At 42.2% G+C, this 115,343-nt stretch carries 95 protein-coding genes, 1 tRNA gene and 5 pseudogenes (1 of these 101 running past the window's edge); 50 read left to right on the forward strand and 51 right to left on the reverse strand.

Annotated features, from left to right (window positions below; genetic code table 11):
• Positions 1–201: 201 nt before the first annotated feature.
• A pseudogene (locus V7K76_RS19700) lies at positions 202–800 on the reverse strand (transposase); the annotation flags it as partial.
• Between the two features lie 351 nt (positions 801–1,151).
• Here V7K76_RS19700 and V7K76_RS19705 point away from each other — a divergent pair.
• Complete coding sequence (locus V7K76_RS19705) at positions 1,152–2,153, forward strand: DUF4351 domain-containing protein (protein ID WP_334778799.1); 1,002 nt, start codon at positions 1,152–1,154, stop codon at positions 2,151–2,153.
• Positions 2,154–2,346: 193 nt separating this feature from the next.
• Here V7K76_RS19705 and V7K76_RS19710 read toward each other — a convergent pair whose 3' ends face one another.
• Positions 2,347–2,490, reverse strand: coding sequence for a hypothetical protein (locus tag V7K76_RS19710; RefSeq protein ID WP_334778800.1), 144 nt, complete (start codon positions 2,488–2,490; stop codon positions 2,347–2,349).
• A 489-nt stretch (positions 2,491–2,979) separates the two neighbouring features.
• Here V7K76_RS19710 and V7K76_RS19715 point away from each other — a divergent pair, with 489 nt between their 5' ends.
• A complete protein-coding gene (locus tag V7K76_RS19715; RefSeq protein ID WP_334951472.1) occupies positions 2,980–3,687 on the forward strand; it encodes a transposase in 708 nt (235 codons plus the stop codon).
• 221 nt (positions 3,688–3,908) lie between these two features.
• Here the strand turns inward: V7K76_RS19715 and V7K76_RS19720 are convergent, their stop codons facing one another.
• Both V7K76_RS19720 and V7K76_RS19725 read right to left on the reverse strand, forming a co-directional pair.
• Positions 3,909–4,184, reverse strand: coding sequence for a TSUP family transporter (locus V7K76_RS19720; protein WP_334778802.1), 276 nt, complete (start codon positions 4,182–4,184; stop codon positions 3,909–3,911).
• A 276-nt stretch (positions 4,185–4,460) separates the two neighbouring features.
• Positions 4,461–5,690 carry a D-alanyl-D-alanine carboxypeptidase gene (locus V7K76_RS19725; protein ID WP_442936194.1) on the reverse strand — a complete coding sequence of 410 codons (1,230 nt, stop codon included), beginning with the start codon at positions 5,688–5,690 and terminating at the stop codon, positions 4,461–4,463.
• 174 nt (positions 5,691–5,864) lie between these two features.
• Between V7K76_RS19725 and V7K76_RS19730 the strand changes: the two genes are divergently transcribed.
• Positions 5,865–6,698 (forward strand): hypothetical protein, encoded by an 834-nt coding sequence (locus V7K76_RS19730; protein ID WP_334778803.1) that lies wholly within the window; start codon positions 5,865–5,867, stop codon positions 6,696–6,698.
• Positions 6,699–6,726: 28 nt separating this feature from the next.
• Here the strand turns inward: V7K76_RS19730 and hsdR are convergent.
• Positions 6,727–9,086: pseudogene (hsdR, locus tag V7K76_RS34640) on the reverse strand (EcoAI/FtnUII family type I restriction enzme subunit R).
• Positions 9,087–9,296: 210 nt separating this feature from the next.
• The gene (locus V7K76_RS19750) at positions 9,297–11,567 is read right to left on the reverse strand and encodes an N-6 DNA methylase (protein ID WP_334778809.1); all 2,271 of its coding nucleotides are present in this window, start codon (positions 11,565–11,567) and stop codon (positions 9,297–9,299) included.
• 250 nt (positions 11,568–11,817) lie between these two features.
• Between V7K76_RS19750 and cas12k the strand changes: the two are divergent.
• Positions 11,818–13,215 (forward strand): annotated as a pseudogene (cas12k, locus tag V7K76_RS19755) (type V CRISPR-associated protein Cas12k); the annotation flags it as partial.
• Between the two features lie 67 nt (positions 13,216–13,282).
• Here cas12k and V7K76_RS19760 read toward each other — a convergent pair.
• From V7K76_RS19760 to V7K76_RS19775, 4 genes are all read right to left on the reverse strand, one after another.
• Complete coding sequence (locus V7K76_RS19760) at positions 13,283–13,432, reverse strand: hypothetical protein (RefSeq protein WP_334778810.1); 150 nt, start codon at positions 13,430–13,432, stop codon at positions 13,283–13,285.
• 668 nt (positions 13,433–14,100) lie between these two features.
• Positions 14,101–14,173 (reverse strand) — tRNA-Ala (locus V7K76_RS19765).
• A 93-nt stretch (positions 14,174–14,266) separates the two neighbouring features.
• Positions 14,267–14,995 carry an HAD family hydrolase gene (locus V7K76_RS19770; RefSeq protein WP_334778811.1) on the reverse strand — a complete coding sequence of 243 codons (729 nt, stop codon included), beginning with the start codon at positions 14,993–14,995 and terminating at the stop codon, positions 14,267–14,269.
• On the reverse strand, positions 14,992–15,879 hold the full coding sequence (locus tag V7K76_RS19775) for a class I SAM-dependent methyltransferase (protein ID WP_334778814.1): 888 nt from the start codon (positions 15,877–15,879) through the stop codon (positions 14,992–14,994). Before V7K76_RS19775 ends, V7K76_RS19770 begins: the two co-directional genes overlap by 4 nt.
• Positions 15,880–16,081: 202 nt before the next feature.
• On the opposite strand from V7K76_RS19775, the gene V7K76_RS19780 reads away from it, so the two are divergent.
• The 3 genes from V7K76_RS19780 (at position 16,082) to V7K76_RS19790 (ending at position 18,478) form a co-directional block, all read left to right on the forward strand.
• Entirely contained in the window at positions 16,082–17,263 is a 1,182-nt protein-coding gene (locus tag V7K76_RS19780) for an RtcB family protein (protein WP_334778815.1), read from the forward strand.
• An 87-nt stretch (positions 17,264–17,350) separates the two neighbouring features.
• Entirely contained in the window at positions 17,351–18,235 is an 885-nt protein-coding gene (locus V7K76_RS19785; RefSeq protein WP_334778816.1) for an ATP-grasp domain-containing protein, read from the forward strand.
• A 120-nt stretch (positions 18,236–18,355) separates the two neighbouring features.
• Positions 18,356–18,478, forward strand: a complete 123-nt coding sequence (locus V7K76_RS19790; RefSeq protein ID WP_334778817.1) for a hypothetical protein — start codon at positions 18,356–18,358, stop codon at positions 18,476–18,478.
• A gap of 8 nt (positions 18,479–18,486) precedes the next feature.
• On the opposite strand, the pseudogene V7K76_RS19795 reads toward V7K76_RS19790, so the two are convergent.
• Positions 18,487–19,353 (reverse strand): annotated as a pseudogene (locus V7K76_RS19795) (Rpn family recombination-promoting nuclease/putative transposase).
• 211 nt (positions 19,354–19,564) lie between these two features.
• Positions 19,565–20,860 (reverse strand): dihydrolipoamide acetyltransferase family protein, encoded by a 1,296-nt coding sequence (locus V7K76_RS19800; RefSeq protein WP_334778818.1) that lies wholly within the window; start codon positions 20,858–20,860, stop codon positions 19,565–19,567.
• Between the two features lie 446 nt (positions 20,861–21,306).
• Here V7K76_RS19800 and V7K76_RS19805 point away from each other — a divergent pair, with 446 nt between their 5' ends.
• On the forward strand, positions 21,307–21,828 hold the full coding sequence (locus V7K76_RS19805) for a hypothetical protein (RefSeq protein ID WP_334778819.1): 522 nt from the start codon (positions 21,307–21,309) through the stop codon (positions 21,826–21,828).
• A gap of 102 nt (positions 21,829–21,930) precedes the next feature.
• Here V7K76_RS19805 and V7K76_RS19810 read toward each other — a convergent pair whose 3' ends face one another.
• Together V7K76_RS19810 and V7K76_RS19815 are read right to left on the reverse strand one after the other, a co-directional pair.
• Entirely contained in the window at positions 21,931–22,380 is a 450-nt protein-coding gene (locus V7K76_RS19810; protein WP_012412623.1) for a YlqD family protein, read from the reverse strand.
• Positions 22,381–22,418: 38 nt separating this feature from the next.
• Positions 22,419–24,395, reverse strand: a complete 1,977-nt coding sequence (locus tag V7K76_RS19815) for an AMP-dependent synthetase/ligase (RefSeq protein ID WP_334778821.1) — start codon at positions 24,393–24,395, stop codon at positions 22,419–22,421.
• A 171-nt stretch (positions 24,396–24,566) separates the two neighbouring features.
• Between V7K76_RS19815 and V7K76_RS19820 the strand changes: the two genes are divergently transcribed.
• The 6 genes from V7K76_RS19820 (at position 24,567) to V7K76_RS19845 (ending at position 32,961) form a co-directional block, all read left to right on the forward strand.
• On the forward strand, positions 24,567–24,710 hold the full coding sequence (locus V7K76_RS19820; RefSeq protein WP_334951465.1) for a hypothetical protein: 144 nt from the start codon (positions 24,567–24,569) through the stop codon (positions 24,708–24,710).
• A 994-nt stretch (positions 24,711–25,704) separates the two neighbouring features.
• Positions 25,705–26,046 (forward strand): CU044_2847 family protein, encoded by a 342-nt coding sequence (locus tag V7K76_RS19825; protein WP_334696028.1) that lies wholly within the window; start codon positions 25,705–25,707, stop codon positions 26,044–26,046.
• 1 nt (position 26,047) lies between these two features.
• Entirely contained in the window at positions 26,048–26,941 is an 894-nt protein-coding gene (locus V7K76_RS19830) for a trypsin-like peptidase domain-containing protein (RefSeq protein ID WP_334778822.1), read from the forward strand.
• Positions 26,942–26,958: 17 nt separating this feature from the next.
• Positions 26,959–28,614 (forward strand): hypothetical protein, encoded by a 1,656-nt coding sequence (locus V7K76_RS19835; protein ID WP_334778823.1) that lies wholly within the window; start codon positions 26,959–26,961, stop codon positions 28,612–28,614.
• Positions 28,615–28,676: 62 nt separating this feature from the next.
• Positions 28,677–31,469 (forward strand): tetratricopeptide repeat protein, encoded by a 2,793-nt coding sequence (locus V7K76_RS19840; RefSeq protein ID WP_334778824.1) that lies wholly within the window; start codon positions 28,677–28,679, stop codon positions 31,467–31,469.
• Positions 31,462–32,961 carry a radical SAM/SPASM domain-containing protein gene (locus tag V7K76_RS19845; protein ID WP_334778825.1) on the forward strand — a complete coding sequence of 500 codons (1,500 nt, stop codon included), beginning with the start codon at positions 31,462–31,464 and terminating at the stop codon, positions 32,959–32,961. Before V7K76_RS19840 ends, V7K76_RS19845 begins: the two co-directional genes overlap by 8 nt.
• A gap of 401 nt (positions 32,962–33,362) precedes the next feature.
• On the opposite strand, the gene V7K76_RS19850 is transcribed toward V7K76_RS19845, so the two are convergent.
• The 5 genes from V7K76_RS19850 to V7K76_RS19870 form a co-directional block, all read right to left on the reverse strand.
• Positions 33,363–34,064, reverse strand: coding sequence for a hypothetical protein (locus V7K76_RS19850; protein ID WP_334778826.1), 702 nt, complete (start codon positions 34,062–34,064; stop codon positions 33,363–33,365).
• A gap of 541 nt (positions 34,065–34,605) precedes the next feature.
• The gene (locus V7K76_RS19855; RefSeq protein ID WP_334778827.1) at positions 34,606–35,166 is read right to left on the reverse strand and encodes a hypothetical protein; all 561 of its coding nucleotides are present in this window, start codon (positions 35,164–35,166) and stop codon (positions 34,606–34,608) included.
• Positions 35,167–35,295: 129 nt separating this feature from the next.
• Positions 35,296–36,519, reverse strand: a complete 1,224-nt coding sequence (locus V7K76_RS19860) for a type II secretion system F family protein (protein ID WP_334778828.1) — start codon at positions 36,517–36,519, stop codon at positions 35,296–35,298.
• A 141-nt stretch (positions 36,520–36,660) separates the two neighbouring features.
• Entirely contained in the window at positions 36,661–37,788 is a 1,128-nt protein-coding gene (locus V7K76_RS19865) for a type IV pilus twitching motility protein PilT (RefSeq protein ID WP_334778829.1), read from the reverse strand.
• Positions 37,789–38,104: 316 nt separating this feature from the next.
• Entirely contained in the window at positions 38,105–40,108 is a 2,004-nt protein-coding gene (locus tag V7K76_RS19870) for a GspE/PulE family protein (RefSeq protein ID WP_334778830.1), read from the reverse strand.
• Between the two features lie 657 nt (positions 40,109–40,765).
• Here V7K76_RS19870 and grpE point away from each other — a divergent pair.
• Together grpE and dnaK (V7K76_RS19880) are read left to right on the forward strand one after the other, a co-directional pair.
• Entirely contained in the window at positions 40,766–41,506 is a 741-nt protein-coding gene (gene grpE, locus V7K76_RS19875) for a nucleotide exchange factor GrpE (protein ID WP_334778832.1), read from the forward strand.
• Between the two features lie 225 nt (positions 41,507–41,731).
• Positions 41,732–43,690: a molecular chaperone DnaK gene (dnaK, locus tag V7K76_RS19880; RefSeq protein ID WP_334778833.1), complete on the forward strand. Its 1,959-nt coding sequence runs from the start codon at positions 41,732–41,734 to the stop codon at positions 43,688–43,690.
• A 401-nt stretch (positions 43,691–44,091) separates the two neighbouring features.
• On the opposite strand, the gene V7K76_RS19885 is transcribed toward dnaK (V7K76_RS19880), so the two are convergent.
• The gene (locus V7K76_RS19885) at positions 44,092–44,307 is read right to left on the reverse strand and encodes a hypothetical protein (RefSeq protein WP_334778836.1); all 216 of its coding nucleotides are present in this window, start codon (positions 44,305–44,307) and stop codon (positions 44,092–44,094) included.
• A gap of 230 nt (positions 44,308–44,537) precedes the next feature.
• Here V7K76_RS19885 and dnaJ point away from each other — a divergent pair, with 230 nt between their 5' ends.
• From dnaJ to V7K76_RS19915, 6 genes are all read left to right on the forward strand, one after another.
• The gene (dnaJ, locus tag V7K76_RS19890) at positions 44,538–45,668 is read left to right on the forward strand and encodes a molecular chaperone DnaJ (protein WP_334778837.1); all 1,131 of its coding nucleotides are present in this window, start codon (positions 44,538–44,540) and stop codon (positions 45,666–45,668) included.
• Complete coding sequence (locus tag V7K76_RS19895; RefSeq protein ID WP_179067213.1) at positions 45,668–45,925, forward strand: sulfurtransferase TusA family protein; 258 nt, start codon at positions 45,668–45,670, stop codon at positions 45,923–45,925. Before dnaJ ends, V7K76_RS19895 begins: the two co-directional genes overlap by 1 nt.
• The gene (rsgA, locus tag V7K76_RS19900) at positions 45,922–47,028 is read left to right on the forward strand and encodes a small ribosomal subunit biogenesis GTPase RsgA (protein ID WP_334778838.1); all 1,107 of its coding nucleotides are present in this window, start codon (positions 45,922–45,924) and stop codon (positions 47,026–47,028) included. The genes V7K76_RS19895 and rsgA overlap by 4 nt, the downstream gene beginning before the upstream one ends.
• A 92-nt stretch (positions 47,029–47,120) precedes the next feature.
• Complete coding sequence (locus V7K76_RS19905; protein ID WP_334778839.1) at positions 47,121–47,861, forward strand: Uma2 family endonuclease; 741 nt, start codon at positions 47,121–47,123, stop codon at positions 47,859–47,861.
• 44 nt (positions 47,862–47,905) lie between these two features.
• Complete coding sequence (locus V7K76_RS19910) at positions 47,906–48,475, forward strand: Uma2 family endonuclease (protein WP_334778840.1); 570 nt, start codon at positions 47,906–47,908, stop codon at positions 48,473–48,475.
• Positions 48,476–48,827: 352 nt separating this feature from the next.
• A complete protein-coding gene (locus V7K76_RS19915; RefSeq protein WP_334778841.1) occupies positions 48,828–49,820 on the forward strand; it encodes a 2-hydroxyacid dehydrogenase in 993 nt (330 codons plus the stop codon).
• Positions 49,821–50,105: 285 nt separating this feature from the next.
• Here the strand turns inward: V7K76_RS19915 and V7K76_RS19920 are convergent, their stop codons facing one another.
• On the reverse strand, positions 50,106–50,300 hold the full coding sequence (locus tag V7K76_RS19920; RefSeq protein WP_334951456.1) for a hypothetical protein: 195 nt from the start codon (positions 50,298–50,300) through the stop codon (positions 50,106–50,108).
• A gap of 222 nt (positions 50,301–50,522) precedes the next feature.
• Between V7K76_RS19920 and V7K76_RS19925 the strand changes: the two genes are divergently transcribed.
• Complete coding sequence (locus V7K76_RS19925; protein ID WP_334778843.1) at positions 50,523–52,112, forward strand: glycoside hydrolase family 57 protein; 1,590 nt, start codon at positions 50,523–50,525, stop codon at positions 52,110–52,112.
• 336 nt (positions 52,113–52,448) lie between these two features.
• Here V7K76_RS19925 and V7K76_RS19930 read toward each other — a convergent pair whose 3' ends face one another.
• Positions 52,449–52,631 (reverse strand): DUF433 domain-containing protein, encoded by a 183-nt coding sequence (locus V7K76_RS19930; RefSeq protein WP_334778844.1) that lies wholly within the window; start codon positions 52,629–52,631, stop codon positions 52,449–52,451.
• A 287-nt stretch (positions 52,632–52,918) separates the two neighbouring features.
• On the opposite strand from V7K76_RS19930, the gene V7K76_RS19935 reads away from it, so the two are divergent.
• Entirely contained in the window at positions 52,919–55,948 is a 3,030-nt protein-coding gene (locus V7K76_RS19935; RefSeq protein WP_334778845.1) for a UPF0182 family protein, read from the forward strand.
• On the forward strand, positions 55,935–56,111 hold the full coding sequence (locus V7K76_RS19940; protein ID WP_442936192.1) for a hypothetical protein: 177 nt from the start codon (positions 55,935–55,937) through the stop codon (positions 56,109–56,111). The genes V7K76_RS19935 and V7K76_RS19940 overlap by 14 nt, the downstream gene beginning before the upstream one ends.
• A 142-nt stretch (positions 56,112–56,253) precedes the next feature.
• Here the strand turns inward: V7K76_RS19940 and V7K76_RS19945 are convergent, their stop codons facing one another.
• The 6 genes from V7K76_RS19945 to pheS form a co-directional block, all read right to left on the reverse strand.
• Positions 56,254–56,727, reverse strand: a complete 474-nt coding sequence (locus V7K76_RS19945) for a hypothetical protein (RefSeq protein ID WP_334778846.1) — start codon at positions 56,725–56,727, stop codon at positions 56,254–56,256.
• Between the two features lie 273 nt (positions 56,728–57,000).
• On the reverse strand, positions 57,001–57,303 hold the full coding sequence (locus tag V7K76_RS19950; protein ID WP_334778847.1) for a hypothetical protein: 303 nt from the start codon (positions 57,301–57,303) through the stop codon (positions 57,001–57,003).
• A 265-nt stretch (positions 57,304–57,568) separates the two neighbouring features.
• Complete coding sequence (locus V7K76_RS19955) at positions 57,569–58,213, reverse strand: Uma2 family endonuclease (protein WP_334778905.1); 645 nt, start codon at positions 58,211–58,213, stop codon at positions 57,569–57,571.
• Positions 58,214–58,355: 142 nt separating this feature from the next.
• Positions 58,356–58,592: a type II toxin-antitoxin system RelE/ParE family toxin gene (locus V7K76_RS19960; RefSeq protein WP_334778848.1), complete on the reverse strand. Its 237-nt coding sequence runs from the start codon at positions 58,590–58,592 to the stop codon at positions 58,356–58,358.
• A gap of 154 nt (positions 58,593–58,746) precedes the next feature.
• On the reverse strand, positions 58,747–58,962 hold the full coding sequence (locus tag V7K76_RS19965) for a hypothetical protein (RefSeq protein ID WP_334778850.1): 216 nt from the start codon (positions 58,960–58,962) through the stop codon (positions 58,747–58,749).
• A 45-nt stretch (positions 58,963–59,007) separates the two neighbouring features.
• Positions 59,008–60,000, reverse strand: a complete 993-nt coding sequence (gene pheS / locus V7K76_RS19970) for a phenylalanine--tRNA ligase subunit alpha (protein ID WP_179066197.1) — start codon at positions 59,998–60,000, stop codon at positions 59,008–59,010.
• A gap of 499 nt (positions 60,001–60,499) precedes the next feature.
• Here pheS and surE point away from each other — a divergent pair, with 499 nt between their 5' ends.
• The 5 genes from surE to V7K76_RS19995 all read left to right on the forward strand — a co-directional run bounded on the left by surE (position 60,500) and on the right by V7K76_RS19995 (position 65,372).
• Positions 60,500–61,297 carry a 5'/3'-nucleotidase SurE gene (gene surE, locus V7K76_RS19975; protein ID WP_334778906.1) on the forward strand — a complete coding sequence of 266 codons (798 nt, stop codon included), beginning with the start codon at positions 60,500–60,502 and terminating at the stop codon, positions 61,295–61,297.
• Between the two features lie 297 nt (positions 61,298–61,594).
• Positions 61,595–62,491, forward strand: coding sequence for an MBL fold metallo-hydrolase (locus tag V7K76_RS19980; protein WP_334778851.1), 897 nt, complete (start codon positions 61,595–61,597; stop codon positions 62,489–62,491).
• A gap of 308 nt (positions 62,492–62,799) precedes the next feature.
• Positions 62,800–63,066, forward strand: a complete 267-nt coding sequence (locus V7K76_RS19985) for a hypothetical protein (RefSeq protein WP_334778852.1) — start codon at positions 62,800–62,802, stop codon at positions 63,064–63,066.
• 134 nt (positions 63,067–63,200) lie between these two features.
• Complete coding sequence (locus V7K76_RS19990) at positions 63,201–64,277, forward strand: bifunctional riboflavin kinase/FAD synthetase (RefSeq protein ID WP_334778853.1); 1,077 nt, start codon at positions 63,201–63,203, stop codon at positions 64,275–64,277.
• Positions 64,278–64,463: 186 nt separating this feature from the next.
• Positions 64,464–65,372, forward strand: coding sequence for an AAA family ATPase (locus V7K76_RS19995; RefSeq protein WP_334778854.1), 909 nt, complete (start codon positions 64,464–64,466; stop codon positions 65,370–65,372).
• A gap of 319 nt (positions 65,373–65,691) precedes the next feature.
• On the opposite strand, the gene V7K76_RS20000 is transcribed toward V7K76_RS19995, so the two are convergent.
• A complete protein-coding gene (locus V7K76_RS20000; RefSeq protein ID WP_334778855.1) occupies positions 65,692–66,159 on the reverse strand; it encodes a type II toxin-antitoxin system YhaV family toxin in 468 nt (155 codons plus the stop codon).
• A 16-nt stretch (positions 66,160–66,175) separates the two neighbouring features.
• Positions 66,176–66,484, reverse strand: a complete 309-nt coding sequence (locus V7K76_RS20005) for a hypothetical protein (protein WP_334778856.1) — start codon at positions 66,482–66,484, stop codon at positions 66,176–66,178.
• 302 nt (positions 66,485–66,786) lie between these two features.
• Here V7K76_RS20005 and V7K76_RS20010 point away from each other — a divergent pair, with 302 nt between their 5' ends.
• From V7K76_RS20010 to dnaK (V7K76_RS20030), 5 genes are all read left to right on the forward strand, one after another.
• Positions 66,787–67,044 (forward strand): type II toxin-antitoxin system RelN family antitoxin, encoded by a 258-nt coding sequence (locus V7K76_RS20010; protein ID WP_334778907.1) that lies wholly within the window; start codon positions 66,787–66,789, stop codon positions 67,042–67,044.
• Complete coding sequence (locus V7K76_RS20015) at positions 67,034–67,399, forward strand: type II toxin-antitoxin system RelE family toxin (RefSeq protein ID WP_334778857.1); 366 nt, start codon at positions 67,034–67,036, stop codon at positions 67,397–67,399. The genes V7K76_RS20010 and V7K76_RS20015 overlap by 11 nt, the downstream gene beginning before the upstream one ends.
• Positions 67,400–67,586: 187 nt before the next feature.
• Positions 67,587–68,180, forward strand: coding sequence for a cytochrome C (locus tag V7K76_RS20020; protein ID WP_334778858.1), 594 nt, complete (start codon positions 67,587–67,589; stop codon positions 68,178–68,180).
• A 318-nt stretch (positions 68,181–68,498) separates the two neighbouring features.
• Positions 68,499–71,291 (forward strand): preprotein translocase subunit SecA, encoded by a 2,793-nt coding sequence (gene secA, locus V7K76_RS20025; protein ID WP_334778859.1) that lies wholly within the window; start codon positions 68,499–68,501, stop codon positions 71,289–71,291.
• A gap of 597 nt (positions 71,292–71,888) precedes the next feature.
• Positions 71,889–73,793, forward strand: coding sequence for a molecular chaperone DnaK (gene dnaK, locus V7K76_RS20030; RefSeq protein WP_334706699.1), 1,905 nt, complete (start codon positions 71,889–71,891; stop codon positions 73,791–73,793).
• Positions 73,794–74,062: 269 nt separating this feature from the next.
• Here dnaK (V7K76_RS20030) and V7K76_RS20035 read toward each other — a convergent pair whose 3' ends face one another.
• The gene (locus V7K76_RS20035) at positions 74,063–75,943 is read right to left on the reverse strand and encodes an ABC transporter ATP-binding protein (RefSeq protein ID WP_334778860.1); all 1,881 of its coding nucleotides are present in this window, start codon (positions 75,941–75,943) and stop codon (positions 74,063–74,065) included.
• Positions 75,944–76,453: 510 nt separating this feature from the next.
• Here V7K76_RS20035 and V7K76_RS20040 point away from each other — a divergent pair.
• Positions 76,454–77,467: an Npun_R2821/Npun_R2822 family protein gene (locus V7K76_RS20040; RefSeq protein WP_334778861.1), complete on the forward strand. Its 1,014-nt coding sequence runs from the start codon at positions 76,454–76,456 to the stop codon at positions 77,465–77,467.
• Here the strand turns inward: V7K76_RS20040 and V7K76_RS20045 are convergent.
• Entirely contained in the window at positions 77,464–77,661 is a 198-nt protein-coding gene (locus V7K76_RS20045) for a hypothetical protein (RefSeq protein WP_334778862.1), read from the reverse strand. The genes V7K76_RS20040 and V7K76_RS20045 overlap by 4 nt on opposite strands.
• Before the next feature lie 137 nt (positions 77,662–77,798).
• Between V7K76_RS20045 and V7K76_RS20050 the strand changes: the two genes are divergently transcribed.
• On the forward strand, positions 77,799–78,350 hold the full coding sequence (locus tag V7K76_RS20050; RefSeq protein ID WP_334778863.1) for a GNAT family N-acetyltransferase: 552 nt from the start codon (positions 77,799–77,801) through the stop codon (positions 78,348–78,350).
• A gap of 261 nt (positions 78,351–78,611) precedes the next feature.
• Entirely contained in the window at positions 78,612–79,634 is a 1,023-nt protein-coding gene (locus V7K76_RS20055) for a tetratricopeptide repeat protein (protein ID WP_334778864.1), read from the forward strand.
• 346 nt (positions 79,635–79,980) lie between these two features.
• Here V7K76_RS20055 and V7K76_RS20060 read toward each other — a convergent pair whose 3' ends face one another.
• On the reverse strand, positions 79,981–80,760 hold the full coding sequence (locus V7K76_RS20060) for an SDR family oxidoreductase (protein WP_334778865.1): 780 nt from the start codon (positions 80,758–80,760) through the stop codon (positions 79,981–79,983).
• Between the two features lie 127 nt (positions 80,761–80,887).
• Complete coding sequence (locus V7K76_RS20065; protein ID WP_334778866.1) at positions 80,888–81,727, reverse strand: nuclear transport factor 2 family protein; 840 nt, start codon at positions 81,725–81,727, stop codon at positions 80,888–80,890.
• An 84-nt stretch (positions 81,728–81,811) separates the two neighbouring features.
• Between V7K76_RS20065 and murG the strand changes: the two genes are divergently transcribed.
• From murG to aroC, 3 genes are all read left to right on the forward strand, one after another.
• Positions 81,812–82,885, forward strand: a complete 1,074-nt coding sequence (murG, locus tag V7K76_RS20070; RefSeq protein WP_334778867.1) for an undecaprenyldiphospho-muramoylpentapeptide beta-N-acetylglucosaminyltransferase — start codon at positions 81,812–81,814, stop codon at positions 82,883–82,885.
• Between the two features lie 228 nt (positions 82,886–83,113).
• Positions 83,114–84,454: a hypothetical protein gene (locus tag V7K76_RS20075; RefSeq protein ID WP_334778868.1), complete on the forward strand. Its 1,341-nt coding sequence runs from the start codon at positions 83,114–83,116 to the stop codon at positions 84,452–84,454.
• Between the two features lie 473 nt (positions 84,455–84,927).
• The gene (aroC, locus tag V7K76_RS20080) at positions 84,928–86,016 is read left to right on the forward strand and encodes a chorismate synthase (protein ID WP_334778869.1); all 1,089 of its coding nucleotides are present in this window, start codon (positions 84,928–84,930) and stop codon (positions 86,014–86,016) included.
• A 426-nt stretch (positions 86,017–86,442) separates the two neighbouring features.
• Here the strand turns inward: aroC and V7K76_RS20085 are convergent, their stop codons facing one another.
• Positions 86,443–88,155: an alpha/beta hydrolase gene (locus tag V7K76_RS20085; RefSeq protein ID WP_334778870.1), complete on the reverse strand. Its 1,713-nt coding sequence runs from the start codon at positions 88,153–88,155 to the stop codon at positions 86,443–86,445.
• A gap of 499 nt (positions 88,156–88,654) precedes the next feature.
• Entirely contained in the window at positions 88,655–89,587 is a 933-nt protein-coding gene (locus V7K76_RS20090) for a DMT family transporter (protein WP_334778871.1), read from the reverse strand.
• Between the two features lie 348 nt (positions 89,588–89,935).
• Here V7K76_RS20090 and V7K76_RS20095 point away from each other — a divergent pair, with 348 nt between their 5' ends.
• Complete coding sequence (locus V7K76_RS20095; RefSeq protein WP_335029963.1) at positions 89,936–92,065, forward strand: cytochrome-c peroxidase; 2,130 nt, start codon at positions 89,936–89,938, stop codon at positions 92,063–92,065.
• 198 nt (positions 92,066–92,263) lie between these two features.
• Here the strand turns inward: V7K76_RS20095 and V7K76_RS20100 are convergent, their stop codons facing one another.
• Entirely contained in the window at positions 92,264–93,121 is an 858-nt protein-coding gene (locus V7K76_RS20100; protein ID WP_334778875.1) for an acyl-CoA desaturase, read from the reverse strand.
• A gap of 172 nt (positions 93,122–93,293) precedes the next feature.
• Between V7K76_RS20100 and V7K76_RS20105 the strand changes: the two genes are divergently transcribed.
• Positions 93,294–94,523, forward strand: a complete 1,230-nt coding sequence (locus V7K76_RS20105; RefSeq protein WP_334778876.1) for a TetR family transcriptional regulator — start codon at positions 93,294–93,296, stop codon at positions 94,521–94,523.
• 14 nt (positions 94,524–94,537) lie between these two features.
• Here V7K76_RS20105 and V7K76_RS20110 read toward each other — a convergent pair whose 3' ends face one another.
• Both V7K76_RS20110 and V7K76_RS20115 read right to left on the reverse strand, forming a co-directional pair.
• Positions 94,538–94,960: a hypothetical protein gene (locus V7K76_RS20110; protein WP_335029964.1), complete on the reverse strand. Its 423-nt coding sequence runs from the start codon at positions 94,958–94,960 to the stop codon at positions 94,538–94,540.
• A 163-nt stretch (positions 94,961–95,123) separates the two neighbouring features.
• Positions 95,124–95,321 (reverse strand): hypothetical protein, encoded by a 198-nt coding sequence (locus tag V7K76_RS20115; RefSeq protein WP_334951428.1) that lies wholly within the window; start codon positions 95,319–95,321, stop codon positions 95,124–95,126.
• A gap of 460 nt (positions 95,322–95,781) precedes the next feature.
• Between V7K76_RS20115 and V7K76_RS20120 the strand changes: the two genes are divergently transcribed.
• Positions 95,782–96,426: a CatB-related O-acetyltransferase gene (locus tag V7K76_RS20120; RefSeq protein WP_334951426.1), complete on the forward strand. Its 645-nt coding sequence runs from the start codon at positions 95,782–95,784 to the stop codon at positions 96,424–96,426.
• A 176-nt stretch (positions 96,427–96,602) separates the two neighbouring features.
• On the opposite strand, the gene V7K76_RS20125 is transcribed toward V7K76_RS20120, so the two are convergent.
• The 4 genes from V7K76_RS20125 to V7K76_RS20140 all read right to left on the reverse strand — a co-directional run bounded on the left by V7K76_RS20125 (position 96,603) and on the right by V7K76_RS20140 (position 100,220).
• Positions 96,603–96,941 carry a DUF433 domain-containing protein gene (locus tag V7K76_RS20125; RefSeq protein ID WP_334778881.1) on the reverse strand — a complete coding sequence of 113 codons (339 nt, stop codon included), beginning with the start codon at positions 96,939–96,941 and terminating at the stop codon, positions 96,603–96,605.
• 396 nt (positions 96,942–97,337) lie between these two features.
• Complete coding sequence (locus tag V7K76_RS20130; protein WP_334778882.1) at positions 97,338–97,739, reverse strand: type II toxin-antitoxin system VapC family toxin; 402 nt, start codon at positions 97,737–97,739, stop codon at positions 97,338–97,340.
• A 10-nt stretch (positions 97,740–97,749) separates the two neighbouring features.
• Entirely contained in the window at positions 97,750–98,043 is a 294-nt protein-coding gene (locus V7K76_RS20135) for a hypothetical protein (protein ID WP_334778883.1), read from the reverse strand.
• Positions 98,044–98,324: 281 nt separating this feature from the next.
• Complete coding sequence (locus tag V7K76_RS20140) at positions 98,325–100,220, reverse strand: DUF1565 domain-containing protein (protein WP_334778884.1); 1,896 nt, start codon at positions 100,218–100,220, stop codon at positions 98,325–98,327.
• 618 nt (positions 100,221–100,838) lie between these two features.
• Here V7K76_RS20140 and V7K76_RS20145 point away from each other — a divergent pair.
• From V7K76_RS20145 to V7K76_RS20155, 3 genes are all read left to right on the forward strand, one after another.
• On the forward strand, positions 100,839–101,954 hold the full coding sequence (locus tag V7K76_RS20145) for a thiamine phosphate synthase (RefSeq protein ID WP_334778885.1): 1,116 nt from the start codon (positions 100,839–100,841) through the stop codon (positions 101,952–101,954).
• Positions 101,955–102,087: 133 nt separating this feature from the next.
• Positions 102,088–102,300, forward strand: a complete 213-nt coding sequence (thiS, locus tag V7K76_RS20150; RefSeq protein ID WP_289795252.1) for a sulfur carrier protein ThiS — start codon at positions 102,088–102,090, stop codon at positions 102,298–102,300.
• A 476-nt stretch (positions 102,301–102,776) separates the two neighbouring features.
• The gene (locus V7K76_RS20155; RefSeq protein WP_334778887.1) at positions 102,777–103,208 is read left to right on the forward strand and encodes a hypothetical protein; all 432 of its coding nucleotides are present in this window, start codon (positions 102,777–102,779) and stop codon (positions 103,206–103,208) included.
• Positions 103,209–103,562: 354 nt separating this feature from the next.
• Here the strand turns inward: V7K76_RS20155 and V7K76_RS20160 are convergent, their stop codons facing one another.
• From V7K76_RS20160 to petB, 6 genes are all read right to left on the reverse strand, one after another.
• Complete coding sequence (locus tag V7K76_RS20160) at positions 103,563–103,934, reverse strand: hypothetical protein (protein WP_334778888.1); 372 nt, start codon at positions 103,932–103,934, stop codon at positions 103,563–103,565.
• Between the two features lie 26 nt (positions 103,935–103,960).
• Positions 103,961–105,163 (reverse strand): glycosyltransferase family 4 protein, encoded by a 1,203-nt coding sequence (locus V7K76_RS20165; protein ID WP_334778889.1) that lies wholly within the window; start codon positions 105,161–105,163, stop codon positions 103,961–103,963.
• A gap of 10 nt (positions 105,164–105,173) precedes the next feature.
• Positions 105,174–106,163 (reverse strand): GDP-mannose 4,6-dehydratase, encoded by a 990-nt coding sequence (locus tag V7K76_RS20170; protein ID WP_334778890.1) that lies wholly within the window; start codon positions 106,161–106,163, stop codon positions 105,174–105,176.
• A 325-nt stretch (positions 106,164–106,488) separates the two neighbouring features.
• The gene (locus V7K76_RS20175; RefSeq protein WP_334778891.1) at positions 106,489–106,932 is read right to left on the reverse strand and encodes an ATP-binding protein; all 444 of its coding nucleotides are present in this window, start codon (positions 106,930–106,932) and stop codon (positions 106,489–106,491) included.
• Between the two features lie 507 nt (positions 106,933–107,439).
• Positions 107,440–107,922, reverse strand: a complete 483-nt coding sequence (gene petD, locus V7K76_RS20180; protein ID WP_334778892.1) for a cytochrome b6-f complex subunit IV — start codon at positions 107,920–107,922, stop codon at positions 107,440–107,442.
• 255 nt (positions 107,923–108,177) lie between these two features.
• Entirely contained in the window at positions 108,178–108,825 is a 648-nt protein-coding gene (gene petB / locus V7K76_RS20185; RefSeq protein ID WP_179064867.1) for a cytochrome b6, read from the reverse strand.
• 406 nt (positions 108,826–109,231) lie between these two features.
• On the opposite strand from petB, the gene ctpA reads away from it, so the two are divergent.
• Entirely contained in the window at positions 109,232–110,476 is a 1,245-nt protein-coding gene (gene ctpA / locus V7K76_RS20190; protein WP_334778893.1) for a carboxyl-terminal processing protease CtpA, read from the forward strand.
• 503 nt (positions 110,477–110,979) lie between these two features.
• A complete protein-coding gene (aroQ, locus tag V7K76_RS20195; RefSeq protein WP_334778894.1) occupies positions 110,980–111,660 on the forward strand; it encodes a gamma subclass chorismate mutase AroQ in 681 nt (226 codons plus the stop codon).
• Positions 111,661–112,047: 387 nt separating this feature from the next.
• Here aroQ and V7K76_RS20200 read toward each other — a convergent pair whose 3' ends face one another.
• Together V7K76_RS20200 and V7K76_RS20205 are read right to left on the reverse strand one after the other, a co-directional pair.
• On the reverse strand, positions 112,048–114,786 hold the full coding sequence (locus V7K76_RS20200; RefSeq protein WP_442936191.1) for an ATP-binding protein: 2,739 nt from the start codon (positions 114,784–114,786) through the stop codon (positions 112,048–112,050).
• A gap of 87 nt (positions 114,787–114,873) precedes the next feature.
• Positions 114,874–115,209: pseudogene (locus V7K76_RS20205) on the reverse strand (sensor histidine kinase); the annotation flags it as partial.
• 76 nt (positions 115,210–115,285) lie between these two features.
• Here V7K76_RS20205 and V7K76_RS20210 point away from each other — a divergent pair.
• Positions 115,286–115,343, forward strand: the 5' end (the start) of a protein-coding gene (locus V7K76_RS20210) for an ABC transporter substrate-binding protein (RefSeq protein ID WP_334951418.1). Its footprint extends 1,496 nt past the window's final position; 58 of the gene's 1,554 nt are visible here — the first part of the coding sequence; it begins with the start codon at positions 115,286–115,288; its stop codon lies off the right edge, out of view.

Consider the following 115,343-nt stretch of genomic DNA (forward strand, 5'->3'; position numbering starts at 1 on the left):
AAACCTCGTCCATCTTGAAAGCTGGAGTTTTGTAACGCATCGGGCTATCCTAAGTTTTAGAAGTGGTGATTGAGGTTGGTACAAGAATGTTAAGCGTTGACAGAAAACATCATCTATGAGTTCTATACTAAAAACGGATGATTGCTAGACTTTTGCCCAGGCAAAAATCTTTGTATATCAATACTCTTGGCGATTTTAAAACTAAAGCTGCAACCCGTCTTTAGTATAGATAATGATACCATGACCAAGATTTATAAAAATATGCTCACGGATAACAGAAGTAAACAGATTCCTCTGTACTTCATACCAATTACTAATTATCTTTTCAGAGCGCATAAACTCCAATCTCGCAAATGCTTGAAGTGAACAAAATATGTGAGTTTTGATTGCATCGGTATCTCTAACCATGAATCGACAAATTCCACATACTTGTTTTATGGCTCGGTGAAAAGTTTCAATGCCCCAATGGGTATCATGAATTGTGATAAATTCACTTCTGGTTATATCTTTGATTTTTTCCTCATTAGGCAGATATAAAATATAATGTCTAGAGTCTTCTTTTTTAAAGTCTTTCCTAAACAACTTTATAAATCCAAATTCTTTCAGATGAGTCCTTAATCCTGATTCGGGAATAGCCAGAGTGCTGACCTGACAATATTTGTGTGGTTCATTTGAGACAGTTCTATTTTTTTCTATTCCAAATTATTACCCAATTTCTGGTTTTTTAGAAATTTCAAGTTTTCTACTCCTGAATACCAACTATCTCCTGTTACCATTCTTGGCTTGACTCCCCAGTTGATTATTTCACGAACCAGTTGAGGGTCAATCAGTTACCCATGTATTTGCTGAAGGTGGAGAATACCAAGCTACCCTGACAGTTGTTGATGATTTCGGGTTAAAGGATACCAAGACAGTCACCGTATATGTGGGTAGTACAGCCCCAGAACCCAGCGATGAGGAACTACCTGACTGGGATGGTGACTTCAGCGACTTTGATGAATTGATGGCTGAATTCCCTGACTTTTTCGGTAACTTTGAATAGCTCAACTAAACCACTAAAAGCGCTTTTTGGGCTGACACTGCAATTCACTGACCGGATCTCACTGAGATGAAAACCGCTATAATGAATTGCTACTCAAACTCAAAGCAAAATGAGTGAAATAATAGCCAATTATGATGAATCATGGAAAGAAGCATTAAACGAATATTTTGAAAGCTTTTTATCCTTTTTCTTTCCCGAAATTTACCAATTAATTGATTGGACACAACCACCTCAACCACTTGATAAAGAACTTCAACAAATTACCGCTTCCTCACAAACAGAAAGCCGGATTGCTGATAAACTTTATCAAGTTTGGTTGTTGAATCAAGAACAGATATGGATCTTGATTCATGTAGAAATTCAAAGTCATTATGATGTTAGCTTTGAAAAACGGATGTTCATCTATCATTATCGCGCCTTTGACCTTTATGGAAACAAAGTACTGAGCCTAGCCATTCTCGGAGATGACAGACCTAACTGGAGACCTGATTGTTATAATTATTCCATTGGCAAAGGTGAAATTACTCTGAAATTTCCCACTGTTAAACTCATTGACTACCAATCCCGTTGGGATGAACTAGAATCTATGAGTAACCCCTTTGCCATGATTACGATGGCACACCTGAAAACTAAGGCCACAACTAGTCAGTTTTCGGAACGGTCAGAATATAAATGGCAGTTAATTCGAGGACTTTATGAGCGTGGTTTAACCAAAGAACAGGTTGTTAAACTTTTTAAAATTATCGACACCATGATGACTCTACCGAAAGAGTTACAAGCAGAATTAGTCGCCAAAATCAAACGTTTTGAGGAGGAAAGGAAAATGCCCTTAGTTAGCCCAACCGAACAACTCGCTATGGAACGTGGTGAACTACGTGGTGAACTACGTGGGAAACTCGAAGGGAAACTCGAAGGGAAACAGGAGTTAATTATACGGTTACTAAATCGACGTTGTGGTGAGATTCAACTTTCCTTAACTGAACGAATTCGTCAATTATCTATTGAACAGTTGGAAGAATTGGGCGAAGCTTTATTGGATTTCTCCTCTATGACTGACTTGGAAAGATGGTTGCAAAATAATTCACAACCCGAAATCTCATTGGGTGATTAGTTATACCAATTTTCTGTGAGGTTGCACATTAACGCCCACAGGCTACAAGCCTGGGGCTACACAAACAAAGCCTGCGGAGGCAGGCTAGTAAATATTAGTGCTAGAAGTGATTTTCTTGCAGGGAATAGACAATCCTCTACTAGTCATGGTACGTTGCCTCGGCTTTGGTCACAGTTATTCACAATAACCATACTCATATAAGTAGGTAGGCATTTGCTTGGACACCAGGATATGCTAACGCTGGGATATAGAATGTCACCTTTACTGCCGCCGATGACGGTAATGGTACGGGAGCAACTAAGGAAACTTCCTTAATAGTATCAATTACTGTCTTCAATACCAACCGTGCGCCAGCGATTGCAGAATTTACAAATATTACCCTCAACCGGGGTGAAACACGCTTTCAAGGGTAGGTATCCCTAGCTATCTAATTGGTATACAAAGCAGGTAAGCTGATATTGCACCTAGCAGCAGTAAAAAATTAGTGAAAATAACGGCGCTGTTCTCGATTCAGTTGCTTTGGTGTTAACGATTGTCTAATCCAATATTTTATCAACGGAAACCATAATAATTTTACGCAGATTTTCCCTATTGTTCTCCACCTGAAAATTATGGACGACCAATAAGTCATTGGACACCAAGAGAACTAGCGGACGAAATCATGAAACAAGGCATTATTGAAAGAATATCTGTCCGCCATGTTGGAAGATTACACTGAAGTTGCAGAACTTAAACCCCACCAGAGCCGCTACTGGTTAACCCCCCCCTGTGGACGAAGAATTTGACGAAAAAGTGGAAGACATTACTGGTTTATACATCAGTGCCATTGAGCGTTATCAAAATGGAGAGCGGACAATACAGCGCTTTCGGCTATTATGCAATACAATTTTCCTCTTACCCCTCTCCTATCATAGCTTTCAGCTTTGAGCATGTACCTCATAGCCCCGGAAGTGCTGTATCTATTGACGAAATGACAGGTATTCAAGCTACTGAACGCTTAGAAAAAGACTTATCAATGCGACCAGGTAAAGTTGAAAGAAGGGAATTTGAGTACATCCGTCATGGCTCGCATTGCTTAATTGCCAGTTTTGATGTTGCTACTGGTAAAATTGTCGTTCATATTCGTCGAACGATTGGAACTGACCCTGATGCCAAGAAATGGCATTTGATTATGGACTGTCTAAATACTCATCAGTCTGAATCTCTGGTTCGTTTGGTTGCAGAAAAAGAAGGTTTGGATATTGACTTGAGTCTTAAGGGAGAAAGTGGCATCCTCAAATCAATGAAATCCCGCGCTACTTTTTTGAGTGACCCAACAGACCGAATTGTGTTCCATTACACGCCTAAACATTCTTCGTGGCTCAATCAAATCGAGATTTGGTTCAGTATTTTGGTTCGCAAGTTACTCAAAAGAGCCAGTTTCCTCAGTCAGGATGATTTAAAAAATCGAATTCTCAACTTTATCAACTACTTTAATCAAACAATGGCTAAACCTTTTAAGTGGACATATAAGGGCAAAGTTTTGGCTATTTAATGGTCTGCTTATTTACGCCGCACTGTACTAGAGAGTTCAGGCTTCACATCTTCGATGACATTAATTTGGCACAGCGACAAATAAAAAGTCACTGTACACCTGAGTTCTGAATTCTTCTTATAAAGTGGAATCGCCTACATTTGTAAACAGTACTCTGATAGCACTAACAAGCAGTAAAACTCCAAATATTCTCGCCAATATCACATTAGATAATCCTGTTCCTATTTTGGCACCAGCCATCCACCTAATACAAAACCCAAGCAGAGCAATCCTGCTATTTTAAAGTCTACATATCCTTGCTTGTAGTAAGTCCATGCAGCCAAAATATCAATCGGAGGAACAAGCAAAGCTAATGTTGTACCCTGAGCTTGGTGTTGAGATAAGCCAAACAGAAAAATTAAGGCAGGCAGAATAATTATGCCGCCGCCAATTCCGGTTATTCCGCTTACTATTCCTGCAATTAGTCCCAAAATTAGACAAAGTAAAATGTTATCCATAGCTTTGGAAATCCTTGATTTGCGACAAAATATTAAAACATTTACTTTCTCTAGGCTAGAAAAAATATTTGATAAAAATTTGTCATTGTTATGAATAAGCTATGACATTTTTATAAGAATTTGATATAAATTTATCTACCATATTCAAAATTAATAATCAATTATTTTTACCCTGTACTTAGTACTAAAAGTGTTCACATTCTTGATTATTTATTGGTAGATTATACCTTGAAAGGTTAGTTCACACTCATACTCCAGCTTTAGTTTTTGAAAAGGCTAGTTTCTGAATAAAATTTCATTACGACTGTCTACACCGATTTGAGGTAAAGAGTTCATCGCTAAGTGGGGAGTTAGGATACTAGGAACTACTTGAGGTAGTTGCAACTGTTTCATCAAATTTTGCAACAGTTTATCTTGCTCAGAACGGAAACCTGCTGGGTTTGCGCCACGGTTTAAGATTGCAAACCAGACCAAACCGCGATCGCGTGTAGGCATCACACCAGCTAAACTACTGACATCATGCAATGTCCCAGTTTTAATTACAGTCGCAACAGGAATATGTCTGCGGTGAATTGTCCCCCGATGATCCAATCCGGAAGTGAGAAATAAGTCAGCCAAATTCATCTGATGAGCGACTGCTTCCCGCTCTAGCGCCATGAACATTGCACAAATTGCTCTAGGAGAAATGCGATTTTCTGGGCCTAGTCCAGAACCATTGATTAATTGAATTTCTGACTGTGGTACTCCAGCCAGATTAGCGGCTGTTGATTGGACTACACTAAAACCTCCCACTGATTCTGCTAGCATCTCTGCCATATCATTGTTACTAAAAACGTTCATCTCCTTGATAAGTTGTTGTAAAGGCAAAGACCGATGACGCACTAACAAATTTTGTTGGGGAGTCGATTGTAAATCTACTTTAACAGTACCTGCAATTATGACTTGTGGTTTTGGTGTTCCCTTGGGCATAGTTGAGTAGTGGAAAATAACAGAGCGATTCCATTTAGCATAATTTAGTGCTTGTTTGAGCATTTGACCTGCCAAGAATGGATAACGCTGGAAATTCATGGCGAAGTTACCACTAATTACTAAATTACCCTTCACCTGTTTAATGCCCATTTGGTTGGGAGTATTACCAAGAGCGATCGCTTCTTCCCACACAAACATCGGATCGCCACCGCCAGTAATTATTAAATCGCCCTGCAAAACCCCATTTACTACCGGGCCAGTAGCGCTGACCAAAGTCTCAAATTGGTGGTCTGGCCCCCAGGTTTTAAAAGCAACTAATGAGGTAGCAATTTTGGTTAAAGAGGCAGCTGGCAGAGGTGTTGTACCTTGGTGATTAGCCATAAGCATTGGGCCTGACTGTATCCAAATCCCTTGGTTTTCTTTCAAATTCTGTGCTATCAGTTTTGATGTGATTAGCTCCTTGAGATATTCTTGCACCGTAGTGTTTCCAGATGGATTCGGATCTGAGGCAAGAACCAAGCTAAGACTAATTAGCATATTTGATCGAATGTAGAGAATATCTGTGAAGAAAATATCCACAAGATAACAGCCATCTGTGACATAGTTATGACTAAGTTATGACCAAGTTATGGCATAAATATGATGTTCATTAAACTACTATATTTGGCTGGCTTTACAGTAGTTTAGCTGGTTAAATATCTATTTAATCAAGTGGTAGAAATTGATAAATATACAGATGTAAATGACTTGCCTCTCATTTTTTGGCAGGAGTCTTATGATGTGTTTAAAAAACTTCCAGAACTGACAGAAAGTTTGAATCTTGACAGTATTGCTCCACTGATAGGATGGCTTGAAGGGAAAGACTATAAAGAATTAGCCGATTTATATTTCGATGGTAAAACGGAAATTGTTGTCAAAAAACTGGAGAAAGTGACTCATGCTTTTTCTTGGGGATTTAACTCACTTATCAGGCATATTACTTTTTACCTGAATAGTCAAAAAACACCTAAAATTTTCAATAATCTAACCTCATTTGTAACTCATGGTGTGTCAACTACCGCAGCAGTTTATGCAATGAGTTTAGGCGTATATGACCGCCAAGTTGCCATTAGCCTAAGCAAAGCTTATCAAACGATTCATCCTGAAACAGAATATTCAACTTTTAAGGAATGGCTGTTCAATCTAGACTTCGGACAATGGGTTGAAATTCTTCAAGCGCATACGGGAAGTAGTCGAAAAATAGAAGAGTGTTTTGATAATATCCAACATAAACAGCAAACACTACAATCCAACCAGAAGGTTTTTGATTGTACATTTATTAATGTTGAAAACTCTGTAAATATTGATGGCTCAATTCAGTTAAACGAACTACTTATTGTCGAGTTTAACGATCATTTGTGGATTACAACCTACGATTATCAAAAATATTGGCAGTTGTCTGGAGTAAACATTGATAAACTCAAGCAGTTCAATCGACAGATGCAAGATATGATTATACAACAAATCGATTTCCAACAGTCAACAGCCAAAATTTCAATACATTAACGGTGTTTAATTGTAGCGGTTTGCCTAATTAAGCTGCTATGTCCTGTGAATACAAATACTGCTGAAATCCGATAAATACTTCACTGATATTCGCAACGCTCCCTAGCTCTTCAATAGCATCACGAACGGTATGATATTTCAACTCTAACAGTTGAGGTAATTTAGTGCGATCGAGTTCTCCCACCCCAGCTTTGATGTATTGTTCGAGTATAAAGTCGAGAAATTCTTGCTGTTTGCCGATATAGCGCGAGAAAATTAATGACTTGTGAGCGAGGACACGCTCTCGGCGGCTTATAGGTGGTGAGGCATAAGCGATATAAGCCAGCACATCATATAAATCGCTTTTCTCAGCATCAATCAGGCGACTAATTTCTGTGAGTTGTTCTTCCCCGTAGCCTTTCTCTGCCAGTCCTTCTAATAAAGCTCTACGGGTGTCAGGGCGACTCCAGATTGCTCTTAATTCGTCTTCATCTGTAAAATAGTTCAGGAATTTCACCAAAGAGACGTTGCACAAATTCTGCGGCGCTCATAGGTTTACCGTCTGGACTCCAGAAGGTAGTAGATATTCGGTGCTGGAGAGTGCGTTCTTTACCATCAGCGAGTTTGATTTTGATGGTTTTGGGGTTGGGAACTTCTGTAGTTTCGTTTTTAGTTCTGCCTCTCTTTATACTACTTTCTGTTGTAGAGTCGTTGTATGCACCTGATTGCTCTCCCCCTCTGGCAATTTTGACGAGAACAGGTTCCTGGGGTTCGCCATCCCATTCAGGATCGTTGAAGTGTTCGTAGGCTTTGACAAAATCATAAATAGTGAAGTAGTCTTTGCCATCAAATAGGCGAGTCTCGCGACCAATAATTTGCTTAAATTCAATCATCGAGTTGATGGGACGCATCAGTACGATATTACGAACGTTTCGAGCATCAACCCCAGTGGAGAGCTTTTGAGAAGTGGTGAGAATGGTGGGGATAGTTTTCTCGTTGTCTTGAAAGTTGCTGAGGTGCTGTTCGCCGAGTTTCCCATCATCGGCGGTGACGCGGACACAGTAATTAGGGTTACTGCTAATCTTCATTTGGTTGATTAAATCCCGCACAGCTAGAGCGTGGGGTTGGTTGGCACAAAACACCAGAGTTTTTTGATTCTGGTCGATTTCTTCCATGAACAGCTGCACCCGGTAGCGTTCGCGATCAGCAATTTCAATTATGCGGTTAAAGTCAGCTTCAGTGTAGGTTCTGGCTTCGTCTACTGCACCTTCGATCAGTTCATCTTCGATGCTGTAAATATATTCATCTAGGTTAGTTTCGATTTGTCTGACTTTAAAGGGAGTAAGAAAACCATCGTTAATGCCGTCTTTGAGGGCGTAGGTATAGACTGGCTCGCCAAAGTAGGCGTAGGTGTCTGCGTTATATTTTCGTTTAGGAGTGGCGGTGAGTCCAAGTTGTACTGCTGGGGAGAAGTATTCTAAAATGCCCCGCCATGTGCTTTCGTCACTGGCTCCGCCTCGGTGACATTCATCAATGATGATGAAGTCAAAGAAGTCGGGAGGATAGTCGCTGAATTTGGGTGTAGGATTGCCAGTGTCGTCCCGTCCGGTCATAAATGTCTGGAAAATGGTAAAAAAGATACTGCCATTTTTGGGAACTCGACCCCGTTTTTTGATGGCTTCGGGGTCGATGCGGACTAGGGCATCGTCGGGGAAGGCAGAGAATGAGTTATAGGCTTGGTTGGCTAAGATATTGCGATCGCTTAAAAACAAAATTCGCGGACGGCGGGTGGGTTGTCGGCTGAGATTCCAACGGCTTGCTTTGAAAGAGTTTCCAGGCGAGTTGGAAGGCGATGAAGGTTTTACCTGTGCCTGTTGCCATCGTTAACAAAATCCGGTTTTTTCCTTGGCAGATGGCTTCTAGGACGTGCTTAATCGCATTGTGTTGATAATAACGGGCTTCCCATGTGCCGCTTTTGTCTTCAAAGGGGATGGCAGCAAAGCGATCGCGCCACTCATTATTTTCGCTAAAGGTGGCTGACCACAGATGATCCGGGGTGAGATATTGGTTGATGTAGCCTTCTGCCCCTGTGAGCATATCTACTTGGTAAATGCCGATGCCATTTGTAGAGTAGGCGAATCGAGTCTGCAACTTTTCGGCGTATTTCTTGGCTTGCCCTAAACCTTCGGTATCTGGTAAGTCGCGTTTTTTGGCTTCGATAACGGCGAGTTTTTCACCACGATAAACCAGCACATAATCGGCGATGTCTGATTGAGCGCGTTTACCATTGCCAATTAAGCGACCAGGGGCAATAACTTCGCGGCGGATGCGACTATCTTCAATAACTCCCCAGCCTGCGGTTTTGAGTGCGGGGTCAATTAGTTCGGCACGGGTTTCGGCTTCGTTCATATTTCGCTCATCTCGATTTGCGTTAAAACACTTTTTTGTTGATTCTGCAAGGGTTTGAGGATTTGAGAGTGACTCACCTCGATTTGCGTTAAAACACTTTTTTATTGGTTCTGCACGGGTTAGAGGATTTGCGTTAAAACACTTTTATGTTGATTTTGCAAGGGTTTGAGCATTTGGGAGTGACTCATCTCGGTTTGCGTTAAAACACTTTTATGCCCAAAAAGGGAGATAGCGAGCATAGCGGGTAGAGGTTGATTCGGATTCGTCAGCCTTGATCAAGCCAGCTTCTTTAGTAGCTTTTATAATCAGAGAAACGGTTGCTACTTGCGAGTCACTTAGACGGAACCGCTCCCGTAGGGTTTGGTTAGACATTCGTTGATTGCTAACATACAGCAGACAGCAATGCTGATAGCAGGCTCGAATTCGGTCTGTTTTGCTCATGTCGGCGAAATCTTGATGGGCAAACAGCACTGCTGTAGTGCGTGTGTCACCTACTCGAAAATCTGGTGCGGGTAGTTGAGAATCTTCTGCTGCGCTAACAACTTTGTCAATGCCACTGCCTTTTTCTTCACATATACCGAAACGTCGCATTATGTCTGCGAGTTGTTCGTTACGGGAGCGATTTTCATCAATAAATCGCTCTACCTTAATAGGCGGAATGCCGGGATTAGATATCTCAATGCGATCGCTATACATCTCGATCATCACTGAAGTACCTGTTGCTAGAAAATCCTGATGCACCAAAGCATTAGCAATAAGTTCTCGTAAAGCCTGTTCCGGGAACATCTTTACTTCTTCTCGCACAACTTCTTCGATAAAGCGATTTTGCGGTGCTGCTGAGTGAACAAAATCTACTAATCTGCCAAAGCCAACGGCATATCCTCGGTTGCCTGTGTTGTCGTCACGAGTTTTTAGCTTATTGATACCTTCATATATAACAACGCGGGGAGCTTTACGAGCCAATGCAGGGGAAAAGGCATCCAGTTTTTTTGCCAAAAGTATAGCGGCTATGTTGCTGATTGTCCAACCCTGTGCTGTCTGTTTGATTAAATCTTGGCTCTGCAATCGTTCTAAGACAGCATCGCGGCTAGTCGGATATGAGATTTTTAACAGTTCAAAGTAGGTTTGGGTATCTAGAAGGGCTATTACATCATCAGGACTTGCGTCACATCGAGCGGGTTGGGAAAACCAATCTTGTTGGTCTTCAGCAAAAATCCGCTTCAGCATATCAGGAGTCATTGGTCGCAGTTCTTCACCAACTCTCATCAGGTAGGCTCCCTCATAGTCCAATGCACAAAATAAAGGCGTTCCCTTAACGGAGTCGAAGGGCTTTCCTTTCTCAAAAAACAGCACCACCGTTTTCACCCCCGCCCCGATAAAAGTCCCACTCGGACAATCCAAAATCGTGTGCAGATTGCAACTACTCAAAAGTTCTTGACGTAATGCCCGCGAAGCATTATCCGAATTTGACAGGAACGTATTTTTGATTACCACCGCAGCCTTACCGCCCATCTTCAGGATTTTGATGAAATGCTGCAAAAACAGAAACGCCGTTTCCCCTGTCTTAATCGGGAAATTCTGCTGTACTTCCTTGCGTTCCTTCCCCCCAAATGGCGGATTAGCCAAGATGACATCAAAACGATTTTTGTCCTGAATATCACTGAGATTTTCCGTCAGCGTGTTGGTGTGGATAATATTCGGCGCATCAATGCCATGCAAAATCATATTCATGATGGCAATCACATACGCCAAACTTTTCTTTTCTTTACCCGTAAATGTATGTTTTTGAAGTATCTCAAGCTCTTTTGTTGTCAGCTTACCCCGACGTAAATAGTCGTAACTCTCACACAAAAACCCAGCTGAACCACAAGCACCATCATAAATGCGATCGCCAATCTTCGGCTTCACCACCTGAATCATTGCGCGAATCAACGGACGCGGCGTGTAATATTTCCCACCATTACGCCCTGCATTACCCATATTTTTGATTTTGGCTTCATAGAGATGCGATAGCTTGTGTTTCTCCTGTTGCGATCGAAACCGTAGCTCATCAATATATTCCAGCGCATCCCGCAGGCTGTAGCCGCTTTGAAACCTATTCTTAATCTCGCTAAAAATTTCCCCAATCTTGTATTCGATTGTATCTGGACTAGTAGCCCGTTGCTTGAAACTCTGTAAATATGGGAATAATTTGCGGTTGACATAATCAATCAAATCATCGCCAATCAGCGCATTATCATGATCCAATGTATCATCCGCTTTTTTCGGTGCTACCCAAGATAACCAGCGATGCGCCTCATCAATAATAAATTCGTATGGCTTGCCAGCCAGTTCCGCTTCTAGCGCCCTTTCCTGCTCCAAATCATCCAAATACTTCAGAAACAGCAGCCAAGAGGTTTGCTCGGTGTAATCTAACTCTGTAGTACAACCCGCCTCTTTCCAGAGAACATCATCAATATTTTTAAAAGTTTGCTCGAACATTTAGCTTTACTGTGGGATTTTTAATATTAATAGTTTGGCTCATAATTTTGCACCTACAAGGAGAAATGAGCGTGTGATTCAGTGCTATGCCACGGTCAAAAACATTACATAGTTAATGCAATCTCAAATCAAACTCCTAAGCCTAGATTGAACTTATCGATTGATGTATACTAAAGACGGGTTGCACCTTTAGTTTTAAAATCGCCAAGAGTATTGATATACAAAGATTTTTGCCTGGGCAAAAGTCTAGCAATCATCCGTTTTTAGTATAAACACTTACGGAGAAACACAAGACCCTCTTACTCGTTGCGCTCTCGCATATCTGCTCAAAAATAAGTGTAAAATCAGTGAACTCGACGAAGACCCAGAAGAATTTACTAGAAATAGACGCAAAAAGGAAATAGAAATTGAGCGATTAAAAGACCAACTTCAAAGCCGTATACCGAAAGGTAGAGATTTGACAGGAGAAGAGTGGTTAAAAACTTTAGAAATTGCTAAAGCTAATGTAGCTCAAAATGAAAAAGAGGCAAAAGCTTGGCAAGCAGCACTTTTAAGAAAAACTGCTGATGTTCCCTTTCCTGTGGCTTACGAATCTAACGAAGATATGACATGGTTAAAAAATGACAAAGGTCGTCTCTTTGTTCGGTTCAATGGCTTGGGAAAACTGACCTTTGAGATTTACTGTGATAAGCGTCATTTGCAGTACTTTCAACGCTTTTTAGAGGATCAAGAAATTAAACGCAATAGTAAAAACCAACATTCAAGCAGTTTGTTCACTCTGCGTTCAGGGAGGCTTGCTTGGTTGCCAGGTGAGGAAAAAGGTGAAGTCTGGAAAGTAAATCAGCTAAATCTCTACTGCTCTTTAGATACTCGGATGTGGACTACTGAAGGAACTCAACAGGTGGTTGAAGAGAAAGTCACCAGAATTATCAACACTTTAACGAAGGTAAAACAGAAAGATGACCTCAAAGATGAACAGCAAGCTTTTATCACTCGTCAACAATCAACGCTAGATCGAATTAATAACCCTTTCCCTCGTCCCAGCAAGCCTAATTATCAAGGTCAACCCTCAATCCTAGTTGGCGTTAGTTTTGGTCTAAAAAAGCCAGTCACAGTAACGGTGGTAGATGTTGTTAAAAATGAAGTTCTAGCTTATCGCAGTGTCAAACAACTACTTGGTGAAAACTACAATCTTCTCAATCGTCAGCGACAACAACAGCAACGCCTATCTCACGAACGACACAAAGCTCAGAAACAGAATGCGCCAAACTCCTTTGGTGAATCAGAGTTAGGGCAATATATAGATAGATTATTAGCAGATGTAATTATTGCGATCGCCAAAACCTATCAAGCAGACAGCATTGTTATCCCAAAACTCCGCGATATGCGTGAGCAAATCAGTAGCGAAATTCAATCCAGAGCAGAGAAGAAATGTCCTGGTTACAAGGAAGCTCAACAAAAATATGCCAAAGAATATCGTATGAGCATTCATCGCTGGAGTTACGGTCGATTAATTGAGAGTATTAAATCCCAAGCTGCAAAAGTCGGAATTTCTACTGAAATTGGTACACAGCCAATCAAAGGTAGTCCACAAGAAAAAGCGCGAGATGTAGCCGTCTTTGCTTACCAAGAACGTCAAGCCGCTTAAATTTAATTCACTAATCCGAACCTTGACAATATAATATTTTTATAACAGCGCCGCAGTTCATGCTCTTTTAAGCCAATGTGCCGTGATAAATCTGGGTTAGTTTGGCGGTTGGAAGACCGTTATGCTTTCTGACCCTGGTAGCTGCCCGCTTCTGATGCTGCTGTCGCAAGACAGGATAGGTGCGCTCCCAGCAATAAGAAGTAAGGCTTTTAGCCATAGTCGTTATTCATAACGGTGTGGATTACCACAGTGGTGGCTACTGAATCACCCCCTTCGTCGGGGGAACCCTCCAAATATTTTTTTGGCGTGTCAAAGCGGGGGCAAAATCCCTGGAGTCCCGCCAAAAGTTTAAAACCCTTATCCAGTCTTGACTTAAGAAACTAGTATGTCAATGCATTTAGTTTTTTAATTTGCAATTCGAGACATTTTAAGCAGACCTGCCAAATTATGTGTATGGAAAGCTTTTATAGCAAGGGTTCTAGACGGGTTTCAAGAACCATCCCGGCTAGGGGTGGGTTGAAAGTAATCTTCTTCTCCGCTAGCAAAAAACTCAATAATGGTTTCAACAACCACCCCGGCTAGGGGTAGATCGAAAAAATAAGCAATAGAAAATATGTACTCGTACTAACCAGATTTGAAAATGGTTAAAAAGTACAACTAAGTTATTAGGAGGGTTGAAAGGAGTGCTGCGATCGAACAAATATTAAGGAAAAATAATTTGCTTGTGGTAAATTTGACAGTTAATGCCGAAAGAAGACGACGTTAATTTGCGAAAACCTAATATACTAAAATTAGTAACACAAAGTTACGAAATCGACCTTAATTGGCAAAAAGCGACATTAATTTGCGAATTCCGACATATAATTTGCGAATGTACAGGACAAATGGAGAATAACGGATTCGAACCGATGGCCTCTGCGGTGCGATCGCAGCACTCTACCAACTGAGCTAATTCCCCTTAATCAGTGCTGAGTAATGAGTGCTGAGTGCTGAGTTATGAGAAATATCACTCTTTCAGATCAGTACTTTTCCACCATCACCGTAGACTATTCTAGCATTCAGTTGCCGATGGTTGAGGCTGTTTTTGAGAATAAACCTTTTGCACCCGTTCGAGTTCCAAATCACTAAGATAATCAACAGTCCAGTTACAGCAACGCTGAAGCATGTGAAATGGGTAAGTATTTGCGACACCAACAACCTGCATTTGCGATCGCTTCGCTGCTGCAATACCTGCTGGAGTATCTTCAATTGCCAAACACTCGTATGGTTGAAGATTCAATTCAGGATATTCTTTATTCAGGTGTTTCACTGCCAGTAGATAACCATCGGGTTCTGGTTTACTGGTGGTGATGTCATCACCCGCAACGATAATTTTAAAATGTTCAGCCAGTTTCGCTCGATTGAGTACCAATTCTATTTCTTTGCGAATAGCACCACTGACTAATCCTAGTTTCAGATTTCGCGATCGCACCTGAAATATTAAGTCTGCTACACCTGGATATAAAGGCAGTTTCTCGATTTTTTCTAGTTCCACCGTATAAGCTTGGGCTTTGCGGTACAACAACTGAGTTAAATAGTTTTCATTTGCTACTCTACCACGATTAGCAAGTAATTGCTGAAAACAAGCGCGATCGCTGCGCCCTAAAGAAGCTTGACGCTCACTCACCTTTTGGGGTTGAAGATTTTCTTCAATGAGAATCTCATCGATCAGTTGTAGGTGGATTGGCTCATCGTTAATGATGACACCATTAAAATCAAAGAGAACTGCCTTTAAACTCATGCCATTATGCCAAATGCTGGAGAACCAAGTCCCTCCAAATCATTATTATCTATTGATGTGGGAGTATACTGACGGACATTTTCGGTTGCTATTGGTTTAACGCCGCTAGTTACCTGATTTATCCACCATACATCCTGCGATCGCACTGCTTCAAATCCGGCTGCACCCATATTCGCTTCTATACTACCAGCAGCATACTCACGAATATATGGTTCCTCAAAAACATCATTAAGCCATTGTAGCTGACGCAGAGTTTTCTGATTTCCATCTAGAATTAATACTTGCCCTCCAGTTACCAGCAACCTAAAGCTTTCCCGCAGAATTACTTGAGATACTGCATCTGGTGTTTCATGGAATAGCAAAGAAGCCGTTACTAAGTCAAAAGAAGCATCCCTCAAGCCAGTTTTTTCAGCATTTCCGTGTCGCCAGAGGATCTCTAAACCAGCATTTCGTGCTTTATCTTCTGCCCTGACTAGCATATAGGGTGATAAGTCCAAACCGATAACTTCCGCCTGGGGGAAAGCCTGTTTTAACATCAAGGTAGTGGAACCTGTACCGCAACCTAAATCGAGTATGCGTCGTGGTTTCACCTTGACGGCATCAAGTAAAGCCTGACGGACAGTACTTTCATTCGGTGGTAGAACGTATTGGGTAATCGGATCGTAAGTAACTGCGGCATCAGAATTGAGATATCCGTTAGTAACACCGTGAAAGTTTTGACTGCTGTAGTATGACGGAATTGTGACATCATCTCGTCGATAGCGATCGCTCTCTTTCTCCCAATCAATACTATCAGCGTAACGCCGTAAACCGTCTTCATCAATCAAAAGACGCACTACAGGGGATAAAAAACGTTCCCAGATTGTATCTTGACGCACTGCCATAGGTGTTGTGTCAGTTTTTGTAAAGGATTATTTCAATCAGAGTGATTTTCTTTACAAATTTTAATACATCTTTTCTTTTTGTGGCGATCGGGTTGACATCCTGAAATTTTTATACTACATTTGTAGTACTAGGTTATTTTCAATACCTGATGCCAAATTTCCAATCTAAAATCTAAAATAAAAAATCCAAAATAAAAAAATTATGCCTTACGAAAAGTTAGAAATTACCACACCAACACCCGTTTTATCTTGGGCAAATCACTCTTTGGGTTCAGAAGAAACCAAGATGGCAAAGAATATGGCATCATTACCATTTGTGTTTAAGCACATAGCCTTGATGCCAGATGTTCACTTAGGAAAAGGTGCTTTAGTTGGTTCTGTAATTGCAACTAAAGAGGCAATTATACCGGCTGCTGTCGGTGTGGATATTGGTTGTGGTATGAGTGCTATCAAAACAACATTTACCGCCGAACAACTAGAAGGTAAACTCAAGAAAATCCGCTTGGATATTGAAGCAGCAATTCCGACTGGATTCAACGAAAATAAAGATGTTGAAAAATCTGTCACCAATTGGCAACACTGGGATGATTTTAAAGACTTGCATCGCGGTGTGCAAGACCTACAAAGTAAAGCAATGAAACAGATGGGTTCTCTGGGTGGAGGAAATCACTTTATTGAAGTGTGCCTCGATACAGAGAATCAAGTTTGGCTGATGCTGCATTCTGGTTCGCGTAACATCGGCAATAAACTCGCCCAGTGTCATATTCACACAGCCAGAGAATTAGCAAAAATGGCAGGTAATAAATTGCCTGACCCGGATTTGGCTCACTTTGTCGCTGGTACGCCAGAATTTCAAGCATACTGGCACGATTTGCAATGGTCACAAAACTATGCACGTGTCAACCGCGATGTGATGATGGCGCGTTTTAAGCACATAGTTGAGAAGCATCTCGCAGGTGGGAAGGCAACTAAACCTTTATTGCAGGTTAATTGTCATCACAATTACGCCGAAAAAGAAGTGCATTTTGACGAGGATGTATACGTTACTCGTAAAGGTGCAGTCCGCGCCCAAACTGAAGATTATGGGATTATTCCTGGTTCGATGGGGGCAAAGTCTTTCATCGTTAAGGGTAAAGGTAATGCTCATAGTTTTTGTTCTTGTTCTCACGGTGCAGGGCGTTTGATGTCTAGAAATAAGGCAAAAAATGTCTACACACTTGATGATTTGATAGAGCAAACAAATGGCGTAGAATGCCGCAAAGATGAGGGTGTGTTAGATGAAATACCCGGTGCTTATAAGCCGATAGAGCAAGTTATGGAAAATCAAGCGGATTTGGTTGAAGTTGTAGCAACACTCAAGCAAGTTCTTTGTGTGAAGGGATAATTTAGGTAGGGTGGGTAATGCCCACCTTTTTTATTTTTTAAACGCAGAGGCACGCTGAGGTAAGCGCAGAGGTACGCTGAGGAATAAATGATTGTTTTAAGTGAATCGACTGAACAAATAGAGCCATCTGCTAGCGCTAGCGAAAATAAATTAATGACTGATGCTGCCCAATTATTAGGGTGCAAAGTCTACTATATCCCGCGAGATTTTGAACGATGTGGTACAGCAGAAAATGCTTTATGGCACATTCCTAACTATCCTAAAATAACTGCTGGTATCTGGATAGGATATATCCCTGAGTTTGAGCGTTACAAAGCCATATATCATGCAGCTTTAGATAAGGGGATAAAATTACTCAATACTCCTTTAGAACACCAGACAGCACTAGAGTTTGATTTGTTTTACCCTCACTTAAAAGGATTGACACCCGATAGTTTGGTAATTACTTCAACAACCGAATGTATTGAGACTGGTGAATTATTGGGATTTCCCGTATTTATCAAAGGCGCAGTTCAATCGAGAAAAATGCAGGGATGGGAGTCTTGTGTAGCGAATAATCACGAGGAATTAGTCAAACTAACAGAATGGTTATTAAAACTTAAATATGGTTCACGAGGTAGAGTTATTGTTAGGAAATTAGTAAAGTTGCGGCATAAACGCCTAGCACCAAATGGCTTTCCAGTGGGGAGAGAATTTAGATGCTTTATTTATAATCAGCAGATTCTAAAATATGGATATTATTGGGATGGTCAAGATGACTTGAGCAAGTTATCAAAACCAGAAGAAATGCAAGTATTAAAATTGGCAATCCTAGCCTCTAAACGCCTTGGTGTTCCTTATATAGCAATTGATATCGGGCAATTAGAAAGTGGAGAATGGATAGTGATAGAAACAGCCGATGCACAATTTGCTAGTCTGAGTCACATTCCCGCACTTGAACTATGGAATAAGTTGAAAAATATATGCTATTGACGGTTTATTGAAGTTTATTTAAGAAATTAGCATTAAAGTCTTATATTCTTTTCATTTTGTAAAATTATTTGAATCATTGAAATACACTTTTGTTGTTTTTGAAGGGCAATACAGTTCAGAATGAGCAACAAAATACTTGTAGAGACGGCGATTTATCGCGTTCCAAAAATTGAAGTACAAGCAACCGACCAAGGAGCTTGGTACGAAAATCTGACTTTTTTTGTAACTGGTCGAAAACTTTAGAGCAAACTCTAATTTTCTATTGTATTTAGCCAATTCATCAAATCAGCCTCACTGGCAAAATCTAGTAATACTTCACCCAAGTTCTCTAACTGAGCCAAGGACAACTCTTGCAACCGAGATTGTAGCTGAGAATTAATTGAACCAAGCCTACGAGTTAATAGACGTATCACTAGCCTCAGTTCCGATTGTCTTCCTTGTTCAATACCTTGTTCAATACCTTCTTGCAGTCCTTCTTGCAGTCCTTCTTCAAGAATTTCTTGATAAATGCTAGATTCTCTCATATCTTCTCTCCTCAAAAACTGACGAATGAGTTCTGGCTCGAATACCAACCCTGCTAGAAGTTGGGTACATACCGAGATACTTTACTTGGTGGCTTCTTCTTCAATCATACCCACCTGAACTGCTACCTGTTGAAGTAAGCTTTGAGGAGAATCTGTTCGCGCCAAAGTTGCCAGAGGTAATAAACCAGGAGATAACAATAAAGGTTCTGGATCTTGTTCCCAAATTCGGATGACGCGGTAACGGTGAGTAGTATTCCGGGCAGTAAATTGATCTACAAAGACAGCTTCTGAAGTTGTCGGTTTAAGGAAAATCACTACCTGCTCGATATCACAATTATATTGTCGATATAGCCGCACCCAATAGTCCAACATCCGTAGTGGCAAGGGTGGAGTCGATGCTGGTAAGGTTTGAAACTCTAAATGTAGTATTTTATTGGCAGTTTGCAAAAAGATTACTGAGTCGGCACGAATTGGTTCTTGATTTAATTCTGTTTTGAGAATCTGGACATTCGTTGGCTCAGATGCGAGTAAGTAGCGGATAAAATCTTCTGGATACTGCTCAACCAGATATTTCAGGGTGTTGTCGTATGTCACTCGTGATAAGTAGCTGGGCGTAAATCAAGTAAAAGGGACTAGGGATTAGGGATTAGGGATTGGGTATTTTAAAAAACTTTTTCCCAGTCCCCAGTACTGGAGCGGCGAGGAGTTAAAGTTTGTGGTAAGTATTGTTTGTTGTTAGCGCTACTCTACGAAAAATTGCTGCTCGCTCATAGCGCTAACATTTAAATTTGGTGTTTTTTCAAAACTACAGTGTCAAAGATTGAGGATTTGTCTCAATCAATTTTGCTAAATCTTGCAAGAACGCCGCAGCATGGGCACCGTAAATAATCCGGTGGTCAGAAGTAATATTAACTTGCATTTGTTGTCGCACGGCAAATAAACCGTCGGGTGTTGCGACTACTTGCGATCGCGATGCCCCGATCGCTAAAATTGAACCTTGTCCAGGCGGTAAAATCGCATCAAATTTGTCTACGCCAAACATCCCCAAATTGGACAGGGTGAAAGTACCACTGTTATATTCTTGGGGCTGTAATTGTTTTGCCCTGGCTCGTTCTACCAAAGACTTCCAAGTACGCGATAGAGAATATATATCCACTGCGTCGGCATTTTGCAGCACAGGTGTAATCAATCCGCCATCATCCATCGCCACTGCTACAGAAATGTTGATATCAGAATGATAAACAATACCCTGGTCTGAGTAACTGGCATTTAACAATGGGTGTTTTTGCAACGTTACCGCTACAGCTTTCGCCAATAGCGCTGTCATTGTCACGCCTTTGGATTTAATTTGTTTATAAAGTTTGTCTAATCCATCGGTGGTAATTGTATAACCGACACGGAAGACGGGCACGGATATGGTAGCTACCATGTTCCGCACTACGGCATTTTGGAAGGTAGTTAAAGGTACAGTTTGACCAGGAACAGCCGCCGCCACGGGTGTGGGTGCTGGTGTGCGAGGTGCTGGGGGTGCAACTGGGGCGCTGGTTGGTATGGGTGCTGCTGGGGCAACTGGGGTGGGTTGTTTGCCTTTATTGGACAATGCTTCTACATCTTCGGCGACAATGCGTCCGTGGGGGCCACTGCCTTGGAGTGTAGTTAAATCAACTTTGAGTTCTTTGGCTAACTTGCGGGCGCGGGGTGAAGCTACAAGCCTTCCTTCTTTGTGGTTAGACCCGTTTTGAGATGCTAAGGCAGGTGTGGCAACTAAGGCTGTGGCGGCAATTGGTTCAGGGGAAGAGGTTGTAGTAGCAGCCGCACCGCCGGAATTGGCAAGAGATTTCGCCTGTTCAATTTCAGCTTCCGTTTCGGCAATGAAGGCGATCGCAGATCCTACCGGGGCAGTTTCACCAGCTTCAACTATGATATGGGCAAGAAATCCCTCATAAAAGGTTTCTACATCCATATCCGCCTTATCTGACTCTACAACCACCACTGTTTCGCCTTTTTCCACTTTGTCCCCTGGCGATTTCACCCAGGAGACTATTTTGCCTTCCGTCATAGTGGAACTCAGCGCCGGCATAAATACTTCGTGAATGCTCATAGGGTGGTTTGGAAATCAATGGTTTATGGACTTTAACAGTTTTTATCAGATCGAATTGTATCTTGGTGGGAGGGTTTTAGACTGTTTATATTTTAGGTTGGGGATTGGGGATTGGGGATTGGGGATTGGGGATTGGGGATTGGGCATGGGGCATTGGTTATTCACTAATGACTAATGACTAATACTTTAGGAACCTAAATATGAGTTAGAGGTCTATAATACAGAGCTATCCTGAATGGTTAGCCAATATGTCGATCTCGTTTTAGTCGTTGACTTGCAAAAACCACCACGAGTTTCTCACAGATTAAATAGGATGTGCTATTTTTATATTCTTCATAACTAGTGCTTAAGATACAAAAGCTTCTCAGAGGTAGAGGATATGGGATGCAGTTCAATCTAGAATTCAAAATTGGTAATAAACCTATTTGAAATTCCTGTTTACTTTTATGTCGGCAAAGTTGAAATTCTTTTTGATTGTAATATTGAGTATCTTTGCGACTGCTAGCGCTGGAGTTTATATTATTCAGCACCAGCCATCTGCACTGATTATTGAAACTACTGATGGGCAAACCCCGCAGGTGGCAACAATACATCAGTCTCAAGAAGTTGTGGCATACTCAGAGCGTTCCGATTATAAAACTATACCTTTAGAAAGGCTTAACTCATCTCTCCAAGGGAGCGATCCTGCTACTCTCGCCCTGAATGCTTTTGAGGACATAGGAGTGGGAGGAACGAGAAAGGTAGAGGTAGCTTATCCGCAACGAAATCAGGCGTTAGTGACGATTACGCAAATTAAGGGGGGTAATGATTCAGTTGGTATGGTTAAATATCGAGTTGAGATGAGTACTTTTGGGCGATCGCTTTTTATTAGCTCACCTCCAGTCTGGCAAATTGTTTGGGCTGGCTCCCAGATGGAATGTTGGGCTGGGAGCCACTCCCACACTAAGTTAAATCAGATTTGTCGCTAATTAAAAGCCTACCAATTTTAGATTTTAAATTTTGGATTTTGGATTAAAAGAAAAATTTAAAATCTAAAATCTAAAATCCAAAATTGAACGACTCCTAACTTTTTAAATGTCGCCGCGAATTTCTTCTACCACGCCATCGCGCAGAACGATTTCGACCTGCATTTTGCTAATCAGGTTATCACCGATTTCTACCCGGAAAAAGCCTTCCATTTGGAATTGGTTGACTTCCTGATCTTGCTGGAGAAACTGCACTTGTTGGAGGTTTTGCAGCAATTGATTTTTTTGCTCTAAAAATTCACTTTTCTTTTGGTTGACTTGGAGTTGGATATTGTCAATTTGTTGAAGAGTCTGTGGCCCTGGTGGTTGTAGACTCTGCTTTTGAATTGCTGCGATCGCTCTTTGTCCTTCAACGTCTAGCTGTTGCAATTGCTGATCGAGTTGATTGATTTGCGTTTGCAGCTGTTGTTGTACTTCCTCTTTCCAGAGAGGAGTCACAATAACTTTGACGTTAACGACGCGTTTCAGAAGCAAATTAGATTTGGAGACATCCATATTTCACGTTCACTCTTTACAGTTAGCAGGTGGAATCATCAGGCAAAGATGCCGTCAATAATATCGCGATAGCGTTCCGTGACGATGTGTCGTCGAACTTTCAGTGTTTGTGTCATCAAACCATTTTCGATGGAAAACGGTTCCACAATGAGTTTAAACGTTCCGATGCGGTCATCCGGTCGATAACCTGGACGATTTTGTACTTCCCGATTTAATTCTTGGCGAAATAAATCCTGGATCATTCTACTCTCCAAGTCAATTTTTTGACTATCTGAGGAAGTTACGCGATCGCTCGACGTATCCAGGATCAAATTCTGACTTGCTGCCCATTTTTCTAAGGCTTCGACATTGGGGACAATTAAGGCTCCCAGGCTGCGCTGATCTTGGCCAATGAGCATAATTTGATCGATGTATGGCGATCGCAAACAGGCATCTTCAATCGGCTGTGGCTCGATGTTTTCCCCATTAGTCAATACAATCGTATCCTTCGCCCTACCAGTCAGCACCAAATCGTCTTGTGGTGTCAGCCAACCCAAATCACCGCTATCAAACCAACCTTCGGCATCAATTGCTTTGGCTGTCGCTTCGGGATTTTGGTAATAGCCTTGCATAATCTGCGGCCCCCTCAACAATACCAAGCCTCGCTTTTCTACTGGTAGAGGCGCTTTTGTTTCAGGATCTACAATCTTAGCTTCTGTAGCGGGGAGTGGTAGTCCTGATGCACCAATCAAATTTCGCCAAGGACGGCGCACATGGGTAACAGGAGAAGTTTCTGTCAAACCATAGCCTTGCAAAATCTGCACACCAATAATTTCAAAGAAGTTGTCGATATGTCTCGGAAGCGCACCACCACCGCTAATCATTTGCTTAACTTGTCCTCCTGTGGCTTCTCGCACCTTGGCATAAACCAGTCGTTCACCCAAGGCGTGGAGAGGCAAGAAAACAGATGCTTGGATTTTAGCTGCTAATCGCTCGATGGCGGAAGCATGAAGATTATTTAAATCCAATCCCTGAGCAGTTCGCTGGGCTTTGATATATTTATCGCTAATGCCCAATAAAAAGTTAACTAGGCGTTGCTTATTCGCTGGTTGTTCGCGGAACTGCTTTTGCACTCCCTCATAAATCGATTCCCACAGCCGGGGTACACCCACCATGTAATTGGGTTTAAATTTTTTCAAATCCCCTTTCACAGAGCGCAAATTAGTATAAACTTGCGTGCAGCCTTGAGATAGTAGGTAATATTCAACAGTTCGTTCGTAGCTGTGCCACGAAGGTAGGATACTGAGAACGATATCGCCAGTATTTGGTTGCAATACTGTCCCAAAAGTTATTACTTGGTGCATCAAATTTTTATAAGACAGCATTACACCCTTGGGTTTACCCGTAGTCCCAGAGGTATAAATTAGGGTTGCTAAAGCGTCACGATTTTGCTTGGCTGGCACAAAATGATGATTTACCCCAATTTCAATCAACTGTGTAAAGTTGAGTACTTTTAGGGTTTCGTCTGTCGGTGATGCTTCATCAGAAAGTAAGATTACCACTTGAATTGGTAAATCTTTGAGCCGGTCTTGGAGTTTTTTAAGTGTTTTTAAATCCTCAACGACGATCGCTGTACTGCCGCTATTGGCGATGATAAACAGCAGTTCTTCTTTTTCCGCTTGGGAGCTACGCACAGCATCAACGGCTCCAGCAGTCATGATGCCTTGATCGGCAATGAACCAGCGAGGACTATTGTCAGCAATTAGGGAAATGCGATCGCCTACCTTGACTCCCAACGCCTGTAACCCAGAAGCAAATAGTTGTATTTGCTCTACTAGCTGGGTATAAGTAATCACTACTTCTGGTTTACTGAGAGGACTGCGGAGGGCGACAACTTCACCAAATTTTTGAGCGGCTAAAGGCCAAACTTCTGGTAGCGATTCTACATTTGTGTAATCTACCAACCGCTTTAATGACTGCCGTTCTCCCTCACTGATGTTAGATAAAAAAGAAGAGACGGTTTGGGTTTTTGACATAACACCTTACCTAAAGATTTTAAACTGATCGTTTTTACAGCTTATTTTGTTATTTCGCTACAATCACCGTCCTTATTATCCACATTCCCTTCTGTGTATGATAATTCCAGGAATTCCACGTTTATATTTACAAAAATTTATGTTAAAGTTAGTTTACATAGAGTGCAAGCAATGAATGTGTTTGCATCTAAAAACAGCGATGTCTACACGGGCTACGCCTACGCCTACGTTTCACAGGGCATGACTACCTATGAATTTGATAGACACTATATTGCTAACATTGCTAAATATCGCTGCCTGCATAGCGTTGCCTAAGCTTTTAGCTATATTTCTGGCTGCTAAAACCAAACTTACTGAAGCGTTGCCGAATGGTTCCAAATTACAAGCAGCTAAAATTGAACTTACCAGTTTTCCTTATTGTACAGCTTACCAATTGACAAATAGCCAATACTGTAAATTCAGTCCTGATTTTTGTGCCAAGTGTTCTCCGAATTGATGGACTATTTGCAAGTAAAAATTCCTCAGTACTTCCAGGTACCAGCTATTCAATTAACTAGATCCCTGATTTCTTCAAGAAGTCGGGGATATTTTTATAGACGTGGTTTGCATAACGTTACCACGAGAAAATTTAATTAAATTTACATATCGTAACATAATTTAATTTATTCTTACCTACTTACTTAAATTCAAGTAATTTTCTAGCTGAGTCAGTATAATTACTAATTGAAATCAGGCTGTTGATATAACTAATATAACAGTTAACATAACAATTGTTGTATCTGTAGCACGACAGTCAAGCAGCTTGTAATGCCCACGCAGCAAGAAGTTAGTCAGTTTATTCAGAAACTTCACAAACTTCTAGTAGGCTGTCAAGTCAACTATGCTGGGTAAATAAGTTTGTAGTTAGGATTTAAGTACTTACTACGTACTAGACTTTCGTTACATTTATGGACTACTAGTAGTCTGTCCCATTAATTCTGATAGGTGAATCAAATTCCAATTTCTCTTCTTTACCTCTTAACTTTGCGCTCTTTGCGTCCTTCTCTAACGAGACGCTGCGCGAATGCGGTTCGTTTTGTTAACCCTCAAAATTAATGACACACACTACTAGTAATTTGTCAATTAACGAATGATAGGTGGAGAGAGTCTTGGCAGAAATTTAATGAAATGGGAGAAAAAAGTCAGAAATTATTGGAGAATTATTTAACGAGTTAACCATTAAATGAAAATAGAATTACAAAAATTCTGCCAACTCATTTGATGATCAACACATTAAACTATTAGTTCAAAATAACAGGTTTCATTCATTATGAATCAGAAACAAATTACAGAATTTTCTCTCCAAGATGGGACGAAGTTTTTAGTTGAAGTTGATGAGCCAGAAAATAGCAATGCTGTGAGACGTGTTGCCAGAGCAGACACAGGGCAAATGGTAGTTGAAGCTAAAAAGAAATTTGACGAGGTATTAGATCAAATCCAACCTGTCGCTTCAGCAATTATCACTAAACTGAGTCAGCTTAATACACCTGCTAATGAGGTAGAAGTTAAGTTTGGGATTAAGTTAAATGCTGCTGCGGGTGCAATTTTTACTTCTGTAAGTGGCGAAGCTAACTACGAAATTACCTTGAAATGGAAGCAAGACAAGGCATAGCATGGTAGTAAGTACAGATAATTATATTCAAACTTTTAGGTCAGCGATCGCCCGGATTTTTCATCCTAGTGGTGCGGTAGTTGGTGTAGGTTTTTTAGTCTCTGGACGAACTGAAAATTACATCCTGACATGCGCTCATGTTATTACCTCTGCTCTATCTTTACCAGAAGATATAGTTGAAGCTCCTAGTGATGATATTTATTTAGATTTTCCCCTAATTGCATCAGGGCAACAACTAAAAGCTAAAGTTATTTTTTGGCAACCCGTTGTCAGCAATGCATCAACCTCCGAACCTGAAGATATTGCTGGGTTGCAAATAGAAGGGCAATTACCTAAAGAAGCCCAACCCATTCAGCTAATAAGAGCTAACAATATCTGGGAGCATCCTTTCCGCATATTCGGTTTTCCTAACGGACACAATGATGGCGTTTGGGCGACAGGCGTGTTGCGAGACGCCCAAGGAAAGGGATGGGTGCAACTGGAAGATAGTAAGGTAACTGGCTACAGAGTAGAACCAGGCTTTAGTGGTGCGCCGATATGGGATGAAACCCTTGTGGGAGTTGTTGGTATGGCAGTAGCGGCAGAGAAGCGGCGAGAAGATACCAAAACTGCTTTTATGATTCCTGCGGATGTATTGATTGCAGCATGGGATGAAATAGCCTTGCCGATTTCGTCAAATGCACATACCCAGACAATTAAGAGCAGAGTGCAACAACTCAAAATCAAAACTTTGCAACAACGCTTTGACGTTCTCAGTAGTGATTATGAGGCGGCTCACAATCAACTCAACTATACCCTGAGCGCGAGCGATCGCAATATCATCCAACGCCAAATCAACACCATACTACAAGAACTTGAGCGAGTCGAAAACGAACTTAATACCATAAACCATTAATTTAATTCCTAAAAGTAATGAACAATCCTTCAGATTCAAGAAAAAATTATCTAGAGCAGTCAATCGCTTATTTAAAAACTGATATTGAAAGTATCAGCAGACAAATAGTACGGACGCTTAGTGATGTCGATAAAAATAGATTGGAAAGGCAACTTGATGATAAATTCAATGAAATACAAAAATTTGAATTAGAGTTAATTCAGCTAACTCAACAATCTGTAGAGCCTGAGCCTGAGAAGATCCCATTCACTAATCGGGATGCTGCAATTAATGAGATTACCGCAATTAACTCTCCTCCTTATCGTCTAGTGACAGCACCGGAAGGTTACGGAAAAACAGAATTTCTCAAACAGATACAGGGGCGTTTTCAAGAATTGCAATGGTGTTGTGCTTATGCTTCTATATCTAGTTATGAAAGTATTGAAGACTTAGAAAAACGATTAGCAAGTTCTCTCAACTTGACAATCCCAGAAGGGCATAAATTAAGTTGGGGAGAGCGTTTAGGCTCACTATTGCATAGAAATTGGGCTAGATGGCAAGCTCAGGATAAAAAAGGTATTGTGCTGCTAATCGATCTGGATGGAAGTGCCCCACAAAAACAACGTTTAAATGAACTTTTTAATGACTTCAGAGACTTCGCCTGGAAAATTGAAAAATGTTTGAAAGAATTACTGTTTTTTAAAGAAAATTCCCGGAGATTTCGAGTTGTGATTGCAGCTCGCTGCCTGATTGATCTCCCCTTAGATCGAATTTTTCCGAAACTAACACTCTCTCCGTTTAACTGGGAAGTGATTGAAGATACAGCAACAAAATATCTCAATTCCTTCAGAATGACTTCTGAAAGTCTTGCTCTCCTGGCAGGACACTTACTATATTTAACTGGCGGACATCCAGGGGGAATTGCTGAAGCATTAAAAGTTTATCGAGGTGGTGATTACACAGTTAATTTATTTTTAAACAGTTATGGAAACCAATTATGGGAAAAAAGCCTCAAAAAGTGTAGAGATCAGATTAGAGAAAGCTTGACAAAAGAAAATAATCATCTGTACGAATCAATTGAAAAACTGAGTATATTTCCCATACTCAATGGAACTTGGATATTAAAGAAAGCCGTTCAGAGATTTCAATTACCTTTCAGTGATGATATTTTTAAATTAAATGCTGAACTGACAAAGACATCTATTTTTACTCGTGATAAAACGATTATCAAAGATGGCATGACACGACGGCTACTAGTTATTGGTCTTCTGAGAGAAAGTTCGCCTGATAACTTTCAATCACTTTGTAGCGAAGCAGCTCAAATCTGCTGGGAATATATTCATGAATTGAAATCAAAGAATAATTCTGCTTTTGCAGGTACTTGGTCTATGCAGTACTTTTTTCAAAGTCTTCAAAAACATGCTGGATTTATCAATTGTGGCCCGAATAGTCTGGCTTATCGACAAGAACTCCGCCAGGATTTCTTTGAAAAAACTGTTGAAGAAACTCTAGGAATATTCCGTAATACAGATAGAGAGCAATTCCATGAATTTATTTATACCCTTAAGTCTGAAGTAGAAAATGACTGGGAATTTCAGTTTGTTGTCAATTACTATCTACATAAGGACGAATATAATGATACACCATATAGAGATTTAATTCAGAAGCTTGATGAAGCAATTCAAAATAATTAACTAAGGATTAGGGATTAGGTGTGTACTGAGTTTTTACAAAAATAAAACAGGAGTCCTATATTATGTCTGAACTAGATAAATTAGAGTTTGTTGGCCGCGCAGAACATCTAAATCGAATAATTTCCCTTGTTCAGGAGTCTAATAAGCTGCATGTCGTTTTAGTCGAGGGTAGAGGTGGGATTGGCAAAACTTGGTTGCTTCGTGCATTACAATCTCGTCTAAACCAAGTTCAGATTGGGACGAGTGAAATTATTGATTGTGATATCCCTATTTTTAATGATGCGGAAGATTTATACACTCAAATTGCCAAACAATTATACGATTCTACATATCAAGAATGGTTGCTTCGGTTACGACAATTGCGAGAAGATGAAAACCGCCTCAGTCAAACTGCATACGCACAAGAACGTAGACAGCTTGAAAAGTTCTTGGTCGATGAAATTAATCGAAAATCCAGCCAACAGAAACTAGTATTTCTAATTGATACGGTTGAAAAATTAGGACAAGCAGATGTAAAAGAGCAAGTTTGGGAGTGTATTGGCAATTTGTGCCTTCAGCTAGAGAATGCTGTATTTATTTTAGCAGGTCGCCCTAGTATTGCCAGGCAAATTCTAGAAAAGTCATTCAAAGAAGAAGAATTAACTTATTTAGAATTAAATGAATTTACTCATGAAGATGTGCAAACATACATTCTTTCTAAGGAGGAACAGCTTCACTTTACTCTCGGACAAGACTTGGTTAAAAAGATCATAGTTCTTTCTGGTGGTAGCCCGATCATGATTGAATTTGGGGTAGAGTATGCTTATCGGGAAGTCATACCAGATTGGTTAGAGAGTGAAGATATAGAAACGATTCCCAGCAGGTTAGAAAAAACTGGTGGATTTGAAGCTGAGATGGTTCGACATATTACGCAGCTTCGGACATCAATGGATCGGTTAACTCTGTTGCTTTCACGTATCTATCCATTAGATAGTGCTGATATTGCTAATTTATTAGAACTATCTCCAGAAGAAGCTCAAAGATTATTTATTGATGCACAAAGCTACTTTTTTATCAAACCCGTAATCGGTGGTTCGCAAATATCATTACATGATATTGTGCGAGACTTGGTTGAGAAATATGTATGGGCAGATATTGACCCAGATTTAGAATGGAGAAAACGAGATAGTCGGATTGCTGCCAAATATTTCGAGCAAAAAGATTACGATTTAGGTCCACAAAAAAGGGTATTGGAGATTCAACGTCACTCTGATGATTCTCATAAAGTCACTAATATCGAGTTTCTGATTGAAGAAATAAAACAACTGCGGGAATTCAATACTACGCGATGGCTCTGGAATGCTTTATACGCCGATCCAAAAATAGGTTTTGAAACTTGGCATGAAGTTACTGATAGGATACGCCGCCAATCTAAAAAATTTGGTTTTGTCAATCAATTGTTGGCAATTGCCAAACAGTTTGAAACCGAGATAACCCCCGATCAAAAATTTAAACTGATTATTTTTGAATCAAAGATTGTTCACGCTCTTAAAGACAAGAGTACAAAAGAAAATGAGTTGATCAAGCTAGAGAGAATGCTATCTGAAGAATCTGCTAATTCATCTCATCAAGCCGATATTTACAATGTCTTGGGAATGCTAAATACCAAGTTACATTTCTATGACGAAGCCTTGAAATATCAGCAAGAGTGTTTATCCTTAGTTCAAGGCAAAAATCTATCATACGCTATTCCTGCTGTAGCTAACCTAGTTGGTTATCTGCATCGACAACTCAACAACTTTCAGGAAGCTGAGAAATATTACAAACTAGGTTGGGATGCTGCGATGGAAGTTGATACTCCTGACAAAGGCTTAACTCAAGTTATGGCTAGCATTCAGAATAACTTGGGATTTTTGTATGGACAACAAAAAGATTACGTAAAAGCCGAACAGTGTTTTAAAGCTGCTATTGATATGTGGTCGAGTGTTGAGAGCGAACGCGAAATAGCCAACGCCGAAATTGCCTCTGCTACTATTTTAGTAGATAATGGTAATTATGTGAAAGCTAAACAGCTACTTGAACGAGCATTAAGCCGTTGCGACAATGAGGAAAACGATAATCAAATATTATGTAGAGCATACTTTCAGTTAGGCTTAAATCAGTGGTTTAGTGCCGAGGTAGTAAATGAAGCCGTTTGGGATGTGACACAAGTACAGTGGGATCTCAATCTCCTAAGTCTTGCTCAAGATGCTTTAGAAAAAAGCCTGAAACTGGCAGAAAAATACGGACTTGAAGAGGAATTACCTGGGATTTTACACCAAATTGCTAGTGTCTATTGGCATCTTGGGTTTCAAACAGGCGATCGCACGTTGCAAGAACAAGCTCTAATACTCAATCAACGGTCTTATCAGACTAGTCTAGAATACAATGACATGCGATATGCCATCGATAGCCTGGTAGGTAAAGCTGAGTTTGATTATTATGCAAAAGCATACAACCATATCTCAGATTATGCACGAGAACTTAGCGATCGCTTCCAATCCTATCAAAATATCCATACATTATACTTTGGCCGTATATTACGGATAGAAGGTGATGTTGCATTTCAAGAAGCGAACTACGATTTTGCTTTCAGTAAATATGCTCAAGGAATACCCAAAATCTTTCAACATGGAGGTTTCGGGCCGTATTCAATCAAACATGAGCTAAATCTCCTCCAAAAGAAAATTGAACGTTTGCCGATAGAACTTTCTAAAACTCTGATTCAACAACTAAAATCTCAGTGGAAAGATCATAAAGCCCTCAAGGAATGGTGCGATCAACAAATGTTCCTGACTAGAATACGTGCCACTAAACAGCCATCTTCTCATGCTTAGTAAAAAAATTGATCAACCCAAAATTTTAGTTTCTCTCAACTCTACTTATGTACCAACTGGGCAATGCGACTGTGACGGAGGGGATTGTGCCTGTGACTTATCCCCTTTAACAGAATTAAGCTCAGATATCCGGTTATCTCTAGGGATGTTGGAGACAGAGTTTGTAAGAGTTCCCAACTCACAGATGATGAATCTAGATGATACTTATTCTATCTGTTATGGTACTCATCATAAAGTAGCAGTTCTAAATCAATCAGCAATATATTTACTAAATCAATTTACACAACCTCATAAATTAGATGATATTGTAATAGAAAATCCTTCTATTGATTCAACAGACTTACAGACAGCTATTCAAGAACTATATCAAGCACGTTTGATAGCACCTAATAATAATTACTCATTTCATCTAAATGAAATACCAGAAACTTTAACAGCATGGTTACATATCACCGATCGCTGTAACTTAAGATGCGATTACTGCTACCTTCCCCATGTAGCAAATGATATGTCAATGGATATAGGTAAAGCAGCTATTGAAGCTACATTTCGCTCTGCAATTTTAAATAATTACCGCCGCGTCAAACTGAAGTATGCAGGAGGAGAAGCATTACTATGTTCCCCTTTAATTAAGGATCTGCATTTGTACGCTCAATCCCTTAGTAAAGAAACAGACATCATATTAGATGGAGTCGTTCTCAGTAATGGAACATTGATTACACCTGAGATGATTGAGATGCTGCAAACATTGAATCTGCGTCTCATGATTTCACTAGATGGATTATCCGATTTTCACAATATCCAACGTTCTTATGCGGGTGGAAAGGGATCATTTCAAGATGTTGAACGAGGTATTAAGATTGCTTTGCAAAATGGTCTTATACCAGATATTTCCATTACAGTTAGTGGGCGGAACGCAGAAGGATTACCCGCTCTTATTGAATGGATATTGGAAAAGAATCTACCCTTTAGTTTAAATTTCTATCGCGAAAACGAACTGTCAGCTTCTTACGAAGATTTACAACTAGAAGAATCTCGGCTGATTGAAGGAATGTTAGCAGCGTTCAAAGTTATTGAATTGAAATTACCTAATCGAAGCTTGCTAGGCTCATTGATTGATCGTGCTAACTTATCTTCTCCTCATAAACGAACTTGTGGAGTTGGACAAAGCTATCTCGTATTTGATTACAAAGGAGAAATTGCTAAATGCCAGATGCAGCTACATAAAACTGTATCTTCATCTGCCACTGAAGATCCTTTAAGTGTTGTGCGACAAGATAAAGCAGGTATTCAGAATTTGTCAGTTGAGGAAAAAGAAGGCTGTCGTACATGTGAGTGGAAATATTGGTGTACAGGTGGTTGTCCTTTGGCAACCTTTAAGGCTACAGGTCGTTATGATATTCAATCACCAAATTGCAATATTTACAAGGCTCTCTATCCTGAAGCTCTCCGACTAGAGGGTTTACGCTTGATCAAATATAGTTACCTCTAAATCATTCGTGATAAATAAAATCCCCGACTCCTCAAAGAAGTCGGGGATATGCGGGTTGCAATTATTACAAATAAAATAGAATTGCTATAGGATTACTATTTGATTTTTGAACAAAATTAGACACTATGGGTGCGTTACGGATTTCATCTTAGGGACTTCCAAATAAAAAAGTATTCAATTAACTCTTGTGGGGTGGGCATCTTGCCCGCCCAGTCCATAGGGCGGGCGAGACGCCCACCCCACAATATTGGATAATTTATTTCTTGGAGTTCCCTTAACGCACAATTCGTAAGGGTTTGGTGCGTTACGCTGTCGCTAAAACACCCTACGTATCTTTTTAAAAATCAAATAGTAGTCCTATATAGCGCTTATATGTGGAAAAATTTATTGTTTGCAGGTTGCTAATGATATTCTTTTTCTGGTACTCTAAAAGCTGCATATTTCCATTCATTGCCCTCTAGATATTCAATTTTAAATTCTCCTTTAGTTAATAAAGTCATATCTTTAAGTGGTACTGTAGCGTTTTCTCCTAAAAGAATACATTCCGAATTAATCGTAGTAGCTTGGTTGGGAGTGGTATTTATTTGATTAATAACTTTACGCTGCAACTCTTGATATTGTTGCTCTGTTATTAGTTTAGAATCATACAACTTTTTTATGTCTCTCAGTTGGGTTTCTATATCTGAGCCACCTTGGTTTTGTACGTTATCTAGTTTACAAGAATCTGGTTTAAAAGCAATTTTTCTGACAGGATGATCCCACCATTTAGAAACTTGGGTTAACCAATTAGTCGTTCTTGTTGTATGTACTACTTTTACTTGACGATCGCTTATTTCTAAACGAACCCAATCAGTTGATCTTTTTTGGATCAAACCAGCAAATCCCCAAGATAAGACACTTCCTACTGAAACACCAGAATCGGCTAGACGAAGCTTAATAACTCTAGGTTCTATAGCTTGTGCTATTTTCATTTGCTTTGGAGCTATAGAGCTAATATTTGTAGCAAAAAAATCAGTATTTTTTTCTGTCGCACTAGAAGATTTTACTGCTGTAGAACTTACAAGTAATGCTACTGTTATCAAAATCTTAATTTGATTGTTCATCAGTTTAGTTTATATTGTTTTTTTGCTAAGATGCGTATGAACAACAGATTACAGCGCTTCCGGCTATTATGCAATACAGTTTTCTGCTTGCCCCTCTCCTATCATTGCTTTCAGCTTTTAGGATGTACCTCATAGCTGCCGGAAGTGCTGTATAGTAACTAATTTGAGCTTGTCAAGAGGCAATTATTTAATGTCCATATCCCCGACTTATTCAAGAAGTCGGGGATCTAAATTTAGCTTAAGTAAGTGATGTTAGACTAGAGTGCGTTATGATGTTACACGATAGCACACCCTGTATGTACTTAGATTTTTGAAAAAATCAAATTGGATTGCTATAGGATAAAAATATATTTATTTAGCTTATATTCACTAAAATAAATCTAAGATTCTGTTTTTAACTAATTGTAATGATTTCGCTTCAAACTAATAAATATAGTCAATACCAATTTTCAAACGGAGAAGATTAATATATGAGTTTGATAGATGATATATTTCTGACTTTGTACAGTACGTAATTCCTATAGAATTGGTATAACTTTTTCTAAGTTGGTGGAATTTCTGGAGAGAAAATTTCTGTGAAATTTTCCTCAAGCAGTGAATCTGGTGTTTGCATAATAATAAATGGGAGTTCGGCTCCCACCAGACCTCTGGGAATGCGTTCTACAGTCTCACTAAAAACGACAAATAGAGGATATATAGTATTAGCTCCCTCACTCAAAATATGACTGTGGCGCCGAGGCATCAACCACTCATAATCATTGTCCAAGTACACTTGTGTTTGTCGCCAACGTCCTAATAAATCAGAAAAGTCTTCGTGAGCGCGATGAATAAAAACTAAAATTTCGGCTCCAGTTTTGATTTTCCATTCTGGATCGCACATTAAAATTGCCACATCACAGGGTAAGCAAATTGTTTGTGGCGCTGTTGTAGCATTGCGAAGACGGACAATTGGCAAGGGTATAGTGATAACACTTTCATCTGGACGGCGCAGGCTAGGGATCATCTCCAAGTATGGACGATATTGCTTTAGTAAGGCGATCGCAGCTAGATGATTGCTGTACTCTGCCAAACTCGCTTCGTAGTGAGATTTTTGCACAGTCATAGTTTATTAAATAGTGAGGAGTTAGGAGTTAGAAGTTAAGAATAAAATTAATAAGTTAAGAGTTAACAGTTTAGGAATAAAAAGTTTTAACTCCTGACTCCTCACTTCTAACTCCTAACTATTAATTCTTTATCCCAGCTTTTCAAATACCGCAAACATAGGCAGATACATCGCTAGCAAAATTGTTCCAACCATTCCCCCTAGAACTACAATCATCACCGGTTCTAAAATACTGGTCATTGCTTTTACTGCTTGCTCAACTTCATCTTCATAGAAATCAGCAACTTTCATCAACATTCCATCTAATTCTCCAGTTTCTTCTCCGATACTAATCATCTGAATTGCCATAGCTGGAAAAACGGCATCTTTTTGTAAAGCAATGCTAATCATGCCTCCTTGTTGAATCTCTATACGGGCTGCATCTATAGCATTGGCAATTACTTGGTTTCCTGATGTATCTCGGACAATTTCTAAGCAAGTTAAAATTGGTACACCTGAACGAGTCAAAGAGCCAAAAGTCCGACTAAAGCGGGCAACTGAAGATTTTTGAATTAAGTCACCAAACAACGGCATTTTCAGGGAAAGACGATCAATTGTGATGCGACCAACAGGAGTTTGAGCGTATTTTCCATAGGCAATTTTTAGTCCTATAAGAGCAGCGAGAAGGATGAAAGCACTCGGACTTCTCAAAAATTTACTAGCATCCATCAAGAATTGCGTTAGAGGTGGTAATGAAATTCCAATTTGCACAAAAATTGTGGCAAAAATCGGAATCAGAAAAATGGTCATGCCAAGAAAGATCGCAACTGCGATAAAACCCACGACCGTTGGATAAGATAATGCTGATTTAATTTGGTTTTGCAGACGAGCAACATCTTCTAACAACTTAGCTAAACGATTTAATACTTCGTCTAGAACACCACCAACTTCGCCAGCTTGAATCATACTCACATATAATCCATCAAAACAGTCAGGATGCTTCCGCATTGCCTCTGAAAGATTCATTCCGCTTTGAACATCGGTGCTAATCTCCACCAGGGCTTGTTTCAGTTTAGTATTACTACACTGTTCAGAAAGTACCCCTAGACTTCTAACGATCGCAACTCCCGCATTCATCAAAACGGCAAATTGACGCGAAAAAACGGCTTTGTCTTTAACCGAAACCTTAATTAAGGAATTCTGGAAATTTTTGAAGGCAACATCTGGCTGAAATCCCTGAGATTGTTTGAGTTCTTGGATGACAAAACCTTTATCTCTGAGATTAGTCCGAGCTTGTACCAACGATTCGGCAACAATTTTTTCTGTTCGAGAGTTTCCTTGCGAATCCCGAACACGGGCAACGAAGTTTGGCATAAAATAAATTCAAAATAGTTGTTATTAATTGGGCATGGAGCAATTTTATTTTGGATTTTGGATTGAGGATTTTGGATTAAATTTCAATCCAAAATCTAAAATCTAAAATCTAAAATTATTACTCCCCACTTCTCACTTCCTTTAATGCGCTCTGGCAGCTGCACCTGGTTTCGCACCTGCTGCTTGTGGTGGCACAGAAGTACCGATGAGACGTTGGATTTCATCTGGCTTAGAAGTCTTAGACATGGCCGCTTCAAAGGAAATCGTTCCTGCTTTATAAAAATCGGCTAAAACCTTCTCCAGAGTTTGCATCCCCAATTTGCCACCAGTTTGAATAGCTGAGTAAATTTGAGATGTTTTACCTTCTCGAATCAAGTTAGAAATAGCAGGAGTAACAATCAGAATTTCTTGAGCCATCACCCGACCATATTCACCGGGTTTAGGGTTTTTCTTAGACACCAAGGTTTGGCTAAATACTGCCACTAAAGAGTTAGACAATTGTACCCGCACCTGGGTTTGTCTTTCATGGGGGAAAACGTCAATAATCCGGTCAACCGTTTGGGCGGCAGAACTGGTGTGTAGCGTGCCAAATACCAAGTGTCCTGTTTCGGCTGCGGAAATCGCCAAAGAAATTGTTTCTAAATCGCGCATTTCCCCTACCAAAACAATATCTGGATCTTCCCGCAAAGCTGCTTTCAAAGCATTAGCAAAACTCTTAGTATCTTCACCTAGTTGTCGCTGGTGAACCAAACTTTTAATTGGTTCGTAGACAAATTCAATTGGGTCTTCCACCGTCAAAATATGCTCTGCCTTGGTGCGGTTAATCAAGTCAATCATTGCCGCTAGGGTTGTTGTTTTGCCGGAACCTGTAGGGCCTGTCACCAGAATTAGTCCTCTGGGCTTATCTGTCATTTCCCGCACGATATCTGGCAAACCTAATTTTTCAAAGTTAGGAATCTTAGAACTTAATGCCCGTAAACAAGCAGCATAAGAACCACGTTCTTTATAGACATTGACCCGGAAGCGAGCTAAACCTTTAACACCATAAGAACAATCCAACTCCCAGTTCTGCTCTAAGGTTTTACGCTGGGTGTTGTTGAGCATACTAAAAATTAGCCTTTGACATTGATCGGCTGTTAATACATGTTCACCTATGGGGGTGAGTTTGCCACTGATGCGGAAGTAGGGAGGCAAACCTGCGGATAAATGCATATCCGAGCCACCCAATTCAATCAATTGCTCCATCAAGTCTTCAATCATCATTTCCATAGTTCTGCTTCCTTTTAATATTTGTTATTTGTTCTTTGTCATTTGTCCGAATGGCACTAAGAAAAGCTCAAAAGCTTGTGTAGCCTCGTTCCCAGCCTGAAGGCTGGGAATGCATTCCGAGAGGCTCTGCCTCTCGTCAAGCTACTGGAGGCAGAGCCTCCCAGAATGGGTTCCCAGCCTCCAGGCTGGGAACCAGTCAGGGCAAGGGCTGTATCTTAACTTAGTGCCATTCGTCATTTGTCCGTTGTCATTTGTTTAAAGTTACTAACCATCGACCAATGATTAATGACCAATGACCAATGCCCAATGCCCAGTCTTAAAACCGAGCTGTCATACAGTAAGGACAATCCAACCATTCTTGTTTCAATGTGGCCTGGCAACTCCGGCAGGTAAGTCCAGTCTTACGTTTGGCTTTTAATTCGGCCTCCAAACCAGTATCAGTAAACGTCACCCGTTCTACTTCTTCTAGGGTGGTAGAACCAAGGCGCACTAAGTCTAAACTGTAAGCTAGTAAGGTTTTCATCCCCTCTTCTATTGCCACTTCTTTGATGCGTTCTGTGGGTGCATCTTCGTTAATGAGAGTTTGGAGGTTTTCGGTGACTCGCATAACTTCATAAACACCACAACGCCCTTTGTAGCCGCCGCCATTACATTTTGGACAAAGCTGATTTTTGGCTTTGGCTTCGGCGATCGCATCTAATGTCAAGGTGTTAGCTTTATAGAAGGTGACTCCGACATCAGAGGAAGCTGATAGACCATAACGAGCCAATTCTTCGGTTGTAGGAGTGTAGGGAATACGACATTCAGAACAGACACGCCGCACCAAACGTTGAGCGAGAACGCCAATTAGGGAACTAGAAACCATAAAAGGCTCAATCCCCATTTCTCCCAAACGTGCGATCGCACCTGGGGCATCATTGGTATGTAAGGTAGTTAATACTAAGTGACCAGTCAAGGCAGCTTCAATAGCTGTTTTTGCCGTTTCTTTATCCCGCGTTTCACCCACCAATAACACATCTGGATCTTGTCGTAAAAAAGCCCGCAGAGCGGTAGCAAAATCCAGCCCTTTTTCCCGAATCACCTGTACTTGAGTAATCCCTGGTAGACTGTATTCAATTGGGTCTTCTACAGTACTGATATTAATTCCGGGATCATTCTTTTCTGAGAGTGCAGAATACAACGAGGTTGTTTTCCCAGAACCAGTTGGCCCAGTTACCAAAATTAGACCGAAGGGACGGCTAACCATATCCTGGACAATATGTAAAGTCTCTGGATCGGTAATTAACTTATCTAATCCCAGTTGGGTAGAGGAGTTATCCAAAATCCGCAGCACCACCTTTTCCCCGTAGCGACTGGGTAAGGTATTCACCCGGAAATCGACTTTGCGCCCCTCAAACATCCGCCGGATACGTCCATCTTGGGGTAAACGTCGTTCCGCAATGTCTAGATTGGAGATGATTTTAAATCGGGCTGTCACCGCCGGGATAATTTTTTTCGGTAGGGGATCAAAAGCTTCCTTCAGTACGCCATCCTTCCGAAAGCGAATGCGTAAGTTTTCTTCTTGTGGTTCAATATGAATATCAGAAACGCCTTCATGTAATGCTTTAGCCAGGATTCTATTAACTAGGTTGATGACTGGGGCATCCTCTGCGCCCTTCATCGCTGCCCCTAGATCAGCCTCCATTTCTTCAGGAGCATCAGCAAGATCGAGATTTCCGAGGTTTTCTAAATCCTGATTAATATCTGTAAACTTTTCTTGTTCTAGGTGCTTTTGCCGAACAGCCATTTCATCCAGGTATTGGTTGATTAGCTGCTGGTAGTCTTCCTGGGTAATCACCATGCGCTGCAATGCCAAGCCTTGGGGGCGCAAGATGCGATTCAGGTCATCGGAAGCCTCTAGATTATCTGGAGCGACCATCGCCACTAAAACTGAGGGCGGGGTTTGGTCTTCGTGTTTCGACAGTGGTACTAAACGATGGCGACGACAGATATCGACTGGGATCAGGGTTTCAATCAGATTCCCCATCATCGTATTGCCAACAGAGTTGACTTCAGGATCGAGGAATTCAACTCCGTATAGGATTTTAAGTTCAAATAGCTGCTGTTTTTTATATTGCCTGAGCAACTCAGGCGATAGTTGTTGCCCAGTGATTGACTCTAGTACTTCCGTTAAGGGTATGCCAGATTTGCGGCTTTCAATTAGTGCCTGCCTCATCTGTTCGGTATTGACATAGCCAGATTGGACTAGCTTATTGCCAAAGGGCGAAAACTCTGTTCTGGTAGTTAGAGCGGTACTGCGCCGTTGTGGTGACGAGTTCATAAATGAGCAATTGATTTGGGGAAACCTCTACTGAAAGTATTCCCAGTCTGGGACATAGAATTCTCATTTTCCAAAAAAGTCCTAAGTCACCGAAACAGTTCTGAGTGCTGAGCGCTGTTAGCGGTAGCGAGGCGTTTAGCCCGTGCTGAGTTCTGTTAGCGGTAGCAGGGCGTTTAGTTGCAACAAAATTGAGTGTTTTAAACCCACGGAGGTGGGTAAAGCCTCGTGTAGACGCGGTTTCTAAGGGAACTCCAAGAAATAAATTATCTAATATTGTGGGGTGGGCAACATGAGCGCCCAGTTCATAGGGCGGGCGAGACGCCCACCCCACAAGAGTTAATTGGATATTTTTTTATTTGTCAGTCCCTAACCGCCCTTTTACTAAACCCCTAGAGCGCGGATCTATTTACCAATCTCCCCAGTCCCCAGTCCCCAGTACCCAGTACCCAGTCCCCAGTCCCCAGTCCTACTCGTTCGGGTTCCCGCCTTCGTAGCGTCTGGGCTAACGTGTTCACCATTTGTCACAATAAGAGGACGGTTAAATCACTTCCAGAAACTTGTCGGCAACAAAATCAGCCCCAGTGGCAAGTCGTGGATGACGACGGCTGCAAGCTGTGGAGATACACTGCCCTAAATAGGATCTGGAATGAATGGACAATGATCGATGAAAATAAACAGATAAACAACACAAGCCAGCAATTGGGTGAACCAACAGAGGTAAAGCAAGCAATGATGAGTGACTCCCCAGCCCAAATTAATTTCAATGAATCTGGTAGCGAGGTGACAGAGCAAGTGGCAGCCCAAACAGGAGATACGGCTACTATCAATCCAGAAAATAGCTTCGCTGCAACCGAGAAAACTGAAGTGGACAGGGCAGCTTTGGCAGAACTGACTCAACAAATCGAGTCCCTCAAAACGCAGCTAGAAGAACGTAGTACTCAATATATGCGGATTGCCGCTGATTTTGAGAATTACCGGAAACGCACTAGTAAAGAAAAAGAAGACTTAGAGTTGCAGGTGAAGCGGAATACGATTTTGGAATTGCTGCCAGTGGTCGATAATTTTGAGCGGGCGCGATCGCACCTCAAACCGCAATCTGATGGCGAAATGACTATGCACAAAAGTTACCAAGGCGTTTACAAACAATTAGTAGATAGCCTAAAGCGCTTGGGTGTATCGCCAATGCGTCCCGAAAATCAAGAATTTGATCCTAACCTCCACGAAGCAGTAATGCGCGAACCTACGGATGAACATCCTGAAGGAACAGTGTTAGAAGAGTTAGTGCGTGGATACTACTTGGGCGATCGCGTGCTACGCCATGCAATGGTCAAAGTCGCTGCTCCCAAGGAAGATAGCCCTGCTGCACCAGAAGATCAGCCGAGTTCAGCCAACAGTTAAGCTGTAATCGCTCGCCTCGCTGACCTGAAGTGCCTGGGTTCTAGTAAGGACGAGCATCGCGTACCTAAATAAAAACAAGGCTTTGGATAACTCTCTGTGTTGCAACTTCTCTTTTGCTACCAGCAATAGAGGTTCCACAGACGTTATCCGCTAGCCTTCGTTCTTAGGAAAAAGTTAGTTCGCGACATATTACAGCAGAATAAATAAGTAAAAATACTGGCCAATATGGGAAAAGTTATTGGGATTGACTTAGGCACTACTAACAGTTGCGTCGCAGTTTTGGAGGGCGGTCAACCACTGGTGATCTCCAATTCTGAAGGGGGACGAACTACTCCCAGTATTGTGGGATTTGGGAAAAGTGGCGATCGCTTGGTTGGTCAATTGGCAAAGCGTCAAGCCGTAACCAATGCTGAGAACACAATTTACAGTATTAAACGATTTATTGGGCGGCGTTGGGAAGACACTGAAACAGAACGCGATCGCGTCCCTTACAACTGTGTCAAAGGTCGAGACGATACCGTTGATGTCCAAATTCGCTCAAAAAACTACACGCCACAAGAATTATCTGCCATGATCCTGCAAAAACTCAAGCAGGATGCCGAAAACTTCTTGGGTGAGGAAGTCACTCAAGCAGTAATCACCGTACCCGCATATTTCACAGATGCCCAAAGGCAAGCAACTAAAGATGCTGGCACCATTGCCGGATTAGAAATACTGCGAATCATCAATGAACCAACAGCTGCGGCTTTAGCTTTTGGGTTAGAAAAGCAAGACCAAGAGCAGCTAATTTTAGTATTTGATTTAGGAGGCGGTACCTTCGACGTATCGATCCTGCAACTTGGGGATGGCGTTTTTGAAGTTAAGGCAACTTGTGGTAATAACCACTTGGGTGGAGACGACTTTGATAATGCGATCGTGTTTTGGATGATGGAACGTTTCCAAGAACAAGAGAAAATCGACCTTTCCCAAGATAAGATGGCACTGCAACGCCTGCGGGAAGCAGCGGAAAAGGCAAAAATTGAACTCTCCAGCATGGTGAATACCTCCATCAATTTGCCCTTTATTACATCTGATGACATCGGGCCAAAGCATCTAGAAATGGAACTTAGCCGCTCTAAATTTGAAGAACTCGCCGCGAAATTAATTGAAGCGACCATCGAACCACTGATCCAATCGCTCAAAGATGCGGATCTCAAACCAGAAGCCATAGATCGGATTATTTTAGTAGGTGGTTCTACGCGCATTCCCGCAGTTCAAAACGCGCTAATTAAGTTTTTCGATGGCAAAGCTCCCGATCGCTCCATCAACCCTGACGAAGCTGTAGCATTAGGAGCGGCTATCCAAGCAGGTGTATTGGGTGGTGAAGTCGATAATCTCTTACTCTTGGATGTTACCCCTCTGTCCTTGGGAATTGAAACCTTGGGTGAAGTGTTCACCAAAATCATTGAACGCAACACCACAATTCCTACGAGTCGGTCACAAGTTTTTTCCACCGCCGTTGATGGGCAAACCTCAGTAGAAATTCACATCCTCCAAGGTGAACGGGCAATGTCACGAGATAACAAGAGTCTCGGCAAGTTTTTGCTCACAGGAATACCCCCATCGCCCCGTGGTGTGCCGCAAATTGAAGTATCCTTTGAAATCGATGTCAACGGCATCTTGAAGGTTTCTGCTCAAGATAAAGGTACTGGTAGAGAACAGAGTATCAGGATTACCAATACAGGTGGTTTGAGTACTAACGAAGTCGAACGGATGCGCCAAGAGGCTGAACTGTTTGCTGAAGAAGATAGAAGACGTAAAGAACTGGTGGAACTCAAAAACCAAGCAGATAATTTGTTGTTCAGTTACGAATCCACCATCAAGGACAATAGCAACTTTATCGGCGACCAGATGAAAACCTTGGCCAGTGAAAAAGTTTCCCAACTCCAAGCGGCAATGATTGACTCCAGCATTTCCACAGTGGAATTTAAGCAGCGCTTAGAAGACTTCCAACAAACCCTGTTTGCAATTGGTGCCGATGTCTACAACCGAGCTAACAACCAAAACGATGAGATTGAGAAGGATTCAGCTAGTCTTTTTACTCCAGAAGTAGATTCACCAATGAACGGTACACTAATACCACAATTCAACTTTGATTTTGACGAAGAAAGTACCGCGCAGGCTGATTATGAGGCGATAGATTAGGGGTTGGGGCTGGGGACTGGGGACTGGGGACTGGGGACTGGGGACTGGGGACTGGGGACTGGGGACTGGGAACGCAGAGCGAAAATTCCTCTTCTCTGAACCCTTTCCTCCTCTACACTTGTAACTCTTCAGACCCCGTACCCAGCCCCCAATCCCAAATCCCAAATCCCAAATCCCAAATCCCAAATCCCAAATCCCAAATCCCAAATCCCAAATTCCAAATCCCAAATCCCCAATCCTCAATCCCCAGTCCCCAGTCCCAAATCCTCAATCCCCAGTCCCCAGTCCCCAATCCCCTAAGTTGCAAATTTTAATTAAGACATTTTAAAATATCTAAATATTTAGCGAAGTTTCACAAGACCCCAGGGGTTTGCTAGATTGTAGAAGCTAATTACTTTGAGCTAGGCAGTGTGCCAGTTTAGATGCACTTCCATTGCATAAGGGTGGTTTTCCACACCTAATGGTGCGGCTAGCCCATCTGGTTGATGGGCGGGGTTTTCCTCTGCTACGTAGCACAATTGTAAAAGAGACAGCCGACTCAGCAGTGAGAAGTCTGAGCAAAGGCTTCCCCTGCTCTTAACTTCTATAGCTTTTGTCGTCTCCCACGAGGAAAGCACCTGTTATTCAAGATTTGTCGGTGATTTTTGTAAAAGCTAAAGGGTAAAATCAATTTATTAACAAAAATTAATTTTATCTTCTGTCTGACCTCCGGCAAGCCACCCTCTAAAGGATACTGTGTTGCTCTTGCACATCTGTAGGCAAAACACTTTTCCGTATGGTAGCAAGTGACCGTGATCTTCTACTGACTTCTGCTTTCTTTCTTCCTTCTAACTTTTACCTTTGCTATATGGCCCGCGACTATTATGAAATCCTGGGTGTCTCTCGTGACACCGACAAAGAAGAAATCAAACAAGCCTATCGCCGTTTAGCCCGGAAGTATCACCCAGATGTGAACAAAGAACCGGGAGCGGAGGATCGCTTTAAAGAAATTAACCGCGCTTACGAGGTACTCTCGGAACCAGAAACCCGCGCTCGTTATGATCGCTTTGGCCCTGAGGGTGTGTCTGGTGCTGCTGGCGCGGGCTTTCAAGATGTCGGTGATATGGGTGGCTTTGCCGATATCTTTGAAAGCATTTTTAGTGGCTTTGCTGGCGGTATGGGTAATCCCACGCAACAAAGACGACGCAGTGGGCCTGCGAGGGGCGATGATCTGCGGCTAGACCTGAAGTTAGACTTTCGGGAAGCAGTATTTGGCGGCGAAAAAGAAATTCGCATTTCCCATCTAGAAAATTGTGAAGTTTGTAGCGGTTCTGGTGCTAAACCTGGAACCCGGCCTCGCACTTGCTCGACTTGTAGCGGATCGGGTCAAGTACGCCGTGTCACTAGAACACCTTTTGGCAGTTTCACCCAAGTCTCAACTTGTCCGACCTGTAATGGAACCGGGATGGTAATTGAAGATAAGTGTGATGCCTGTGATGGTAAGGGCGCAAATCAAGTCACAAAGAAACTCAAAATTACCATTCCAGCAGGGGTGGATAATGGCACACGCCTACGAATTTCTAGTGAAGGCGATGCTGGTCAACGTAGTGGCCCTCCTGGAGATTTGTACGTTTACTTGTTCGTGAATGAGGACGAGGAATTCCAACGGGATGGGATTAATATTCTCTCGGAAATCAAAGTTAGCTACCTACAAGCAATTTTAGGTTGTCGATTAGAGGTAGATACGGTAGATGGCCCGGTGGAACTGATTATTCCAGCTGGAACTCAGCCAAATACGGTGATGAAGTTGGAAAATCGCGGCGTACCCCGCTTGGGTAATCCCGTCAGTCGTGGGGATCACATGCTGAACGTATTAATTGATATTCCCAATAAAGTCACCCCAGAGGAGAGGGAACTATTGGAGAAACTGGCTAAAATTAAGGGCGATCGCACTGGTAAAGGTGGTCTAGAAGGATTCTTGGGAAATTTATTTAAGTGATGAAGCCCTCTTCTGTTTCAACTCCCGATGCTCAACTTGATTTACGCGGCACCCCTTGCCCGATTAATTTCGTGCGGACAAAATTACGTCTGGAGAAAATGCCATTGGGAGGTTTGCTAGAAGTCTGGCTAGATCCAGGTGAGCCAATTGAACAGGTTCCTGATAGTTTGACAATGGCAGGTTATCAGGTGGAACAAATTACAGACTGCACTAGTTATTTTTCTCTGCTAGTGCGTCGTCCAGTTGCTAGCCAATGACAGGGAAAAATTTTGCCGCAACTGGACAGTTATTGGGTACGGTGGTGGCTGTACAGGCTAATTTTTACCGAGTACAGCTGGAACCAGAGCATGGGGAGCAGGGGAGCAGGGGAGCAGAGGAGCAACTAGATTTAAATGCCTCCCTCCTCCTCTGTACTCGCCGAACACGCCTGAAAAAAATTGGACAACAGGTGATGGTGGGCGATCGCGTTGTGGTAGAAGAGCCAGATTGGGCTGGGGGACGGGGTGCGATCGCTGAGGTTTTACCCCGCCAAAGTGAGTTAGATCGTCCGGCGATCGCCAATGTCAACCAAATTCTATTGGTATTTGCCGTAGCCGATCCACCTTTGGAACCTTATCAGCTGAGTCGGTTTCTAATTAAAGCTGAGTCTACTGATTTAGATGTGCTTTTATGCTTGAATAAAAGTGATTTAATTTCACCGACAGAACAGCAACAAGTTAGTGATCGCATCCTTGGCTGGGGCTATCAACCAATATTTATCAGTGTTAAAGATGGTATAAATACTGAGCAAGCCGCCAGATATTTGAGCAATAAAATTACTGTAATTGCTGGGCCTTCTGGCGTGGGTAAATCCAGCCTGATTAATACGCTGATTGACTCTGCCAAGCTGCGAGTCGGAGAAGTTTCTGGCAAATTAGCTCGTGGTCGTCATACCACTCGCCATATAGAATTATTTGAGTTACCTAACGGTGGATTGCTGGCAGATACTCCCGGCTTTAATCAGCCGGATATGGATTGTCTACCAGAAGAATTAATCCATTATTTCCCAGAAGCCAGAAAGCGGTTAGCAGTTGCTAGCTGTCGGTTTAGTGATTGTCTGCATCGAGACGAGCCTGAGTGCGCGGTGCGGGGAGACTGGGAACGATATGAACATTATTTAGAATTTTTGGACGCGGCGATCGCTCATCAAACACAGCTACACGAACAAGCCGATCCAGAATCTACGATGAAGTTAAAAAGTAAAAGCAAAGGCAAAGGGCAGAGTCAATACGAACCCAAGCTAGAAAGTAAAAAATATCGCCGGATTTCCCGCAAGACTCAGTTACAAGACTTGCAAGAGTTATATCGGGATGAGGAATAAAGGAGTGCGATGTCTACGACGGGCTGCGCCTACGCACTTCTATGCAAAACTCGGTCACGATAGCATGGATACAAATAGAAAACCTATCTTGTATGTCTCAGATCCCTACTGCTACCCCTAGTTTAGAAGATGTCACTGAGAGTATAATTTTCCCACCAGGCGACATCTATAGTGACGAACCCCCTTTGGAATCTGATTTACACCGCGAACAAATTGATTTACTGATTCGTTTGATTAAATGGTGGTGGCGCGATCGCCAGGATTTTTATGCTACTGGCAACCTGACGATCTATTTCAGTCCCAACCAGAAAAAGTCAGAAGAATTTCGAGGCCCCGACTTCTTTGTGGTTTTAGATACAGTAAAAAAAGACCGCAAAAGCTGGGTTGTGTGGCAAGAAGACGGCAAATATCCCAATGTGATTATTGAGCTATTATCTAATTCCACTGCCTCCGTTGATAAAGGTTTAAAAAAGCAAATTTATCAAAATACATTTCGCACTCCAGATTATTTTTGGTTTGATCCAAATAACTTGGAATTACAGGGATTTCACATACTTGATGGGCAATACCAAGAACTTGTACCCACTGAGTCGGGTTGGTTGTGGAGTCAGCAATTAGGGCTGTATTTGGCAATATATTTGGGCAAATTACGCTTTTTTACACCAGATGGACATCTGGTGATGTTGCCAGAGGAAGAATCAAACCAGCAGTTAGAGCAAGCAAATCAACAATTACAGCAAACAAATCAACAACTAGAACAAGAACGTCAACGGGCTGCAATATTGGCAGAACGCTTACGAGGCGCAGGCATTGATCCTGAGCAAATATTCTGAAAAATAAAATTTTATCTCTAAACTAGACATGGGAAAATAATACTATGAACCAAACAATATCTGATCGAGTTCGTTGGACAACCTCAGACTTAGAATTACTCACAACTGACGAATGGAAGCGCTATGAAATTGTTGATGGAGAGCTATTTGTGACTAGAGCGCCTCACTGGAAACATCAAAGGACTGCGGGTAATATATGCTTCGAGTTACAACTTTGGTCTCGTTCCAGTAAACTAGGTGAACCTATTACAACTCCCGGCATAATTTTTACAGATGCCGATAATGTTATACCCGATGTAGTTTGGATTAGTTATGAGCGTTTAGCACAATTGCTAGATGATGAAGGGCATTTGAGAGGAGCGCCAGAACTCATTGTGGAAGTGCTTTCTCCTGGGACAACTAACGAACGTCGAGATCGAGAAGCCAAGCTGAAACTATACTCATCTACAGGAGTTCAAGAATATTGGATTGCAAATTGGCAATTACAGCAGTTAGAAGTTTATCGCCGAGAAGCTGCCCAATTAAAACTGATCGCAACCTTGTTGGCTGATGACGAAATCACATCACCACTGTTACCAGGTTTCGGGGTTATAGTTCAGCGTTTTTTTGGATAATTTTGGCGTAGCGTAGCCTGCCGGAGGCATCACTCATTAAACACAACAGCACCAATAAGCTAATCCAGAATCAACTCTCAAGGGACTTCCAAATAATAAAAATACTCAACCACTTCTTGTGGGGTGGGCGGTCTCGCCCGCCCAGTTGATATGGCGGGCAAGATGCCCACCCCACAAGATTGGGTAATTTATTTCTTGGAAGTCCCCAAGTTAAAAAGCAAAGACAAAGAGCAATTCCCAAGACTGACAATATTCAAAAGTCCCGCAGCTAGGCTTGTCGTAGACATCGCTCCTTTAAACGTCAAGGTATTATGTACTCGAACACCGAGCAGCATAAAGCCTGAGGTTTTGCATGAAAGTAGCAGTTTTCAGTACAAAAGCTTATGATCGGCAGTTTTTGTCAGCTGCAAATTCTCCCACCCAACACGAATTAGTGTTTTTTGAACCCCGCTTAAATCGGGATACGGCTATTCTTGCTGCCGGATTTCCGGCGGTTTGCGTGTTTGTACACGATCAGGTAGATGCCCCAACTTTAGAGCTTCTCGCTTCAGGGGGAACTCGCTTGGTTGTCCTTCGGTGTGCAGGGTTTAACAATGTAGACTTACAAGCCGCAGCAGACTTAGGAATTACTGTTGTGCGTGTTCCCGCCTATTCACCCTATGGGGTAGCAGAACATGCCGTAGGATTGATTTTGAGCCTAAATCGCAAAATTCATCGTGCTTATAACCGTGTCCGAGAAGGCAATTTTTCCCTAGATGGACTGTTAGGATTTAATTTGCACGATCGCACAGTGGGAATTGTCGGTACTGGCAAAATCGGTCTGATTTTAGGACAGATTATGAAGGGATTTGGCTGTCACTTACTCGCCTATGACGTTTATCGCAATCCAGAATTGGAGTCGCTAGGTGGAAAGTATGTAGAACTACCTGAGCTATTTGCCAATTCCGATATTATCTCTCTGCATTGCCCCCTGACTCCCGAAACCCATCACTTGATTAATACTGAGGCAATAGAACAGATTAAGCCAGGTGTGATGCTAATTAATACTAGCCGAGGAGCGCTGATTGATACCCTTGCAGTGATTGAGGGATTAAAGTCTGGTAAGATTGGCTATCTTGGCGTGGATGTCTACGAGCAAGAATCGGAATTGTTCTTCGAGGATTTGTCTGGCGAAATTATTCAAGATGATATTTTCCAACGTCTGACAACGTTCCCCAATGTACTCATTACTGGACATCAAGCCTTTTTTACAGCAGAAGCTCTCTACAATATTGCAGAAACAACTTTTGCTAATATTACTGATGTTGAACAGGGTCGTCCTTGTGCGAATGAAATTTGCACCTAAACTTTTAGCAATATAGCGGTTCTCGTTCAAGTGAGGTACACCCGTAGGGGCAATTCATGAAACCAATTCGCAATTCGCTTTTTCGCCCATGACGCTCCTATGTCGCTAACGCTGCGCTAACGCAATTGAATCAAGACAGACACTTCGGGGTGGGGTTTCAACAACCCTTGGGATACAAGGACTGTTTCTCTGACGAGACGCTAGCACGAACGCGCCACTTGCGGGCGTTAGCGTAGCGGGACGAAGTACGGTTTTAAACCTTCACTTTTTTCATGAACATTGGTGTCAACTTAAGCTAAAACCCTTTTCAAATCTCGTTTCCAGCCTCCGGCTGGAAATGCAACTCAAAAGCGGCTCTGCCGCCAGTAAAGAGAGGCGGCAGCCCCAAAGACAAGCATTCCCAGTCGGAGACTGGGAACGAGGCAATCTAAAAGCTAGTTCTAGACTTGCTTTCACGTTAAGTTGACACCAATGATTCATAAATTGCCCCGACGACAGATGTGGTTCAAATACATGAAAACTGCTGTAACTAAAGTTTCAATATAACAGGTAGGGAAGATCCAAAAACTTTGCATTCTACTGATAGCATTGATTGAGAAAAAATCATTAACTACTCTTACGATCCCCATAAAGTCTTAAAATATTGTTAATTTCAGCCAAACCTCTCGACCTTCAACTTACAAGTATCACCCCAAAATCACTATGGCTATCGGCTACGTCGCGCTTGTACTCCACGCACATCTGCCCTTCGTTCGTCACCCAGAAAGTGACTACGTGCTGGAGGAAGAATGGCTCTATGAAGCCATCACAGAAACTTACATCCCCTTATTAAAAGTATTTGAAGGCTTAAAGCGAGACGGTATCGACTTTAAAATCACGATGAGTATGACACCACCTCTAGTGTCGATGCTTCGTGATCCTCTGCTTCAAGAACGCTATGAAGCACACTTAGCCCAACTAGAAGAACTTATAGCATTAGAAGCAGAACATAATCTCAACAACGGACATCTTCGTTATTTAGCCGAATATTACGCTACTGAGTTTAGCGAAGCGCGTCAGCTATGGGAACGCTACGGCGGTGACTTGGTGACTGCTTTTAAGAAGTTTCAAGACAGTAACAACCTAGAAATCATCACTTGCGGCGCGACTCACGGCTATTTACCGTTGATGAAAATGTATCCGCAAGCAGTGTGGGCGCAAATTCAGGTAGCCTGCGAACATTACGAGCAAACCTTTGGACAAGCACCTAGAGGCATTTGGTTGCCTGAATGTGCCTACTATGAAGGTTTAGACCGGATGCTAGCCGATGCTGGATTACGCTACTTCCTCACTGATGGACATGGCATCCTTTACGCCCGTCCCCGTCCGCGTTTTGGCACTTATGCCCCGATTTATACGGAAACTGGTGTTGCTGTCTTTGGTCGAGATCATGAATCTTCCCAACAGGTATGGTCTTCTGAGGTGGGCTATCCTGGGGCGGCGGAATATCGGGAATTTTACAAAGATTTGGGCTGGGAAGCAGAATATGAGTATATTAAGCCCTATATTATGCCCAATGGTCAACGAAAAAATACGGGTATTAAGTATCACAAAATTACGGGGCGTGGCTTAGGGCTTTCAGATAAGGCGCTCTACGATCCCTATTGGGCTAGGGAAAAGGCAGCAGAACACGCTGCTAACTTTATGTATAATCGAGAGCAGCAATCTGAGCATCTCTATGGTATAATGCAGCGTCCACCAATTATTGTTTCGCCTTATGACGCAGAGTTATTTGGACATTGGTGGTATGAAGGCCCTTGGTTCATCGATTACCTATTCCGCAAGTCGTGGTATGACCAAGGAACATATAAAATGACCCATTTAGCGGACTATTTGCGTGAGCAGCCAACGCAGCAAGTCTGTCGTCCTTCGCAGTCGAGTTGGGGTTTCAAAGGTTTCCACGAGTATTGGTTGAATGAAACGAATGCGTGGATTTATCCGCATTTACATAAAGCTGCTGAACGGATGATTGAAATCTCGCACCTGGAACCAGAGGATGAGTTGGGGTTAAAAGCATTGAACCAAGCTGCGCGTGAATTATTATTAGCGCAATCTTCCGACTGGGCATTTATTATGCGGACAGGAACTATGGTACCCTATGCAGTCAGACGGACGCGATCGCACCTGATGCGGTTCAACAAGCTCTATGAAGACGTTAAAGTAGGCAAAATTGATAGTGGTTGGCTCGAAAAAGTCGAGTTAATGGATAATATCTTCCCCGAAATCAACTATCGTGTCTACCGTCCGCTATAGTTACACATAAAGTAATTAACGAAAATCGGTGGGAATCTCAGTCTTTGAAGGGATGGGAGGAATAGCCGCCGATTTAGTCATTAGTACTAAGACTTTCAAATAAAAAACATCCCAAACTTACGCATCATTTACCAGAACACAAGGCGCGATCGCATTTTATAAGGATTGCAATCTTAATTTCATTTGCGAGCGCATCTAAAATTCACGTTATTTTACGAATGCGAATACTTTTCGATGAAATAACAGTAAAAGCTCCTAATAATTCATCTGCGTGTTGATTAATGGCATTGGCAATAATTTCTGCTTTATCATTTGGAGATAAACTGAATAACCGAATTAACACGCAAATGCCAAAGCTGCTTTAATTCCTTCATCGCTGAGTCGCGGATGCGCTTCGAGTATTTGCTGAGATGTTTCACCCGCAGCCAGTTTTTCGAGAATTAATTCAACTGTAATACGAGTTCCTGAAATAACAGGTTTGCCCATCATTATTTTTGGATCGGATACAATTTTTTGCATGAATTAAAATTATTTGGATAGATGATTAATATATATAACGTCTTCAAAAGTCAGTGGTTGTGTGACGGTTACGTACATCGCCCTCGCTCCCTTGCTGACGGGTACTTCACTCAATACTAACAAGATGTGTAGAAAGTATTCAGGAGTGGGGAGATGAGGGCGATGATGGAGCAGCAGAGAAGTTACAGTTAGTTTTCCCCAATCCCTAGTCCCCAGTCCCCAATCCCTTTTACATATCTTCCTCAATGCAGTAAGGTTAGCTTTGCAGATAGTTTGGCTGCAACGGAATGTATCGGAAATGGGGCTTTAGACTATTAATCGGATTCTTGGGGCTTTGGCTACTATTGAATCTGGGTTCCCGCTTGGGAGCAGAGATTTTTTGGTTTCAGGAAGTCGGCTATCTCCAAGTATTTCTGTTGAGAGTAATGACTGGTGGTGTTTTGTGGGTAGTGGTGGCTGGCATAACTGCTGCCTATCTACTGCTAAACTTGGCTTTAGCACAACGGCTAAAATATCCCCACTCTTCAAAGATTGAGTCAGCACAACTTGGCAGTGAATTAACAAATTTCCTCAGTCCTGATTATCGAAGACGCAACGAAGCCCGGATACTTGCACCACAACCCTTTCAATCATTGAGATTGCGCTGGTTGTTACCTGTAGCTCTGGTACTGAGCTTCTTAATCGGGTTAATTTTAGCCCACTACGGTCAAATTGCTCTTGCCTACTGGCATTCTCCCGTTAATCAGGCTAATCTAACTATTCCCGCGCTATTTCGACCAGAGGCAATCTGCCAACTATTGAGACAGATTATCTCTCAAGTCTGGTATCTGGGCTTAATTGGGGGAGTAGCGATCGCAATCTTAGTTTATCCCCAATTTTTATTAACTGCGATCGCCATTTTATTCAGTCCCCTTTTTGCATTCATTCTCTTCCAACACTGGCCAAAGGTGCTGCAATATTTCCACCCTACTCTTTTCAACAGCACTGAGCCTTTATTTGGTCGAGATATCAGCTTTTACGTATTTTCTTTACCTTTTTGGGAACTGCTAGAACTCTGGCTGATGGGATTATGTTTGTATGGCTTCGTCGCCGTTACTCTCACTTATCTCCTTTCAGGAAACAGTTTAAGTCAGGGGATTTTCCCCGGTTTTTCGCCCCAGCAGCAGCGTCATTTATCCGGTATGGGTGGCTTATTTATGCTGGTGGTGGCTCTGAGTTATTGGCTGAGTCGCTATGAACTCGTGTATTCTAGCCGGGGAGTCAGTTATGGTGCCAGCTATACGGATGTCACAGCCCAGTTGCCAGCTTACACCGTCTTGTGCATCCTGGCAGTGGCGATCGCCTATTACCTACTTTGGCGAACATTTTTCTGGCGAGCAAAATCTCAGCATCGCCGCTTGGTATTTTATAGCTTAGGGGTTTATCTCTTATTAGTTGCAATAGCTGGCATTGTTCTACCTACTGTAGTGCAATATTTAATTGTCCAACCGAATGAGTTGCAACGAGAGCAACCCTACATTCAGCGTACTATCGCCTTGACTCGCCAAGCATTTGATTTAGAGGCGATCGATGCTAAAACTTTCAACCCGCAAGGAACATTAACTGAAGCAGATATTCAAAAGAATGACTTGACAATTCGGAATATTCGCCTTTGGGATCAGCGGCCACTGTTAGAAACTAACCGTCAACTGCAACAAATTCGGCCGTATTATCGGTTCCCTGATGCTGATATCGATCGATACACTTTAGTAACAGATATAACTTCACGCCGACCATATACTCCGCAAAAAACGCTAGAGCCAAAGGAAGCAGTAGAATCGACAGAACGGCGGCAAGTATTGATTGCTGCTAGAGAATTAGACTACAGTGCAGTACCAAAGGAAGCTCAAACATGGGTTAACCGCCATTTAATTTATACCCACGGTTTTGGGTTTACTGTTAGCCCAGTTAATACAGTTGGGCCGGGTGGGCTACCAGAATATTTTGTTAAAGATATTAGCGGTAATAGTAGCGCCCTCACAACTTCCAGTGAAGCTATTCGTCAAAGTATTCCCATTGGGCAACCCCGGATTTATTACGGTGAGATTACTAATAGCTATGTGATGACTGGCACAAGAGTTAGAGAGCTAGACTACCCTAGTGGAAGTGACAATGTTTACAACTCTTACGATGGACTAGGTGGCGTTGAAATCGGTTCAGCATGGCGGCGCTGGCTGTTTGCCATGTATTTGAAAGATTGGCAGATGGTGCTAACGCGGGACTTTTTGCCAGAGACAAAATTGCTACTGCGACGGAATGTTAAGCAAAGAATTCAAGCGATCGCACCTTTTCTGAAATTTGACAGCGATCCTTATTTAGTCGCTGCTACCGCTAATCAAGATTTTCCCAGTAATCCCAGTTATCTTTACTGGATTGTTGATGCCTATACAACGAGCGATCGCTATCCTTACTCTGACACTGGTAGCGATGGGATCAACTACATTCGCAATTCTATCAAAGTCGTGATTGATGCTTACAACGGCACTGTTAACTTTTATATTGCCGATTCCAGCGATCCAATCATTGCCACTTGGGCAGCGATATTTCCCAAAATGTTCAAACCGCTCAGTAAAATGCCAGTCAATCTCCGCAGTCATACCCGTTATCCGGTGGACTTTTTCAAAATTCAATCTGAGCGGTTGATGACTTACCACATGACTGATACTCAGGTATTTTACAATCGGGAAGACCAGTGGCAAATCTCCAACGAAATCTATGGCAGTGAACCCCGTCCGGTAGAGCCTTATTATTTAACTACTAGTCTACCCACAGTACCTTTTATTAGGGAAGCCTCCCGCAGAGAAGAATTTATCCTACTTCTCCCCTATACTCCCAAACAACGGACTAATTTAATCGCTTGGCTAGCGGCGCGATCGGATGGCAAGAACTATGGTAGGCTAGTTTTGTATGTCTTTCCTAAAGAACGCCTGGTTTATGGAACAGAGCAAATCGAGGCGCGAATTAACCAAGACCCAGTAATTTCACAGCAAATTTCCCTGTGGAATCGCCAGGGGTCGAGAGCGATTCAAGGCAATCTCCTAGTAATTCCCATTGACCAATCCCTGCTATATGTCGAGCCAATCTATCTAGAAGCCACACAGAATAGCTTGCCAACTTTGGTGCGGGTAGTCGTGGCTTACGAAAACCGGATTGTCATGGCACAAACCTTAGAACAAGCATTGCAGGGAATTTTTAAACCAGAAGTTACACCAGCCCCGGCGATTATCCGTCCCTTTGAAGAAGCAGCCCCCCAGATTAATAGACATGGTACAAAGTAACCAACTAGAAATTCGCCACATTAGTCCTGAAGTGAGGCAGTTGATTAAAATGTACGCCGATGTTAATAACTGTACGCAGTCTGAGATGTTGGAGCGCATTGTTTTGGAGTGGAACGCCCAACAAAGCGAGAGCGAACGACCGCCAGGGGATGAAGATGAATAGCTTTTTGCGAATTACGTAGCTTGCTTCTTGTTGGAGGCGAGAATTACGAATTACGTTAGCGCAGCGTTAGCGAGTCCACGTTCGCTTTTAGCGTCTCGCAGAGAGCGTTATTACGAATTACCAATTATCTCAACTTGCCTCTCTAATTCAAGAAAAACTTTCTAGAGATTGGGTCTTGTTTGAGGGATTGAATAAAATCCCTCAAAGTCATCATACTGCCTGTTAAAGTGAACTTAGGAGTGCCATTTTGAGCAACGATTCTTACTTCACCATCTTGGATCTGAATCTTATTTTTAATGCTATCCCATAGAGTATCAAAGGTCTCATCATCCTTACAACCATTGGCTTCCAGGAACTTTTGGCGTACTTCTGTTTTTAGCGCTAGTGCTTCTGCTGCTTGAGTACGTGCCTCAAAGTGCCTAATTACATCTTCATAAGCACTTTCCCTCAAGGTTTTGTTTTCAGCCTGAACTTGTTGTAACTGAGTTTTTATGGCTTGCAGTTGGGAGGCTAAAGCGGATGATTTCTGATATTCAAGTTTTAAGGCTTGCTTTGCATTGGCTAACAAGGTTTTATAATCTAGCTGATCTTGATCTTGATTTTTTTCGGCTTGCATTTTTATCTCTCGATCAACAGATTTTTGGTGTCAACTCTCGCTAGTGTTGTCAGGTAACTAACGAGAGTTTAAGTAAGTCGGTGAGAAAAATTCAATGTATATAAAGAAATATAAATTAATCGTAGGGTGTGTTATGCCGTAGGCTAACGCACCTTGAATTGTTGACGATGCGGCGCTTGGCGACAACACACCCTACATTTAAATTTCTTAACATAGTTTGAAATATTAGCGACGACTTACTTAGTAAATTTTCTCTGTGTTAGCTGAGTATAGTTATTTCACCAATAATGGTGATTCAGAAGTAGGATTTTCTTGGATACTACTTAAACAGTAACTAATGTGCGAACGGATAGCTCGCTCGTAAACTCCAGTCTGCTGAGTACGTACCCCTACAGCTTGATATATTAAATTAACTTCTGGAAATTCAGACCAATACATCAAAAAAATGTCTTTAGCTGGAGTAATAATTTCATAATTATTCTCTTGTCTTTTCTTTCTGAGCTTACAATTATTTAGTTGTAATTTTTGTCTGAATAGTTTTTCAAATTCTAGAATTAAATCTGAAGTATTTTTCATGGGTTATACACGTTAAAACGTGTTAAGGATGCAAAGACTATCTGGTGATATTTATTTAAGTATGACACTTCAGATACCTCTTATAATATAGTGTATCAGTTATTGGCTTTTTGAGAAGGGGATTCAGTCGCTGGGTAATTCGTTGGTGCAGCTTCCCGTGGAAAAAAGGCTGTGCGATGCCTACAGCAGGCTACGCCTACGCCAAAACCTAGATATATCAAGAAACTCAGCCAAAGGATATCCAAGCTTTTCTGTATAATTTAAACTAAGAGATGGCATCACCAACATTGCTTTCTCCAGCGTTAAGTATTTGCTCTGCGGTTAGCTGTAACTCTGGGAAGATAGTAGATGCGATCGCAGTATTTCCGGCAAATCTGGTTTCTTCATAAAACCCGTCAACTAATATCAGTACCGTAACTACATTTCTTTGGGGGTCAGCAATCCAATATTCAGCAATTCCCCTTGCTGCATACTCGGAACGTTTGTAGCGATAGTCCCGATCTGCGTTAGCTTTGCCAGGGGAGACAACTTCGAGAACTAATGCTGGAGGCGGCATATCCAAGGTAATTGTGGATCGCGTTGCGCCTTCTAAGGCTGCTGCAAGTTCATCCGTCAGCACAACTAAGTCAGGAATGCGAGTTGTTGCACGAGAACCAGCAACAATAATTTCAACTTTGTTACTTAACCGATTGAACGGGACGAACTTGAGGAAATTGACCAGCAAAAAGAGAGATATCTGGACATTTTTTGGGCTTTCGGGTGGCATTGCAACTAACTCACCTGCCACTAGCTCATATTGATTATCCGTGCGATCGTCATACTTCAAATATTCTTCAAGGGTTAAACGTTTGCCACGTTGTTGAACCCGTTCAACAGGTTTTCCGCCAACCCGCAGCACCACTTGCTTCATCTGTTCTTCAGTCACTTCTGGAATGTCAGAAAGATCAATGTCCTGATCTTGCATTGCATTAATCCTCTCTCAATCAGTTTGAGAAACTTTGAAAGAAAATGATTTGCTCACGTTAGTAAAACACTATAACAGCACCTAAAAATTAGTAACCTTCATCATGAGTGCCGATATCAATTAGCAAAATTTCCTCTTCACCAGATTCTATATTTTGCACAAAGTTAAAGACAATACGACAATCATAGTCCACTGAACACGCCCAAGCTCCAGACAGTTTGCCCTTAAGTTTATGGGTCTGCAACAGTGGATCAAATGGATCGGCGGTTAGTAATGCTAACCGCTCTTCAATTCGCTCTTGTAATTGTGGCTGTCGTCCTATCAACCGCTTAAATGCTCGTTTAACGAACTTTGGGGGTTTAAGTCCCCAGCAATACAGGCAGCCCGTTTTGGGTCGGGGTCTAAATCCCCGTCCCAAAACGTAATTGCGAATTGCGAATTGCGAATTGTTTTAAAGGAGGATGCCAGGACTACAGTTTTCACTTACGTAACTCATCAATTATCTGAGTAACGGTTCCACGGAACACTTTACCCGTTTGGTATTCTACCTGTGCTTGAGCGATGTTAGCAGCAATTACAGAACGCCGCCGTTCTGCCAGCCGATGACGTATCAGATCAATTAGTGTTTCTTGTTCATCTACTGATAAGTCTTCGATGCTTTCTAGAACTTGATCTAACCTGGAGAATGAAGTCATTATTTATGATTAATTTGCTTGCAGTACATAACTATTACCTAAGTCCTAAAATTGCTGCAAAAATCGTAAATCACTAGCATACAAGCGGCGAATATCATCAATTTGGTGTAACACCATTGCAAAGCGTTCTACACCAAAACCAGCAGCAAACCCTGTATAAACTTCTGGATCATAACCCACAGACTTAAGTACATTTGGATCGACCATGCCGCAGCCCATCACCTCTAGCCACCGCCCATTCCACTGCAAATCTACCTCAGCAGAGGGTTCAGTAAACGGGAAATAACTGGCGCGAAAACGAATAGGTAAATCGCCAAAGATTGCTTGTAAAAATACTTTAATTGTGCCTTTGAGGTCTGTAAAAGTTAGTCCCTCGTCAATGGCTAAAAGTTCTATTTGATGGAAAACTGCTGAGTGAGTCGCGTCTACATTATCTCGCCGATAAACTCGCCCTGGAGCCACAACCCGAATTGGTGGTTCTTCTCTTTCCATGTAACGAATTTGCACTGATGAGGTATGAGTACGTAAAAGATTTCCATCTGGCAGATAGAAGGTATCCTGCATATCACGGGCGGGGTGGTCGGGCGGGGTATTGAGAGCCTCGAAATTGTAGTAATCTGTTTCCATCTCTGGCCCTTGAGCTACGGTGTAGCCCATACCAACAAAGATATCCAGTGCCCGATCGATAATGCCATTGAGGGGATGAATGCGACCTTGGGGGCTGTAAATTCCCGGCATAGTCACATCCAGAGTTTCCGCCTCTAGCTGTACCTGAATTTGTGCGGCTTCTAAGGTAGCACGTTGCTGGTCTAGACTAGTTTGCAGGGATTCTTTGACTGTATTGGCGATCGCTCCAATTTTCGGTCGTTCCTCTGCGCTCATTTGCCCCATACTTCGCAACAGTGCCCCCAGTTCCCCTTTCTTACCCAGATAGTTAACTCTGAGTTCTTCCAGACGTTCTAGGGTGTCGGCGGCTGCGATCGCTTTTTCTCCTTCTTGCCGCAGTGCTAAAAGTTGAGCTTCTAAATTGCTAGTCATTAGTTATTAGTCATTGGTCATTAGTCATTAGTCATTAGTCTATAGTCAAAAGCTGTGAACTGGTCGATAAATAAACTTACAGTCATATCCATTAACATCAGCTAAAGGTGAGAGTCGAAATTAAACCTCTGTTTATCAGTTAGAGAGGTTGGGCTAGTACAGTGGGCGCAAAAATCCGCCTAACATCCCAGTTAACAAGACTTAGGGATTGAGTAACTTGTCTTAAAAGTAAGCAAACTTCTGCCACAGTGTACTAGTACCGCAAGGCGGAATTCAAAATTCAAAATTCAAAATTCAAAATTCAAAATGAATACAGCGTAAGCGTTTCATTGATTTGGAATGGGTGGTTTATTTCCGCCGTGTTGTACTAGTGAGTATCCATGTTTTTTGCTGCTTGTGACCTCAGACATTGACAAATGGCTAATAACAAATAACAAATAACTAATGACCAATGACCAATGACTAATGACCAATGACCAATGACCAATGACCAATGACTATGAAATTACTAATTAGCAACGATGACGGCATTTCTGCCTTGGGGATTCGTACCCTAGCCAATTACTTGGCAGAGGCCGGTCATGATGTGAGTGTAGTTTGTCCAGACCGAGAGCGATCGGCAACTGGACACGGGTTAACTTTACAGCAACCCATTCGCGCCGAAATTGTTGAAGGGATTTTTCATCCTGCTATCAAAGCTTGGGCTTGCGATGGTACGCCTTCAGATTGCGTCAAATTGGCGCTGTGGGCTTTACTCCCGACTCCCCCCGATTTGGTTCTCTCTGGCATTAATCAAGGTGCGAATTTGGGAACTGAAATCTTATATTCCGGTACTGTTTCTGCGGCAATGGAAGGTCTAATTGAAGGCATTCCCAGTGTAGCCCTGAGTCTTATAAGTCACACATCGAAAGACTTTCAACCGGCTGCAAAGTTTGCCAAAATTCTCGTAGACCAGTTAGCCCAAAAACCGCTACCAGATTTGATGTTGCTCAATGTCAATATTCCTGCGGTCAAATGGGAAGAAATTGCCGGTGTTACTCTCACCCGTCAAGGAATACGGCGTTACATTGATGTATTTGATAAACGAGTTGATCCTCGCGGAAAAACGTACTACTGGCTAACTGGAGAGGTAACTGAAGACGTGGAACTCCCAAACGAATTAAACTTGCCTCAAAATGTACCGACAGACGTGCAGGTTGTACGTAAAAACTACATCAGTGTAACGCCGTTACAATACAATCTTACTTATGCAACTGGACTAGATAAATTATCTGAGTGGGAATTCAATTTTCCTTGAAACATCTGATTTATCAGGACAAAACTGGGGTTGTGTAAATGCATCATAGAAAAATGTAGGCTATAACGTAGGGGCACTCTTGAAATAAGTGATACACATCCACCCCAAAAAGCGGAAAATTCTAACTGATTCTAACTGACAGTATTTCATTTACATTTACACAATCAACCAGAAACAGGGTATGCTGTTTTACCAAGAAATCCTCCCTCTCGCAAAATCGGTGAGACAGCATAAACTTAGACAAAATAAGTAAAAATTCTTCCAATTATCGCCCGCTCAGTCCAGCAAGCAACACCCATGTCTAGGATAGAGAACCAATTTACCGTACAATTTTGGGGCGTTCGCGGTAGCATCCCCAGTCCAGGGCCACACACCGTTCGTTACGGCGGTAATACCCCTTGCATATCAATGCAAGCGGGCGATAAGCGCTTAATTTTCGATGCTGGCACAGGACTACATGTTTTGGGGCAATCCATGTTGCGCCAAATGCCGTTAGAAGCTCACATATTTTTTACCCACTCTCACTGGGATCACATGCAGGGTTTTCCCTTCTTTACCCCAGGGTTTGTGAATGGGAATGATTTTCATATTTACGGGGCGATCGCACCTGATGGTTCTACCATAGAACAGCGCCTCAACGATCAAATGTTACACCCGAATTTTCCCGTACCCTTGCAGATTATGCAGGCCAATTTAAATTTTTACGACATTCGACCGGGGCAACCAATCCACATCGATGACGTTACCGTAGAAACAGCACCTTTAAATCATCCAGGTGAAGCCGTAGGATACCGTGTCAATTGGCGTGGTGGTGCTGCTGCTTATATCACTGATACCGAACATTTTCCCGATCGACTCGATGATAATGTGTTGTGGCTAGCTCGTAATGCCGACATCTTAGTTTACGATTCTACCTATACAGACGAGGAATACCACTCCCCAAAATCCCCGAAAATTGGCTGGGGACATTCTACCTGGCAAGAAGCAGTGAAAGTGGCACAAGCTGCTAACGTCAAAACTCTGGTGATTTACCACCACGATCCGGCGCACGATGACGACTTTTTGGATCGTGTAGGCAAACAAGCTGCTGCAAAATTTCCTGGCGCTATTATGGCACGGGAAGGATTGGTACTTCAGATTCCCACCTCAGTAGCCTTATCAGAATCTTTTCCTGTTAGTAAGTTTTCTACCTAAAGATTGCGATCGGAGGAATTGGAGATTTTAGATTAGATTGGTGATCAGAAGCTTTCAGCGCGATCGCGTACCTACTGCACGCTAAGACAGCGCTGCCTAGAGTTGTCTTAGCGCCACAGGATTGGGGCGACAACAGGAGGAAACAGTTTATCGATTCACCAAAACAGCCCAGACACCCACAGATGACCTCTCTTGCGGCTGATGGTCGGGGTAAGTCTCAATAAAAAACTAGAGCCTTTTTAGCTCTAGTATTTGGGATTATCTGGACTTAGCAATTAGCTGTAAAGTTAAAAGCACAAGAAATCATCTTGGGCAACTTTCTTTGGGTTAGGCTTTTGGCTGATAGCACAAGACATCAGATGCAGTTGGTGAAAGTTCAGACGATGTACAAAAGCTTTCCTCCTCAACGGGTTGCACCGATTCCTTTCCAGCAAGTTAGGGATGGCCGTTGCTCCACTTGGGCAAATCTCTTTGTGAGAAGACCGCACTGCCTCAGAAATGAGCGCTCCAAAACTGGCTATTGGGTACTGTATGCTGGTGAAGAAATTCTTTTAAGATATTTGCTTGGGGTATGAATCCTCATACTTATCTTCCCCAGGCCCCAGTCCCCAATCCCCAGTCCCCAATCCCCAGTCCCCAATTCAAAGCGGTTTACCATAGGGTAGCTTCCTGCTGATAGCTAAAATAAACCTAAAATCTCAGAATCCACGTGCTAAATTTGTCTAAAAATGGGTGTTCTGTGCGGGTTGCTTCTTCTAGCGTTGGGCTGCTAACGCCGACTGCTGTTGCCCTTGGCAAGTTTGATGGTGTTCATCTTGGGCATCAAAGAGTAATTCAACCAGTCTTGCACGCTGGTGGTAACTTGTCAGTAGCTAGTAGTCGGCAGTCAAAGGAAAATCAACTGGCAAATCAAGAATATACCTACTCAACAGTTGTCACCTTTGACCCCCATCCACAGGAGTTTTTTACGGGGCAACCCCGGACTTTGCTAACGCCACTGGATGAAAAAGTCCAACAATTGCGATCGCTTGGGGTAGAACAACTGGTACTACTACCCTTTGACAAAGAATTGTCTGCACTGAACCCCGAAGAATTCGTCGAAAAAATTCTTGTGCAACAGCTGCGATGCCAACAAATTAGTATCGGGCAGGATTTTTGTTTCGGCGAAAAGCGTAGTGGTACTGCTAAAGATTTGCAATTACTCGCCGCCAAACACAATATTCCCGTTACTATCGTTCCCTTACAAACTTATACAGGTGAATCGCCCATCGAAAGTAGTTGCGTCAGTACTACTCCGACTCAAGATGCCCGCATTAGCACTTCATTGATCCGTCAAACCCTTGAGCATGGCGACATCGAAAATGCAAATCTACTACTAGGACGCCCTTACACTCTCCTTGGTGATGTCGTTCAAGGTCAACAATTGGGCAGAACAATTGGCTTTCCCACCGCCAACCTCCAACTACCAAAAGACAAGTTTTTGCCCCGCCAAGGAGTCTACGCTGTCCGCGTTTTCACTCTCAGCGAAATATCAGGCACCGCTCCTAGTGAGAACTTGGGCGTAATGAATATCGGCAATCGCCCAACTGTAAATGGTACTTATTCATCTGCGGAAGTACATTTATTTGATTGGTCTGGTGATTTGTATGGCAAAAAACTGGTTGTGCAGCTAGTTAAATTTTTGCGCCCTGAACAAAAATTTCCTTCTCTCGAAGCCCTGAAAACACAAATTCAACTTGACTGCGTTGTTGCTAGAGAAGTTTTGAGTGCTGGAGTGCAAAGTTAAAAGTTAGGAGTTAGGAGTTGGGAGTTCTGAGTGGGAACAATGTATTTAGGGAAATTGGAAATTGGGCATTGGGAATTGGGCATTGGGCATTGAGAATTGAGGAAAGAATTCTTATAACTCCTAACTCCTAACTCCTAATTCCTAACTCCTAATTCCTAACTCCCTATTCCCCACTCCCCGCAACGCATGAGAGAAAAAATCGACGCTTTAACACAAAATCTAGCTCTTACCATCGTTGGCAAAGCTGAGGCAATACGCTTAGTGCTAGTCGCCTTGTTAGGTGGTGGTCATGCTCTCCTAGAAGATGTCCCTGGAGTTGGTAAAACCCTGCTTGCTAAATCCCTAGCTCGTTCACTGGATGGCAAGTTTCAACGGCTACAATGTACCCCCGATTTACTACCAACGGATATTACTGGTACTAACATCTGGAACCCCAAAAGCGGCGAATTTACTTTTCTTTCTGGCCCAGTCTTTACCAACATACTACTAGCTGATGAAATCAACCGCGCTACACCCCGTACTCAGTCAGCGTTGCTGGAAGTTATGGAAGAACATCAGGTAACAGTTGATGGTGTCTCTCGTGCAGTTCCCCAGCCCTTTTTTGTGATTGCCACTCAAAACCCGATGGAGTATCAAGGTACTTTTCCTCTCCCAGAAGCGCAAATGGATCGGTTTATGTTGTCCCTGAGTTTGGGCTATCCTTCTGAGGGAGAAGAACTCGTGATGCTGCAAAATCTCCAAAAGGGTGTAAAAGTTGCTGATTTGCAGCCTTGCATTACCTTGGCAGAAGTACAGGAATTGCGTTACCTCTGTTCTCAAGTAAAAGTGGCAACTTCCTTGCAACAGTACATCCTCGAATTGGTGCGGGCAACACGCCAAGATGAGGAAATTGCCCTTGGTGTCAGTCCGCGTGGCACATTAGCATTACAACGGGCTGCCCAAGCGCTAGCTTTTTTATTAGGTCGTGATTATGTCATTCCCGATGATGTAAAATTTCTCGTCCCTCATGTTCTTTGCCATCGTCTTATTCCTAGAGGAGGACGCAATGCCAGAACTGTTGTGGAGCGATTATTGCGATCGGTTTCTATTCCTTAATGTCAGGTGAGTTTGATGAACTAAAAAACAATACGCTTAGGTTAAGCGCTATCTCTAGAAAATCGTGGGTTTTCGAGACGCGATAAATCGCCGTCTCTACAAGTGTTTTGTTCTTATCTGAACTGTATTGAACTAAAAAACCGCAATGTAGGGTGGCGGTCAATACTGCGTAGGTTTTGGAATTTCTTGGTTGAGGCAAGCAGGGCGAGAAATGGAGGCTGGCGTTGAGTTTTGCCTCCCCTGCCTCCCCTGCTTATCCGAGCAGTATTGGGGTAGCGGTAACTCTATTTCTTGCTGTGGAGGATATTTGTTTGTGCTTCTACTCCGGTTCGTCCTGCGTCAGTTCGTATTCTGCTATCAATTCATCCAAACTATCAGGGAAAGTTCCTCGCGCTACCATTTTAGTGAATACCTCATAACAGTCATTCCTCGCACCTTGTTTACGCAGAAAACCCAACCACAAAATTGCGATCGCTTTCATTTGTGAGGTATCAAAAGCTCTGAAAAATAGTCTATATCTTTCGGGTAAGCCCATTTTTTTCACCCTCCCATACCGTTTTAATGCCCCTGTTAGCGCAAAATGACTTGCTAAAGGGTCGGAGGGAATTTTAGTTTCAATTACAATAGTAAGAGCGGCAAATAGCTTAACAGTCGCATGGGTTTTAAACTCAGCTTCCGGCAACTTCTCGCGTAATTGAGAAACCCGGTTAAATAATTCTTGATATTGAGTGCCAAATAATTGCGGGTGAAAATAAATTTCCCAGCCATTGCTGACAAAGTTAGCCATTTTCTAGCGATTCGTCTTATAATTCAACGCCCTCAATCAGTTTATGAGCAGCATCAGACATCTCAGTTGTATAAGGATGCAATGTATTATTTTTTAGTGCTTCGGTAACAGCAAAATCGAGAAATAACTGCATCATTAACGAATCTTCTTCTTCTGCTTCAGTTGATTTAAGTACAATCCGCAAAATTGCCGTATCTGGTGATAATACCTCTATCCAACCATCTGCATTTGCAAACTGGGGATACTCACGGTAAAACTCCGCAGGTAATCGAAACCCAGCACTGTTACCTATTTTGGTACTACGAATGCTGTAGGAGTCACTCATTATGTAATGTATATACGTTATGTACTTACATATTAGCGGTTTTTGGAAAGTTTGGGAAATGCGTAGACGTAGCCCGTAATAAGCTGTTGTGATTATAGTTTGCACATTGAGGCAAGCTGTTCTTGAGCAGGGGAAGAGTTTCGCCTCCCCTGCTTCCCCTGCTTATCCGAGCAGTATTGTCCTAACTCCTGCCTTTTTGTAAATCAATCAAGGATTTGGTTGACAGATATAAACTTCAGTTTTCTCATATTGCTTGGAATTTGGGCGTGTTAGGATATCCTACAAAATCAGGTAGACAACAAATGAAAGCGATCGAAGTTACTGGCAGAATTGACTCTCAAGGAAACCTAGTTTTAGATGAGCCGATTCAGGGAACCGCTTACCCTCATCAGGTTCGGGTAATTGTGTTGGTTCCAGAACAAGCAGAAACAGAAGAGGTTGACCCTGATGATACACCCGTTGAGGAGATTAAAGCTAGTTTGAGGAGAGCCTTGCAGCAAGCAAAAACTGGTCAACGCCTGCCACTATCTCAAATGTGGGAGGGAATCGATGCCGAATGAACAGCCATCAATATTCATCGATTTAACTCCTGAATATAAACAAAACTTGCGTGACCTTTCAAAGAGATTTCGCAATATTCGCTCTGATGTTCAACCGATTATCGAGCAATTACAGCAAGGAAATTTTTTCGGCGATCGCATTGCGGGCATTGGTGAGGAGTATATTATTTACAAGGTGAGAGTTCGCAACAGTCATATCCAAAAAGGTAAGAGTGCTGGATATCGATTGATTTATCAAGTTGAGTCACCTACAAGTATTTTACTACTAACGATTTATTCAAAATCTGACCGAGAAGATATTGGTGTAAATGAAATCCGAGAGATTTTAGCTGATTTTGACAGTGGGGAAGGTTGAAACTGTTAGGAAATTTTTCTTGTATAGCTCAGTGGTGCGCTGAATAAATATTTATATTACTGTTGTGGATATGTTAAAGATGCGTTGCTCACCAAAATTACTTACGCAAAATTTAAAACACTACCAATACTGCGTAAGTCTTATGATTAGCACAAGCGCCACTTTTAAATATCTGGGAATGTGAGGAATGTCAATATTTGTTAAGCGCAAAAACCGCGATGGTGAAACGCGATCGCTCTTAGGCAATCGCCAAGCGCTACAGCAAAGCGCTGAACGTGAATTTAAACGCCAATTTTTCGGTTTACTTCTGGTAATTGTAACCTGGAGTTTAGCTATGGGTTGGATTCTAGCCTTGGCAACTAACGCCCAAAGTGCTATTCCCACTGCCGAAATTGGTACTGTTGACGTAGTACCTGCACAATACAAACTAGGGCAAGAACTGTATTTAGAAAACTGCTCCACATGCCACATCGGCTTACCACCAGCAGTTTTACCTACCCAAACTTGGAAAAATCTTCTGCAAGATTCGCAGCACTACGGCGCACAACTCAAGCCTTTAGTCGATCCGCCACGCATATTGGTGTGGAAATATCTTTCGACTTTCTCCCGTGTGCAGCTAGACGACGAAGAAACGCCATATCGCCTCAACAATTCGCGTTATTTCAAAGCTTTGCATCCAAAAGTGAAGTTACCACGTCCCATCCAGATTAGCAGTTGTGTCAGTTGTCATCCCAGTGCTAGTGATTACAATTTCCGTCGCCTGACAGCAGAGTGGAAGTGAAGAGAGAAGTTAGGAGTGCGAAGTTAGGAGTTGAAAAATTCATCACTCATCACTCTTAACTCCCAACTCCTAACTCTATTCCCCCACTCCCTCTCTGGCCCCATCTGGGGGCAAAATGATACTATGAAGAAAGACTAAATATAAGATAAGAGTTAAAACCAATCATTTAATAGACTGATTGGATAGTTTTTCTCCTGTTTTTGAGGTAATTCTCATTTCAAACCCATCCACGACCAAGACGGTTAGGCTGGGTTAAATGTTTATAATCAATGCCGACCCTGTAATTCCCATCCCCTTGATTCAGTTCTATAACCTGCCATGCTAAAACTTTTGTTGGGCGACCCCAACGCTCGTAAGCTTAAAAAATACCAACCTTCTGTTACTGAAATTAACCTTTTAGAGGAAGAAATTAAGGCTCTTTCTGATCATGAATTAAAAGGTAAAACCGTTGAGTTTAAACAACGACTCGCCAAAGGCGAAACCTTGGATGACATATTGCCAGAGGCTTACGCCGTTGTTCGAGAATCAGGACGGCGAGTCTTAGGCTTGCGGCACTTTGATGTCCAACTCCTTGGCGGGATCATTCTGCATGTAGGGCAAATTGCCGAAATGAAAACCGGCGAGGGTAAAACACTAGTTGCTACCTTGCCAAGTTATTTAAATGCCCTCACTGGTAAAGGTGTACATGTCATCACCGTGAACGATTACCTGGCTCGTCGGGACGCTGAATGGATGGGACAGGTGCATCGGTTCTTGGGGCTGAGTGTAGGGCTAATTCAGGCAAGCATGATTCCCAGTGAACGCCAGAAAAACTACGACTGCGATATCACTTATGTTACCAACAGCGAGGTCGGCTTCGACTACCTGCGAGATAACATGGCGACATCAATGGCAGATGTGGTGCAACGCCCGTTTAATTATTGCGTAATTGACGAGGTGGACTCAATTTTAGTTGATGAGGCGCGGACACCACTGATTATTTCTGGGCAGGTGGAAAGACCTACAGAAAAGTATCTACAAGCTGCTGAAATAGCATTCACACTTAAAAAAGACGAACATTACGATGTAGATGAAAAAGCTCGTAACGTTCTATTGACAGATGAAGGGTTTGCTGAATCGGAAAATCTTTTAGGAGTCACAGATTTATTTGACCCAGAAGATCCTTGGGCGCACTTTGTTTTCAATGCAATTAAAGCCAAAGAACTTTTCCTCAAGGATGTAAATTACATCGTCCGCAATGGTGAAGTCGTAATTGTGGATGAATTTACTGGTCGCGTGCTAGCCGGAAGGCGTTGGAGTGATGGATTACACCAGGCAATTGAAGCTAAAGAACACGTAGAAATTCAACCAGAAACTCAAACTCTAGCGACAATTACGTATCAAAATATGTTCTTGCTGTATCCCAAACTCGGTGGGATGACAGGAACGGCAAAAACCGAAGAACCAGAATTTGAAAAAATTTACAAACTTGAAGTTGCGGTAATTCCCACCAACCGCGATCGCCGCCGCGAAGATTTGTCTGATATGGTCTTTAAAACAGAACCAGGCAAGTGGGGCGCGATCGCCAGAGAATGTGCCGAAATGCACGAACTCGGCAGACCTGTGTTAGTAGGAACCACTAGTGTAGAAAAATCCGAACTTCTCAGTCGCCTATTGAAGGATTTGAAGATTCCTCACGAATTACTTAACGCTCGTCCCGAAAACGTCGAACGTGAGGCGGAAATAATCGCCCAAGCCGGACGTAAGGGTGCTGTTACCATTGCTACTAACATGGCTGGTAGAGGTACAGACATAATTTTGGGTGGTAACTCCGAATATATGGCGCGCCTGAAACTGCGGGAATACTTCATGCCCCGGATTGTCCAGCCAGAAGATGAAGATAGCTTTGGTGTGCAAAGAGCAGCCGGATTACCCACAGGACATGGCGGTGGTCAAGGCTTTGTCCCTGGTAAAAAAGTCAAAACTTGGCGGGCTTCGCCAGAAATTTTCCCTACCCAGTTAACCAAAGAAACCGAAAAACTACTCAAAGACGCAGTAGAAATTGCAGTGCGTGAGTATGGCGAACGTAGCTTACCCGAACTGGAAGCTGAAGACAAGGTAGCTGTAGCCGCAGAAAAAGCTCCCATCGATGACCCAGTAATTCAGAAATTGCGGGAAGCCTACAACCAGGTTAAGCGGGAGTATGAACAATTTACGACTCGCGAACATAATGAGGTCGTAGAAATTGGCGGTTTGCACGTAATTGGTACAGAACGCCACGAATCGCGGCGGATTGACAACCAGTTGCGCGGACGTGCAGGACGACAAGGCGACCCCGGAACCACAAGATTCTTCCTCAGCTTAGAAGATAACCTACTACGGATTTTTGGTGGCGATCGCGTTGCTGGATTAATGAATGCCTTCCAAGTAGAAGAAGATATGCCCATCGAATCTGGGATGCTTACCCGCAGTTTGGAAGGCGCACAGAAAAAAGTTGAAACCTACTACTACGACATTCGGAAGCAGGTATTTGAGTATGACGAGGTGATGAATAATCAACGTCGTGCGATTTATGCTGAACGCCGCCGGGTGTTAGAAGGTCAAGACTTGAAAGAACAGGTAATTAAATACGCCGAAAAAACGATGGATGACATCGTTGACTTTTACATCAACATAGACTTGCCCTCGGAAGAGTGGGAATTAGAAAAGTTGGTTGAGAAAGTCAAAGAATTCGTCTATCTGCTAGCAGATTTACAAGCTAGTCAACTAGAAGATATCACCGTCAGCGAGATTAAAGCCTTCCTCCACGAACAGGTGCGAATTGCTTACGACCTCAAAGAAGCGCAGATTGACCAAGTTCAACCCGGACTGATGCGCCAAGCGGAACGCTTCTTTATCTTGCAACGCATTGATACCCTGTGGCGGGAACACCTGCAACAAATGGATGCCTTGCGCGAATCGGTGGGATTACGTGGTTATGGACAAAAAGACCCACTGATTGAGTATAAGAGCGAGGGGTATGAATTGTTCTTGGATATGATGGTTAACATTCGCCGAGATGTGGTGTACTCGTTGTTTATGTTCCAGCCTCAGCCTCAATCACTGGTACAGGCTTCCTCTGAAATGGTGTAAGTAGGGAACATCTCACACAGAAACGCAGCGAAAATTCTGGGCATCGGCTTCTTGCGATAGCACAGAATTAGCAATTTTGCAAGCGTCTGTTTTTGCTAACGCCAAGAGTGAACAGAACTTTCCAAAATAGAGGCGCAAAGAGTAATTTTGCGCCTCTGTTTTATGGTGAATTACGGAAACGATGCTTGGGTTGAGCTACACATACGCACTTTTTCATCCTTATATTCTCAGTGCTTCTGTAGTTTGTTACCTCTAAAGACGGCAAACACCACTCAGACGTTACGGTTCACCCTAATTGCTGAAAGTATTAATTCTTCTACATTAGACAGAGTGAAGGCAAATTAATCCATGAACCAACTAAAAACACAATTTAGTTAGTTTAACCGTCCCAAGCAAGGTTCGGGAAACCACCCTTCATGGACTGGCTACCACTAAGCTTCAGTATATATATCAGCATAATCTGGAGTTTTAACCCCAGAAGAGCCAAAACAAAGGTATTCATGCTGAACTGGCCGATTTATTGACCCTGTTGGTTCAAAATTTAGTCCTTTATATTCTCATTCATTCATTTGTAGTTATACGGAGCCAGCACCTAAAATGGCAAAAGTAGTTGGAATTGACTTAGGAACAACGAACTCCTGCGTGGCAGTGATGGAAGGTGGTAAACCCACAGTAATTGCTAATGCTGAAGGTTTTCGGACAACGCCATCAGTAGTTGCATTTGCAAAAAATGGCGACAACTTGGTTGGCCAAATCGCCAAACGTCAAGCGGTGATGAACCCCGAAAATACGTTTTACTCAGTCAAACGCTTTATCGGACGCCGCTACGATGAAGTGAGTAACGAAGCTACGGAAGTTTCTTACAAAGTCCTCAGCAGCAATGGCAATGTCAAATTAGATTGTCCGATAGCTGGTAAACCGTTTGCTCCTGAAGAAATTTCTGCAAAAGTTCTTCGCAAACTAGTTGAAGATGCCAGCAAATACCTGGGTGAAACCGTAACCCAAGCTGTAATCACTGTTCCCGCATACTTCAACGACTCCCAGCGACAAGCGACAAAAGACGCTGGTAAAATTGCCGGGATTGAAGTTCTGCGGATTATCAACGAACCGACAGCTGCTTCTCTAGCTTATGGATTTGACAAGAAGAGTAACGAAACCATCCTTGTATTTGACCTTGGTGGTGGTACTTTCGACGTATCTGTGCTGGAAGTAGGAGACGGAGTTTTTGAAGTACTAGCCACATCTGGGGATACTCACCTTGGTGGTGATGACTTTGATAAAAAAATAGTTGACTTCTTAGCTGAGAAGTTCAAAAAAGCCGAAGGTATTGACCTACGCAAAGATAAACAAGCTTTACAACGTCTGACTGAAGCCGCAGAAAAAGCTAAAATTGAGCTTTCTAGCGTTACCCAAGCAGAAATTAACTTGCCATTTATCACCGCTACCCAGGATGGGCCCAAGCACCTGGATACAACTCTGACTCGCGCTCAGTTTGAAGAACTTTGCTCTGACTTAATCGACCGTTGCCGTATTCCTGTGGAAAATGCTCTCCGGGATGCCAAGTTAACCAAAGGCGATATTGATGAAGTCGTATTAGTTGGTGGTTCTACCCGGATTCCCGCAGTCCACCAGATTGTGAAGCAGGTATTGGGTAAAGAACCCAACCAAAGCGTTAACCCTGATGAAGTCGTAGCGGTTGGTGCAGCCATTCAAGCCGGGGTACTGGCTGGTGATGTAACTGGCATCTTGCTGTTAGATGTGACACCCCTATCTTTGGGTGTGGAAACATTGGGCGGCGTAATGACCAAAATTATCCCCCGCAACACCACAATTCCCACCAAGAAATCGGAAGTCTTCTCCACTGCTGTGGACGGTCAAACCAACGTAGAAATTCACGTCCTCCAAGGTGAACGCGAATTCTCTAACGATAACAAGAGCTTGGGAACCTTCCGTCTGGATGGTATTCCTCCTGCACCACGCGGCGTTCCTCAAATTGAAGTGGTGTTTGATATTGATGCTAACGGTATCCTTAACGTCACCGCTAAGGACAAAGGCACTGGTAAAGAACAGTCCATCAGCATCACCGGCGCTTCCACCCTGGATAAAAATGATGTTGACCGGATGGTAAGAGAAGCTGAACAAAACGCTTCATCTGACAAAGAGCGGCGTGAGAAGATTGAACGCAAGAACCAAGCCGATTCTTTGGCATACCAAGCTGAAAAGCAGTTACAAGAATTGGGCGATAAAGTTCCCGATGCTGATAAAACTAAAGTCGAAGGTTTAGTGAAAGAACTGCGGGAAGCAGTTGCTAAAGAAGACGATGAGCAAATCAAGAAGCTGACCCCAGAATTGCAACAAGCGCTATTCGCTGTTGGTAGCAACATCTATCAGCAAGCCGGTGGCGGTGCTGCGCCAGGTGCGGAACCTCAAGATAGCGGTTCTACATCTAGCTCTGGTAGCGGCGACGATGTGATTGACGCTGATTTTACAGAGAGCAAATAATTCCCTGACTTCTTTTGGGAAGATTGTTTTGTCCGACCTCATATTACCCACTCAGGCATTTGTCTGGGTGGGGATTTTTTTTAGAAGTTAGGAATTGCTCAACAGGTAATTTTTTGATTTTGGCGATCGCTATTTCTAAGGTAGTCATTTTTATTATTCTCTCTTCATACTTAAGCCAATCCTATTTTAGCAAAACTCAAAAGTGATAACGATGTCTACTACGGGCTGCGCCTACGCTCTTTTCCACCTGGGATTATTCGGAAAATATCCTAACTTCCTAACATCTGCAAGTTATGCAAAGTGGCGTAAAGCCCTTCTTGTTGCAGTAGTTGATCGTGGCTTCCCTGTTCGATTAATTCGCCACGCTTGAGAACAAAAATCCGGTCTACATTGCGAATTGTAGACAAGCGGTGAGCGATAATAATAGCAGTACGTCTGAGCAATAGCTGGTTTAATGCCTCTTGAACTGAAGCTTCTGTACCAACATCTAAACTAGCGGTAGCTTCATCTAATACCAAAATTTGGGGATTGCGAATGGCAGCCCGCGCAAAGGCTAAAAGTTGCTTTTGACCACTAGAAATATTTGTGCCTCGTTCTCGAAGTTGAGTATCATAACCTTGGGGTAGTTCTTCTATAAACTGGGCAATGTTGGTTTCTTCTGCTGCTTGTTGAATCTGTTCAATAGTGTAGCCATCTCCTAAAGAAATATTGCTTTTAACATCGCCAGCAAATAAAAAGCCTTCTTGTAAAATTACTGCCATGTAGCGCCGCAGTTCTGCCTGTGGGACTTCTCGAATATCTACGCCATCGATGAGAATGCGTCCTTGGGTGGGTTCGTAGAGGCGGCACAAAAGCCGGATAATCGAAGTTTTACCCGCGCCTGTGGGGCCGACTAATGCAATTTTTTCACCAGGATGAATGGTGAAGTCTAAGTCTTTAATTACGTAATCATCATTTTTGTAAGCAAACCAGACGTGATCGAAGTGAATTTCTCCCAGTTCTGGGGGAGAAGTGAGGTCTGGGGATTCTAGATTTGCCACGATTTCGTCTATGTAGCCAAATTTCGCATCAAAGATTGAGAAACGAACGTTGGCGCGATCGCGGATTTCTATCGGTTCATCTAAGATATCGCTGACGCGTTCAATGGCAGTGAAACCAGCTTGAATTACTGTAAATTTTTCGGCAAAATCCCGTAAGGGATCAAATAATCGCTGGGCATACAAGATAAATGTAGATAATGTTCCAAAAGTCAAGCTTTTTCCCAATAGCAGCCACCCACCCACACACAAAACACCTGCGATCGCAATTAGTCCAATCCACTCTAAGGTTGCAGAAACAAATGAATCATAAAAAATGGTTTTATCCACTTGCTGAGTGTAGTTGTTGTTCGTAGCACGAAACAATTCAGCATTAAATTTTTCTCTGCGGAACAATTGGACGACGTTAATGCCAAGTACATTTTCTTGTAGCTGCGAATTCAGAATAGAAAGTTCTTCCCGTGCTTTGTAATTGGCTTTGCGGTACTGTTTCTGAATGTAAACAATTAACCAGCTAATTGGTAATAGTATTAATAGCAGCAAGGAAGCGAGTTGCCACTGGATGGAGAACATTAAACTCAAAGTTACCAGCATTAAAAACAAATTGGACACGATGCCAATTGCCCCAGTCGAAAAGACATCACCTAACACTTCCACATCGCTGGTGATTCTGGTGATTAATTTACCTACGGGCGTGCGGTCAAAAAAGCGCACTGCTAGAGATGTCACATGCTGGAATAAGTCTTGGCGAATTGCTGCGGTGATTTGTTGCCCCAGCTTTTGGACTATATAACCTTGGACACCTGTCAACATTAATTGGATGGCGATCGCAACCACCAATGATCCCTCTAGGATATTTAACCCTTGCGAGAGGGGACGATTCCGAAAAAATTCGTAAGCGCTTGGTTCATGCCGAATCAGGGAAATTACTTGGCCGATTAAGAACGGTTGTAAGGCATTCGCTAGGGCGATCGGTACTAGTAGGCACATTGACAGCGCCAATAACCGGCCGCTACGACGGGCATAGGGTACTAGACGCAAAAACAACCGCCAGTCATTTTCACGGCGTCTGTCTTGCCTGTAAGATTTTTTGAGAGATTGGTAGATGCTCATAGTAAGAGCATTATATTAATGTTTGCAAAAAAATACGCCTAACAATTTGTCTTAACCAATTTTGTCGCTCAAGAGCAACAAACAAGACATTTGGCGATCGCTCAGGCCAATTTTTGGGTTCTTGTCTTGATTTTCGTTACAAAGCTTAATAACTGTCTACTCTATGAGTAGCGTAGCATCTCCTAGAGAGCGTCACGTCGCAACTCTTGGAGACGCTACGCGTAGCTTGCTTCCCCGCAGGGGTAGGCTCCGAATTCAAAATTCAAAATTCAAAATTAATGATCCATCAATACCCATCAAGTAATAATTATGAAATTAATTGTATAATTGGGCGCTTTCAAGAGAATTTCGTCAGAAACGGAATTCATTGACTTACCCAAAGACGCTATTTATAATACTTAGGCTGAGTTCTTATCTATCAAATTAATTGCGCGATCGGGGCTGCGATCGCAAGAAAATGCGCCAGAAGCATTACAAATAAACTAAATATAAAAATTAGGATATTATCTTATGGAATCTTGCGGTATTTATACACTTGCAAATGATGCCGTTTACGATCAGCTAGTGGCATTGTTGAATAGTATTGAAGTTAATGTTAACCCAAATATTCCTGTTTGTATTATTCCCTATGATGATAAATTTGACTTAGTTAAAAAAGAAGTAAACTCTAGGAAAAACGTCAGCATTTTTGAGAATTGGGAAGCAATACAGTACTGGGAAGGCTTTGCTCACAGAGTTTGGTCAGTTCATCCAGGTGCTAGAACTTCCAAAATCTCACGTAATTGGTGGTCATCAGGTCACTTACAAAGAAAAATGTGTGTTTTTAACGGACATTTTGATCGGTTTCTATTTTGTGATGCTGATAGCCTTCTCATGAAGCCAGTTGATGATATTTTTGAAAAATTAAACACATACGATTTTGTATTTGACGACTGGATACACACTAAAGAACGTACAAAAGTACCATTAAATATTCCACTTTTAGAAAAGTCCAAAATTGCTTCGGAAAAAGACATACGTCCTAGACTTCACTGCTCTGATTTTTTTGGTTCTAAATCAGGGTTATTTCCAGAAAAAGATTTAGATTTATATAAAAAATTATTAATTGAAGATGGAGAGGTTGAATGGCTAACTGCATGGTGGGATGATGCACATTTATTTAATTATTTGACATGGAAATCAAATCTGGCCTTATTTAATTTTACTCTCAGTCCTAACGGTCAAGAAAGAACAGGTAACTGTGCTAACTCAGACCCATTTGTAAATATTAATAATATCCTTTACAACCAAGATGAATTAAAACCAATTCATCGTATTCACTACATGAACTATTCCTATACTGATTTCGCGCGTTTATCTCAAGGCGAAGATGTCAATATTTGTTACAGAGATGAGTTTTTATACTATCGTTTTCTTAAGGAACCGGAGAAAAGACCGCAACAGCTAAAACAGCCGAACATTGTTACCAAAAGTAATCGATTAATTCAAAAAGCAGTGAAGAAACTTCAAATAGCTCTTGCTTAAGTTTCGGAATAGAATGGCACTAAGAAAAGCCCAAAGGCTTGTGTCACCTCGTTCCCAGCCTCCAGGCTGGGAATGTATTCAAAGGGGCTGCTGCCTCTCGTCAAGCTACTGGAGGCGGAGCCTCCCAGAATGGGTTCCCAGCCTCTAGGCTGGGAACCCGTCAGAGCATGGGCTGTATCTTTTCTTAGTGCCATTCGTTTTAGAATATTTGACAAGAACTGAAGATTTGAAAAAATCTGGTTAGTGCTTGTATTTTGCTCTGCCCCGTTCAGAATAGGGATCGGATAATTATCTTGACAATTTCTAAATTTAATTCTGAATTGGGGCAATTATGGAGATAGAAACTGCGCGGCTGCAACTAAGGCACTTCTCTCTAAAGGATTTTGATTACCTATTTCGCCTCTACAGCGATGCAGAAGTGATGAGGTATTTGTTGCCAAGAACAAGGGAACAAACCCAGACAAGTTTAAATAAACATATCCAACAGTGGCAACAACAAAACTTTGGAATGTGGGCAGTAATACACAAAGAAACTCGTAAAATGATTGGCCGTTGTGGACTTAGTTTTCTGGAAAATACCCCAGAAATTGAGCTTGGCTATGTGTTTGACAAGTCCTATTGGAATATGGGAATGGGAACTGAAGCCTCACAAGCAACTTTAAAGTTTGGATTTGGGGAAGTGAAGCTTGATCGGATAGTTGCGATGCCTACGGCGGGCTACGCCTACGCACATCCAGAAAACCTCGCTTCAGTGCGTGTGATTCAAAAGCTAGGGATGAAGTACGAAAAGGATACTAGCTATTACGGTCATGATGTAGTTTACTATGCTATCTCACGCACAGAATGGCAGCCAGATGATTCTCTTTACATTTTGAAATCTTAAATAAGTCGGAAATCTCAGGGAAGCAGCCCCCTCAAAACCTCTTTCCTCTCAGGAAAAAGGTCAGATTTTATGCGCCTCTACTAAGGTATTTTGTATTAATTGCTTCATAAATACTCATGTAAAGATGGAATAATACCATACTTATCTCTTTAAGTCTTATATCTAAAGATAGAAGATTAAGGTTAAAATTTGGTAAACCTAATAGGGGTTCATTCCCAAGAGATGTCCTGCTTAATTATCGCAGAGTGCAACTGAGGTCAGATGACGCAACCATTAAATCAAGTCAAAGAGTGGGAACAACGTCGTGATGAAGCAAGCCGCTACTATCAGCGGGGTAAATTTCAAGAGTATCTCGATTTGGCAACCAAGAATTTATATCTAGCTAGAGCAATTCCAGACCGAGCTAGGGAAGGTTATACATTGAACGATCTCGGTTTAGCTTACCTCAGTTGCTCGCAACCTCAAAGAGCATTAGAGCGGTTTCATCAGGCGCTTTCGGTTGCTGTTGAAATTAGCAACGCTTCCGCAGAGGCAACTGCACTTAGCAATTTGGGTTCTACCTACAGCCGTCTAGGACGGTTTTCGCAAGCGCTGGAATATTTTGATCAAGCGCTTTCCATCTTCAGGCGATTGCAAGATATTCAAGGTGAAGTTTCTACGCTCAATGATGTAGCGCTAATTTATACCCGATTGGGGGAACCGAAGCGGGCACTGTTGTTACAACACCAAATTTTGACGATGCGGCGATCGCTAGGTGACTTTTCTGGTGAAGCAACAACCCTAAATGGCATTGGGTTCGCCTACAATGTCTTAGGCAAGTTTGAGCAAGCTCTAGAATTTTTTCAAGCAGCCCTCCCAATTCAACGAGCTGTGAAGAATTTGCTTGCAGAAGCAACCACTTTGAATAATATTGCTTCTGTTTATCATGATTTAGGAAAACCGAAAGAAGCCCTATTACTCTACTATCAAGTTCTTTTGACACGTCAGGCAATTGGCGATCGCTCTGGTGAGGCCACAACCCTTCATAACATTGGTTTTACCTACACTACTCTGGCACAGCATCGGCAGGCAATGAAGTTTTACAAACAAGCCATTGCAATTTATCAACAACTGGGCGATGCTCTGGGAGAAATTTCGACTTTGTTGAATATGGGAAACCTTTACGCCACAACCAGACGCAAAAAAAAGGCGCGCTCGTGTTTCCAAAATGCCCAAGAGTTAGCAGAGCAAATCGAACATCAGCCACTCCGAGAAAAAGTACAGCAGTTCGTAGATTCACTCTAGCCAAGTAGGTAAAGTCTTACATCAGTTTTCATGTATTTGAACCACATTTGTCGTAAGTCCACATTTGTGCATAGGTGTCAACTTAAGCTAAAACTCCTTTAAAACCTCGTTTCCAGCCTCCGGCTGGAAATGCAACTCAAAAGTGGCTCTGCCGCCAGCAAGGAGGCGGAGCCTCTAGGACGGCATTCCCAGTCGGAGACTAGGAACGAGGCAATCTAAAAGCTAGTTCTAGGCTTGCTTTCACGTTAAGTTGACACTCATGAGCAATGCTGTGCCCCTACTGCGTAGTCTATTTACCTGAAAAAGGGTAAGCTTTTTTAACTTTTTTAAATGGTATGGAGATGGGTTATTTTGATGTTCGGCGGTTAACTAGGGTAGCGCTAGCTTGGTCAACAGGCATCAGCACAACTTCATTGATATTGACATGGGGCGATCGCGTCACACAGAAAAATATCACATCAGCGATATCATCTGCTGTTAGGGGTGTAACTCCCTCATAGACTTTGTTGGCGCGTTCAGTATTTCCGTGAAAGCGTACCTCGCTAAATTCCGTTTCTACCATACCAGGATCAACGGAAGTTACACGTACCCGCGTTCCCAACAGGTCTTGTTTTAAACCTTCAGAAATAGCTCTGACAGCAGCTTTAGTAGCACAGTAGACATTGCCACCGGGATAGGTTTGATGTCCGGCAATGGAACCTAAATTTACCACATGACCGCGATCGCGACTCACCATTCCCGGAACAACATAGCGGGAGACGTAAAGTAAACCCTTAACGTTAGTATCAATCATGTCTTCCCAGTCTTGAAAGCTGGCTTCGTGCAACTTGTCTAAACCGCGACTTAGACCAGCATTATTAATGAGAATGTCGATGTCAGCCCAGGCGGGGGGTAGAGTAGCAATAGTAGATTCGACAGCGCTGCGATCGCGCACATCTAGCTGTAATAAATGAATTTCAGTACTAAAATCTTTATTAAGAGTATCTGCTAGCTGCTGCAAACGTTCTAACCGTCGTGCTGCCAAGATAAGTTTTGCACCTGCACCAGCGAAGATTCTGGCGCAAGCAGTACCGATACCACTACTTGCACCAGTGATCAAAATGATTTGATTTTGTAGAGAAGTCATTAGGATAAGTTAGGAGTCAGGAGTTAACAGTTATGAATTATGAATTAGCACAAGTTTCATCGTTCATAATTTATCATCACTCGGGCTATAACTCCTAACTCTTGTAGAGACGCGATTCATCGCGTCTCTACTTTTTCACCACTTGCAAGCGTTGAGTTACCATCGTCATCCCATTACCCCGCAGAATGACAGCAGAAACCCATTGGCTACCTGGGATAGATGGTGCTTGTCCTACTTTAAACAGTCCGCCAGATGTCAGTAATTCCAAATCAACAGGTGTGGGGTTGAGAAATTTCTCTGGTTGGATGGCTTCTTCTAGCGCCGTTCCTAGTAGAAAATCATCGCCAAGTGGTTCTTGGACGATCGCATCAAAATTATACTTCTGACCAACCACCACCTGCTGTGGTAACTTAATATCAATTTGGGGCGGCTTGCTACCAGAGGTAAGTATGGTGCGTTCTGACAAAACGTCTTGGCGGATTATTTTTCCGCCTTCAATGCGCTGACGTGATTTAATTGTCGCATTGAGAGACAATTTATTATTGCTACCAGAGGGTAAGCCAGTTATCTTCGTTTCTGTTTCGGCAATAATCCCATTGCCTTCAGGTTTTGAAGATAGCAATTTTGTGCTGTATTCCAATTTGGGATATCGTTGCCAAAGTGAAGTCAAAGATTTTTCTAGGGTTTGGAAGTTTAATCCATCCCCATGAGTGAAATTCGGGCTGTAGAATTGCAATACCCCTTTCACATCGCCTCGACTGGCAGCTGCATCAACTTGTGTCAACAGGTTTTTCAGATCGGCTGGTGCATTTTGGGCTGTACCTGCTTGGGCTAATTGCTGTGGTGTCGTCGCCAGAGTGCGTTGCCAACCACTTGTTAAACCAATAGTCAGTAGGCAAGAAACCAGCCAGATATTTGCTGGAAATTTGAGTTGGCGTCTCACTAAGGCGGTAAAAATGTTAGTCATTGGTAATAATTTACTGATTTGATTAGAGAAAGTAAGCAAATTGTTTTATCTTAGTTAAGCTAGACCCTAAACGGTAGAGGTTTGATGGCAAACGCACCGATACGATTATTAATAGCTGCCAGTGGGACTGGTGGACATTTGTTTCCAGCGATCGCACTGGCAGAAAAACTTCCAGATTATCAAATAGAATGGCTGGGAGTACCCGATCGGCTAGAAACTCAACTTGTCCCCAAACAGTATCCCTTGAATACTATTGCAGTTGAAGGGTTTCAGCAAGGGTTTGGACTCTCCTCAATTCGGATTTTGGGTAAACTCGCCCTTTCGATTCTAGAAGTCAGACGAATTCTTAAACAGGGAAATTTTCAAGGAGTGTTTACCACAGGCGGTTACATTGCCGGGCCAGCCGTCATTGCAGCGCGTTCCCTTGGTTTACCCGTGGTTTTCCACGAATCTAACGCCTTACCAGGTAAAGTAACTCGTTTTTTTGGCCCTTGGTGTAGTGCAGTAGCTTTGGGATTTGAAGTTGCTGCTAAGTATTTACCCCGTGCCAAAAATGTCTATGTTGGTACTCCCGTAAGAGGGCAATTTCTGGATGGGGCAATTGATGCACCACTGGATTTAGCTATTCCTGATGGTGTTCCTTTAATTGTTGTTTTTGGTGGTAGCCAGGGTGCTATTGCGGTGAATAAATTGGTGCGCGAATCTGCAAAAGCTTGGTTTGATGCTGGTATTTATGTAGTACATTTAACTGGCGATCGCGATCTAGAAGCAGATAGTCTCAAACATCCACAGTACATAGCCTTACCTTTTTACAACAATATGGCAGCCTTGTTGCAAAGAGCAACTCTTGCTATTAGTCGTTCTGGCGCAGGTAGCTTGACAGAATTGGCAGTGTGTGGAACGCCAGCGATTTTGATTCCTTACCCCTTTGCCGCCGAAGACCATCAATCTTACAATGCAGAGGTGTTTACCAAAGCGGGGGCGGCGTTAACGTTGAAGCAATCGGAGTTGACGGCAGAAGCATTGCAAAGTATTGTGTTGAATTTGTTACAGTCACCGCAAGAGTTAGCAAAGATGGGTGAAAAAGCTCATGCGATCGCTATTCCTGATAGTGCTGAAAAGTTGGCGCAGTTAGTGCGCGAGGTAGTAGAAACTTAAATAATTCGTAATTCGTAATTCGTAATTCGTAATTAAGTTTTGTGAAAGCGACGCGCAAAGCGAGTCTGCGATAGCGCCGGCGGCAAGCGAGTATTTTCGAGTCGCGTCCGGGGATTTAGACCCCGACCCAAAACTTGCTTATTTTTTGAACCGGGGGATTTAAACCCACGGTACTCGGTTAAACAATTCAAAATTCACATATTGAAGTAGGAATTTATTTTCCAATTTATGAATATCTTATTTAAGCAAAAATTCTACCTCACAGTCGGTTTTGCTGGTTTACTACTTGTTAGTTTAGCCAGTAGCTATTTATATAATCAGTCAAAAACTCAACAGCTAGCTGAAGCAGATCAGTCTTTTACAAAAGATAATTTTGCCCCATTTCAATCACAGATTTCTTTCACTTCCAATCAAGTTGCCGATCCACTTACCTCAAAGCTTCAAAATCCTTTTTTCACTCAACAAATATCTGATGAAACTATAGGGAAGCAAAACTTTTTTTCATCTCGACAAAATTTATTAGCAGCATCTTCACCCTATCCAGTTGTAGATGAATTTAAAAAATATAAATTTAGCATTAATGGCACCCAGATTGCTACTCCAGGAAAACTGCCAAATAGTAAGGTTAAATTCAATCAAGGAGATTTATTAACCGTTCTCGTTAATACTAGAAAATATTTTCAAGATTATGCTTCAGCAGACCCAGATATTCTACGTGCAGGAATACTTGCCACTCAAGGAGTTACTGTGCAAGATGTCCTCAAAACTTTGGATTTCATGATTGCTGTCTTAAAAGAGGATACTGCTAATAATCGAGCTACTCGTTTACAAGACCCTAAATTTATCAATACCAATTTTCGAGTCATTAAATGGTCTGCCTATAACCCAAATAGTAAACAGCAAAAACAATTACGAATTACTAAATATGCTGTCTTTACTCATCCTGGTTCTCGTAAGAAAACCTCTACTTTTAATACACCAATTTATAGCTTAAAAGAAAACTCTAATAACGATAAGTTCTATACTAGATACACAAAACAGGATGTTTTATCTGGTATTTATGAACCAGGCGGTAGAGAATTTGGTAAAGTTACAACTCTTGCTTATCTAACCAGAAATGGCTTAGAAGAAGCAATTATGGAAGGAACAATTCTGATTAATTTTACAGATGGTTATAAGGCTTTTTTTAATGTAGACAGAAATAATGGAATGTCTTATATTCGCGGTTTAAAAGCAACAGCACAAAAGCGTTATTGGTATTTTAGAGAAGTTGATGCTATTAAAGGCTATGGATACAAAATAGATGCAAAAATTTCTATAAAACCTGGAGTCACTTTTGCTGGAGATGTTTTGAATATTGGTTTAGGTAAAGTGGTTGTGATTGAGCATACTCAAGGTGGTCGTAAACATCTGCAAATGGGAGTTATTGCTGATACAGGTGGAGCCTTTTTACCCAATCTTTATCAACTCGATTTTTTGGCAGGTATTTTTAATAATAAAAAAGAATTTGGGCAGAATATCACACAATTGCCAGACTATGCGACAGCGTATTTTTTAGTAAAGAAGTAATCTCATACATTGACTCTGAAGGGGAAGCATGCCAATTTTGCAAATTGACTAAGATAACAGATTATCATTGCGAATGAAGCGTTCGTGTAGCGTCTCTTCTCTATGAGACGCTACACGAACGCTCCATTTCATTACGTACCCTACGGGAACGCCAAGGGCGAACGCAATGACAAAATATGTTTTTACACATTTGAGATGCTCCCCTCTGAAGGTCGTGTGATTGCAACTTGGGCAGATGTGATCAACTGCGCTAACCTGGCTATGGAACAATACGGTTCAGTTAAGACTAAAACCCTTTGTCAAAGTCAATTTTTTTAACTAACCACAGAGACGCAGAGGGCACTGAGAGAAGAGACACAATAGAATAATTCAAAACTCCAGGTTTCAACATGGACGAGGTTTAAATCACAAAAATTAACTTTTGCACAAACTCTAGGTAAAATACATAAGCCTAATCCTTTTTCTTTCAGATCATGGGCAACACTTTTGGTCATCTATTTCGCATCACTACTTTTGGTGAATCTCACGGCGGCGGTGTGGGGGTTGTGATTGATGGTTGTCCTCCACAACTAGAAATTTCAGCAGCAGAAATTCAAGTAGAACTAGATAGAAGGCGTCCGGGACAAAGTAAAATTACGACCCCTCGCAAAGAAGCCGATACTTGTGAGATTTTATCAGGGGTATTTGAAGGCAAAACACTAGGAACGCCCATTGCAATTTTGGTACGGAACAAAGACACTCGTCCCCAAGACTACGATGAGATGGCATATAAGTATCGCCCTTCTCATGCGGATGCAACTTATGATGCAAAATATGGCATTCGCAATTGGCAAGGTGGGGGGAGATCGTCAGCGCGTGAGACAATTGGCAGAGTAGCAGCAGGTGCGATCGCTAAAAAAATTCTTCGTCAAGTTGCCAATGTTGAAGTTATCGCTTACGTCAAGCGCATCAAAGACTTGGAAGGTGTAGTTGATCCCAACACCGTTACCTTAGAACAGGTTGAAAGCAACATCGTCCGTTGTCCTGATGCTGAATGTAGCGATCGCATGATTGAATTAATTGAACAAGTTGGTAGACTTGGTGATTCTATCGGCGGTGTCGTAGAATGTGTGGCGCGTAATGTACCGAAAGGTTTGGGCGAACCAGTATTTGATAAATTAGAAGCTGATATCGCTAAGGGTGTCATGTCTCTCCCTGCTAGCAAAGGCTTTGAAATTGGTTCCGGTTTTGGGGGGACGCTGTTAACCGGAATTGAGCATAACGACGAATATTATATTGATGAAAATGGTGAAATTCGCACTGTAACTAACCGTTCTGGTGGTATTCAAGGGGGAATTTCCAACGGAGAAAATATCATTTTACGAGTTGCATTTAAGCCAACGGCGACAATTAGAAAAGAGCAAAAAACAGTAACTCGTGAAGGTGAAGAAACCCTATTAGCGGCAAAAGGACGGCACGATCCTTGTGTGTTACCCCGTGCAGTTCCAATGGTTGAGGCGATGGTAGCCCTGGTATTATGCGATCATTTGTTACGGCATCATGGACAGTGCAAGGTGTTGTGAGGACTACACTAATTTTTGCTTCGGGGTGGGTGTCTGACTCGCCCTTAATCTCGTTTCCAGCCTCCGGCTGGAAATGCTGCTCCTGGTGGCTCTGCCGCCAGTAAGAGAGGCAGCAGCCCCAACGACGAGCATCCCCAGTCGGAGACTGGGAACGAGGCAGTCTAAAAGCCAATACGGTTCAGTTAAGCATTTTTTTCTTCTCTCTGTTTCCTCTGCGCCTCTGCGGTTCGTTAAAAAAATTGAGTTTGACAAAGAGTTTTAACCTTAACTGAACCGTATTGGTCTAAAAGCTGGTTCTAGACTTGCTTTCACGTTGAAGTTGACACCAATGGTGTCTGACTCGCCCTTTTTTATGTTCAAGTCAAATAAAAATCATCACATGCAGCAATGCAACGCCAATATCCAACATCCAAAATCCGAAGCTGACTATGGTGTTGGGGAGTTTTTTTTTGCGGTTTTGCCTCCTTTAATATCCAGCAATTGAGCTAATTCGGTTGTATTCAATGACTTGACAAGACTTAAGCCAAGGGACTTACTAGAAATGCTTTGAGCGTAGCCTGCATTTAGGTAGGGGGTGTATTGTGACTTTCCGACAATGTATGTTTGGAAGAAAGGTAAACTCAAAACATTCATATAACGACGCGCTTGGGAAGCATCACCAATCATATCGGCAGGTAATGCTACTTGTCGATTTGCAGGATTACCATTACCAATGGTGGAAAAGTGAGTGCCACCTACAAGCATGACGAGATACTTTTGTGAATTTGTCAACCAGGAGAAAGGTAAAATTTGTTCAGATAAAGCTGGTGCAACTGTATCATCACTACTGCCGACAATCATCACTGGAGTTTTGATTTGACTTAAGCCAGCTTTGCCGAAAATCGAACTAGTAACGGGATTAACTGCGATCGCAGCTTTCACTCTCTCATCGCGCAAGTTATAATCCTTGTCAGACTTGCTGCTCAATTCCAAAGCGCGACATTGGAGCAGTAAAGACATATTCCAGGTATTTTGTAGTGCTGCTGGTTGACAGTCTTGTTTTAGCTGCTCAAAGTTGATTTTAGCCCCTGCTAAGGCTAAGGCTGTGTAGCCTCCCAAAGATTGACCAAATACTCCGACTTGTTGCAGATTTAAGCGACCTTTAAACCGTGAATCAGATTGATTACCTTTTTCCAATTGATTCAAGATATATGTTATGTCCATTGGTCGGTCTTGAAATTCTCCTGGTTCTGCTACTTCAATGGCGTGTCCATTTAACAGAGAACGCAATTGTTTAGCATCACTACCAGGATGATTGGGAACGACAACGGCAAATCCGTAGGAAGCTAGATGAGTGGCTAAATATTGAAAGTTGCTGCTATCTAAACCCAAACCGTGAGAAATGACAATTACTGGTGCAGCGTTCTGCACATTGGGAATGTAAACATCAGTCAATAAAAGCCGATTGCGCCTTGAGTCGAAAAACTTCAGGATGTATTTTTGCGACTTCAACTTTCCCGGAACCTGTAAATCTGGTAATTGCGAGAAATTTGGTTGAGAAATGGTAGCAGCTTCTATTTTAGACTTTTGGGAAACTGCTGCGATCGCCCGATGGGTTTGGTTAACAAGTTTCTCCAATTCCGTAGATATTTCCAAAGTCTCGGCGACATCAAGGCGAATGCTGCTGCTAGGATATTTCCGCAACACATTCAAAAGTGTCAACCCTCCCGATTCGCCAGAAGCTAAAATTAGCGCCGAACGCAAGGCACTAAATTCTGTTTTTGGCTGAGAAGATTTATTTATAATCACTTGCGCCAACCGATGCAGTAAAAATTCTCCTTGCGGTGTGTAGAGAAGTTGCGAAACTACTATCGGACTAACTTTCACACGATTAAGCAAAATCCGCCGCAATTCTTGAAGCTGTTCTAGAGGCAGATATTGCTGATAAGCTGCCAAGTCTTCGTTAATTACACCTGTTTTGGCGTAGTTTTCTAAAGTGGAGACTGAAATGGAAAGCTCTAAAGCTGAATAAGATGCATAAATCCGCTCTGCTGCCAAGACAGAATTACTAATTCCAAACGTTGGCAGCACCATTGAAAGAACCAGCAATAGGGAATTTTTTCTGAGGGTGCTGGCCCAATTACCAAACAAACTATTCATCGCTCAACTGTTTCAGTGGTCTGTTTTTATCGGGTGTTGGCTTTGGTAGTTATTCGGGCGCCCTGCTTAGTTTACTTAAAGTTATTAGCCTCAATTTTATCAAAACAGAATTTAGGAGTCAGGAGTTATAACTCAGGATGAATTATGTATGACTTGCGAATGTAGCTTGCTGAAAATAATGGGTATAAATGGGTTTAAAATCCCCACCAAATTTTAGATTTAGTGGTTAAAAAAAGTAGTGATTCCCAATTTACCTAGTAATTTATGCTGACTCCTGAATTCTGATTTTTGAATGCTTTTTCAAGGATTTTTCGGCTATCAAGTCAACAATTAAAAACTACAAAGTCACGCAGATGGGTAAAGTATCCGTCTGACTTCAGTAGCTTGCCTTCACTATTAAATCATAACAAATAAAAAATACTCTGCCTCAGTATTTATGTTGTAGCTTTGAATAAAGCACGAATTCACTAGCTAAAAAACCCAGTAAAAATCCTGAAAATCATGGCAATTCATCAGCTTTTCCCAAGGCGATCGCTACTGAACCTGTGACTACTAAACCTGCACCTAATATTGCGATAAAAGTCAAATGTTCTGGTGGTGTTAAAGAAGGTGCAATAACTGATACAACTACAACTGAGATTAATGTCACAATGGGAGCTAGAGCGATTACTGCACTTACTCGTGATGCTTCCCAATGTTCTAATGATTCGGCAAAAGCACCGTAAGCGATTAAAGTATTCAAAGCACAGAAAACTAACATTCCTAAATGGAACCCATCAAGTATAAAAAGTGATTTAACTCTGGCTAGAGGAGTGAATAATAAAGCACATCCCCCGTAAATAATCAGCATAATACTAGGGGAAGATAAAGATTGTAATAATTGCTTTTGTGCCAAAGCATAAATAGCCCATGCTGCCGATCCTAGTGCAATCAAGAAACTACCGAGTATGTAAGTGCCATGCGCTGTAATTAAATTTGTGAGTTGTTCCCGAAAAAATAAAAGATAACCGCAAATCATTACACTTACACCAATCCATTGAGACAGTCGGTAACGTTCTTTAAAAATAACTAATCCTCCAAAACCTAATAAAAGGCTAGATAATTGAATGAGAACTTCAGCATTAGCAGGCGATGTCAGCGCTAAACCATGCATGAAGAAAAAGTAATTAATCCCTAAAAAAAGTGTTGCGATCGCTAATAATTTCCCAGAAGCAGAACGTAATTGTTCTAACTTTGGTAATTTACCGCGTATTCCTAAATACATGGCAAGCAGAAAAAATGATATCAAAAAGCGAAACCAAATAACGGTATAGACATCAAGTACTTGTAGAGTTACCGTCAGAGCAATAGGTAAAATTCCCCACAATAAGACCGTCAATAGCGATAACGTTAGCCCTAAGCGCCACCGACCAGAATTTTGATGTAGTGACATTCAAATATCCTACTCAAAGTAGGGCTAATTGTAAGCTGAAACATATCTAATTTGTATATCTCAGGTTTTAACTCTTATTAAGAAAATATCTTAATAAACTAAACTACATCTAGTTTACATAATCTGAAATTGTACATTTCTTGTGGGATAAGCATCTCGCCCGCCCAATATATGCAAATTCAGTAATATAGAGCTTACCTACCCTACTCAATTTATTTGTAGCTTGAAGTAAGTATTTTTTGTTTACGAAAAATTTGTAAATTACGTAATTATTTTACATGAATATTAAATTTCAAACTCAGTCATAAATGTATACTCTATTTCGATGTTATCTTTTTACAAAAAACTATGGGGATTATACCCATAATCAGCTTAGTAGTTTTTATTGCTAGCTTATCAATTTTCTTGCTTTTGTCCTCAAGAGGTCGATTTTTGCTCAAATCTTTAGTGACAAAGATACAGAGGCAAGAGTGGAAATTCAGATATAGCAAGCTTAAGTACCTGAGATCAAGATTTTCCAGGACTATAATAATTGCTGCCATTCTCTTGGTCGCAATAATAGCTGGAAATACTGTATCAGCCCAAGTCACGCCGCCGCCTCTAGCCTCGCTCAAGAGCGTATCGGTTCCACAGCCTGACAATCTTGGAGACTTTGTAAAAGACAAAGTAGCCGCCATCAAGTTAGGAAAAGCTCTTTTCTGGGATATGCAGGTTGGGAGTGATGGAGAAACTTCTTGTGCTAGTTGCCACTTCCATGCTGGAGCCGACAATAGATCCAAAAATCAGATCGGTCCTGGGCTTTTGCGAATTAACGCCGATGGTACAGCCAATCCAGATACAATTTTTAATGTAGGTGGATCACCAAACTACCAGCTCAAGCCAGGAGATTTCCCATTCCACAAGCTGTCAAACCCAAACGATCCTACGACTCTTGTATCAGACAAAAACGATGTCAGTTCCTCTCAAGGGGCTTTCAATACGAAGTTTGTTGATGTTATACCTGGTAGTGCAGAAGACCAAGTAATAAACGAGCCAGATCCAGTGTTTAATGTGGGTGGTATAAATGTGCGCCACGTCCAGGGGCGTAATACGCCAACTGTAATTAATGCAGCATTCAACTTCCGCAACTTCTGGGATGGAAGGGCACAAAATATCTTTAATGGGGTGAATCCCTTTGGTTTAAGAGATCCTAACGCCTCTGTCGTCAAAGCCGAGAACCCAAATCAGCCTAAATTTGTCAAAATCAGCCTGAATAATTCGTCTTTGGCTTCCCAAGCAGTCGGCCCGCCACTCAATTCTACCGAGTTGTCTAGTGATGGTCGTACTTTTCAAGAAATTGGTGATAAGTTCGGACTAATTAGTAATGGTAAAAAGCTCCCCCGAAAACTTGGGAAAAAGTTATTTACCCTCAGACCTTTAGGTAAACAGGTTGTGCATCCACAAGACAGCGTTTTAGGTCGAGATAGTAGGTGGCCCAAACCTGGACTCAAAGATAGAACTTATGAGCAGATGATTCAAGATGCCTTCAAGCCAGAGTGGTGGAAGTCTAATCGACTTATCCAAGTTGATGCTCAAGGTCAACGAAATATTGTCAAAAAGCCCGATCGCTCCTTGGAGACTAATGAGTACACATTGACGGAGTACAACTTCTCGCTATTCTTTGGGCTAGCAATTCAGTTGTACGAGTCTACACTCATTGCCAATGATACGCCCTACGATCGCTTCTTAGAAGGAAACACCACTGCCCTAACCCCGCAGCAGCAAAAAGGGAAACAAATATTTGAGGGCAAAGCTGGCTGCATTGGTTGCCACACTGGATTAGAATTAACATCTGCTTCAGTGAGCAGCGTGACTCAAAACGGACGAATCGGACGTGCGCCGTTCGGTGCAAAATCTCCCGAAGACACTGGCTTTTTCAATATCGGCGTCAGACCTGCCACAGACGATCCCGGTTTGGGTGGTAATGACGGTTTGTTTGGTAACGGTCAAGGTAATCCGCTTTCAGAAGCACGATTGGCTCAATTGGGCAAATTTCAGCTTCTCCTCGGCGAAAATCCTCCTGTCCTCACTCCACCGTTAAATCCTAGTGAAACTGTGTCTGCAAACGGAGCCCTCAAAGCACCTGGACTTCGCAATGTGGAACTCACCGCTCCCTACTTCCACAATGGAGGTCAGGCAACCTTAGAACAAGTGGTTGATTTTTACAATCGGGGTGGTGATTTTGGCGCTCTTGGTCCACTGAACCTTTCACTGGAAGAAAAACAGCAATTGGTCGCCTTTTTAAAAGGACTGACTGATGAGCGAGTTAGGTATGATAAAGCGCCTTTTGACCACCCACAACTGTTTGTCCCCAATGGACATCCGGGTAACTCTACACACGTTACCAATGATGGCACTGGTAAAGCTACAGATAGTCTACTGGAAATTCCTGCTGTTGGTTGGAATGGTGGTAGTGGTAGTCCAAATTTTTTGAACTAAGTAACAAGTTAGGGAACTCCAAGAAATAAATTATCCAATATTGTGGGGTGGGCATCTTGCCCGCCATATAAACTGGGCGCTCATGTTGCCCACCCCACAAGAGTTAATTGAATATTTTTTTATTTGGAAGTGCCAAAAATATTAAGCCGATTGCTTCCCGCAGTCGGCTTAACAAATTCCTGATAATTGAGTTGTAATTTAGCCGTGAATTGCACCTTGAGGAGGACGCGAGACAACTTTTTTGGCTAAACCCAAAGTCTGCAAAGCTAAGATGCTCCACCAAGTAACATCAATTTCCCACCAAGATAACCCAGATTTCGCCATGTGGGGATAGGTATGATGGTTGTTGTGCCATCCTTCTCCATAAGTGACGAGAGATACCCACCAAAGATTACGAGCGCCATCATTAGCATCAAAGGTGCGATAACCCCACAGGTGTGATGCTGAGTTCACAAACCAAGTTGAGTGCCAAAGCAAGACACATCTGAGAAATACTCCATAGAACACAAAAGACCATCCTCCCAAGGCATAAAGCAGCAGCCCGAAGGGTATTTGCAACAGTAAGAAGTAGCGATCCAGCCAGCAATAAAAAGGTTGTCTTGCTAAGTCTGGGGCATATTTTTTATAGGTTTCATAGTCAAAAAATTCTGGACGTGGGTAGAAAATCCATAGTATATGACTCCACCAAAATCCTCTTTGGGCAGAATAGGGATCTAAATTGATGTCTTCTGTGTGGGCGTGATGCTGGCGGTGTCCACCTACCCAAAAAATTGGCCCGCCTTGCAAAGCCAGCGCTCCAATGAGGGCGATCGCATACTCTAACCACTTAGGAACTTGGAAACTTTTATGGCTCAGTAATCGGTGATATCCCAGGCAAATACCAATACTCCCGAATAACCAGTGCAGAAACACTAGCAAAGCTAATGCTGACCAGGAAAAAAACCAAGGAGCCAGAAGTGCTAAAGCATGAAATGTAGCAAAAAACACCACATTTGTCCAACTGAGTCGAGGTGAGTTGCCTCTCTCAGGGGCGATGGCCCCAAAATTTGCGGTCATAAAAATTCCTGTTAATGGATGATGAAGTGATTTACTTTTTATTGGGCATAATCCCACGAAGGATTTACCCGCACTGTCACCAGTTAGTTACAGTAAAGTAAAGCAAGTAGCACTTACATTTGTTATGCTAGCAGAACTCTAATTTCCGTGCAAGTGCCACTTGCATTTCTTTATGTCTTCTCAACTCATTTCCACTCGTCAACGCCTGATTCAAGCTGCACTTGAGTTGTTTTCTGCTCATGGAGTCAGCGCCACTACAACCCGTCAAATTGCTGAAAAAGCCGAAGTCAATGAAGTGACTCTATTTCGGAATTTTGGCAATAAGCACGGGCTGCTTTTGGCTGTGCTGGAAGAGTCCGCAGCCTTCAAGGATTTAGGTGAGTCGCTGGTACGGCGGGCAATGCCTCCCGGCAATGTCTACCAAGCTCTTAAAGATTATGCAAGTGACAGCTTACATGCATTAGAACGAGTGCCAGAGTTCGTCCGGTCTGTGGTGGGTGAGGCCGACCAATTTCCGGCAGAAAATCGCCGCGCTCTAGGCAGGGGAGTAACAGAAGCAAACCGCTATGTAGCTCAGTATTTAGCTACTGTAATCCAGCAAGGACACCTAAATACCTATTTACCCGCAGAAAAATTAGCCAGTTTGCTAAATGGGATGATCTTGGGATATGCCGTAATTGAGTTCACCAGCGAATTTCACGAACTTTGGGAGGATCGAGATGATTTTTTGGAAAATTTGGTGGAGTTGTTTTTACATGGAGCCATGTCATCTTCAGCCGAATCAGCAACAAACTGTTTACAAGGAGGATTCATCACCACAGAAGTAGCTGATTTACCAGCTAGTTTAGTTAACGAAATTCTGCAACAAGCCAGGAAATTTGGCATCCGAGATTATGCCTTGGCTTACGTGTTATTTGGGGCTGGGTTATCCGCTACAGAAATAATTAGCTTGGAGCGAATGCACCAAATATACGATACTCAAGGGCACTTCTTGCAAATTACAATACCAGGATTTGTCCGTCAAGTACCTGTAAATCAGTGGATTTTGGGCAAACGCTACGGTTCTTTTACCAATAATCCCTTAATCAAATGGCTGAAAAGTCGTAAAGATGCTCAAACAGCCATGTTTCTGAATGAAACAGGTACGCCCATCTCAGAATCAGAGCTTGAGACACGTTGGCAAGTATGGAGTGAAGGGCTATTAACTCCCCAAGGACAAACGCCAGCCATAGCACAAGCACAACAAACCTGGCGTGTAGAAATGTTGATGCGGGGAATCACCTTGGAAAACTTGATTATTTTAACAGGTTGCGATCGCACCCAATTACAACCCTATGTCCGCCGAGCCAAAGAAAAAGCCGCCCTAGAGCAAGCTACCCGTTTGGATCATAAGCCAGGATAGGGAGTGGTGAACGATTAAGGTAAAACAACAGAGGTTTCTTTACCATTGTTGTTTGCACCATTCAAGATTGTAGCTGTACTTTGAGATGAGGATTGGGTATTGCTCGAACGGCGTGATAATTTCTTGCGTGGCTTGCCTCCCGCCTGGATATATTGCAAACTGTCTTTACCATAATGGGCTGCCACACTCATTAACATCTTTTCAGAGTAGCCGCGTAATTCTTCTTCAATTAGAGAGAGGCGACCTGCCATTTCATCTATGCTAGAGAGTAAAGTGTTGTAGGTAGATAACTGGGTTTGCAAGGTTTGGATGCAGCTGTCGTAGTCTGTCAAACTTAATCCGTTGCCAAATTCTAGCGTCGGGCTAATTGATCGCATTCCTGCAATTCGATGGAGAGCCTTTTCTAGAGTCGGTGAACTACGTTTTAGTCGTGCCATAAACTGCGCTCCTGAAGGAAGTTATAGGATTACTGCATGTACTCTAGCCAATGCAACAATAAACTTCTCTGAGAGATAATTCGGAAAAATTAAAGCAAATTAAGATCGACCTAATTATTTTTAGTGGATTGTACTGGGATATTTATAAAAATTGTCAAAAAAGTTACACTAAATCAGTAACAGATACCTCAAAGTCATGTTGAGGTACTTCAAAGTTGTGTTGAAGTACTTCCAAGTCATGTTGAGGTACTTCAAAGTCGTGTTGGAGTACTTCAAAGTTGTGTTGAGGTACTTCAAAGTTGTGTTGAGGTACTTCAAAGTCATGTTGAGGTACTTCAAAGTCGTGTCGGAGTACTTCCAAGTCATGTTGAAGTACTTTGAAGTCGTGTTGGAGTATTTCTAAGTCATGTTGAGGTACTTTGAAATCGTGTCGGAGTATTAGATGATGGGTTTCCTTAGCTCAACTTAACTTACGGCAAAGGCGATCGCGCACAAAAGTATCATAAATATAATTCAACTATTTAACCGAGTACCGTGGGTTTAAGTCCCCCGGTTCAATAACCGGTAAGTTTTGGGTCGGGGTCTGTCTTGCAAAGTTGCTCCTCTTGGGGAGACCCCAAGACCGCAATGCAGCGCTAAATCCCCGTCACAAAACTTACTTGCGACTTGCGACTTGCGACTTGCGACTTGTTTTAATCCAGTCAGAACTTAAATCCCAACTTATGATCCTAAGTTGGGAAAATACTCAAGGTTAGTGACGCTGCTCACAACCACGAGAAAATAATACTTTTCGCTCCCCATTACACGTAATCGCTCTAACCATGCTCGAATACACTTCTCCTCCCATTTGGCTCAATGCTCATGCTCAAGACCCACGTCTCACTGTGGGAGACTACACTTACTTTGATCGGCACATCAGTTTGGCACTGTTCACCCCTAACGACCGGATTGCGATCGGAAAGTTTTGTTCTCTAGCGAAGGATGTCGTCATCTTTGGTGGCGGAAACCACATGATGACAAGAACCACAACATTTCCTTTTAAGTGGTTATCCGCAGAAGCTGAACCGGAAGAACGTTACACTGATGCAACAAGCAAGGGGGCGACAACAATTGGTCATGATGTTTGGGTAGGGTATGGGGCAACGATTATGTCAGGAGTGAAAATCGGCAATGGTGCAGTTGTGGGCGCACAGTCTGTTGTTGCTAAGGATGTTCCTGCCTATGCAATTGTGGTTGGAAATCCAGCTAAGGTAATTCGATATCGGTTTAAGCCTGAAACGATAGAACGGTTGTTGGAACTATCTTGGTGGGAGTGGGAGTCAGCAAAAATTGCCGCTAATTTAGAGTTTCTGTATACTAACCCGGATGACTGGCAATCAGAGATTAAGTTGAAACAGCCTCATGGAGAGATATTGAAATTTATTGGGATGCCAGCAGCAGAACAAGTCGATGAAGCGGACAGTTGAGAGATGATGGCTGAAAGCAAGTCCCAAAATTCACATTGAGTTAAGCTGCTAAATTGAAAAAACCCCGTTACTGGAATGTCAGTAACGGTTTCTATGTTAACTACCTTGATTAATACGCCGTTTTAACTCAGCCTCTAATTGTTCTGGAGTGCTGACCACTACCCCCGGTTTCGCTCTCATGATGCTGAGGTAATGCTGAAACGCAAGCGCTGCCTAAGATTAGCTAAATTATACTGCTGGACAAATTGATTTCGCTGTTGTTGAGCTTTTTTGTGACGCTGCTCTAGGTAATTGTCGATTTCTTGGCGATGGGTGAGATAGTATGCGATCGCTGCGTATATCTCCCCTAAATAGAGAACGGGATACTGAACAGCAATTTCTTCAGGTGTAGAGCCGTTATGGTATGTTGCTAGTAAGCTATCAAGAGTAACGCGGCTTTGACCAATGCGAATACCTCCAGCTTCATCCCAACGAAACGGTGGAGCGGTAACCTGAAATTCGATTTGAACGCTCATGGGGGCAATTCTTGGATTTGTGGTATTTCTGTCTTCAGTTTACTTTACACCTTAAAGAGCGATCGCCCTTAGAGGATGTTTGAAAAGTTTTGGGCGAATATAATGAGACTGTTGGTCAATTCTCTCTCTTGTTTGACCCCTCACCCCTAAAACCTTGGTTTGGCGTTCCTTTCCCGCCCTGAAATAAATTTCGGGCTAAGAGCTACTGTCCGTTGAAACGGACTCAATCAGGGAAATCAAGAGCAATACCCGGATTTCTCACGAGTGAGAAAAAACGACTTGGATTAGCAAAATTTGAAATGATTTAATAAAAAGGATCTGACCTTCATATTTGCCAGACTGACTGCAACGAACGAATAAATACAAGTTGTCAAGAATAAGAATACAAATGCGGTATTAACGTGAAGGGGTAATAAGCCGTAGATTGGGAATTTCTAGGAAGTCTTTGATATTGTGAGTGACTAGCGGTAAGTCATAGCGTAGAGCCGTTGCGGCAATCCAAGCATCTTGTGGGGATATTGGTCGTCCCACGCTTTGTCGATTGGCACGAACCTGTGCCCATTCTCGACAAAGGGATTGATCGACTGGAATGATCAGGTAATTCGACAGGTATTGTTCTAGCTGTGTGAGGCGATGATCGCCCCACTGACGCAAAATTGCCCACTGAAACAGTTCAGCGACGGTCATGAATGACAGTGCCAATTCCTGACCACTCAAAAGTGGCAAGTAAGGGTCGGCATAATCACTACCTTTAAGGATGAAGGAAGCGATATCAGTATCAATGAGGAAAAGACTCATGGCAGTTTAGTTAAATCGCCTCTTGGCGCTGCTGTCGCAGGAAGGTGAGAAAATCCTCGATGGAGTCTTCTTCAGGCCAAAAGTCAGCAGCGAGATATTTGAGGTTATGAACGGTAATAGGGGTCTGGGTGGCGAGTAGGTGCTTGAGCGTGGTGTCTTGCCAAAACTGATTACTGAGATTTTTAAGATCGGTTTGAGAGTATGAGGATGAATTGCTTTGGGTAAGGATTTGCAGCAGTTGTTGACGTTCTGTAGATGAGAGCAGTTGGATGGCAGCGATCGCAGCTTCGAGTTGTGGAGTCATAGTGCGGTCTTATGGTTATCTGGTTCTATGCTATTTGAATTCAGGGGCGATCGAAGCGTGAAAGTATCCTCCGCCTCTTTTGCCCCATGCCCGAATGGCACTAAGAAAACGTGAAACCTTTGTCTGGGGGAGGTGTGGGAGGTGTGGGAGGATGGGGAAGAAGTCTTACCCCCCACACTCCCCACACTCCCCTCTCTCCCCACACCCCCCACACTCAAAAGCCTTATGAATTATGGATTTGCAGAAATCTTAGTGCTATTCCCCCATGCCCAATTCTCTACTCAATTCAACGGCTCCATAATGGCTCTTAAACCTTTGCTAGAAAGTGTTTTGAGCATTTCTTTGGCGTTATATTCACTGCTAAATACTCCTGCCTGCATAACTTTTTGACCTTCCCAAACTGTGGGAAATGCACCAGGAACAAGCGATCGCACTAAATCTTTATCTCTATCAGTTGCTAGTGGCACTACTACGCGATAACGTATACCAAATTGTGTTGCAGAGTTACTACGATATGGAATACTTGCAGAACTTGTTCGCAAATTGCGAGTATTAGCAATGGGGATATTGTTGTTAGGAAGTGGTAAAAGTTCTGAAGCACCGGAAGCAGCAGTTTCTAGTATTGGTGATGGCTGCTGTGTTTGATTCCTCATAGTTGGAACTGGTGGCTGTGCAACTGAATTAGATGGATACTCAGGGGCAGTAAACTCAATCGTATTAGGATCAATCCGCACATAATTTAACTGTGGTGTATTAGGCGGCTGTGCAGCTTGAGTGTTAGTTGGCAGTCTACCTGACAAGCTGCTAGGAGTAGGAAATCCGGCGACTTTTGAGGTGGGTGGTTGTTGATTGGATCTAGGGGTGGAAAGTGATATATTAGCTGGCACCAATGGCAGCAGTTGAGTATTTAATTGTGTAGAAACAGGATTATTTGCTGAAATGTTGTTGCTGCTTTGCCCATTAGTAGTTTCAGAGATTTCGGGAGCCGAAAAGGTGATTTCATTGGTTGCTGGTATTTCTTGTAAGACATTATTGGCAGCAGGTTGAGAATTTTGGGTTGCGAGTGCTGTTGTCCCGTTAATATCTACCTTACCAGTGATGCGATCGCTCACAAGATTATTACCAGCAGCAGAAATCACCTGTTTAGCAGCGCTGGCGTTAATGTCGTAGCGGCCGTTATTTTGAAATGTATTACCCCCAGGTTCCGATGCACTACCCAAATCTGGCATTGCTTGAGCGATCGCAACTAAACCATCTTCTTTATTATCTTGAATAGAATTATTCCGCAAAATTGGGCGGGCATTTGCCTGTACCACAATCCCCGATCTATTATTCTGAATTTGATTGCCAATAACTACAGGAGCGGAATTTTGGGCAATATTAATCCCAAAACCTGTTTGGTGAAAGACATTTTCCTTCACTTGCGGACTAGAGTTACCAGCAATTGTGATGCCATTGGCTCCATTGCGATCGAAGTAATTCTTACTAATAGTAGGTGTAGCATTACCACTGACAGAAATTCCATCTTGAGTACTACCAGTAAATGTATTTTCTGCAACTACCGGATTGCTAGATTCAATCCATAAACCGTAACCACGGGGGTTAGAGTTCGTTACTGTCACCCCAGTGAGCAAGACTTGGTTTGCCCCGACAATTGTGACATTTTGACCGGCAAAGCTGCGACTCAGGTAATCACCGCCTCCCTGAATAATAATGTCCTTACCTTGATTGCTAGGGTTGCCTTGAATTGAAACACCCGATTTCAGAATTAAGGGAAATTCCTCTCCTGTCTCGGCGCTATAAGTACCCGTGGAAAGCATAATTACAGTATTGGCATTAGCTAATCGCAACGCTTGGGTAATCGTTTTTACAGGAGTGGATTCGCTGCCATTGCCTGCCTTGTCATCTCCGATGCTAGGGTTGACAAACAGCACGTTAGTCTGAGAAGGTGTTTTCTCACCCAGAGGTGCTGAATCTGGTGTCGATGGAATTGCGATGCCTCCGGCGAGCTCCGCTAACGCGCAACTCAGGAACGCCAAACTTGCCGCTCCCAGACTGACGGTAAATAATAATACTGAAAAACTAAAGAATAAAAGCCTTGCTGATTTCAGAAACCTCAGGTTTGCAATCAGAACATCTACTCTACGGTACTTATCAAACACATAAGGGAGAATCATATTTAACACGACTCCTTAGAAGTAATCATAAATTCTTATACTCTTACAGAGTATTATGTCGATAATATTACTCACATATTGACCAATTGGCGATATTTCATACAGAGTAATAAATGATATTAGACTTCTCCAGAAATTAATTATGTGTTGCCTAAAATTCTTGCTAGTACAACACGGCGTAAATAAACCAACCATTTAAAATAGCCAGAAAGCTTACAAAATAAGCATTCTTTCTTTTTACTTTTGCCTTTTTACTTTTGCCTTCTTGTACTAGGTACAATTGATGAATTGTGCCTACGTCATTTATCTATTAGATATAGGAGTGAAATTAAATATACTTTATTCAGAACCCTTGTAGAGACGTAGCACTGCTACGTCTCTACATTCATTTTTCACTCATATCTCTATTGTGGATTTTCTGGTGTATACCTCTTCCCAGTCCTTTGTAAGCTTGTGTTTACCGTAAAATACTTGACTAAACTTAGTGCAAAACTGTAGCCTCAAACTACCGTTATCACTGTCTATAGGAACATGGGATAATTTACCATAACCCTCACTACTACGTTGTTTTGCGTAGATTCAGCAAAAATCTAGTAAAAAAAAGCAAATTAATTAACTATGGTTACTAGGGCTTATGATAATTCACACTTTGATGAAAGCACTAATGGGGTTGTTGTAATGGTCGAGCCATACAGCCAAAAAGAGCAAATACAGCAAGTTGTTTACCGCATTTTAGATGCCAATTTAGACCGCGCTCGTGAAGGCTTGCGAATTATTGAGGAATGGTGTCGGTTTGGGTTGAATAATGCCCAGTTGGCTCTTGAATGCAAGCGCTTGCGACAAGAGGTAGCCAAGTGGCATACCTCCGAACTACGGGCAGCGCGAGATACACCAGGCGATTTGGGGACTGAGTTAACCCATCCTCAGGAAGAACAACGAGCTAGTATCAAATCGGTATTGCAAGCTAACTTTTGCCGGATAGAAGAAGCATTACGAGTGTTGGAAGAATACAGCAAGCTTTATCAGCCAAATATGGCTAAAGCTTGTAAACAGATGCGCTATCAAGTTTATACCCTAGAAAGTAGTTTAATGGGTCATCAGCGCCATCAATTGTTATGGCGATCGCATTTGTATCTTGTTACTTCCCCTAGTGAAAATTTGTTGAACAATGTCGAGGCTGCACTCAAAGGTGGATTAACGCTTCTACAGTACCGCGACAAAACCGCCGATGATTCTTTGCGTCTGGAACAGGCGAGAAAATTACGGCAGTTATGCCACATCTACGGCGCTTTGTTCATTGTTAACGATCGCGTTGATCTAGCTTTAGCTGTCGATGCCGATGGAGTGCATCTGGGACAACAAGATATGCCTATTACCATTGCTCGGCAATTACTGGGTTCGCAACGTTTGATAGGTCGCTCTACCACAAACAAAGAAGAAATGCAAGCAGCAATTGCTGAAGGTGTAGATTATATTGGCGTGGGGCCAGTTTATGAAACTCCTACAAAAGTAGGTAAGGCAGCAACAGGGCTAGAATATGTCAGTTATGCCGCCAAAAATTGCTCAATTCCCTGGTTTGCGATTGGAGGAATAGATGCCAATAATATCAATGATGTGATCGATGCTGGAGCCGAACGTGTAGCGGTAGTGCGATCGCTCATGCAGGCCGAACAACCTACCCTAGTGACACAATATTTACTCTCCCAACTCAATCGCATTAAACCAGAACTTTAAAAGAGTCATTAGTCATTAGTCATTTGCCCAAAGTGAGTAACCAATACCCAATCCCCAATCCCCAGTCCCTAATCCCCAGTCCCTAATCCCCAGTCCCTAATCCCCAGTCCCCAATCCCCAGTCCTCACGCATTATGTCTAATGAGATTACGATTCAGATAAATGGGGAAACCCATAGCTGTTCGTTTCAAACTTCTTTACCCGACTTACTCCAACAGTTGGGTTTTAATCCCCGTTTGGTGGCTGTGGAGTATAACGGCGAAATTTTACACCGCCAATTTTGGCCACAAACAAAAGTGCAACCAGGCGATCGCTTAGAAGTGGTAACTATTGTTGGGGGTGGTTAATTTATTTGAGCCACTAAACCCAAATCCTTAAGGCTGCGTCGTGTAATCTCGATGCGGGCGGGTGCATCTTCTGAACATCAACACATCCAATGACTATAAACACAAGAGATTGCATTCGATACTTTGGATAAGGCCGAAGGAATTGCTTTATGTTGAACCAAATATTTTTCATTGCACATTTAATCACATCACAAGCGAGATTGTACAACTTATACCATCAATCAAGTTTTTAAATACATCCCGCATCGAGTCTGTTAATCGTAAACTCATCTTGTTATTTTCCAGACATTAATTGTAGAGACATTGCAATGCAACGTATCTATAAATACATCCATCAAATCTTCACAAATAAATCTTAACTGAATGGTATTACTTTATACGACAGCTTTTGGAACTAAGACATATTGCTATCGTCTATTAGATCAATATAACAATCAATATTGATTGCTCTAAAAAAATCTGGAGCATTAATTAAAATGAAAACCCTTAGACTACTTGCAATTATTCCTACAGCTTTGGCGATGAGTTTGGTTTTCACTGAGGCTAATTTGGCACAAACACCAACAATCCAAATTAATCGGAATCTCCAACCAGATCCACTGGTTTTGAACGGAAAGTCTGGGGGAAGTGTCAAAAGTAATTGTGGCAATATTACCACTGAACCTAATCAAGTTATCCAAGTTACAGAGTCACTACCTTATTTGCGATTAACAGCGCAAAGTCAAGGAAAGGCAACGCTATTGATCGACGGGCCAGGGGGACGCTTTTGTGTGCTACCAGATAGTTACTCTGGAGATAAGTCAGAACTTTCTGGTTACTGGCAGAGAGGAAAATACTTGCTATATGTAGGTGAGCTATCCCAACGAGAGTATAACTACACTCTCTCAATCTCGCAAAAAAAGAAATAGTCATTAGTCATTAGTCATTAGACATCTCCAGGAATTAAATATGCGTTATCCAGAACCCTTGTAGAGACGTAGCACTGCTACGTCTCTACATTCATTTTCGGAGATGTCTATTAGTCATTAGCAAGGGATAGTAAACACAATTTTTGGTGAGGCGATGCCTACGGCGGGCTACGCCTACGCTTAGGAACTATTTAATTCTTGTTCCTTAGTCACTACAAAAGTTAGTTTAATACTCTATTTTGATTTTTTTCAGCATAAATACTAATTGACAAAAATAATCCTATTTTCCAAAGCAAACAATTAGTCACTAGTAACTTGACTAATGACTAATAACTAATGACCAATGACTAATAACTAATCTTCCAGTGATTTGGCTGGAACTTCGACAGCAGTGACATCAATCGTGCCTTCTGGTGTGAAGCGTTGAAAATGACTATCTCGTACTAACAGTGACTCCCCACAGTTAGGACATTGCAACTGACTGTTATTTAAACCTGTAAATTCATATTCACAGACGGGACACTGATCGGCAACCAAGTTGCGTTGCAGCCACCAACGAAAGCCAAAAAAAGCCACAATAGGTGCCAACAATAGCAACCCGAAAAGAATTAGCAATGAATTGACCAACCAACCCAAGCCCACTGATGCTAGCAACCAAACAACTGCCAGCAGGGTGAGCCAAGGGCGGAGATTTAAAAGATTCAATTGAAATGACTTAAAGCTCATTTTTTAAATTTCGTCCTGCTCTCCTTCTAGGATAGCGATTTTAGTCGTTTGTCATTAGTTATTACTGATAATAGAAGTATTTTTTGCAAGTGTTGTTGGAAGGCATCTATGCCAAACAGAGCGATCGCCTGTTCTCTTAGCCAATCTCCATCACATCGCTGGTCATCACCTTGAAGCATTTCTATACAAGCCGCTGCTACAGCATCAGGATTGCGGTGTGGTACTCGCCATCCTAGTTTACCATCCTGTAAAGGATCAGCAGAACCATCGTCGTCACCGGATAATACAGGTACTCCACAAGCCATTGCTTCCAGATAAACAATGCCAAAGCCTTCTTGTGAAGGCATAATATAGGCATCAGCAAGGCGGTAATGTTCCATTAATTCTTCTGTGGCAACGAAACCAGCAAATACAACGCGATCGCTCACACCTAAGTCTTTTGCTAGCTGTGCTAGTCGTGGTTGGTCATCACCGCGACCAATTACTAAATATTTCACTTCTGGGAAAACTTGAGCGATTTGTGGTAATGCCCGAATCGTGACATCTACACCCTTGTAAATATCCCCTGACCATAACCGCGCTACTGTCATTAAGACTTTAGCACCAGTTAAACTATACTTCTGGATTAATTCTGGCTGCTTGGAACCAGGAGTAAATTTGTCCCCATCAATTGCACAAGGCATCATTTGTACTGTTTTTGGGTTTAGACTATTAGCACCACAAGCGCGATCGCGGCTGTAGCGACTAATCGTCCAAATTCCAACTGCTGATGTCAGGGCGCGACGTTCTTGATTTTTCAGTGGTTCCCAGACTTCTTTACCGTAAGTGAGTACGGTATAAGGAATTCCCAACGGCTGGCAAAGAGTTTGTACTAATACTGCTAAGTTGATATGACCGCAAAAAACTTGCTGTGGACGGCTTTGCAATAGACACTTCAGTAAAGCTGCTGCCATTTGCAATCTCCCCAAATAGGGGGACTGGTTTTTAAAGTAATGAAATTTTAAGTTCTCGTCTTCAAAAGGATTTAAGCTATCAGGACTATCTCGCAGCAAAAATACTTCTGCCTTGTAGGTTTGGCTCAATCCCAAATAGGCGCGAAAAATATCTTTTATATATGATTGGATACCACCTTCGTGGGCAAAAATTTCTAAGAACACGAAGACATGGTTAGTTTTTTTGTTAATTTTATTACCTAACTTGAGGTTTTCTGTCACTGTAGTGATCTGCATGTTAGGTTATTTACACTCGCGGTAAGGGCGCGATTGCACCACTTTGTAACCGTTCTAAATCTGTTTTGACCATTTTTTCTAAAAGTTCCTCAAAACTGACTTGGGGTTCCCAGCCGAGGTTTCTTTTAGCTTTACTGGGGTTAGCTACTAGTTGAAAATGCTCATCTTGTCGCAACAAACTAGTATTTAATACTATATGCTGTGTCCAATCCAATCCGACAGACTCAAAGGCTGTGGTAACTAAATCTCTAACACTGTGTAGTTTACCAGTGCCAATCACATATTCTTCTGGTTCATCAACTTGCAACATTAGCCACATTGCTTCTGCGTAATCTCCCGCAAAGCCCCAATCGCGCTTCGCATCCAGATTACCCATTTCTAAGGTGTTAGTTAAACCCAATTTAATTGATGCAGCCGCCAGAGAAACTTTGCGTGTAACAAACTGAGGTGCGCGTAGAGGAGACTCGTGATTATATAAAATTCCACTACAGGCAAATAGTCCATAGCGCTGTCTGTGATGCACCATCGTCCAGTGGGCGTGCATCTTAGCCGCAGCATAGGGATTTTTGGGACGAAAAGGGGTTTCTTCGTCTTGAGGCGAAATAAATACATCGCCAAACATTTCTGAGCTGCTAGCTTGATAAAATCTAGTAGACAAACCAACCTTTCGTACTGCTTCCAAGAGTCTGGTAGCCGTACCAGTAATCAAATCCAAGGTTCCCAATGGATCGTTCCAGGAGTCGGGTACAAAACTGGGAGCCGCCAAATTGTAAATTTCTTGGGGACGTAGTTGTTCAACTGCGGTCAACAGTGCTGCACTATCTCGCAAATCAACTGTAAAAATTTCTACCTGATTTGCCAGTGTTCCCAGTTTTGTCAAATTAGGTTGTCGATGCGGGGGTACTAATCCGACAACTCGATAACCACGATTGAGGAGCAAATGGCTGAGATAGTAGCCATCTTGACCAGTAATTCCTGTAATTAGGGCTGTCTTAGTCATATTTGTCCTCTATTCTCTCTATCTCTTTAAGCACTAAATGGCATTTGTTGGAGAACAAAATTAAGACTCTCAACACTGCTGACAAATCCTAACAAAGGAGCTAGTGTAACTCGAATGCTGTCTTTACTGTGTTCACTAATTATTTTTATACAAATATATCACTTGGAATTTTACAAAAAATATAGCAACTAAGCGATTTTACGTAAAAAACATATTATTCAAATTAAAAAAGGAGTATGATTTTGTCAATCAAATAACCATATATTTGATCGGATACTAGAAGCCCACACTAACGTTTTTTGCAAAATGGTGTAGGGTAAATAGTTTACTTTTGTGCTTCTACAGAGTATTTGACGATGAGCAGGCAATTTCTACCATCTACATCACGTTCATATACAACACGGTCAGCCAACCGCCTCAGGAGAAACCATCCATACCCACCTACTTGTAGAGTACCTGGGGCTGGTTCTGCGATCGCATCAGGATCGAAAGGTTTTCCATAATCCCAAATTCTAATCTCTAATCGGTCAATCCACAGATAAACTTTAATCTCAATAGTTGTTTCCGGGGGTAAAGCATGATGAGCGTGACGAACAGCGTTGGTAAAACCTTCTGCTAATGCCAAATTGAGGCGATCAAGTTGGGTTTTTGACCAGCCAAGTTGAGATAAGTGTTGCAGACAAAATTTCTCAAACCATTCTTGCACCTGGTTTAAGAGCCTGAGTTCGCTCTTAACCATCAGATGCTCTTGCTGCACTATGCTAAACATTAACTGTGACTTGAATGTAAGTAAACCCAAGCTGCTAGTTATGAAATTTTGCAGATAGCGCAAAATTTCTCTGACATAAAAAAATCTAAATTTATATATGATATTTCCCAAAATACAAAACATGAAAGATTTTGGCATTCTGAGGGTTGTAACTAGCAACTTATGTTAAGTAAATTATTGTTGAAAAAGGGATTGGGGATTGGGGATTGGGGATTGGGGATTAGGGATTGGGGATTAGGGATTGGGGACTGGGAAAATTGTTCGGGGATTCAGACCACTACACTACCCAAGTTTAGTTCGCGCAGCGTTCGCACGAGAAGAAAACTCTTCCTAGTCCCCAGTCCCCAGTCCCCAGTCCCCATTCCCCATTCCTAAGAGACTTGCTGCGCCGAAGCCTCTTAATCCTGGCGCTACCCGTTAAAATTGACGCCTGTTGATTGTTTTCAAAAGCACATCTGCATATGCTATTGAAACTTACAGGCGTCAAAGCACTTTGAGGTGACTAATTTAGAATAGTCCCAAAGTCAAAGATTTATCCAATGGCAAAGCAGCGCCAATACCCAGCCATAGAGTGACAAAGGTACCAACGAGGAATACTGTGGTTGCAACTGGACGACGGAAGGGATTTTGGAACTTATTCACGTTCTCAATAAAGGGAACGAGGATTAGCCCTACAGGTACGGAACCCATTGCTAACACTCCTAAAAGCTTGTTAGGAAGCGATCGCAAAATCTGGAAGACTGGATACAAGTACCACTCTGGCAAAATTTCCAATGGTGTAGCGAAAGGATTTGCTGGTTCGCCGGTCATTGCAGGGTCTAGCACAGCTAGAGCCACAATTGCAGCAAAGGAACCCATGATCACAATTGGAAAGACGTAAAGTAGGTCATTAGGCCAAGCGGGTTCACCATAGTAGTTGTGACCCATGCCTTTAGCGAGTTTGGCTCTTAACTGAGGATCGCTCAGGTCAGGTTTTTTTTGTGTTGCCATTTTGAAATTTGCTCTCCTGCTTAAGTTAAATTAAAGCATTTGTGAAAGCTATCAGCTACTAGGCAACCAGCAGGCGGCAAACAGCGTTTGTCTATCTACAGTCAGCCACCTGGAGGTTTTCTACAGCTTTCGGCTCCAGATACAAGTATTTGTTTTTTAGAACTTATGTGCCATTAATTTCTTGTGTTTCATAAGTTTAAAACAAACAACTTCATCTGAAAACTGACAAATGTTGCCTTTCGCGAATAGCTGAGATTACAAAGGCCCGGAAATGCCTTGCTTGCGGATCATCAAGAAGTGAAACAGCATGAAGACTGCAATCAACCAAGGCAGTACAAAGGTGTGTGCGCTGTAGTAACGGGTTAGTGTTGCTTGACCAACACTAGAACCGCCGCGCAGCAAGTCGGAGATCAGAACGCCAACCACGGGAATTGCTTCTGGTACACCGCTAACGATTTTCACAGCCCAATAGCCAACTTGATCCCAAGGTAGGGAATAGCCAGTGACTCCAAAGGAAACGGTAATCACAGCGAGGATCACACCACTTACCCAGGTCAATTCGCGGGGCTTTTTGAAACCACCTGTGAGATAAACCCGGAAGACGTGCAAAATCATCATCAACACCATCATGCTGGCAGACCAGCGATGAATGGAGCGAATTAGCCAACCGAAGTTTACTTCAGTCATGATGTACTGTACTGAGGAGAAAGCTTCGGTGACTGTTGGTCTGTAGTAGAATGTCATGGCAAATCCAGTGGCAAACTGGATGAGAAAACAAACCAGGGTAATTCCACCCAGACAGTAAAAGATATTGACGTGGGGAGGGACATACTTGCTAGTGACATCTTCGGCGAGTGCCTGAATCTCCAGGCGTTCCTCAAACCAGTCGTAAACGTTGGCCATACAATCTCAAGTTCCTAAAAGTCGGTTGCGGTTGATAAATCCCGAAGTTCTGAATCGGCTGAAGCCTTTGTTCAGACTTCTCTCCCAATTAGCAATTTTGGGATTTTCGTAAAGGGGAGTTTTTTGTTTGCTTTTGGGCTTTTGGCGTGCTAAGAGACTTCAGAAACTTTACACTCTGTAAAGATGGAATATATTGCGATCTCTTTACGCCCCTACACACAAAATGGTGGACACAAAGTAGATTTTATCCTTTGGTGAGTGGATACGATGCATCAGTTGACTGAACAACTTGATGAGAAAAATGCACCACTTCTATAAAAAAAGTAACATAATCGAGAGATAGATTTCATCAACAACAGGGGAAGTGGGCATTATCTAGGCAATTTGGGTTGAGGTGGAATTGATAATGGGGTTCATGAATAAACAAGTCTTTCGGGTTGGATTTTCATTGTTAATGGCGTTTTGTTTGGCGTTGGGTACGCTTACTCAGCCGGCGATGGCTTTGACGACGGAACAAAAGCTGGTTTCGGAAGTTTGGCGAATTGTTAATCGCACTTATCTAGATGAGACATTTAATCATCAAAACTGGGCAACTGTGCGACAAAAGGTTCTGGAGAAGCCACTGGCAGACTCAAATGCCAGTTATGAGGCAATTGGGAAGATGCTCAAGAGCCTCGACGATCCTTTTACCCGCTTTTTAGATCCAGAACAGTACCGCAGCTTGCAGGTCAGTACTTCTGGGGAACTGACTGGGGTGGGATTGCAAATTGCCTTGAATCCTGAGACTGGGAAGTTAGAAGTAGTAGCTCCGATCGCCGGTTCACCAGCAGATAAAGCGGGGATTCGACCACGCGATCGCATTCTCAAAATTGAGGGCGTTTCCACAAAAAATCTTACCCTTGATGAAGCTGCGACTAGAATGCGGGGGCCGAGTGGTAGCCTTGTTACTCTCCTGATCGAACGGGATGGAGAGGCAGAAACGGAAATTAGACTAACGCGCGATCGCATTGCTCTTAACCCTGTGGTTTCAGATTTGCGTGTTTCTGCTGAGGGTACACCCATTGGCTACCTACGTCTTACACAATTTAATGCCAACGCTTCAACGGAATTGGCACACGCTATTTCTAGTCTAGAAAAAAAAGGCGCTGATGCTTACATTCTAGATTTGCGAAATAATCCTGGGGGATTATTGCAATCAGGAATTGAAATTGCCCGTCTATGGTTAGACTCAGGCACTATCGTCTACACTGTTAACCGACAAGGCATTCAGGGAAGTTTTGAAGCCCTTGGCCCAGCCCTGACGAAAGATCCTCTGGTGATTTTGGTGAATCAAGGAACTGCTAGTGCCAGTGAGATTCTCGCCGGCGCACTCCAAGATAACGATCGCGCCCAGTTGGTAGGCGAAACCACTTTTGGCAAGGGCTTAATTCAATCTTTATTTGAATTATCAGATGGTTCGGGCTTGGCAGTCACAATTGCTAAGTATGAAACTCCTCAACATCGGGATATTAACAAACTAGGTATTAAGCCAGATAAGGTTATTTCCCAACCAGCCATTAACCGCGAACAGATTGCTACCGAAGCGGATCTGCAATATCAAGCAGCCGTGGAACTTTTGGTTAAAAACTCGGTGGTGGCCAGAAAGGCCTAAAGGAGAGACGCGATTAATCGTGTCTGTACAAGAAAGAGTTAGGAGTTTGTTTTGTTCCGAATCTCTGACTAGGAATGACCGAATAAATATTGTGATCAGATAGTATTTGAACGTGCAGCTGCCTATAAGCGCCAGCAAATTTAGTTTAGTAGGTGCTTTTAGGCAAGCTGTATGGGAGCATCTCTCTTTCGTAAAAATATATCTAGATATATCTAGCCCTGGCGAATAGAATTCGCGGCTATACAGACAAAACCCACCTCCGTGGGTTTCCAATTTCTTGAGTCCGCGCAGGCGGACTTGGTTTGTGTAGCCGCGATTTCTAATCGCTTAGTCGGATAAATCACCCTCAGAACCAGAATTTTCCAGCAAATGCAACGGCTTTTTGTACTGATCTTGCTTTTTGTCAGTAACTATGAGATATTCTGTCTGAGATTTAAAATACTGTATTCCTATCATAATACTGTAAATTGTTGATAGGTAATAGAGATTATAAACTTTTTGACATGAATTTAAGTTTTTTCAGAAAGCATCCACTGTTGTTTGTCATCATAATTTTCTTTGGGCTTTTTTTCAGTAGTACAGTAGTTGCAGCCAACTTAAAATTATATTTTGCTACTCACAACTCTCGGTTAGTCAAATCAGCAAATTATCAAGATATTGCGATCGCAAATCAGCAACTACCTGTAGATAAATTACTAAAATTGATCCAGCAGCGATTACTAATTGCACATGATGTAGCCCGGTGGAAATGGAATCACAAACGTCCTATTGAGGATCTCAAGCGCGAACAAGAGTTATTATTAAAGGCTAGACAACAAGCAAAAACTCATAACCTAGAACCTGATAGAGTTGCAGAATTTTTTCAAGCACAAATAGATGCAGGAAAACTCATCCAAACAGCTGATTTTCAAAACTGGCAAAAGCAAGGTATTAAATCTTTTCCTAACGTCCCAGACTTAAACCAAACATTACGACCATCATTAGACAAATTAAACACAGAATTTTTCTTTGCTTTAACAGAACTGACTCCTATTCTAGGTTGTCCGCAGATAGGGGAATTAATTCAGTCACGTTCTCAGGTGATTATTCAGGGAGATGGTATTGATCGGCAAGTGCAAAGCCTAGCAATTTCACCTCTGCTGAAATTTAAAAGCGCTTCTTGCAAAGTAGTTTCTTTCCCTTGATTGCCGTTCTTCAATGAGGCAATGATCAAATGCCAAAGTAAGGAATCAATCTCTCGATATCCTCGATAAACCAGGGTTCTCAAACCATTGTAGAGTTCTTCACTTAGGGAACTCCAAGAAATAAATTATTCAATATTGTGGGGTGGGCATCTTGCCCGCCTTATTGACTGGGCGGGCAAGATGCCCACCCCACAAGAGTTAATTGAATATTTTTTTATGAAAAGAAGTGAGGTTTAAAACCTCGCCCCTTGTGGCGCGTTCGCGGTAGCGTTCGCACGAGAAAGAATCATTGTTTCCCAAGGGTTGTTGAAACCCCACCCGCAAGTGGCGTGGCTGTCTTTAATTTTGAATTTTGTTAGCGTAGCGTAAAGCCTTCTCTACGAGACGCTACGCGAACGGCATGGCATCGCTCATCACGGGCAGATCAATCAGATCGGCAATATCTCTGCCATTTTGTTGGTGCTTAAGGTCTTGTAAGGCAATGCCAATCTTCGCTTCGTCTACTTCTGTAGGGAATTCTACCCCCAATTGTGCTAGAGCTTCTGTTCCCACAGCGATCGCCTCTAACATTTGGCTCTGAGCCACTAGTGCCACGATTTGAATTTTGTAGATTTTCACTTTGTCCAAAATGGTCTGTGCTTGCTGCAATACCAATGCAGCAAGCTGTTCCATACCCGCAAAGTCACCATTCAAATAGCTGGCTTCCGTTGCTGCCACATACAGATTCAGGGTCAATTCATACTGATATTGCCAACAGTTCGCCCTGAGTAGCTTCATCCCCGTTTGCAAATAAACCCTGGCTGCGGCGTAAGCTGTAGATTTTCTCGCCTTCACTCCAGCTTGCAAATTCAGTTGCGCTAATGCTTGGCGATCGCTTGGTTGAGTAATTAACTTAATTCCTAAATTCAAATGCAGGGCAATATCAAACAGTTTTTCTTCTCGTTCTCTTTCTGAAAATTTTTGTTCAAGTAACTGGCCAATTTTCAGATGAGTTGCTTGCTTTTGCTCTTCTGGAATCAGGGAGTAAGCAGCTTGTTGAACTCGGTCATGCAAAAACCGATAAATCGGATTTGCTGCTGCATTAGAAACCGACGCACTGTCGGATTGAATAAAGAATTTATAGATTTCTGTATTGGGAATAATCAGCCCTTCTTGCAACGCTTTCCATAAATCAGCCGCCGCATATTCTGGAGATTTTTCTGCAACAATAGCCAATGTATTCAAATCAAATTGCGCCCCAATACAAGCTGATAATTTGAGAATATTCTGAGTCTGGCTAGGCAATTTCTGCAATTGCAAAGACATAAATTCCACCACATCATCGGTGAGTGCTAAAGCTCTGATTTGAGCAATATCACACTGCCAATATTGCATCTCCCAATCAAAGATAATTAGCTGGTCATCATGTAATGCCTTGAGAAACTGGGTAGCAAAGAAAGGATTCCCCTGAGTTTTTTGAAAGACTAATTTAGTTAAAGGTTGAGCAATTGATAACTCGCAATCCAGGGTATCTGCTACTAACTGATTCATATCTGTTTCACTTAACGATGGCAAGGTAATTGTATGCACTGTTGTCTCAGTTTTCACAATTTCATCGACTGTTAAGATAAATGGATGGACGGGCGAGACTTCATTATCTCGATAAGCACCCAATATTAATAGATATTCTGTCTTTTGCATTAACAATGGCAGCAATTTCAACGATGCGGAATCTGCCCACTGCAAGTCATCCAAAAATATTACTAGAGGATGTTCCATGCTTGTGAAAACTTCCACAAAGTTTTGAAAGAGTAAATTAAAGCGATTTTGGGCAGCAGTTCCTGATAGTTCTGATGCTGGTGATTGTTTACCGATGATGTTTTCCAACTCAGGAATTACGTCAATCAAGACTTGTCCATTGTCACCAACGGCTTCGAGAATATTGCTTTTCCATATTTGCAATTGTGTATCTGATTCTGAAAGCAATTGCCTCATTAAGTCTCGGAAGGCTTGGACAAAGGCGCTGAAGGGAATATTACGCTGAAACTGGTCGTATTTGCCTTTAATAAAATAACCATGTTGGCGAACAATGGGTTTATGAACTTCATTCACAACAGCTGTTTTTCCAATGCCAGAAAAACCTGCTACTAGCATCATTTCTGTTGCACCAAGGCTGACTCGTTCAAAGGCAGCTAATAGTTGAGCAACTTCTTTTTCTCGACCGTAGAGTTTTTCAGGAATGAGGAAGCGATCGCTAATATCTCGCTCTCCTATTTTAAAATATTCAATGTTTCCAGTGGCTTGCAATTGAGTGAGACAAATCTCTAAATCATGCTTGATTCCTAATATACTTTGATAGCGGTCTTCAGCATTTTTAGCCGTCAACTTATTAATGATTTCAGATAAAACTAACGGAATATGACGATTTATTTGATGTACTGCAATGGGATTTTTGGCAAGATGACAATGCACCAACTCCATTGGATCGTTTGAAATAAATGGTAATTGTCCCGTGATTAACTCGTAGAAAGTTACACCTAAAGAATAAAAATCAGTCCGGTAGTCAATCCCCCGATTCATTCTCCCTGTTTGTTCTGGGGAAATATAAGCTAGTGTCCCTTCTAATACATTGGGGTTGATTAGTGTCTGCGTTTCCCGTGGTAGTAAGGATGCAATACTAAAGTCAATTAATTTAACTTGTTTGGTTTCGGGATTAATTAAAATATTGGCGGGTTTGATATCTTTGTGAATAATCCGCTCTTGGTAGAGTATATCTAAGGTGTTGCAGAGTGCGATCGCAATTCGTAAAAACTCTTCACTAGACGCGATATATCGCTCCTCGTCAGAGGTGAAATAATTTTTGAGAGAAATCCCTCCAAAGTCTTCCATCACCAGCGCATAGCCATTCTGATAGGGTTCCAGACTGTAGGTTTGGACGATTAGCGGTGAGTTGAGATTTTTAGCAATGGTGTACTGATTACGAAACGATAAGAGTTCAGAGAAGCTGGGATAAGGATTTTTCAGTAGTTTAATGACTACAGGTAATGAGTCAGTTTCTCGAACCCCTCGATAAACCAGAGTTCTCGAACCATTGTAGAGTAAATCATAGATGCGATATCCGGGAATGCTGACTAGGGTGCTAACCATACTGCTAAATCCTTAAGACTTCTAGATTTAGTATTCCCAAAAAAGATCCCCGACTTCACGAAAGTTGTCGGGGATCTGAGTCCTAAACTATACCGGAATTTCAATGATAAATTCAGTACCTAGACCTAAAACAGAGTTAAAACTCAATTTTCCGCCGTGGGTTGATTCCACAATTTGACGAGCGATCGCTAACCCTAATCCTGTACCTTTACCAACAGCTTTCGTAGTAAATAAATGGTCAAATATCTTTTGTTTTACTTCTTCGTTCATTCCCTTAGCGTTATCAGCGATTGATATTTTTACTTGTTGATTTTCGACTGAGGTCTTAATGATAATTTGATTGGGATTGTGATTAATTTTCTCAAAATTTTGCCCATTATTTGACTCCTCTAAGGCAGCAAATGGGTTTTTTAAGTGGTTGATTACCCTTCCACACCTCCTATTTACCAAAAGCCGTCCTTCCAGGACGGGGTTTTCAACCCAAATTTTTGATAAAAAAATGTCTAATTGGCAAAACGTTCGCTCCCAATGGCAGCGAACTCGATATTATCTAATTT

Origin of the sequence: Nostoc sp. (genome assembly GCF_036917975.1) — a bacterium.
GTDB lineage: Bacteria > Cyanobacteriota > Cyanobacteriia > Cyanobacteriales > Nostocaceae > Nostoc.

Excerpts from the sequence above, each read along its gene's own strand:
- V7K76_RS19705 (WP_334778799.1), top strand. The coding sequence starts at position 1,152 with ATGAGTGAAATAATAGCCAATTATGATGAATCATGGAAAGAAGCATTA.
- V7K76_RS19720 (WP_334778802.1), bottom strand. The coding sequence starts at position 4,184 with ATGGATAACATTTTACTTTGTCTAATTTTGGGACTAATTGCAGGAATA.
- V7K76_RS19725 (WP_442936194.1), bottom strand. The coding sequence starts at position 5,690 with ATGCTAATTAGTCTTAGCTTGGTTCTTGCCTCAGATCCGAATCCATCT.
- V7K76_RS19750 (WP_334778809.1), bottom strand. The coding sequence starts at position 11,567 with ATGTTCGAGCAAACTTTTAAAAATATTGATGATGTTCTCTGGAAAGAG.
- V7K76_RS19760 (WP_334778810.1), bottom strand. The coding sequence starts at position 13,432 with ATGGCTAAAAGCCTTACTTCTTATTGCTGGGAGCGCACCTATCCTGTC.
- V7K76_RS19770 (WP_334778811.1), bottom strand. The coding sequence starts at position 14,995 with ATGAGTTTAAAGGCAGTTCTCTTTGATTTTAATGGTGTCATCATTAAC.
- V7K76_RS19775 (WP_334778814.1), bottom strand. The coding sequence starts at position 15,879 with ATGGCAGTGCGTCAAGATACAATCTGGGAACGTTTTTTATCCCCTGTA.
- V7K76_RS19780 (WP_334778815.1), top strand. The coding sequence starts at position 16,082 with ATGCCTTACGAAAAGTTAGAAATTACCACACCAACACCCGTTTTATCT.
- V7K76_RS19785 (WP_334778816.1), top strand. The coding sequence starts at position 17,351 with ATGATTGTTTTAAGTGAATCGACTGAACAAATAGAGCCATCTGCTAGC.
- V7K76_RS19790 (WP_334778817.1), top strand. The coding sequence starts at position 18,356 with ATGAGCAACAAAATACTTGTAGAGACGGCGATTTATCGCGTTCCAAAA.
- V7K76_RS19800 (WP_334778818.1), bottom strand. The coding sequence starts at position 20,860 with ATGAGCATTCACGAAGTATTTATGCCGGCGCTGAGTTCCACTATGACG.
- V7K76_RS19805 (WP_334778819.1), top strand. The coding sequence starts at position 21,307 with ATGTCGGCAAAGTTGAAATTCTTTTTGATTGTAATATTGAGTATCTTT.
- V7K76_RS19810 (WP_012412623.1), bottom strand. The coding sequence starts at position 22,380 with ATGGATGTCTCCAAATCTAATTTGCTTCTGAAACGCGTCGTTAACGTC.
- V7K76_RS19815 (WP_334778821.1), bottom strand. The coding sequence starts at position 24,395 with ATGTCAAAAACCCAAACCGTCTCTTCTTTTTTATCTAACATCAGTGAG.
- V7K76_RS19820 (WP_334951465.1), top strand. The coding sequence starts at position 24,567 with ATGAATGTGTTTGCATCTAAAAACAGCGATGTCTACACGGGCTACGCC.
- V7K76_RS19825 (WP_334696028.1), top strand. The coding sequence starts at position 25,705 with ATGAATCAGAAACAAATTACAGAATTTTCTCTCCAAGATGGGACGAAG.
- V7K76_RS19830 (WP_334778822.1), top strand. The coding sequence starts at position 26,048 with ATGGTAGTAAGTACAGATAATTATATTCAAACTTTTAGGTCAGCGATC.
- V7K76_RS19835 (WP_334778823.1), top strand. The coding sequence starts at position 26,959 with ATGAACAATCCTTCAGATTCAAGAAAAAATTATCTAGAGCAGTCAATC.
- V7K76_RS19840 (WP_334778824.1), top strand. The coding sequence starts at position 28,677 with ATGTCTGAACTAGATAAATTAGAGTTTGTTGGCCGCGCAGAACATCTA.
- V7K76_RS19845 (WP_334778825.1), top strand. The coding sequence starts at position 31,462 with ATGCTTAGTAAAAAAATTGATCAACCCAAAATTTTAGTTTCTCTCAAC.
- V7K76_RS19850 (WP_334778826.1), bottom strand. The coding sequence starts at position 34,064 with ATGAACAATCAAATTAAGATTTTGATAACAGTAGCATTACTTGTAAGT.
- V7K76_RS19855 (WP_334778827.1), bottom strand. The coding sequence starts at position 35,166 with ATGACTGTGCAAAAATCTCACTACGAAGCGAGTTTGGCAGAGTACAGC.
- V7K76_RS19860 (WP_334778828.1), bottom strand. The coding sequence starts at position 36,519 with ATGCCAAACTTCGTTGCCCGTGTTCGGGATTCGCAAGGAAACTCTCGA.
- V7K76_RS19865 (WP_334778829.1), bottom strand. The coding sequence starts at position 37,788 with ATGGAAATGATGATTGAAGACTTGATGGAGCAATTGATTGAATTGGGT.
- V7K76_RS19870 (WP_334778830.1), bottom strand. The coding sequence starts at position 40,108 with ATGAACTCGTCACCACAACGGCGCAGTACCGCTCTAACTACCAGAACA.
- grpE (WP_334778832.1), top strand. The coding sequence starts at position 40,766 with ATGATCGATGAAAATAAACAGATAAACAACACAAGCCAGCAATTGGGT.
- dnaK (WP_334778833.1), top strand. The coding sequence starts at position 41,732 with ATGGGAAAAGTTATTGGGATTGACTTAGGCACTACTAACAGTTGCGTC.
- dnaJ (WP_334778837.1), top strand. The coding sequence starts at position 44,538 with ATGGCCCGCGACTATTATGAAATCCTGGGTGTCTCTCGTGACACCGAC.
- V7K76_RS19895 (WP_179067213.1), top strand. The coding sequence starts at position 45,668 with ATGAAGCCCTCTTCTGTTTCAACTCCCGATGCTCAACTTGATTTACGC.
- rsgA (WP_334778838.1), top strand. The coding sequence starts at position 45,922 with ATGACAGGGAAAAATTTTGCCGCAACTGGACAGTTATTGGGTACGGTG.
- V7K76_RS19905 (WP_334778839.1), top strand. The coding sequence starts at position 47,121 with ATGTCTCAGATCCCTACTGCTACCCCTAGTTTAGAAGATGTCACTGAG.
- V7K76_RS19910 (WP_334778840.1), top strand. The coding sequence starts at position 47,906 with ATGAACCAAACAATATCTGATCGAGTTCGTTGGACAACCTCAGACTTA.
- V7K76_RS19915 (WP_334778841.1), top strand. The coding sequence starts at position 48,828 with ATGAAAGTAGCAGTTTTCAGTACAAAAGCTTATGATCGGCAGTTTTTG.
- V7K76_RS19920 (WP_334951456.1), bottom strand. The coding sequence starts at position 50,300 with ATGAATCATTGGTGTCAACTTAACGTGAAAGCAAGTCTAGAACTAGCT.
- V7K76_RS19925 (WP_334778843.1), top strand. The coding sequence starts at position 50,523 with ATGGCTATCGGCTACGTCGCGCTTGTACTCCACGCACATCTGCCCTTC.
- V7K76_RS19930 (WP_334778844.1), bottom strand. The coding sequence starts at position 52,631 with ATGCAAAAAATTGTATCCGATCCAAAAATAATGATGGGCAAACCTGTT.
- V7K76_RS19935 (WP_334778845.1), top strand. The coding sequence starts at position 52,919 with ATGTATCGGAAATGGGGCTTTAGACTATTAATCGGATTCTTGGGGCTT.
- V7K76_RS19940 (WP_442936192.1), top strand. The coding sequence starts at position 55,935 with ATGGTACAAAGTAACCAACTAGAAATTCGCCACATTAGTCCTGAAGTG.
- V7K76_RS19945 (WP_334778846.1), bottom strand. The coding sequence starts at position 56,727 with ATGCAAGCCGAAAAAAATCAAGATCAAGATCAGCTAGATTATAAAACC.
- V7K76_RS19950 (WP_334778847.1), bottom strand. The coding sequence starts at position 57,303 with ATGAAAAATACTTCAGATTTAATTCTAGAATTTGAAAAACTATTCAGA.
- V7K76_RS19955 (WP_334778905.1), bottom strand. The coding sequence starts at position 58,213 with ATGAAGCAAGTGGTGCTGCGGGTTGGCGGAAAACCTGTTGAACGGGTT.
- V7K76_RS19965 (WP_334778850.1), bottom strand. The coding sequence starts at position 58,962 with ATGACTTCATTCTCCAGGTTAGATCAAGTTCTAGAAAGCATCGAAGAC.
- pheS (WP_179066197.1), bottom strand. The coding sequence starts at position 60,000 with ATGACTAGCAATTTAGAAGCTCAACTTTTAGCACTGCGGCAAGAAGGA.
- surE (WP_334778906.1), top strand. The coding sequence starts at position 60,500 with ATGAAATTACTAATTAGCAACGATGACGGCATTTCTGCCTTGGGGATT.
- V7K76_RS19980 (WP_334778851.1), top strand. The coding sequence starts at position 61,595 with ATGTCTAGGATAGAGAACCAATTTACCGTACAATTTTGGGGCGTTCGC.
- V7K76_RS19995 (WP_334778854.1), top strand. The coding sequence starts at position 64,464 with ATGAGAGAAAAAATCGACGCTTTAACACAAAATCTAGCTCTTACCATC.
- V7K76_RS20000 (WP_334778855.1), bottom strand. The coding sequence starts at position 66,159 with ATGGCTAACTTTGTCAGCAATGGCTGGGAAATTTATTTTCACCCGCAA.
- V7K76_RS20005 (WP_334778856.1), bottom strand. The coding sequence starts at position 66,484 with ATGAGTGACTCCTACAGCATTCGTAGTACCAAAATAGGTAACAGTGCT.
- V7K76_RS20010 (WP_334778907.1), top strand. The coding sequence starts at position 66,787 with ATGAAAGCGATCGAAGTTACTGGCAGAATTGACTCTCAAGGAAACCTA.
- V7K76_RS20015 (WP_334778857.1), top strand. The coding sequence starts at position 67,034 with ATGCCGAATGAACAGCCATCAATATTCATCGATTTAACTCCTGAATAT.
- V7K76_RS20020 (WP_334778858.1), top strand. The coding sequence starts at position 67,587 with ATGTCAATATTTGTTAAGCGCAAAAACCGCGATGGTGAAACGCGATCG.
- secA (WP_334778859.1), top strand. The coding sequence starts at position 68,499 with ATGCTAAAACTTTTGTTGGGCGACCCCAACGCTCGTAAGCTTAAAAAA.
- dnaK (WP_334706699.1), top strand. The coding sequence starts at position 71,889 with ATGGCAAAAGTAGTTGGAATTGACTTAGGAACAACGAACTCCTGCGTG.
- V7K76_RS20035 (WP_334778860.1), bottom strand. The coding sequence starts at position 75,943 with ATGAGCATCTACCAATCTCTCAAAAAATCTTACAGGCAAGACAGACGC.
- V7K76_RS20040 (WP_334778861.1), top strand. The coding sequence starts at position 76,454 with ATGGAATCTTGCGGTATTTATACACTTGCAAATGATGCCGTTTACGAT.
- V7K76_RS20045 (WP_334778862.1), bottom strand. The coding sequence starts at position 77,661 with ATGGCACTAAGAAAAGATACAGCCCATGCTCTGACGGGTTCCCAGCCT.
- V7K76_RS20050 (WP_334778863.1), top strand. The coding sequence starts at position 77,799 with ATGGAGATAGAAACTGCGCGGCTGCAACTAAGGCACTTCTCTCTAAAG.
- V7K76_RS20055 (WP_334778864.1), top strand. The coding sequence starts at position 78,612 with ATGACGCAACCATTAAATCAAGTCAAAGAGTGGGAACAACGTCGTGAT.
- V7K76_RS20060 (WP_334778865.1), bottom strand. The coding sequence starts at position 80,760 with ATGACTTCTCTACAAAATCAAATCATTTTGATCACTGGTGCAAGTAGT.
- V7K76_RS20065 (WP_334778866.1), bottom strand. The coding sequence starts at position 81,727 with ATGACTAACATTTTTACCGCCTTAGTGAGACGCCAACTCAAATTTCCA.
- murG (WP_334778867.1), top strand. The coding sequence starts at position 81,812 with ATGGCAAACGCACCGATACGATTATTAATAGCTGCCAGTGGGACTGGT.
- V7K76_RS20075 (WP_334778868.1), top strand. The coding sequence starts at position 83,114 with ATGAATATCTTATTTAAGCAAAAATTCTACCTCACAGTCGGTTTTGCT.
- aroC (WP_334778869.1), top strand. The coding sequence starts at position 84,928 with ATGGGCAACACTTTTGGTCATCTATTTCGCATCACTACTTTTGGTGAA.
- V7K76_RS20085 (WP_334778870.1), bottom strand. The coding sequence starts at position 88,155 with ATGAATAGTTTGTTTGGTAATTGGGCCAGCACCCTCAGAAAAAATTCC.
- V7K76_RS20090 (WP_334778871.1), bottom strand. The coding sequence starts at position 89,587 with ATGTCACTACATCAAAATTCTGGTCGGTGGCGCTTAGGGCTAACGTTA.
- V7K76_RS20095 (WP_335029963.1), top strand. The coding sequence starts at position 89,936 with ATGGGGATTATACCCATAATCAGCTTAGTAGTTTTTATTGCTAGCTTA.
- V7K76_RS20100 (WP_334778875.1), bottom strand. The coding sequence starts at position 93,121 with ATGACCGCAAATTTTGGGGCCATCGCCCCTGAGAGAGGCAACTCACCT.
- V7K76_RS20105 (WP_334778876.1), top strand. The coding sequence starts at position 93,294 with ATGTCTTCTCAACTCATTTCCACTCGTCAACGCCTGATTCAAGCTGCA.
- V7K76_RS20110 (WP_335029964.1), bottom strand. The coding sequence starts at position 94,960 with ATGGCACGACTAAAACGTAGTTCACCGACTCTAGAAAAGGCTCTCCAT.
- V7K76_RS20120 (WP_334951426.1), top strand. The coding sequence starts at position 95,782 with ATGCTCGAATACACTTCTCCTCCCATTTGGCTCAATGCTCATGCTCAA.
- V7K76_RS20125 (WP_334778881.1), bottom strand. The coding sequence starts at position 96,941 with ATGAGCGTTCAAATCGAATTTCAGGTTACCGCTCCACCGTTTCGTTGG.
- V7K76_RS20130 (WP_334778882.1), bottom strand. The coding sequence starts at position 97,739 with ATGAGTCTTTTCCTCATTGATACTGATATCGCTTCCTTCATCCTTAAA.
- V7K76_RS20135 (WP_334778883.1), bottom strand. The coding sequence starts at position 98,043 with ATGACTCCACAACTCGAAGCTGCGATCGCTGCCATCCAACTGCTCTCA.
- V7K76_RS20140 (WP_334778884.1), bottom strand. The coding sequence starts at position 100,220 with ATGATTCTCCCTTATGTGTTTGATAAGTACCGTAGAGTAGATGTTCTG.
- V7K76_RS20145 (WP_334778885.1), top strand. The coding sequence starts at position 100,839 with ATGGTTACTAGGGCTTATGATAATTCACACTTTGATGAAAGCACTAAT.
- thiS (WP_289795252.1), top strand. The coding sequence starts at position 102,088 with ATGTCTAATGAGATTACGATTCAGATAAATGGGGAAACCCATAGCTGT.
- V7K76_RS20155 (WP_334778887.1), top strand. The coding sequence starts at position 102,777 with ATGAAAACCCTTAGACTACTTGCAATTATTCCTACAGCTTTGGCGATG.
- V7K76_RS20160 (WP_334778888.1), bottom strand. The coding sequence starts at position 103,934 with ATGAGCTTTAAGTCATTTCAATTGAATCTTTTAAATCTCCGCCCTTGG.
- V7K76_RS20165 (WP_334778889.1), bottom strand. The coding sequence starts at position 105,163 with ATGCAGATCACTACAGTGACAGAAAACCTCAAGTTAGGTAATAAAATT.
- V7K76_RS20170 (WP_334778890.1), bottom strand. The coding sequence starts at position 106,163 with ATGACTAAGACAGCCCTAATTACAGGAATTACTGGTCAAGATGGCTAC.
- V7K76_RS20175 (WP_334778891.1), bottom strand. The coding sequence starts at position 106,932 with ATGTTTAGCATAGTGCAGCAAGAGCATCTGATGGTTAAGAGCGAACTC.
- petD (WP_334778892.1), bottom strand. The coding sequence starts at position 107,922 with ATGGCAACACAAAAAAAACCTGACCTGAGCGATCCTCAGTTAAGAGCC.
- petB (WP_179064867.1), bottom strand. The coding sequence starts at position 108,825 with ATGGCCAACGTTTACGACTGGTTTGAGGAACGCCTGGAGATTCAGGCA.
- ctpA (WP_334778893.1), top strand. The coding sequence starts at position 109,232 with ATGGGGTTCATGAATAAACAAGTCTTTCGGGTTGGATTTTCATTGTTA.
- aroQ (WP_334778894.1), top strand. The coding sequence starts at position 110,980 with ATGAATTTAAGTTTTTTCAGAAAGCATCCACTGTTGTTTGTCATCATA.
- V7K76_RS20200 (WP_442936191.1), bottom strand. The coding sequence starts at position 114,786 with ATGGTTAGCACCCTAGTCAGCATTCCCGGATATCGCATCTATGATTTA.